At 64.5% G+C, this 88,440-nt stretch carries 88 protein-coding genes (1 of these 88 only partly in view); 30 read left to right on the top strand and 58 right to left on the bottom strand.

What is annotated here, in order from left to right; translation table 11 throughout:
• Positions 1 to 243: 243 nt before the first annotated feature.
• The 3 genes from IE158_RS02455 to IE158_RS02445 all read right to left on the bottom strand — a co-directional run bounded on the left by IE158_RS02455 (position 244) and on the right by IE158_RS02445 (position 1,995).
• Entirely contained in the window at positions 244 to 897 is a 654-nt protein-coding gene (locus IE158_RS02455) for a PrsW family intramembrane metalloprotease (protein WP_189642081.1), read from the bottom strand.
• Positions 898 to 944: 47 nt separating this feature from the next.
• Positions 945 to 1,475, bottom strand: a complete 531-nt coding sequence (ruvC, locus tag IE158_RS02450) for a crossover junction endodeoxyribonuclease RuvC (protein ID WP_189642080.1) — start codon at positions 1,473 to 1,475, stop codon at positions 945 to 947.
• A gap of 97 nt (positions 1,476 to 1,572) precedes the next feature.
• The gene (locus IE158_RS02445) at positions 1,573 to 1,995 is read right to left on the bottom strand and encodes a HesB/IscA family protein (protein ID WP_189642079.1); all 423 of its coding nucleotides are present in this window, start codon (positions 1,993 to 1,995) and stop codon (positions 1,573 to 1,575) included.
• 118 nt (positions 1,996 to 2,113) lie between these two features.
• Here IE158_RS02445 and IE158_RS02440 point away from each other — a divergent pair, with 118 nt between their 5' ends.
• The 4 genes from IE158_RS02440 to IE158_RS02425 all read left to right on the top strand — a co-directional run bounded on the left by IE158_RS02440 (position 2,114) and on the right by IE158_RS02425 (position 4,695).
• Entirely contained in the window at positions 2,114 to 2,374 is a 261-nt protein-coding gene (locus IE158_RS02440; protein ID WP_189642078.1) for a DdrH, read from the top strand.
• 133 nt (positions 2,375 to 2,507) lie between these two features.
• Positions 2,508 to 3,314: a septum site-determining protein MinD gene (gene minD / locus IE158_RS02435; RefSeq protein ID WP_189642077.1), complete on the top strand. Its 807-nt coding sequence runs from the start codon at positions 2,508 to 2,510 to the stop codon at positions 3,312 to 3,314.
• On the top strand, positions 3,314 to 3,574 hold the full coding sequence (minE, locus tag IE158_RS02430; protein ID WP_189642076.1) for a cell division topological specificity factor MinE: 261 nt from the start codon (positions 3,314 to 3,316) through the stop codon (positions 3,572 to 3,574). Before minD ends, minE begins: the two co-directional genes overlap by 1 nt.
• 176 nt (positions 3,575 to 3,750) lie before the next feature.
• Positions 3,751 to 4,695: an aldo/keto reductase family protein gene (locus IE158_RS02425; RefSeq protein WP_189642075.1), complete on the top strand. Its 945-nt coding sequence runs from the start codon at positions 3,751 to 3,753 to the stop codon at positions 4,693 to 4,695.
• Positions 4,696 to 4,760: 65 nt separating this feature from the next.
• Here IE158_RS02425 and IE158_RS02420 read toward each other — a convergent pair whose 3' ends face one another.
• The 4 genes from IE158_RS02420 to IE158_RS02405 all read right to left on the bottom strand — a co-directional run bounded on the left by IE158_RS02420 (position 4,761) and on the right by IE158_RS02405 (position 8,041).
• Positions 4,761 to 4,997, bottom strand: coding sequence for a ferredoxin (locus IE158_RS02420; RefSeq protein ID WP_189642074.1), 237 nt, complete (start codon positions 4,995 to 4,997; stop codon positions 4,761 to 4,763).
• Between the two features lie 105 nt (positions 4,998 to 5,102).
• Positions 5,103 to 5,879 carry an NTP transferase domain-containing protein gene (locus tag IE158_RS02415; RefSeq protein WP_189642073.1) on the bottom strand — a complete coding sequence of 259 codons (777 nt, stop codon included), beginning with the start codon at positions 5,877 to 5,879 and terminating at the stop codon, positions 5,103 to 5,105.
• A gap of 28 nt (positions 5,880 to 5,907) precedes the next feature.
• A complete protein-coding gene (locus IE158_RS02410) occupies positions 5,908 to 7,314 on the bottom strand; it encodes a sensor histidine kinase (RefSeq protein WP_189642072.1) in 1,407 nt (468 codons plus the stop codon).
• Between the two features lie 61 nt (positions 7,315 to 7,375).
• The gene (locus IE158_RS02405) at positions 7,376 to 8,041 is read right to left on the bottom strand and encodes a response regulator transcription factor (RefSeq protein ID WP_189642071.1); all 666 of its coding nucleotides are present in this window, start codon (positions 8,039 to 8,041) and stop codon (positions 7,376 to 7,378) included.
• A 179-nt stretch (positions 8,042 to 8,220) separates the two neighbouring features.
• Here IE158_RS02405 and IE158_RS02400 point away from each other — a divergent pair, with 179 nt between their 5' ends.
• Both IE158_RS02400 and cmk read left to right on the top strand, forming a co-directional pair.
• Entirely contained in the window at positions 8,221 to 8,706 is a 486-nt protein-coding gene (locus IE158_RS02400) for a DinB family protein (RefSeq protein WP_189642070.1), read from the top strand.
• A 50-nt stretch (positions 8,707 to 8,756) separates the two neighbouring features.
• Positions 8,757 to 9,386 carry a (d)CMP kinase gene (cmk, locus tag IE158_RS02395; RefSeq protein WP_229838845.1) on the top strand — a complete coding sequence of 210 codons (630 nt, stop codon included), beginning with the start codon at positions 8,757 to 8,759 and terminating at the stop codon, positions 9,384 to 9,386.
• Positions 9,387 to 9,470: 84 nt separating this feature from the next.
• Here the strand turns inward: cmk and IE158_RS02390 are convergent, their stop codons facing one another.
• On the bottom strand, positions 9,471 to 10,715 hold the full coding sequence (locus tag IE158_RS02390) for an aminopeptidase (protein ID WP_189642069.1): 1,245 nt from the start codon (positions 10,713 to 10,715) through the stop codon (positions 9,471 to 9,473).
• 201 nt (positions 10,716 to 10,916) lie between these two features.
• On the opposite strand from IE158_RS02390, the gene IE158_RS02385 reads away from it, so the two are divergent.
• A complete protein-coding gene (locus IE158_RS02385) occupies positions 10,917 to 13,844 on the top strand; it encodes a M16 family metallopeptidase (RefSeq protein ID WP_229838844.1) in 2,928 nt (975 codons plus the stop codon).
• Between the two features lie 76 nt (positions 13,845 to 13,920).
• Here IE158_RS02385 and IE158_RS02380 read toward each other — a convergent pair whose 3' ends face one another.
• Complete coding sequence (locus tag IE158_RS02380) at positions 13,921 to 14,703, bottom strand: APH(3') family aminoglycoside O-phosphotransferase (RefSeq protein ID WP_189642068.1); 783 nt, start codon at positions 14,701 to 14,703, stop codon at positions 13,921 to 13,923.
• A gap of 21 nt (positions 14,704 to 14,724) precedes the next feature.
• Positions 14,725 to 15,327 carry a DNA-3-methyladenine glycosylase family protein gene (locus tag IE158_RS02375; protein WP_189642067.1) on the bottom strand — a complete coding sequence of 201 codons (603 nt, stop codon included), beginning with the start codon at positions 15,325 to 15,327 and terminating at the stop codon, positions 14,725 to 14,727.
• Between the two features lie 176 nt (positions 15,328 to 15,503).
• Between IE158_RS02375 and IE158_RS02370 the strand changes: the two genes are divergently transcribed.
• Together IE158_RS02370 and IE158_RS02365 are read left to right on the top strand one after the other, a co-directional pair.
• Positions 15,504 to 16,475, top strand: a complete 972-nt coding sequence (locus IE158_RS02370; RefSeq protein WP_189642066.1) for a YbaY family lipoprotein — start codon at positions 15,504 to 15,506, stop codon at positions 16,473 to 16,475.
• Between the two features lie 135 nt (positions 16,476 to 16,610).
• Positions 16,611 to 17,177 (top strand): YbaY family lipoprotein, encoded by a 567-nt coding sequence (locus tag IE158_RS02365; RefSeq protein ID WP_189642065.1) that lies wholly within the window; start codon positions 16,611 to 16,613, stop codon positions 17,175 to 17,177.
• A gap of 62 nt (positions 17,178 to 17,239) precedes the next feature.
• Here the strand turns inward: IE158_RS02365 and IE158_RS02360 are convergent, their stop codons facing one another.
• From IE158_RS02360 to topA, 8 genes are all read right to left on the bottom strand, one after another.
• Positions 17,240 to 18,109 (bottom strand): hypothetical protein, encoded by an 870-nt coding sequence (locus tag IE158_RS02360; RefSeq protein ID WP_189642064.1) that lies wholly within the window; start codon positions 18,107 to 18,109, stop codon positions 17,240 to 17,242.
• A 262-nt stretch (positions 18,110 to 18,371) separates the two neighbouring features.
• Entirely contained in the window at positions 18,372 to 19,550 is a 1,179-nt protein-coding gene (gene mqnC, locus IE158_RS02355) for a cyclic dehypoxanthinyl futalosine synthase (protein ID WP_189642063.1), read from the bottom strand.
• A gap of 314 nt (positions 19,551 to 19,864) precedes the next feature.
• Positions 19,865 to 20,173 carry a hypothetical protein gene (locus IE158_RS02350; protein ID WP_189642062.1) on the bottom strand — a complete coding sequence of 103 codons (309 nt, stop codon included), beginning with the start codon at positions 20,171 to 20,173 and terminating at the stop codon, positions 19,865 to 19,867.
• 41 nt (positions 20,174 to 20,214) lie between these two features.
• Positions 20,215 to 21,282, bottom strand: coding sequence for a phosphotransferase family protein (locus IE158_RS02345; RefSeq protein WP_189642061.1), 1,068 nt, complete (start codon positions 21,280 to 21,282; stop codon positions 20,215 to 20,217).
• On the bottom strand, positions 21,279 to 22,532 hold the full coding sequence (locus tag IE158_RS02340) for an acyl-CoA dehydrogenase family protein (protein ID WP_189642095.1): 1,254 nt from the start codon (positions 22,530 to 22,532) through the stop codon (positions 21,279 to 21,281). Before IE158_RS02340 ends, IE158_RS02345 begins: the two co-directional genes overlap by 4 nt.
• Positions 22,533 to 22,567: 35 nt before the next feature.
• Positions 22,568 to 23,341 (bottom strand): glucose 1-dehydrogenase, encoded by a 774-nt coding sequence (locus IE158_RS02335; protein ID WP_189642060.1) that lies wholly within the window; start codon positions 23,339 to 23,341, stop codon positions 22,568 to 22,570.
• Positions 23,342 to 23,488: 147 nt separating this feature from the next.
• Positions 23,489 to 24,115 carry a TetR/AcrR family transcriptional regulator gene (locus tag IE158_RS02330; RefSeq protein ID WP_189642059.1) on the bottom strand — a complete coding sequence of 209 codons (627 nt, stop codon included), beginning with the start codon at positions 24,113 to 24,115 and terminating at the stop codon, positions 23,489 to 23,491.
• A 4-nt stretch (positions 24,116 to 24,119) separates the two neighbouring features.
• Positions 24,120 to 27,260: a type I DNA topoisomerase gene (topA, locus tag IE158_RS02325; RefSeq protein WP_189642058.1), complete on the bottom strand. Its 3,141-nt coding sequence runs from the start codon at positions 27,258 to 27,260 to the stop codon at positions 24,120 to 24,122.
• Positions 27,261 to 27,438: 178 nt separating this feature from the next.
• On the opposite strand from topA, the gene IE158_RS02320 reads away from it, so the two are divergent.
• Positions 27,439 to 28,032 carry a YdcF family protein gene (locus IE158_RS02320; RefSeq protein WP_189642057.1) on the top strand — a complete coding sequence of 198 codons (594 nt, stop codon included), beginning with the start codon at positions 27,439 to 27,441 and terminating at the stop codon, positions 28,030 to 28,032.
• 128 nt (positions 28,033 to 28,160) lie between these two features.
• Here the strand turns inward: IE158_RS02320 and murJ are convergent, their stop codons facing one another.
• From murJ to IE158_RS02275, 9 genes are all read right to left on the bottom strand, one after another.
• Positions 28,161 to 29,660: a murein biosynthesis integral membrane protein MurJ gene (gene murJ, locus IE158_RS02315; RefSeq protein WP_268248055.1), complete on the bottom strand. Its 1,500-nt coding sequence runs from the start codon at positions 29,658 to 29,660 to the stop codon at positions 28,161 to 28,163.
• Positions 29,661 to 30,154: 494 nt separating this feature from the next.
• A complete protein-coding gene (locus IE158_RS02310; RefSeq protein ID WP_189642056.1) occupies positions 30,155 to 31,537 on the bottom strand; it encodes a NupC/NupG family nucleoside CNT transporter in 1,383 nt (460 codons plus the stop codon).
• Between the two features lie 57 nt (positions 31,538 to 31,594).
• Complete coding sequence (locus IE158_RS02305; protein WP_189642055.1) at positions 31,595 to 32,467, bottom strand: menaquinone biosynthetic enzyme MqnA/MqnD family protein; 873 nt, start codon at positions 32,465 to 32,467, stop codon at positions 31,595 to 31,597.
• A 48-nt stretch (positions 32,468 to 32,515) separates the two neighbouring features.
• Positions 32,516 to 32,752, bottom strand: coding sequence for a hypothetical protein (locus IE158_RS02300; protein WP_189642054.1), 237 nt, complete (start codon positions 32,750 to 32,752; stop codon positions 32,516 to 32,518).
• Between the two features lie 142 nt (positions 32,753 to 32,894).
• Complete coding sequence (locus tag IE158_RS02295; RefSeq protein WP_189642053.1) at positions 32,895 to 33,311, bottom strand: hypothetical protein; 417 nt, start codon at positions 33,309 to 33,311, stop codon at positions 32,895 to 32,897.
• Positions 33,312 to 33,466: 155 nt separating this feature from the next.
• Positions 33,467 to 34,612, bottom strand: coding sequence for an aminofutalosine synthase MqnE (mqnE, locus tag IE158_RS02290; RefSeq protein ID WP_189642052.1), 1,146 nt, complete (start codon positions 34,610 to 34,612; stop codon positions 33,467 to 33,469).
• 55 nt (positions 34,613 to 34,667) lie between these two features.
• Complete coding sequence (locus IE158_RS02285) at positions 34,668 to 35,906, bottom strand: TCR/Tet family MFS transporter (RefSeq protein ID WP_189642051.1); 1,239 nt, start codon at positions 35,904 to 35,906, stop codon at positions 34,668 to 34,670.
• Between the two features lie 96 nt (positions 35,907 to 36,002).
• Positions 36,003 to 36,395, bottom strand: a complete 393-nt coding sequence (locus IE158_RS02280; protein WP_189642050.1) for a hypothetical protein — start codon at positions 36,393 to 36,395, stop codon at positions 36,003 to 36,005.
• 180 nt (positions 36,396 to 36,575) lie between these two features.
• Entirely contained in the window at positions 36,576 to 37,220 is a 645-nt protein-coding gene (locus tag IE158_RS02275) for a nitroreductase family protein (RefSeq protein ID WP_189642049.1), read from the bottom strand.
• An 83-nt stretch (positions 37,221 to 37,303) separates the two neighbouring features.
• Between IE158_RS02275 and IE158_RS02270 the strand changes: the two genes are divergently transcribed.
• Positions 37,304 to 37,681, top strand: coding sequence for a winged helix-turn-helix transcriptional regulator (locus tag IE158_RS02270; protein ID WP_189642048.1), 378 nt, complete (start codon positions 37,304 to 37,306; stop codon positions 37,679 to 37,681).
• Between the two features lie 111 nt (positions 37,682 to 37,792).
• Here IE158_RS02270 and IE158_RS02265 read toward each other — a convergent pair whose 3' ends face one another.
• Together IE158_RS02265 and IE158_RS02260 are read right to left on the bottom strand one after the other, a co-directional pair.
• Entirely contained in the window at positions 37,793 to 38,335 is a 543-nt protein-coding gene (locus tag IE158_RS02265; protein ID WP_189642047.1) for a hypothetical protein, read from the bottom strand.
• A gap of 76 nt (positions 38,336 to 38,411) precedes the next feature.
• The gene (locus IE158_RS02260; protein ID WP_189642046.1) at positions 38,412 to 39,713 is read right to left on the bottom strand and encodes a cytochrome P450; all 1,302 of its coding nucleotides are present in this window, start codon (positions 39,711 to 39,713) and stop codon (positions 38,412 to 38,414) included.
• A gap of 213 nt (positions 39,714 to 39,926) precedes the next feature.
• Here IE158_RS02260 and IE158_RS02255 point away from each other — a divergent pair, with 213 nt between their 5' ends.
• Complete coding sequence (locus IE158_RS02255; protein ID WP_189642045.1) at positions 39,927 to 40,796, top strand: DUF2726 domain-containing protein; 870 nt, start codon at positions 39,927 to 39,929, stop codon at positions 40,794 to 40,796.
• Between the two features lie 51 nt (positions 40,797 to 40,847).
• Here IE158_RS02255 and gcvP read toward each other — a convergent pair whose 3' ends face one another.
• From gcvP to IE158_RS02235, 4 genes are all read right to left on the bottom strand, one after another.
• Positions 40,848 to 43,697 carry an aminomethyl-transferring glycine dehydrogenase gene (gene gcvP / locus IE158_RS02250; RefSeq protein ID WP_189642044.1) on the bottom strand — a complete coding sequence of 950 codons (2,850 nt, stop codon included), beginning with the start codon at positions 43,695 to 43,697 and terminating at the stop codon, positions 40,848 to 40,850.
• Between the two features lie 276 nt (positions 43,698 to 43,973).
• On the bottom strand, positions 43,974 to 44,336 hold the full coding sequence (gene gcvH, locus IE158_RS02245; protein ID WP_189642043.1) for a glycine cleavage system protein GcvH: 363 nt from the start codon (positions 44,334 to 44,336) through the stop codon (positions 43,974 to 43,976).
• A gap of 50 nt (positions 44,337 to 44,386) precedes the next feature.
• Positions 44,387 to 45,451 (bottom strand): glycine cleavage system aminomethyltransferase GcvT, encoded by a 1,065-nt coding sequence (gene gcvT / locus IE158_RS02240; protein ID WP_189642042.1) that lies wholly within the window; start codon positions 45,449 to 45,451, stop codon positions 44,387 to 44,389.
• 157 nt (positions 45,452 to 45,608) lie between these two features.
• On the bottom strand, positions 45,609 to 46,178 hold the full coding sequence (locus tag IE158_RS02235; protein WP_189642041.1) for a type 1 glutamine amidotransferase domain-containing protein: 570 nt from the start codon (positions 46,176 to 46,178) through the stop codon (positions 45,609 to 45,611).
• A gap of 270 nt (positions 46,179 to 46,448) precedes the next feature.
• Between IE158_RS02235 and dnaG the strand changes: the two genes are divergently transcribed.
• Both dnaG and murI read left to right on the top strand, forming a co-directional pair.
• Entirely contained in the window at positions 46,449 to 48,197 is a 1,749-nt protein-coding gene (dnaG, locus tag IE158_RS02230; RefSeq protein WP_229838843.1) for a DNA primase, read from the top strand.
• A 51-nt stretch (positions 48,198 to 48,248) separates the two neighbouring features.
• Positions 48,249 to 49,295 (top strand): glutamate racemase, encoded by a 1,047-nt coding sequence (murI, locus tag IE158_RS02225; protein ID WP_189642040.1) that lies wholly within the window; start codon positions 48,249 to 48,251, stop codon positions 49,293 to 49,295.
• Positions 49,296 to 49,343: 48 nt separating this feature from the next.
• Here murI and IE158_RS02220 read toward each other — a convergent pair whose 3' ends face one another.
• A complete protein-coding gene (locus IE158_RS02220) occupies positions 49,344 to 50,267 on the bottom strand; it encodes a class I SAM-dependent methyltransferase (protein WP_189642039.1) in 924 nt (307 codons plus the stop codon).
• Between the two features lie 28 nt (positions 50,268 to 50,295).
• Here IE158_RS02220 and IE158_RS02215 point away from each other — a divergent pair, with 28 nt between their 5' ends.
• Positions 50,296 to 50,712, top strand: a complete 417-nt coding sequence (locus IE158_RS02215) for a PIN domain-containing protein (protein WP_189642038.1) — start codon at positions 50,296 to 50,298, stop codon at positions 50,710 to 50,712.
• A 26-nt stretch (positions 50,713 to 50,738) separates the two neighbouring features.
• Here the strand turns inward: IE158_RS02215 and trmB are convergent, their stop codons facing one another.
• On the bottom strand, positions 50,739 to 51,728 hold the full coding sequence (gene trmB, locus IE158_RS02210) for a tRNA (guanine(46)-N(7))-methyltransferase TrmB (protein WP_189642037.1): 990 nt from the start codon (positions 51,726 to 51,728) through the stop codon (positions 50,739 to 50,741).
• A complete protein-coding gene (locus tag IE158_RS02205) occupies positions 51,725 to 52,507 on the bottom strand; it encodes an FAD-dependent oxidoreductase (RefSeq protein WP_229838842.1) in 783 nt (260 codons plus the stop codon). The genes trmB and IE158_RS02205 overlap by 4 nt, the downstream gene beginning before the upstream one ends.
• A gap of 119 nt (positions 52,508 to 52,626) precedes the next feature.
• On the opposite strand from IE158_RS02205, the gene IE158_RS02200 reads away from it, so the two are divergent.
• Together IE158_RS02200 and IE158_RS02195 are read left to right on the top strand one after the other, a co-directional pair.
• Positions 52,627 to 53,187: a DUF2231 domain-containing protein gene (locus IE158_RS02200; RefSeq protein ID WP_189642035.1), complete on the top strand. Its 561-nt coding sequence runs from the start codon at positions 52,627 to 52,629 to the stop codon at positions 53,185 to 53,187.
• A 77-nt stretch (positions 53,188 to 53,264) separates the two neighbouring features.
• The gene (locus tag IE158_RS02195; RefSeq protein WP_189642034.1) at positions 53,265 to 53,495 is read left to right on the top strand and encodes a hypothetical protein; all 231 of its coding nucleotides are present in this window, start codon (positions 53,265 to 53,267) and stop codon (positions 53,493 to 53,495) included.
• Here the strand turns inward: IE158_RS02195 and dprA are convergent.
• From dprA to IE158_RS02160, 7 genes are all read right to left on the bottom strand, one after another.
• Positions 53,492 to 54,610: a DNA-processing protein DprA gene (dprA, locus tag IE158_RS02190; RefSeq protein ID WP_189642033.1), complete on the bottom strand. Its 1,119-nt coding sequence runs from the start codon at positions 54,608 to 54,610 to the stop codon at positions 53,492 to 53,494. The genes IE158_RS02195 and dprA overlap by 4 nt on opposite strands.
• A gap of 44 nt (positions 54,611 to 54,654) precedes the next feature.
• Positions 54,655 to 55,995, bottom strand: coding sequence for a sensor histidine kinase (locus IE158_RS02185; protein ID WP_229838841.1), 1,341 nt, complete (start codon positions 55,993 to 55,995; stop codon positions 54,655 to 54,657).
• Positions 55,996 to 56,052: 57 nt separating this feature from the next.
• On the bottom strand, positions 56,053 to 56,712 hold the full coding sequence (locus tag IE158_RS02180) for a response regulator transcription factor (RefSeq protein WP_189642031.1): 660 nt from the start codon (positions 56,710 to 56,712) through the stop codon (positions 56,053 to 56,055).
• The gene (locus IE158_RS02175; RefSeq protein ID WP_189642030.1) at positions 56,713 to 57,096 is read right to left on the bottom strand and encodes a hypothetical protein; all 384 of its coding nucleotides are present in this window, start codon (positions 57,094 to 57,096) and stop codon (positions 56,713 to 56,715) included. It lies immediately after the preceding gene.
• A 240-nt stretch (positions 57,097 to 57,336) separates the two neighbouring features.
• Positions 57,337 to 58,803, bottom strand: a complete 1,467-nt coding sequence (locus IE158_RS02170; RefSeq protein WP_189642029.1) for a dihydrolipoamide acetyltransferase family protein — start codon at positions 58,801 to 58,803, stop codon at positions 57,337 to 57,339.
• Positions 58,804 to 58,961: 158 nt separating this feature from the next.
• The gene (locus tag IE158_RS02165; RefSeq protein WP_308430665.1) at positions 58,962 to 59,990 is read right to left on the bottom strand and encodes an alpha-ketoacid dehydrogenase subunit beta; all 1,029 of its coding nucleotides are present in this window, start codon (positions 59,988 to 59,990) and stop codon (positions 58,962 to 58,964) included.
• Positions 59,987 to 61,096, bottom strand: coding sequence for a thiamine pyrophosphate-dependent dehydrogenase E1 component subunit alpha (locus IE158_RS02160; protein WP_189642028.1), 1,110 nt, complete (start codon positions 61,094 to 61,096; stop codon positions 59,987 to 59,989). Before IE158_RS02160 ends, IE158_RS02165 begins: the two co-directional genes overlap by 4 nt.
• A gap of 381 nt (positions 61,097 to 61,477) precedes the next feature.
• Here IE158_RS02160 and mnmG point away from each other — a divergent pair, with 381 nt between their 5' ends.
• The 6 genes from mnmG (at position 61,478) to IE158_RS02130 (ending at position 67,365) form a co-directional block, all read left to right on the top strand.
• Positions 61,478 to 63,298 carry a tRNA uridine-5-carboxymethylaminomethyl(34) synthesis enzyme MnmG gene (gene mnmG, locus IE158_RS02155; protein WP_189642027.1) on the top strand — a complete coding sequence of 607 codons (1,821 nt, stop codon included), beginning with the start codon at positions 61,478 to 61,480 and terminating at the stop codon, positions 63,296 to 63,298.
• 99 nt (positions 63,299 to 63,397) lie between these two features.
• A complete protein-coding gene (rsmG, locus tag IE158_RS02150) occupies positions 63,398 to 64,165 on the top strand; it encodes a 16S rRNA (guanine(527)-N(7))-methyltransferase RsmG (RefSeq protein WP_189642091.1) in 768 nt (255 codons plus the stop codon).
• A gap of 80 nt (positions 64,166 to 64,245) precedes the next feature.
• Positions 64,246 to 64,995, top strand: coding sequence for a ParA family protein (locus IE158_RS02145; protein WP_189642026.1), 750 nt, complete (start codon positions 64,246 to 64,248; stop codon positions 64,993 to 64,995).
• Positions 64,979 to 65,866, top strand: coding sequence for a ParB/RepB/Spo0J family partition protein (locus IE158_RS02140; RefSeq protein ID WP_189642025.1), 888 nt, complete (start codon positions 64,979 to 64,981; stop codon positions 65,864 to 65,866). The genes IE158_RS02145 and IE158_RS02140 overlap by 17 nt, the downstream gene beginning before the upstream one ends.
• A gap of 99 nt (positions 65,867 to 65,965) precedes the next feature.
• Positions 65,966 to 66,439 carry a universal stress protein gene (locus IE158_RS02135; RefSeq protein WP_189642024.1) on the top strand — a complete coding sequence of 158 codons (474 nt, stop codon included), beginning with the start codon at positions 65,966 to 65,968 and terminating at the stop codon, positions 66,437 to 66,439.
• The gene (locus IE158_RS02130) at positions 66,436 to 67,365 is read left to right on the top strand and encodes an L-lactate dehydrogenase (RefSeq protein ID WP_189642023.1); all 930 of its coding nucleotides are present in this window, start codon (positions 66,436 to 66,438) and stop codon (positions 67,363 to 67,365) included. The genes IE158_RS02135 and IE158_RS02130 overlap by 4 nt, the downstream gene beginning before the upstream one ends.
• Before the next feature lie 74 nt (positions 67,366 to 67,439).
• On the opposite strand, the gene IE158_RS02125 is transcribed toward IE158_RS02130, so the two are convergent.
• From IE158_RS02125 to IE158_RS02115, 3 genes are all read right to left on the bottom strand, one after another.
• Positions 67,440 to 68,546: an LptA/OstA family protein gene (locus IE158_RS02125; RefSeq protein ID WP_229838840.1), complete on the bottom strand. Its 1,107-nt coding sequence runs from the start codon at positions 68,544 to 68,546 to the stop codon at positions 67,440 to 67,442.
• A 16-nt stretch (positions 68,547 to 68,562) separates the two neighbouring features.
• Complete coding sequence (locus tag IE158_RS02120) at positions 68,563 to 69,459, bottom strand: LptA/OstA family protein (RefSeq protein ID WP_189642022.1); 897 nt, start codon at positions 69,457 to 69,459, stop codon at positions 68,563 to 68,565.
• Positions 69,460 to 69,561: 102 nt separating this feature from the next.
• The gene (locus IE158_RS02115) at positions 69,562 to 70,164 is read right to left on the bottom strand and encodes a hypothetical protein (protein WP_189642021.1); all 603 of its coding nucleotides are present in this window, start codon (positions 70,162 to 70,164) and stop codon (positions 69,562 to 69,564) included.
• Positions 70,165 to 70,268: 104 nt separating this feature from the next.
• Here IE158_RS02115 and IE158_RS02110 point away from each other — a divergent pair, with 104 nt between their 5' ends.
• The gene (locus IE158_RS02110) at positions 70,269 to 70,682 is read left to right on the top strand and encodes a hypothetical protein (protein ID WP_189642020.1); all 414 of its coding nucleotides are present in this window, start codon (positions 70,269 to 70,271) and stop codon (positions 70,680 to 70,682) included.
• Positions 70,683 to 70,740: 58 nt separating this feature from the next.
• Here IE158_RS02110 and IE158_RS02105 read toward each other — a convergent pair whose 3' ends face one another.
• The 3 genes from IE158_RS02105 to IE158_RS02095 are packed head-to-tail and all read right to left on the bottom strand — an operon-like array spanning position 70,741 to position 73,867.
• On the bottom strand, positions 70,741 to 71,481 hold the full coding sequence (locus IE158_RS02105) for an ABC transporter permease (RefSeq protein WP_189642019.1): 741 nt from the start codon (positions 71,479 to 71,481) through the stop codon (positions 70,741 to 70,743).
• Positions 71,478 to 72,440: an ABC transporter ATP-binding protein gene (locus IE158_RS02100; protein ID WP_189642018.1), complete on the bottom strand. Its 963-nt coding sequence runs from the start codon at positions 72,438 to 72,440 to the stop codon at positions 71,478 to 71,480. The genes IE158_RS02105 and IE158_RS02100 overlap by 4 nt, the downstream gene beginning before the upstream one ends.
• Entirely contained in the window at positions 72,437 to 73,867 is a 1,431-nt protein-coding gene (locus IE158_RS02095; protein WP_189642017.1) for an ABC transporter permease, read from the bottom strand. The genes IE158_RS02100 and IE158_RS02095 overlap by 4 nt, the downstream gene beginning before the upstream one ends.
• Positions 73,868 to 74,066: 199 nt before the next feature.
• Here IE158_RS02095 and IE158_RS02090 point away from each other — a divergent pair, with 199 nt between their 5' ends.
• Entirely contained in the window at positions 74,067 to 75,110 is a 1,044-nt protein-coding gene (locus IE158_RS02090; RefSeq protein WP_189642016.1) for an ABC transporter substrate-binding protein, read from the top strand.
• A gap of 57 nt (positions 75,111 to 75,167) precedes the next feature.
• Here IE158_RS02090 and IE158_RS02085 read toward each other — a convergent pair whose 3' ends face one another.
• Positions 75,168 to 75,572: a helix-turn-helix domain-containing protein gene (locus IE158_RS02085; protein ID WP_189642015.1), complete on the bottom strand. Its 405-nt coding sequence runs from the start codon at positions 75,570 to 75,572 to the stop codon at positions 75,168 to 75,170.
• Between the two features lie 178 nt (positions 75,573 to 75,750).
• On the opposite strand from IE158_RS02085, the gene IE158_RS02080 reads away from it, so the two are divergent.
• The 3 genes from IE158_RS02080 to IE158_RS02070 all read left to right on the top strand — a co-directional run bounded on the left by IE158_RS02080 (position 75,751) and on the right by IE158_RS02070 (position 78,619).
• A complete protein-coding gene (locus IE158_RS02080; RefSeq protein WP_189642014.1) occupies positions 75,751 to 76,257 on the top strand; it encodes a hypothetical protein in 507 nt (168 codons plus the stop codon).
• Between the two features lie 158 nt (positions 76,258 to 76,415).
• Positions 76,416 to 77,507: an agmatine deiminase family protein gene (locus IE158_RS02075; protein WP_189642013.1), complete on the top strand. Its 1,092-nt coding sequence runs from the start codon at positions 76,416 to 76,418 to the stop codon at positions 77,505 to 77,507.
• A gap of 182 nt (positions 77,508 to 77,689) precedes the next feature.
• Entirely contained in the window at positions 77,690 to 78,619 is a 930-nt protein-coding gene (locus IE158_RS02070; protein WP_229838839.1) for a magnesium transporter CorA family protein, read from the top strand.
• Positions 78,620 to 78,827: 208 nt separating this feature from the next.
• Here IE158_RS02070 and yidC read toward each other — a convergent pair whose 3' ends face one another.
• Positions 78,828 to 80,405, bottom strand: a complete 1,578-nt coding sequence (gene yidC / locus IE158_RS02065; protein ID WP_189642012.1) for a membrane protein insertase YidC — start codon at positions 80,403 to 80,405, stop codon at positions 78,828 to 78,830.
• A gap of 427 nt (positions 80,406 to 80,832) precedes the next feature.
• On the opposite strand from yidC, the gene rpmF reads away from it, so the two are divergent.
• Positions 80,833 to 81,015, top strand: coding sequence for a 50S ribosomal protein L32 (gene rpmF / locus IE158_RS02060; RefSeq protein ID WP_013615731.1), 183 nt, complete (start codon positions 80,833 to 80,835; stop codon positions 81,013 to 81,015).
• Between the two features lie 76 nt (positions 81,016 to 81,091).
• Here rpmF and IE158_RS02055 read toward each other — a convergent pair whose 3' ends face one another.
• The 5 genes from IE158_RS02055 to IE158_RS02035 form a co-directional block, all read right to left on the bottom strand.
• On the bottom strand, positions 81,092 to 81,652 hold the full coding sequence (locus IE158_RS02055; protein WP_189642011.1) for a helix-turn-helix domain-containing protein: 561 nt from the start codon (positions 81,650 to 81,652) through the stop codon (positions 81,092 to 81,094).
• Positions 81,653 to 81,723: 71 nt separating this feature from the next.
• Positions 81,724 to 82,908 carry a serine hydrolase gene (locus IE158_RS02050; protein ID WP_189642010.1) on the bottom strand — a complete coding sequence of 395 codons (1,185 nt, stop codon included), beginning with the start codon at positions 82,906 to 82,908 and terminating at the stop codon, positions 81,724 to 81,726.
• Positions 82,909 to 82,988: 80 nt separating this feature from the next.
• Positions 82,989 to 83,720, bottom strand: a complete 732-nt coding sequence (ubiE, locus tag IE158_RS02045; protein ID WP_189642009.1) for a bifunctional demethylmenaquinone methyltransferase/2-methoxy-6-polyprenyl-1,4-benzoquinol methylase UbiE — start codon at positions 83,718 to 83,720, stop codon at positions 82,989 to 82,991.
• The gene (locus tag IE158_RS02040) at positions 83,717 to 84,904 is read right to left on the bottom strand and encodes a glycine C-acetyltransferase (RefSeq protein WP_189642008.1); all 1,188 of its coding nucleotides are present in this window, start codon (positions 84,902 to 84,904) and stop codon (positions 83,717 to 83,719) included. The genes ubiE and IE158_RS02040 overlap by 4 nt, the downstream gene beginning before the upstream one ends.
• 100 nt (positions 84,905 to 85,004) lie before the next feature.
• Entirely contained in the window at positions 85,005 to 85,208 is a 204-nt protein-coding gene (locus IE158_RS02035; RefSeq protein WP_189642007.1) for a helix-turn-helix domain-containing protein, read from the bottom strand.
• A 306-nt stretch (positions 85,209 to 85,514) separates the two neighbouring features.
• On the opposite strand from IE158_RS02035, the gene IE158_RS02030 reads away from it, so the two are divergent.
• Positions 85,515 to 86,411, top strand: coding sequence for a GNAT family N-acetyltransferase (locus IE158_RS02030; protein WP_189642006.1), 897 nt, complete (start codon positions 85,515 to 85,517; stop codon positions 86,409 to 86,411).
• A gap of 1 nt (position 86,412) precedes the next feature.
• Here the strand turns inward: IE158_RS02030 and IE158_RS02025 are convergent, their stop codons facing one another.
• Positions 86,413 to 87,549, bottom strand: coding sequence for an aminotransferase-like domain-containing protein (locus IE158_RS02025; RefSeq protein WP_189642005.1), 1,137 nt, complete (start codon positions 87,547 to 87,549; stop codon positions 86,413 to 86,415).
• 285 nt (positions 87,550 to 87,834) lie between these two features.
• Positions 87,835 to 88,440 carry the 3' portion of an amino acid ABC transporter ATP-binding protein gene (locus IE158_RS02020; RefSeq protein ID WP_308430666.1) on the bottom strand. The gene runs 135 nt beyond the window's last position, so 606 of the gene's 741 nt are visible here — the last part of the coding sequence; its start codon lies off the right edge, out of view; the stop codon is at positions 87,835 to 87,837.

Genomic DNA, 88,440 nt, shown 5'->3' with positions numbered 1-88,440 from the left:
TGCCAAGGCATCCACCGTGGGCCCTTAGTATCTTGACCCATCAAGATTTAAAAACGTTGTCTGCACCCATAGGTGCGACTCGGTGTTTCAAAAACAGGATTATGCTCTTGTTCTCGCATTGCTCTTCGTTTGTCATGCTGCTCGCCTCAACTGAGGCTCAGAAACTATACAAGCCCCGCGGGGGCGTGTCAAGCCTTGTCTTTGACCTCCCCTACATATCCGCACTTCCACGTGTGGGGCAGGTCAAATGGGCCGCGCGTAGTCCCGGAAACGGCGGTAATACCGCTGCGCCATCACCGCCATGAGCGCGAGCAGCAGCAAGAGGAACAGCACCTGCATCCACCCTGCCTCATCCAGCAAGAGGGTATTGAAGGCAAAGTGGAGAAAAATACTCAGGAGCAACCCCTGTGAACGCCACCAGCTGCGGCGAAACAGATAATGCTTGCCCAAGGCATAGCCCTGAGGCGCACTAAATAAGGCATGTGCCAAGGTGGTGACCAGCATGTGCCAAGCCGCCACCCCAGTACCAAACCCCAGGGCATACGTCAGATTTTCGGCATAAGCAAACCCCAACGCCGCAGTCACGGCATAGACCAGACCGTCCATTGGCTCGTCGAAGGCCTCTTCAGCCAGGGCGGTGGAAGTCGCCAGCATTTTGAAGCCCTCCTCCGTTATCGCAGCCAGGAGAGTCAGCAGTAACGGCCAGCTCCACCACTGCTCGAAACTGGCCTCAAACGTGGCGGATACCAGCCAGGCGAACACACCCCAGCCGAAAGTGCGGGCCAGCAGCCAGAGCGGCTCAGGATGGCGGTCATGGCGGATGAAGAACCACAGCCAAGCTGCGGTCAGCAGGCTACAAAGTGAGAAGGTAGACCAGAGCTGAGAGAAGAGTTGCATGCTCATATCTGTTCTCCCCTCTCTGCCCTAGTCCTCAACCCTCAGCCTCAGCGCCGACGCCCACGCTTCTGCGCGGCTTGAAGGGCCACTTCCAACGCACTGCGACTGACCAAGGGGGCAGAAGCCAGGTGCGTGAGCGCCAGTGCCAGAGCGTCAGCAGCGTGATTGTTGGTCAGCGCCCGCAAACCCAGATTGGCCCGGACCATATAGATGATCTGTTCCTTGTCAGCGCGGCCTGTACCTACCAGGGCCTTTTTGACCTGCATGGGGCCGTACCCATACACCGGCAGCCCCCGCTGCCCGCATGTCAGCTGCACCACGCCGTAAGCCTGGCCGACCTTGAAAGCTACGTCGGCCTGACGGCGTAAAATCTGATCTTCCAGAGCCACAGCTTCAGGCTGGAATTCGTCAATGACAGCCGCGATACGGCGGTGCAGGGTGAGCAGACGCTGTCCCATTTCCTGTGAACTGGGCGTAGTCACGCACTCCTGGTGCAAACAAACGGCGCGGCGAACATCTCCGTCCACCACGCCAAGGCCCAGATTGGCCAGTCCCGGATCCACACCTAAGACCCTCATTTCCCCGTCACGCTCACAGTCAGACACCATACAGCTTCTGCTGAGCTGCTACACCTGACAGCCCCGCAGAAGCGCTGCAACAAGGACGCCCCTGGGCTCAGCTGCTGCAGGAACCGCCCTGACCCTCGGGAGCCGTAGCGCCGTCGGTGCGGAACGAGTGGCCGCAGCCGCAGGAGCTGGTCGCATTGGGATTGTGAACGGTAAAGCCGCCGCCCATCAGGTTCTCGACAAAATCGACTTCGCTGCCGCGCAGCAGGGCGAGGCTCGCCTGATCCACCAGCAGCTTGACGCCCCGGTCATGCACGATGGTGTCGCCTTCAAGTTCACGGTCATCAATGGCCATGCCGTACTGATAACCGCTGCACCCGCCACTCTTGATAAATACGCGCACGCCAGCATCCTGCTTGCCACTGCCTGCCAGGATGCTCTGAGCCTTCTGGGCCCCGTATTCGCTGATGGTGAGAACCTTGGCCTCTGCCGGGGCAGCGGGGGTCGTCACAGGGAACATTTCTGCCGTCATGTGGGAAGCTTAGCACCGCCGAGACAAGCGCAACCGCAGCTTCGCTTGCAAATGAATCGCCCCGCACCATGAATCTATAGTCACATAACTTGAGTGGGGTTTTGATAGATTAAACCGTATGACTAACGCTTATGCACAGTGGTTCGCCCAGATAGAACAGGAGTATGGAGAGCAGCTGGCCGACATGCCCCTGCCCGACGGCCTGCCTGAACATCTGGCCGAGCTGATAGAGGCTGGCGACCAAGAAGCTGTGCTGTTCATGCTGAAAGTGGCGTGGCAGCTGGGTGCTCAAGCCGGACTTTCGGCAGGTGTACGGTTGGCCCAACATGGCCAGGGCCCACAGGGACAACCAGCCCCCAGCAGCGGCCTGAAAGCTTAAGGCCCGGCCATAGCGTGCGTAGGCGGTGGACACCTGACCCTATGCACTCAAGCTTGCACCAAGCCATGGTCCTTTTTGCCGGTGGCGCGGCAGTGCTTACCCGTTCCCGTCATTCACGCTACAATTGGAATTCATGGACGCCAAAGTCATCGTAGTGACCTCGGGCAAAGGTGGGGTCGGCAAGACCACCACCACCGCCAACATCGGCGCAGCCCTCGCCAAACAGGGTGAAAAAACCGCAGTGATTGACGTGGACGTGGGCCTGCGCAACCTGGACGTGGTCATGGGCTTGGAAAGCCGCGTGGTGTTTGACCTGATTGACGTGCTGGAAGGCAAGTGCAAGCTGAACCAGGCACTGATCCGTGACAAGCGGGTCGAGAACCTGTACTTGATGCCTGCCTCGCAGACCCGCGACAAGGATGCCCTTGACCCTGAAGTCTTTAAGCAAGTGATTGACCGCCTGCTGAATGAAGAAGGCTTTGACCGGATTCTGGTGGATAGCCCTGCCGGCATCGAATCGGGCTTTAAGACGGCTGCCGCTCCTGCACAGGGCGCACTGGTCGTGGTTAACCCTGAAGTGTCCAGCGTGCGTGACGCTGACCGCATCATCGGGCTGTTGGAAGCGCATCAGGTGGGCGAAATCCGCTTGGTGATCAACCGTCTGCGCCCTGCGATGGTCGCCAGCGGCAACATGCTGAGCGAGGCGGATATGGTCAATATCCTGAACGTCAAGCCTATCGGGATTATTCCTGAGGACGACGGCATTATCGTCTCGACCAACGTGGGTGAGCCAGCGGTCCTGGGCCAGTCCAGAGCCGGTCAGGCCTTTATGGATACGGCCCGCCGAATTCGCGGTGAGGACGTACCTTTCCCGGTTTACGGCGAAGAACCTGCGGGTGGCTTCTGGGCGCGGCTGCGTAAGCTGCTCGGAGGTGCCTGATGTTTGGTTGGTTCAAGAGCCGCGAGGAACGCAGCAAAGAGGCCCTGCGTGACCGGCTGGAGCTGGTGCTGGCCTATGACCGGGCCAACGTCTCGCCCGGCAAGATTGACGCCCTGCGCGCCGACCTGCTGGAAGTGGTCCGCAAGCATTTCCCAGCGGGCGAAAGCTCCATTGAAGTGGAGCAGATGGGCGACAAGATGGTCCTGTCGGCCAACATTCCGCTAGAAAGCGGCACCCGTCCTGGGCCGAGGCGCGGCTGAGGGCTGACTGGCCCCTACCGGTACTAGCCAAGACAGGAGGGAGTAGGGGCCAACAATGGCTCCTCTCCCTATTACTTTTGTCGTTTGTTGGCTTTCATCCTGTGTGCTGCTCATACCGGATGATTGTTCGTGACAGGTTGACGGTGTTCTGAGGCCAGCGGGCTTAGAGTAGGAACATGGAATACCGCAAATTGGGCAAAAGTGGACTGAAAGTCTCGGAAGTGGCGCTGGGCGGCTGGGTCACCTACGGCCACAGCGTGCATGAGCAGCAAACGGTGCGTGACATCGTTCACCGCGCTTATGACGCAGGCGTCAATTTCTTTGACCAAGCCGATGTCTATGCCAAAGGCAAAAGCGAGGAGATGATGGGCGCAGTCCTCGGCGAGCTGCCCCGGCACACCCTGGTGCTGTCCAGCAAGGTGTACTGGCCCATGAGCGACGATGTCAACGACCAGGGCCTCAGCCGCAAGCATGTGCTGGAAAGCATTGACGGCAGCCTGCGCCGCCTGGGCACCGACTACGTGGACATCTACTTCGCACACCGCTACGACCCCAATGTGCCGATGGAAGAAATCGTGATGGCCTTTGACCAGGTCATCCGCGACGGCAAGGCGCTGTACTGGGGCACGTCCATGTGGCCCGCTGCCCGCATCGCCCAGGCGGTGGAATTTGCCCGCGCCCACGGCCTGCACGCACCGGTGGTGGAGCAGCCCGAATATTCGATGATTGCCCGTGAGCGGGTAGAAAATGAGATTTTGCCCTACACCGAGGAAGCTGGCGTGGGCCTGGTCGTCTGGAGCCCGCTGGCGATGGGATTGCTGACCGGCAAGTACGACAATGGCGTGCCCGAAGGTGCCCGCCTGGGCGAGAACGAGAACTGGGCCAAGAAGTTTCTGACCGACAGCAACGTGCAGCGCGTGCGCGAGCTGAAACCTATCGCCGATGACCTGGGCCTGACCCGCGCCCAGCTGGCCCTGGCCTGGATTCTGCGGCAAAAAGGGGTCAGCAGCGTCATTACCGGCGCAACCCGGGTGAGCCAGATTGAGGACACCGTCAAAGCGGGCGGCGTGCGGCTGAGTGACGATGTCGTTGCACGAATTGAAGACATCTTGAACGGCTGAACGCAACAAGACTCCAAACGAAATTGGCCCGGCAGTGCATTTGCCGGGCCACGTGCTGCATAGGTTCAGACGCCGAAAAATTCAGCGTTCTTGGCAATAAAGGGGGTTTCTTCGTCGGGCACGTCTTCTTCAGGGAAGATGGCGTTGACGGGGCAAGCAGGCACACAAGCGCCGCAGTCAATGCACTCGTCGGGGTGGATGAGGAACTGGTCACCACCGTCGTAGATGCACTCGACAGGGCAAACTTCGGTGCAGGCTTGGTCCTTGACACCGATACAGGGGGAAGTGATGATGTGAGGCATAGCGGCAGTATGCCCCGGCCCCCTATCGGATGACAAGGGCCATTTCTCTGAAGGAATCACGTCTGGGCGGGCCAAATCCTGACTTGGTAGCTCAGGATTTCAGCGCTACTGGGCCTGCGACAAATAAGCTTCGGCCAGTGCCAGGTCGGAGGGCTTGTCCACATCGGTGCCTACGGCAGCATGCGGCGTAATGATGGCCCGCGCCTGGACACCGAGAAGGCGGCTGACCGCTTCTTCGAGACCCCGCACGGTCAGCTGGCCAGTGAGAAGCCGCAGCAAAACCCCTGGACCGATTAGGGCGGCCAGTTTAAGGGGCGCTTTGCGGGCGTCAAGCACGGCCCGCAATCTGGGCAGAAATTGCCCCACCAGCGCTGGGTCGAACAGGAAAAGGTTGCCGCCGGTAAACGTGCCATCCTTGACCCGCACAAAAGTCCGCTTGACGCCGGGGAAAGTGCGTTCGCAGGCTTCGCGCGGGACCACTGGATACAGGAGCCCTGCACCCGGCTGCTCAGCGGCCTGTGCCAGCACATCATTCAGCTGCTGGGCGGTCAACATGGGAATGTCAGCCGTAAGCACCAAAGCACGCCCAGACCTGTCACCCAGCGCCTCTAGCCCAGCGGTCAGGTTGTCCAGCAGGCTGCCCCGGTCTGGCAGCTGTAGGTCAATCAGGGCGTCCATCTCGGGCGTGGTGGGGCCGATATAAGCCACCCGCCCTACCTGACCGCTGGCCCGCACGGCCCGCAGCACATGCAGCCCCATTGGCTGCCCGGCCACCGGCACCAGTCCTTTGACTGCTACGCCATGCGAGACAGCAAAAGGGTCGCCTGGATCGCCCCCGCCAAGAATCAGGGCTTGGTACTGTGAGGCGGCAGCAGCGGTCATGGGGGACAGTGTAGATCAGTCCTGCTGCTCAGTCGTGCCCCGTGGCGGGAGCTGGGTGGACCGGCAACACCAGCCGCGCTGTGAAGCCCGCGCCCTCCACACTGGTCAGTTCGAGCCGCCCGCCATGAACCTCGGCGGCCCGCTGCGCCAGCGCCAGACCCAGCCCGTGACCGCCGCCCGCCGCCTGCCCCTGCCGCGAAGCATCGGGACGGTAAAAGGGCTGTCCCAGCTGCGCCAGCACCTCGGGAGAGACGCCGGGGCCCTCATCCTGCACTGAGATGTGGGCCTCTTCCCCCACCCTCTCCAACTGCACCAGCACCGGAGCGCCAGCGCCGTAACGCATCGCATTGACCACCAGATTCCACACGGCCTGGCCCAGCAGCACCGGGTCGCCCTCGGTCCACAGGACGCGGCCACTGGGAGCCACTTGCAGGTCCACATCAGCCAGCTCGTCCAGCTCGCGGGCGCGGTCTACGGCATCGGCAGCCAGGGGAGGCAGCGCTACCGGCTGCCGGGAGACCGAAGAAGGGTCGCGCGACAGCAGCAGCAGGTGTGTGGTCAGGTCTGAAAGCCGCTCCAAGTCAGTGCCAATTTCCTGCAAGTCCTGGCGGTAGCGCTCAGCGCTGCGGGGGCGGCTCAGGCTGCCCTGCACCCGCGCCGTGAGGGCCGCCAGCGGGGAACGCAGGTCGTGGGCAGCGGCGCGGGCAAAGTCCTGTTCGCGCTCGCGGGCCTGGGCCAGTTGCCCAAAGGTGCCCTGAAGGGCGCGGGCCAGCAAGCCCAGCTCGTCGCCCTGCTCGGTCAGCGGCAGTGGACGGCGGAGGTCGCCGCTCTCCCCCACTTCGCGGGCCGCCACTTCCAGCTGCCGCACTGGGGCCAGCAACCGCCCCGATACTGTCCACCCCAGCACCAGCGCCAGCACCAGCGCCAGCGGAAGCAGGGTCCAAAAGGCGCGGCGAAAAGCTTTGTTGGCCTGGCCCAGCGACCCAGTGTCGGTCATGACCGTCAGCATCAGCGGCGGACCAGAGGTGCGCAGCTCGCGTACGGCAATCATCTTATCCTGGCCGCGCAGCTGGTACAGGTTGACCGGCAAATCCAGCTGCAACCCCTGGGGAAAATGCACGGTCTGGTTGTAGAACCACTGCTCACCCACCTGCGACACCAGCCGCAGGTCCAGATTCTGGGTCTGCACGTTTTCGCTGGCAATCTGCGAGAGGTCCAGCCACACCCAGCGCAGACTTTCAGCCCCGCCAGCGCGGTCCACCTCGCGCTCGACCCGCGACTGCACAATCAGCACGCTGCTGAGCAGCTGCTCCTTTTCGGAGAGATACAGCAGTTGCCGCATGGTCAGATAGATGCCGCCCGACACCAGCAGGGCGGCCAGCACCGTGGCGAGGGCCGCCCACAGGGTCAGGCGGGCACGGAGGCTCAGGCGCATGTGGGGTAGTGGAGAGGTGATGGGAGATGGAAAAAAGCGGCTGGCCATCCCCCATCCACCCTCAACCTTCCACCCGGTAGCCGCGCCCGCGCTCCGAGCGGATGGCTTCGGGGGCCAGCTTGCGGCGCACGTAGCGCACGTACACGTCCACAATGCGGGCTTCGCCGTCGAATTCGGCTCCCCATACGCGGTCCAGCAATTCCTCGCGGGTAAACCAGCGCTCCGGCGAGAGCGTCAGCGCTTCGAGCAACGCGTACTCGCGGCCCGTGACCGCCACTTCTTCGCCGTCCCAGGTCACGGTGCGGGCCACGGTGTCCAGGGTGCCGCGCCCATCACCGAAATGCAGCACCGGCGCACTCTGGCCGCGCTCACGGCGGGTCAGGGCACGCAGGGTCGCCAGCAGCTCGGGCATGGCAAACGGCTTGGTCAAATACGCGTCCCCGCCGATGTCCAGTCCATGCACCCGGTCCTCAACCTCGGTGCGTGCCGTCAGAAAGAGGATGGCCGTGTCCAGGCCCGCTTCGCGCATTTCCCCGGCCACTGCGAAGCCGTCCAGCTCACCGGGCACCATCACGTCCAGCACGGCCAGGGGATAGTCGCCCATCACGGCGGCTTCGAGCGCGTCGTCGCCGGTCTGCACCCAGGTCACGTCGTAGCCCGCCTCGCTCAGGGCCTCACGGGTGGGCTCGGCAATGCGGGTGTCGTCTTCGAGCAGCAGCAGGCGCATGGAGGCAGTCTAGCGGTGCGGGTTGGAGGTGGGTTGGAGCGCGGCGTGATACCTTCGGGCCACTTTCCTTCAGGCCCAAGTGGGCAGGTGATGTTTATGGCAGACGGCAATTCAGTGCAGCGCTCCGGCGCATACGGCAACCGTTTTACAGCCCAGTTTCACTTTTGGAGGACCCATCCATGACCTTATCCCACCCCAACCCTTTCGCAGCGCCTCTGCGGGACCTGCTACGCGAAACTTTTGAAGGCACTGGCGGACAGGGCAGTATGTATATCGACGGCAGGGGGCGCGGCAGCCTGCTGGAAACTCTGAGCGGGCTGAGCGCCCTTCAGGCGTCCGAGCGCACTGGTAACGCTCCCAGTATCGCCGCGCACGTGGGGCATACCCGCTACTACCTCCGCGCCCTGCGGACCTATCTGGCGGGCGATGACTTCATAGCCGACTGGCCGGGCAGCTGGCAGCCCTCGGAAGTGGACGAACCGGGGTGGGCCGAGCTCCAAGGCGAGCTCGCCAGCGAATATCACGCCCTGCTGACCCAGCTTGAGCAGATCATCGATTGGAACGAGGACCTCAGCACTGACGCCCTCGCCACGCTGGCACACAGCGCCTATCATCTGGGCGCTGTGCGGCTGCTGGCACGGCACTTTGTATCCAGCGACAGCTAACTAACTACACAGCCGGGGCATTTTCGATGCAAGCCGCTACACTGCGGGGCGTGATTATCACGATTGACGGCGTAGCGGCGAGCGGCAAAAGTACGGTGGCCTCCGGGGTGGCCCGCGCCCTGGGCGTCCCGTATGTCAGTTCGGGGCTGCTGTACCGCGCCGTGACCCTGCACGGCCTGGAAAGTGGACTGCCGGGCGGCGACCTGCGCGTGCTGGAGCGCTTGCAGGCTCAGCCGCCCCGACTGGAACCCCACGCCGAGGGCAACCGGGTGCATCTGGCGGGACGCGACCTGACCGACGACCTGCACGCCACGCGGGTGGATGAAGGCGTCAGCGCCTACGCCGCGCTCCCAGAGGTGCGGGCCTGGGTGGATGAGCAGCTGCGGGCACTGCCCGCTCCCTTCGTGGCCGAGGGACGCGACATGGGCACCAACGTCTTCCCACAGGCGCAGGCCAAGTTCTACCTGACTGCCAGCCCCCGCGTGCGGGCCGAGCGGCGCAGCGCCGAGCGCCCCGAAGACCTGGACGCCATCGAAGCGGCCCTGGTAGAACGCGACACCCGCGACGCTGCCCAGAGCTTGCCTGCCGCCGACGCCCTGGTGATTGATACCGGCGAACTGAGCGCGCAGGAAGTCATTGACCTGATTGTGGCGCAGGTCAGGGAGAAGGCAGCAGGCTAAAGGCAGAAAGCTTGAGGCAGAGCAGGCTGATACTGCTCCCTTCAAGCTTTCTGCTTTCTCCCTGGTACTTCCTGCTTTGCAGCCTCAGCGGGCGGCGTCCACCACCCACTCGCCGCCGCGCATCAGCGGGATGCGGTTGCCGTCCTTGGTCAGGCCGTCCACGTCGGTGCTGGGGCTACCAATCATCCAGTCCACGTGAATCAGGGAGCGGTTGCCCCCGGCGGCGGCCAGCTGCTGCTCGTCGCTGCCGCCCTCCACATTGGTGGAGTAGCAGCGGCCCAGAGCGATGTGTGAAGCGGCATTCTCGTCAAAGAGGGTCATGTTGAACAGGCTGCCGGTCTGCGCCACTGGGGCTGAGGCCGGGACCAGCGCCACTTCGCCCAGGTAAGCGGCACCCTCGTCGGTGTCCAGCAACTGCTGCAAGGTCTCCTGGCCGGTGTCGGCGCTGGCTTCTACGGCGCGGCCTCCTTCAAAGCGCATGCGGATGCCGCTGATGAGGGTGCCGCGTACCGACAGCGGCTTGGTTGCCACCGCCACGCCATCCACCCGCTCACGGTGCGGCGCAGTGAACACCTCATCGGTGGGCATGTTGGGCACGGTGCGCGTGCCCGTCGGGCCGGTCATGGCCCCGCCGTCCCAGATGTGACCGTCGGCCAACCCCACCGTGAGGTCAGTGCCCTCATTGCTGCGGAAATGCACCGCGCTGAACTGCTGTTCGTTGAGGTACGCGCTCAGCCGGGCCAGGCGGTCCGTGTGTGCCTGCCAGGCGGCCACCGGGTCTGCCTCGTTGATACGCGACACGGTAAAGATGTCTTCCCACAGCCGCGCTACGCCCTCGGCTTCGGGCAGGTCGGGGTACACGCTGCTGGCCCAAGCGGGCGTACTCATGGCCCCCAGGGTCCAGTCCACCGTGTGGCCGCTGATGGCCGCCGACACCTTGCGGCTCAGCTCTGCGCCGCGCTTGGTGCGTTCGGCAATAAGTAGGCCGTCCACTCCGGCCAGCAGGTTGGGGTCATCGCCACGAATGCCGATGCGGGCGTAGCCGTCATCCACCATCCGCTCGGCCTGCTCCATCACCCAGTCGGGCATAAACAGCGCGGCCTCGCGGCTGCCCTCCACATAGCGCAGCCGCTCCAGCTGGTCGTCGCGCCACTCTACACGCACATCCAGAGCGCCACGTCGGTAAGCTTCGGCCACCATCTCACGGACCAGGGGGGCCGCTTCCAGGGGCGCGCTAATCAGCAATTTGCCGCCAGCGTTGAGGCCCACACCCGTACCCACCAGCACACGGGCGTACTCACGCAGCTTCTCTTCAAATGTTTTGGACATTGCCGCAGCATAGCAAGGCCGCCCTGCGAATCCGGCGCAGCTCTCCCCGCAAGTGGCCGCCGACTGGCCCCTTTCTAAGAGGCCCGGTCTCTGGGCATAAGTCTCTGGGCATAACAGGCTTAGAAGCAGCCTCAGAAATGAGCTGGATGGCTCCAACGAAAGGATGACTTTTGCCTTCTATCAACCTGTTACGCTGAAACAATGAAACATAGGACACGCTTTTTACTCTGGACCGTCAGTCTCAGTCTGGGCAGTGCTGCGCTGGCCGCACTCTCTGGGGGCGGGCAGCCCCAGCCGACTGTGAGGACCGCACCAGACAGCCTGATTCCTGCGGCCCCAGTTCGGACAGGGCCAGTGCAGCAGGTCTCGGCCACCATGCCCCCGCTGCGTGACGAACCCGGCACCCGCTCCGGCGAGGTGCAACCGGGCAAGCTGCCCAAAGTGCAGCCTGTCCCCACCACGGCAGCCCAACCATCCGGCCTTCCCGCCAGAGTGACGTTCGTGACCCAGGCCGAGGGCATCAAGGAATACCGCCTGGACAACGGCCTGCGCGTGCTGCTGTTTCCTGACGCGTCCGCCGGCAAATTTACGCTGAACGTGACCTACTTGGTGGGCAGCGTCCACGAGAACTACGGCGAAACGGGCATGGCCCACCTGCTGGAGCACCTGGTGTTCAAGGGCACCGAGACCAGCGGCAACCTGATGGAAGCGCTCGGACAGCGCGGGGCGAACTTCAACGGAACGACCAGCCTGGACCGCACCAACTACTTCGAGACGCTGAACAACACGGGCGACAACCTGCAGTGGGCCATTGCGATGGAAGCAGACCGCATGGTGAATTCACGCATCAGCGGAGACGACCTCAAGACCGAAATGACGGTGGTCCGCAACGAGTTTGAAGCAGGCGAGAACAGCCCCATCGGGCTGACGCTCAAGGAACTGCAATCGGTGGCCTACGACTGGCACAACTACGGCAACTCCACCATCGGCAACCGCTCGGATGTGGAGAATGTGCCGATCAGCCGCCTGCAAGCCTTTTACCGCACCTACTATCAGCCCGACAATGCAGTGGTCACGCTGGCCGGCGACTTTGATGAAGCGCAGGCGCTGGGGCTGATTGCCCAGGAGTTCGGTAAGATTCCTGCGCCTACCCGCACGCTGCCTGCCCAGTACACCCGCGAACCCGCCCAGAACGGCGAGCGCAGCGTGACTGTGCGCCGCGTGGGTGACCTTCAGGCCTTGATGGCGGCCTACCACGTGCCCAGCGTGCGCCACGCCGACTACCCCGCACTGCTGGTACTGAATGAACTGCTGGGCGATGAACCCAGCGGGCGGCTGTACGCGGCCCTGGTCCAAAGCGGGCAGGCCAGCGCCACTGGCACTTTTCCGCTCACGGGCGGCGAGCCAGGGCTCATGATTGGCCTGGCCCTGCTGGACAAGGACGATGACCTGGACCGGGCGCAGGCCACGCTGCTCGCTGCGCTGGAACAAGCGGGCGACAAAGCCTTTACTGACGAAGAAGTGAGCCGTGCCAAGCAGCGCCTGGCCACCCAGCACCAGCAGCTGATGACGCAGCCGGGGCAGGTCGGTGTGGCCCTGAGCGAAGCGATTGCTGCCGGAGACTGGCGCTTGCTGCTGGAGCGCCGTGACGCTGTCGCCCGCGTGACCGCCGCCGACGTGCAGCGCGTCGCCCGCACCTATCTCAAGCCCAGCAACCGCACCCTGGGCCGCTTTATTCCCACAGCTCAGCCGGACCGGGTGGACATCGCCCAGGCCCCCAGTGCCCAGGAGGTGCTGCGGGACTTTGTGGGAGGTGAGGCCCTGAATGCGGGCGAAGTGCTGGATGTGACCCCAGCCGCCCTGGAACAGCGGGTCATCCGCGAAACCATCGGCAGTGTGGCAGTGGCCCTGCTTCCCAAAGAAACCCGTGGCGACCGCGTGCAGCTACAGCTGGCGCTGGACTACGGCACCCCTGAAACTGTGCGCCAAGCGGGCGCAGCCCCCGACTTCCTGGGCGAGCTGCTGACCCGTGGCAGCGCGGGCCTGACCCGCCAGCAGTTGCGTGACCGGCTGGAAGCCATCAACACCAACCTGAGCGTGTCGGGGGGCGCTGAAGGGCTGGTGGTCAGCCTGGATACCGAGCGCCAGCACCTCCCTGAAGCCCTGGACCTGCTGCGCAGCGTACTGCGAGAGCCGACTTTCCCCGAAAGCGAACTGGCTGAGCTGAAAACCCTGACCCTGACTGGACTGGAAGCGGGGCGCAGTGAACCGCAGAGCGTGGCTGCTCAGGAACTGGCGCGCATCTTCATGCCGCCAGAGGCCCGGCGCGGCGACCTGTTCTACGTGCCTACGCTGGACGAGGAACTGGAAGATGTACGGGCCGTGACCGTACAGGACGTGCGCGACTACTATAAGAACGTGATGGGAGCAGGCCGCGCCCAGCTGAGCGTGGTGGGCGACTTTGATCCGCAGACCATTCGCGCCGCCGTGCCGGAGTTGCTGGGCGGCTGGACCAGCCCCACCGCCTATGAGCGCATCGTGCCGCCACTGACCCGCCCCGCCGGGGTTCAGCGCAGCATCAACGTGCCGGACAAGGCCAACGCCGTATATGTCGCGGCCCAGAACTTTGCGCTGCGTGACGACCACCCCGACGCCGCCGCCCTGGAAGTGGCACTGCGGGTCTTCGGAGCAGGCACCGATTCGCGGCTGTGGAACCGGGTGCGCCAGCAAGACGGCCTCAGCTACGGTGTAGGGGCGCAAGTGGCGCTGTCCAGCCGCGATGAACAGGGCGTCCTGAGCGCATATGCCATCTACAATCCGGCGGTGCGCGAGAAGCTTTCGGCGGCCCTGCAAGAAGAGTTCCGCCGCGTGGCGCAGGGTGGCTTTACCGAAGCCGAGATCAACAACGCCAAGACTGGGCTGCTGCAAGAAGCCCGCATGGCCCGCACGCAGGACGGCACCCTGGCCAGCCTCCTGCTTCAGCAAGCCGACCTGGGCCGCACCTTCGCCTTCAGTCAGGAGTGGGAGCAGCGGATTGCCGCCGTGACCCCAGAGCAGGCAGGGGCCGCCTTCGTGAAGTACATCCACCCGGATGACCTGGTGGTGATTCAGGCTGGCAGCTTCGAGTAAAGGTCCCGTAGACTGAAAGGAGAAAAGCAGCAGGCCACAAATATCGTGGCTTGCTGCTTTCTCCTTCGTTTACCACTTAGGCCAGGTCGTCCAGCGCAGCGTAATAGTCCAGCTTGGTGTCATCCACCAGTTCGCGGCCATAGGTGTCCAGAAAAGGGTCTACCCACTTGCTGCCCAGGTTGCGGCGGATGGAGCGCACCGCCAGCGCCAGGTCGGTGTGGCGGTCAGCCAGGCCAGCGCGGCCCACGTCAATCAGGCCCTCCACGAACTCGCCCTGCACGATAAAATTGGGCAAGCAGGCGTCGCCGTGCGTGACCACGATGTCCTCGGTCTGGGGGCGGTGGTTCACCAGCCAGACCAGCACGTCTACCGCTGTCTGTCCCTGGCGCTGGGGGTCAAAGTCGCTTTCATCCACCAGTCCGGCTTCGACGCGCTCACGGGCCAGCCGCAAGCTGACCGGCAGGGTCATGGTAAAGGGGCAGTCACGGGCAGGCAGACTGTGCAGTCCCCGCAGCGCCCGCGCCAGCAAGTCCGCCATGCGCCCCGCATGCAGCGTGGCGTCCGGGTGGCTCATGGGAATCCCGGGCACACGTTCCATCGCCAGATACTCCTGGGCACTGTCGGTCACGTAGCCCAGCACCGTCGGCACCGGCACGCGCCCCGCCAGCCAGCGCAGCCGCTCGCGCTCGTCGGCCAGCGAGGTGGCCGCTGGGTGACGGTGCGGCTGAATCTTGAGGATATGGCGGGTGGAACGCCAGACTTCGGCCCCCGACTCGCCCAGGGTGACCGGCTCCCAGCGGGCGACAGGCAGGATGCGGCTGAAAGCGGGCGGAACCTGTGGGCCAGCGGTATCGGGCATAGGAGACAGTCTAACGGCGGCTCAGATGCCCGGATTGGCGTTCTGGTCGGCCCAGAGATAGCGGGCGGCCAGGGTGCGGTAGGGCGACCAGCCCTGCACCACGGCCGCGTGGTCCTGCCCTGGGTAGTGGCGCTCCAGGCCCTTACGCAGTGCCAGGTCGCCAAAGCTGAACACGTCCGGGTGCGCCAGCGCAAACATCATGAACATCTCGGCGGTCCAGCGGCCCACGCCACGCAGCGGCAGCAGCTCGGCCAGCAGCTGTTCGTCACTGTGGGCGGCCAGTCCGGCAAAATCCACTTGCCCCTCAGCCGCGGCCCGCGCAATGTCCTGCACGGACGCCACCTTGGCCCACGACAGCCCCAGCGCACGCAGGTCATCGGGGCTAGCAGCGAGCAGGTTGGCGGCATTCACCTCACCCAGCCGTTCTTCCAGCCGCGCATAGATACTGCGGGCCGCTTTGACACTCAGCTGCTGGCCCACCACCGAGCGAATCAGTCGGGCGAAGGGGTCGGTGACCGGCGTGAGCACCGGCAAATCGCCATAGTCGCGAATCAGCGCGGCCATCACCGGGTCACAGCTGAGCTGCGTGAGAGCGTCGCGGTGATGGGGAAGCGGGGAAGCCATGCTGCCCAGCTTACGGGAAAGGCGGAGCAGATGAGTCCTCAATCCTCAAAAGGGTGGCTTCTTCGCGTCGCCAACATATCCTCTGAGCTTTCGCGGGATGAAACTTCTCTAAGTGCATCTTAATACTGCGGCAAGGGTACTATTTCAGAGCCAGAGACTTTCCTAAAGTAAAGGTCATGAACCGTCAGATTGCTCTCTTAACCACCATGATGGCCGGTGCTGCCTGGGCGCAGACCACCGCGACTTCTACCACCACTATTGGCGAGGTCACGCTGACCAAGCCCGTGACTGCTCCGGCAGCGAGCCAGGCCGCCACCGAACAGGTCGAGCAAGTGGCCCCCGTGCCGACCAGCACCGCCACGCAAACCACAGTGGAGCCGATCACAGTGCCCCAGCCGCCGCAGGCCCCTGCCCAGCAAGTTCCCGTACAGGAACAGGTAGCTCCAGCGCAGCCGCTTCAGCCTGCCGTGCCCCCTGTCCGCACCGTGACGCCGCCCAGCTCGGCCAACAGCACCAGCTCCGTTACCAGCACCAGCGCGGCCAGCACGCCGGCCACGCCCCGCCCTGCCGCGAGCGCTGCTACAACCACCCCGGCTCCTCAGCCTGCGCCTAAGCCTGCTCCTGTCCCCGCGCCTAAACCCGCCCCGGCACAGGCTGCGCCCGCTGCACCTAAGCCTGCAGCAGCGCCCGCAACTCCCGCGCAGGCTGCGCCAGCCAAACCAGCTGCCACGAGCACTACCGCCAAGCCCGCCACTCCAGCCAAACCCGTGACCAGCGCCGTGGCCCAGGCTGCGCCTACTGCCGCCCCCAGCAACCTGCCCGCTGGCTGGCGTCATCTCAGCGGCGATATCTTCGGCTCCAAAGCTGTCACCCTGCCCGCTGGCAGCAAAGTGCAGGTGGCGATTGAGGCCGTGAACCGCACCACTGGCCAGCACATCCCGCACCTGCTGGTGGATTTCGGCGCTCAGGTGCTGCCCACCGAGTACTACATCAACTACAACCCGGCCCGCATGAACACCGCCAAATACGACTACGTGATTCAGGCCAAGGTCTTTAGCGCGGACGGCGAGATGCTGTATATGTCCGACGCCCGCCAGCCGCTGCCCCGCGACGTGGCTGCCAAGCTCAAGATTGATATGCGCTTCTAACCAGAGGCCCCGTTCAACAACCAACCGCCGTCAGCCATTGGGCCGGACGGCGGTTGGTCATTCAGGCCCAGACCTACAGAGAATGGCAAGAGGAAGCACACTTCTCGGCGCTGCGAAATCACTATGGTAAAAGGCATGAAAGTGAAGCTCACCCTGTTGGCCGCCCTTCTGACCGGCGTCGCCGCCGCACAGACCACCATCGGCAATGTCACCATTACCCGCCCCAGCGACGTACGCAACGTGACACCGGCCCGGACGCCTGCGGCCACCCCCGCGCCAGTGACCCGTCCGGCTCCAGTGCGTACACCTGCACCAGCACGCACTCCTACCACCAGCAGCGCCCAGGCCACGGCCATGACAGCCCCCAGCGACCTGCCCAGCGGCTGGCGTCACCTCCAGGGCCGCGTGGTGGCTCCCAGCGATATGCGCCTGCCAGCAGGCAGCAAAGTGGTCGTCTCTATTGAGGAACTAGCCCCCAACCTCGCGCACCGTTCCACCTACCTCAAGGTGAGCTTCGCAGCCACCAAACTCTCTACGCCCTACAGCCTCCAGTACAGCGCTCACCGCCTGAACCCCCAGAGCATCTACGCCGTGCGCGCCAAAGTGTATGACCGTCAGGGCCGCTTGCTGTACGCCAACAAGGCGCTGCACCGCGCTCCTGCCCTGCGCGCCGCCAAAATGAACATCAGCGTTTCGCGCTAAGGCCATAAAGCGCAGCCCTCTCTTCTCTCCCAGCCTGCGAACTGGGGGAGGTCTTTTTGAGGTTACTCGGCTCCGGTCCCTGCACCCAGCCGAGCGGCGAACCCGGCCAGCTCAGGCCACTCGGTTTGGCCTGCGTCCAGGGTCAGCAGCAGCGTGGGCTTGTGCAGTTCAGCGGCCACCCGCTCCAGTGCCGCCTGGAGGCCTGCGTCCTGCATGGGGGCCACCAGCACCAGCCCCTGCACGGCCCCCTTGCCTTCTAGCAGCCGCGCTGCGCCGTACAACCAGCGGTCACCGGCCTGAGCACGCGGGTCGCTCAGGCGCTCGCCCCGGTCCGAGACCTGCGAAGTGGGCAGCGTATGGGCGGGCACCGGAAACAGGCTGTAGCGGCTGAGCGCCTGCCACAGCCCCGCACTCAGCTCCGGGTGGGCCAGCAGGCTGCGGGGGCCAATCACACCCACGCTAACCTGCGAAGCGCGTTGCAGCGCCGGCCACTCTTCACGGCGCTCCGGCTGGCCCAGCGGCTGCACTTGCTCCAGGGCGCGGCGCACCAGGGCGGCGTTGCCCACCAAGCGCTGTCCCAAGTCTGCCGCCGCCGCTGCAAGGGCCTGGGGCTCGTCGGGCACAGCCACCAGGGGAGGCAAACCAGCAATGCGCTGAGGCAGCAATTCGGCAAAAGCGCCGCTCCAGGCATCGTCATGCACCGGCAGCCCGGCGGGCACCAAGACCGCGTCAACCTGAGTGCCCAGACTGAGAATCTCACCCAGAGCCAGCTGCACCAGCAGCGGCTCACCGGGCAAGCTGCCCCGGCCCGCTTCCAGCCAGGTGTCATAAGGAGCGCGTGGCCGGGCAGGTTCTAGGTCCAGCTCGCTCAGAAAGGCTCGCCAGTAGTCAGCGTAACGGGCCTGCGGGGTGGTCAGCAAAGCAACTTTCACGCTTCCAAGTGTAGTGCGGGTGGACAGGTGTAGTGCGGGTGGACAGGTGTAGTGCGGGTGGGCGGGTCTCGTGCGGAAGGCCACCCTGGACTCTGAGATACCCGGCGCGCGACATGAAATGCCCTGCGGCAATATCCGGCGTGCCATCACCAGATGAAGTTGCCCGCAAAGCACCGCTGTCAGGCTCTGACGGGCAACTTCACCAGCTTGGCCCTAGCGCTTCTCTGCGGGCGCTGCCACGGCAACCGGGCCAGGGTCCGGCTCAGGCTGGAGCAGAAGCAGGCGAGGCTCCGGCTCCTACAGCACGCTCGCCTTCGATATTTTCGGCGCTGCGGCCCAGAAAAGTCGCCACATCCGGATACTCAATAATCTGGAAGCGGCTGTTGCGGATGGCCGGCGTAAAGCCCGCGTCGTCAATGATGCGGATCAGTTCGCGCACGGTGGCCGAGTGCCGGTCATGACCGCCAGCGGCGCTCACCACGTTCTCTTCGAGCATGGTGCTGCCCATGTCGTTGGCTCCGTAGTAGAGCGCGGCCTGCGCCACCTTGAACCCCTGTGCCGGCCATGACGCCTGAATGTTGGGCTGGTTGTCCAGCGCCAGGCGCGAAATGGCAAGATTTTGCAGGTATTCGTGCGCGGTGGCTCCGGGGGCCTTGCCGTGCAGGCGGGTATTCTCGGTTTGCAGCGACCACATCGCAAAGCCCGAAAAGCCGTTGCCGTGCTCACGCAGCGCCCGGTCCTGCTGGTCACGAATCGCCACCAGGTGGTCGGCCCGCTGGCGGTAGGTTTCCCCAAAGCCGAACACCATGGTGCTGATGGTATAGAGTCCCTTGCGCTGCGCCGCGTCCAGAATGCGGAACCAGTCGTGCGACTTGATGCGGGCCGGGGCCGCTTTCGCACGCACTTCATCAACCAGAATCTCGCCGCCCGCGCCGGGCAGACCGTCCAGACCCGCATCAATCAGGGTGTCAAGCAGCTCATCCAGCGTCAGGCCGAAGGTCTGCTCGAAAAACAGCACCTCTTCGGGGCTGAACGCGTCAATGCGGATGGTAGGGTGGTGCGCTTTGATGTGCCGCAGCAGCCCGGTGTAATACTCCAGCGGCAGCTCCGGATTCACGCCGCCCTGCATCAGGATGCGGGTGCCGCCTACGGCTTCCAGCTCGCGGATTTTGGCGCTGATGTCTTCGTAGTCCAGTGTGTAGGCGTCGCTCTGGCGGCGGGTGCGGTAAAAGGCGCAGAAGTTGCAGCCCACCCGGCAGATATTGGTGTAGTTGATGTTGCGGTCAATCAGGAAGCTGACCACCTGAGGGTCGCAGCGCTTCATTCGCAGGCCGTGCGCCACCGCCGCCACCTGCGGCACCGGCAAGTGATACAGCGACTCGATTTCTTCCGCGCTCAGGCGTTCGCCCATAGCGGCTTTTTGCAGGACCTCAGCCGTCATGTGGGCCACTGTAGCACCGCCGCCAGCGGACAAAAGGGCCGCAGGGCAGCGCTCCACCACACGTCACCAAAAAACCGCCCGTAGGCGGCCAAAAGACTGGGAAGCGCGGCTTCAGCGGCGGGAACGCACTCGCACCGGGACAGGTCGGGAAGCTGGGCGGGCGACCTGCTGCACGGCCACAGCAGCGAGAACGGCAGTCACGGACAGCAGGATCAGAGTCATGCGGCATTATCCGGGCGCAGACCTGACAATTCTGTGGCATATGCAGCCATCGCGGGATGCCTTCAGGTTGGTTAAAGGATGCAGAAGCCCGCTCAGGCCGGGGTGGTGCGCAGGAGCACCGCTTCTGCCTGTGCGGGTAGGGCCTGCCAAGTCACCGCCGGAGGCAAATGCAGGGTTTCGCCGGCCCGCAGCCGCGCCCACTGCCCTGCCGGCAAGTCCACCACCACGTCACCGGTTAGGCACAGCAACCACTCGCCCGCCGGGTGCGCAGTCTGCGCTGGCAAGCGGCGGGTCAGGTGCAGCGCCCTCTGCACAAATGGCAGCCCCCCAGCGGGCAGCGTGACCCAGGTGTCTGGCGTGGCAGCGGCGAGGCGGGGCAGATGCAGGGGAGCGGGGTCCATCTCCCTCACCATATCCCCTGGCACCATATGGCCGGGCAGTGCTACGCCAGCGGGTGAGTGCGGGCCAGCGCCCGGCGAATCAGGAACGATGCCTGCTCGCCCAGGGCAGCGAAGCGGGGGTCACGGGTCTGCCCTCGCTGATAGCGCACAAAAATTTGCAGGGCAATCACGGCCAGCTTGAAGTCGCCGAGGAGCTCATACCACAGCAGCCCGCTCACGTCGCGCCCGCTGCGCTGGGCATATAGGCCCACCAATTCGTCCCGGTCCGGAAAGCCAGGCTGCTCGGCCTGAGCGCCGGGCAGGGTCCAGTAGGTGAGCAGCAACCCCAGGTCGGCCAGCGGGTCGCCCAGGGTGGTCATTTCCCAGTCCAGCAGCGCCGTGACCCGGCCTGGGTCGTGCGGGTGCAGCATCAGATTGTCCAGCTTGAAGTCGTTGTGGACCAGCGTGTGCGCCGACTCGGCTGGCTGGTGCTCCAGCAGCCAGGCCATCAGGCGTTCGTCGCCCAGCTCCCCGGCAGGGGCCAGGGCTCCGGGGGGCAGCGCTTCGCGGGCCCGCCGCCAGCGACCCGCCCAGCCCTCGATCTGACGGCGATTAAAGCCTTCAGGCTGGCCCAAGTCGCTCAAGCCCGCCGCCGCCAGGTCCACCGCCTGCAAGCGGACCAGGGTATCTACCAGCGCCCCAGTCATCCGTGCGGGAGCGTCCGGCAGGTCCGCGTATTCAGGCGGTAGGGCCGAGCGCATCACCATCCCTTCCCGGCGCTCCATCACATAAAAGGGCGCGCCCAGCACCTGGGAGTCTTCTATCAGCCGCAGCGGGCGTGGCGCAGCGGGCAGCACCGGGGCCACCCGCTTCAGCAGGCGGTATTCGCGGGCCATGTCGTGGGCACCGGGGGCCACCTGGCCGCGTGGGGCGCGGCGCAGCACGTAAGCCTGCTCGCCCGCCCGCAGCAGATAGGTGAGGTTGGAATATCCTCCCGGAAACTGCCGAGCTTCCAGTGCAGTCCAGTCCCCAGGCAAGTCGCCCAGCAGCTCCCGCAAGCGCTCCAGCGGCAGCTCCTCGCCGGGGCGCACGGGGACGGTCTCGGCCTGGGGCCGCCCTGCCCCGCTCACGCTTCTCCCCCACGGGCCGCCCGCAGGTCGATGCCCTGGCGGGCCAGCTCGGCCTTGGCAACCGTTTCGGTGTGTACGATGTCGGGGCCGTCGGCCAGGCGCAGGGTGCGGGCGTGCGCGTACATTTGCGCCAGCGGGGTGTCCTGCGAGACTCCCGCGCCTCCATACACCTGAATGGCCCGGTCAATCACCCGCAGGGCCATATTGGGAGCGACCACCTTGATGGCGGCAATCTCGCTGCGCGCCGCCTTGTTGCCCACCGTGTCCATCATCTGGGCGGCCTGCAAGGTCAGCAGCCGGGCCTGGTCAATCTCCATGCGGCTCCCAGCAATCAGCTCACGGGTGTGCTGGTGCGCGGCCAGCGGCTTGCCAAAAGCGGTGCGGGCAGCGGCGCGGGCCACCATCAGCTCCAGGGCACGCTCGGCCTGACCAATCAGGCGCATACAGTGATGAATGCGTCCCGGCCCCAGCCGTCCCTGCGCGATTTCAAAACCTCGGCCCTCGCCCAGAATCAGGTGGCTGGCGGGCACGCGCACCTCCTGAAAGCTGAGCTCGGCGTGCCCGTGCGGGGCGTCGTCGTAGCCGAACACGCTCAGCATGCGCTCGCGGGTCACGCCTGGCGCGTCCAGCGGCACCAGAATCATGCTCTGCTGCCGCCAGCGCTCGGCGGCGGGGTCGGTCTGACCCATAAAAATCGCCACCTGGCAGCGGGGGTCGCCCGCGCCGCTGGTCCACCACTTGCGGCCACTCACCACGTAGCTGTCCCCGTCGCGCCGAATGCTGGCCTGGATGTTGGTGGCGTCACTGCTCGCCACGTCCGGCTCGGTCATGCAAAAACCGGAGCGAATCTCGCCCCGCAGCAGCGGCTCCAGCCAGCGCTCCTGCTGCTCGGGGCTGCCGTAGCGGGCCAGCACTTCCATATTGCCGGTGTCGGGCGCCGAGCAGTTGAACACCTCCGGGGCCCACCAGACCCGGCCCATCTGCTCGGCCAGTGGGGCGTAGTCCAGGTTAGACAGTCCCGCGCCAAAGCGGCCTTCCGGATCGCTGGCAGGCGGCAGGAACAGGTTCCACAGGCCCTCAGCCTGCGCACGCAGCTTGAGGTCTTCCAGCAAGTGGAGGTGCGCCCAGCGGTCCCCCGTCTCGACTTCGGCCAGGAACGCCGCTTCGTTGGGGTAGATGTGCTCGGCCATGAAGCGGGTCAGGCGGCCCAGCAGCTCCAGCGCCCGTTCCGAGACGCCGAAAGCGGCCAGCGCCGCCGCGCCCGGTACGGGGTGTGGCGCGGCCGTCACGCGGTCTGCCCGCCGTCCACCACCAGCACCTGCCCGGTCATGTACGCCGACGCCCGCGACGCCAGGAAAATGGCCGCGCCCTTGAGGTCCTGTTCGCCGCCGAAGCGGCCCAGCGGAATGGCCGCCAGGAATTCTTTCTCGTAGCGCTCCAGCAAGACCCGCGACATGTCACTGGGAAACCAGCCTGGCGCGATGGCATTCACGCGGATGCCCCGGGGACCCCACTTCCAGGCCAGGTCACGGGTAAAGGTGATGACGCCGCCCTTGCTGGCGCTGTACCCGATCACTGGAAAGTGGCTGGGCGTGCCGCGCATCCCCGCCACCGAGGCAATGTTGATGATCGAGCCGCTGCCCTGGGCCAGCATGACCCGGCCCGCCGCCTGCGAACACAAAAACACACCGGTCAGGTTGGTATCCATCACCTTGTTCCACTGCTCTAGCGTCATGTCCTCGGTGGGGGCCGCCCAGGTGGTGCCAGCATTGTTGACCAGAATGTCCAGCCGCCCAAATTCGTCTATGGCGGCCTGCACGGCGGCCTGCACACTTGCAGGGTCGGTCACGTTGCAGGCCACGGCTATCGCCTGTGCGCCGCGTTCACGCAGCGCGGCAGCGGCGGCCTCGCAGCGCTCCAATTTGCGGGCACACAGCACCACGCTGGCGCCCATCTCGGTGAGGGCCTCGGCCATTTGCAGGCCCAGGCCGCTGCCGCCACCAGTAATCAGGGCCACCTGGCCCCGGAGTCCAAAGAGGGGATGCTCCTGAAGTTCCATATATCGTCCTCCCGCCCCCGGTCAGGGAGCGCAAAACAGCGTCTATAGGTGGGTAGAAGCCTATTATGCGTGGCTGGACTCGCGTTTCTCAACTCGCATTTTGGCGCGCTGAGTGGGGGCAAATGCCGGTGCAGCACTCGCAAATCTTCAGTGTTCCAGCAGGCTTTCCAAGTAGGCCACCAGCGCTGCCCGCACCTCGCCGCGCACCACCGGGTCCGCCGCACCGGAGGTGTTGCGCAGGAAATACAGCCCGTTGGCCAGGTGAATGATGACGTTTACGGCGGCGTAACGGCGCTCTGCCGAGAGGGAGGGAGCGCGGAGCGCCAAGAGCTCTTCTAGCTGCTGCGCGGTAGAGCGGCGCAGGTCCAGCGACCCTGGCACCCGTGAGCGGCTGAACACCAGCACGGCCAGCAGGCCAGGCGGCTCGGCATTGAGCCGGGCATGGGTGTCCAGCACGGCGTCCACCATCTCACCGGCACTGGCGGCCTGCACCTCCCGCAGCGCCGCGCCCAGCTCCACACGCAGCCGCTCGGTCCACTCCAGTTGCAGTGCGGCCAGCAGCGCCGCCTTGCCAGGGAAAAACTGATACAGCGACCCCGGCGACACGCCCGCCCGCGCCGCGATGCGGTTGGTGGTGGCCTGCTCGGTGCCCACGGCGGCAAACTCCTCAGCCGCAGCCGCCAGAATGCGGGCCACCATCTGGCGGCTGCGGGCCTGCTTGGGTTCGCGCCGGGGCCGCAGCTGGGGCGGCACCGTGCGCTCAGAGGCCGCCACCGGACTACACGATGCCGTCAGCGCGGGCCGCCTGGTTCAGCTTGCGGCTGGCCTGCAAGTTCATGCCCTTGGCCTGTTTCACGTCCAGGCCCAGCTCAGTGGCCACCTCTTCGACCTTGCGCCCGCCCTCGCGGGTGGCCGTGACCAGGGCACGCTCCTCCGGCGACAGCACACTGAGATAAGGCCGCAGCCGCTCCCAGGTGATGGGAGCCGACTTAGCGGCACTCTTGCGTGCGCCACCGCTGGCCGCCGGGCGAGTTGCAGCCTCGCCGCCCCCCCCAGCTGCGCGGGCCGCCTGGTTCAGCTTACGGCTGGCCTGCAAGTTCATGCCTTTGGCCTGCTTCACGTCCAGGCCCAGCTCAGCGGCCACCTCTTCGACCTTGCGCCCACCCTCACGGGTGGCCGTGACCAGGCGGCGCTCGGTGTCGCCGAGCACGTTCAGGTGGTGCTTCAGGTCGGCCCAGGCCAGAGCGGCTTTGGCTGGGGCTTTGGACTTGGCCGTCCTGGCTTTGCTGGTACTGGTTTTCCTGGTACTGGCTTTGGACCCTGTACTTGCCGCCTTTTTCCCTCTGGCTGGCTTGCCCTTGGGCTCCTTGCCGCGCTCCTGCATGATGCTCAGGGCTTGCTCGGCGCTCAGCGTTTCGGCGCTCTCGCCCTGACGCAGCGTGGCATTTCTGGTGCCGTCGGTCAGATAAGGACCAAAGCGGCCCTTTTTCAGCTGAATGTCGGGCTGGCCTTCATTCTGGAACACCGCCAGCGGGGCCGCCGCCTGGCCGCGCCCGCCGTACTTGGGCTGCTTGAAGATGTCCTCGGCCTGCGCCAAAGTCACGTCAAACAGCTGGTCGTGACTGGTCAGACTGCGCGAGTCGCCCCCACGCTTGAGGTAGGGACCGTAGCGCCCGTTCATCGCCCAGATTTCCTGCCCTTCACTAATGCCCACCAGCCGGGGCAGGCTCAGCAGTTCCAGCGCCCGCTCGAGGGTCATGTCGCTCAGGGAATCAGAGGGAAACAGGCTGGCGGTCTTGAGCGGCTTGCCTTCCTCGCCGCCCAGAGTGACGTAAGGGCCGTAGCGCCCGGCGCGGGCGAACACCAGCTGCCCGGTTTCCGGGTCGGTGCCCAGTTCGTTGTCGCCGCTCGGCAGGGACAGCAGTTCTTCGGCCTTTTCGAGGGTCAGCTCGTCAGGCACTAGGTCTTCGGGGAGGTTGGCCTTGGTGTCGCCGCGCTGCATGTACGGCCCGTAGCGGCCCACCCGCAGCTCGATGCCGCTGCCACGCAGCCGGGGCACGTCAATGGTGGCGATCCCGCGTGCGTCAATCTCGCCCATCTTGGTCTCAATCAGGGGGCGCAGGCCAAAAGCGGGGGCTTCGCCCGGCTGCTCCTGCGGGCCACTGCCCAGATAAAAGCGCTTCAGGTAAGGAATACGGTGTTCACGCCCACCCGCGATTTCGTCCAGGTCTTCTTCCATGCGGGCGGTGAAATCGTAGTCCACCAGCTGCCCGAAATGGTGTTCCAGCAGCGCCGAGGTGGCAAACGCTGTCCAGCTGGGAATGAGCGCGGAGCCTTTTTTCTGCGCGTAGCCCCGGTCCTGAATGGTGCCGATGATGCTGGCATACGTGCTGGGCCGGCCAATGCCCGCCGCTTCCAGCGCCTGCACCAGGCTGGCCTCGGTGAAGCGGGCCGGCGGCTGGGTCTGGTGGCCTTCGGGCTGCACGTCCTGAGCCTGGGCGCGGTCCCCTTCGCGCAGCGGAGGCAGGTGGGTTTCCCGGTCCCCCAGTGCGGCGGCGGGGTCATCGCTGCCCTCTACATAGGCGCGCAGAAAGCCGGGAAAGCTGATGGTGCGGCCCGACGCGGCCAGGGTCACGGGATCGCGCCCAGCCTGACCGCCCAGGCGCACCCGCAGGCTCAGGCCCCTGGCGTCCGCCATCTGCGAGGCCACGGTCCGCTTCCAAACCAGGTCGTACAACCGCCACTCGTCGCCGCCCAGCTCACCGCGCAGGCTCTCAGGCGTGCGGAAAGAACTGCCCGCCGGACGAATCGCCTCGTGGGCTTCCTGGGCGTTTTTGCTCTTCTTGGCGTACACACGGGGCTGCGGCGAGACGTAATCGGCCCCATACATCTGCGCGGCCTGCTTCCGGGCCGCACCCACCGCCTCACTGCTGAGGTTGGTGGAATCGGTGCGCATGTAGGTGATATAGCCGCCTTCGTACAGCTTCTGTGCCGCCCGCATGGTGCGCGTGGCCGACATGCCCAGCTTGCGCCCACCCTCTTGCTGCAAGGTGGACGTGATAAAGGGCGCGGGCGGGCGCTGGGTAAAGGGTTTTTCCTCGGCGCTCAGCACGGTGAGGGCCGTGCCGCGCAAAGCCGCCGCCAGTACGTTCGCCTCGGCTTCGGTCAGCAGACGGACTTCGGAGGCTTTTTTCAGCTTCCCGGTGGCCGCGTCAAAGTCCTTGCCTACCGCCAGCCGCTCACCAGCCACCTCAATCAGCCGCGCTGGGAAGGTCTGTCCGTCCTTTTCAGCGGTGACCAGCAGGTCCCACCAAGTCCCGCTCACAAACAGCATCCGCTCACGCTCGCGCTCAACCAGCATGCGGGTCGCCACCGACTGCACCCGGCCCGCGCTCAGTTTGGGGGCCACCTTTTTCCACAGCACTGGGCTGACCTCATAACCATAGAGCCGGTCCAGGGCACGGCGGGTTTCCTGGGCTTCGACCAGGTTGGTGTCGATGTCGCGTGGCTGCCCGATGGCCTTCTGGATGGCTTCCTTGGTGATTTCGTGGAACACCATCCGGCGCACCGGGACTTTGGGTTTCAGCTCCTCGAACAGGTGCCAGGCGATGCTTTCGCCCTCGCGGTCATCGTCAGTCGCCAGGATGATTTCGTCGGCCTGGGCGGCCAGCCTCCGCAGGTGCGCTACGTGGGTCCGCTTTTCGGGCGACACCACATACAGGGGCCGGAAGTCGTCATCCACATTCAGGCCCAGGCGTGCCCAGGACTCCTTCTTGTACTTCTCGGGGATATCGGCGGCGCTGCGCGGCAGGTCACGGATGTGCCCAATGCTGGATTCCACCGCGTAGCCCTTTCCCAGGTACTTGGCGATGGTTTTGGCTTTGGCAGGCGATTCCACGATGACCAGTGTTTTTGACATGAAAATTGATTCTCCCCTAGACGTCACTTGCAGCGGACAGTGCTGGCAGCTGGATATGGGTAGGAGGCTATCACGCCCTTTCCAGGACACATGACGGCGCGGCCCCTCTTGCACCTGATGCCCGTCGGACGGCAGCCCAGCGCGCCAGAAGCGAAATTTTGGCCTATGCTGGGGCGCAATGTTTGGCCGCCTTCTCCGCACCCTGACCCTGCTGACCCTGGCGCTGGCTGCTTTTTTTCTGTGGCCGCTGGGGGTGCCGCAGGAAAAGCCCCACCCCACGCTGGTGGTGCTGGGCGCGGCGCAGTACGCGGGGCGGCCCAGTCCCGCCTTTCAGGTGCGTCTGGACCATGCGCTGGAACTGTATCAGGCGGGCGGCGTCCAGACCATCGTGGTCACGGGGGGCCGTCAGGACGGCGACCCCTACACCGAGGGCGGCGTGGGCGTGAGCTACCTGAAGCGCCACGGTGTGCCCGCTGGCATCCTCAAGGCTGAAGAACGCAGCCGCACTACGGCCCAGAATCTGAACTACGCCGCTGAGCTGCTGCCCCCACACGCCGCCGTCACGGTGGTCACCGACCATGTCCACGCGCCACGCGCCCTGGCGATGGCCCGCGATATGGGCTTTGACGCCAATGCCAGCCCCAGCCCGCTGTGGCCCAGCGCGGGCCTACGCTACCGCCTACGCGAACGCCTGGCCTGGGCCGCGTACCTGCTGCTGGACTATGAGGGCATGCGCACAGAAGAGTTCGGCGCGCAGGAGCTGGACACGTAGAAACCGGGCACGCAGAAGCCAGGCACGGGGGAACTGGACATGGGGCAATCCGGGCACCAGAAACCTAACGGGAAGGCTCAGCACTTTTCTCTCCTCCCCCATCAGGCTCAGCGCAGCGGCACCGCCCCTTAGCTGCGCCGCAAGCGCCGTACCACGCCGTCCACTTCGGGCATCCGCAGCAGCGCGGCGCCGGCCAGGTACGCCGTCAAGCCGGTGCCGCCCGCCACCGCCAGCACCACCAAGCTGGGCAGCAGCGGGCCGGGCGCGGGCAAAAAGCGGGTCATGACCCAGGCCAGAACCCCAGCCAGCGCGGCCAGCGGCAGCACCCGCCCCAGGTGAGCCAGCAGCGAGTCCAGTGGAAGTGGCACGGCGCGGCGGTACAGGAACAGCAGCGCCAGGGTCATCAGCACGCCGCTGATGGCGGTACTGACCCCGAACCCCCAAAACCCGATGACCGGCACCAGCAGGTTGTAGAGCACGACTTCCAGCACGAAGCCAGTCGCGCTGACCACCACCGCGTCACGGGTGCGCTCACGCGCATAAAAGGTACGCAGCAAGATGGTCACCAGCGCCCAGGGCACCAGCGCCAGCGCCCAGCCTGCCAGGATGCCGGAGGTAGCCGCCAGCCGGGTTTCAGGCACCGAGCCGGTCAGGTTGAAGATGCTGGCTGCGTAGGGGGCCAGAGCCACCAGCAGCGCACTCACCGGAGCCGCCATAAAGGTGGTCGAGCGCATGGCCTGCAAGGTCAACGCCCGGAACGCGGGCCAGTGGCCGTCGGCGGCCAGCTGTGAAAAGCGCGGAAACAGTGCCAGCGCGGGCGACACCACAAAGAGGCCGTTTGCCATCGTAAAGAGGGCCTCGGCGTTGGTGTAGCCTGCCTGCGTGCCCGCCGGAAACAGCTGCGCGTTGCTGAGCAGGCGCGACACGTAGATATTCAGAATCTGCCGGGTGCCCGCCGTTAGGGTAAAGGGCGCCATTTGCCGCAGGACGCGGCCCAGTGCGGGGTGGCCGGTCAGGGCAGGGCGCGGCAGCAGCCCAAAGCGGTTCAGGGCGGGCAGCTGCACGACCAGTTGCGCCAGGCCACCGACCAGCCAGCCCATCGCCAGCCAGGTGGCCTGCTGAGGCAGCAGCAGCAGCGCGATGATGCTGGCGATGTTGAACGCCACTGGCGCGAAGCTGCTTTCCTTGAAGTGCTCGTCGGCGTTCAGCAGGCCCATCGCCACGCTTGAGAGGCTGATCAGCATCAAAAAAGGCATCACTAGGCGGGTCATGTACAGGGTCAGCACCGGGTCCACGTTGGAATCGGCGGCCAGCAGCAAGTCCACCACGTAGGGCGCACCCAGAATGCCCAGCGCGGTGAGCAGCAGGTTCACCGCAATCATCACACCGCTGAAGGCCTGTGCCAGACGGCGGCGTTCCACGGTACTCAGCGATTTGTACACTGGGATAAAGGAGTTGACCAGCGCCCCTTCGGCCAGCAGCTCGCGCAGCAGGTTGGGCACCTTGACCGCCATGGTAAAGGCGTCCATGGTGGTGTTGTCGAACAGGTTGATGATCTGCTGACGGAAGACGCCAGAGAGCCGTGAGCCCAGCGTCCCGGCCATCACGATGAGGGTATTTTGGCGCACCGACTTGGGGCCGGAAGCAGGGGATTTGCGCCCGCCCCCCCGGGCCTGGGTGCCCTCAGAAGGTTCAGGCGTAACAGCAGCGTGCGCCCCCGGCTGCCCGGTTTCAGATTCGGGCAGGTCGGGACCAGCGGCGTCGGGGCTGGTCCTGAAGGATTCAGCGCGGGCAGGTTCGGTACGTGTTGGGCTGCTGTTGGCTGCACTGGCCGCAGAGGGGACATCCGCCGGGTCAGCACCAGATGGCCGCGCAGAGGAAGGGACAGGTCGCTGAGGGCCGCTCACGTGTGCAACTGTACCGCACCCGGCCCAAAACAAGGCACCGAGACGCACAGGATGGGGCGCAGAGGGTCACTGCCAACCGCCCCCGCACAGCGGCGAAACACGGCGAACTCACGGAGGCGCACCGAACAGGCAAGGGCACACTGGGCCGGCAAGAAAGCGCCGCCCCACGGGGGGAGCGGCGCAGAAAAAACAGACCTTAGGACAAGGCGGGGATATTACTGGGTGCCTGCGCCTGCCATGGCCACCAGCATCCCGGCGATGGTGCCGCTCATCAGGTTGGCAAGTACGCCAGCGGCGATGGCACGCATGCCCAGCTGCGCAATGTCGGGGCGGCGGCTGGGAGCCATGCCGCCCAGGCCGCCCAGCAAGATACCCAGCGAGCTGAAGTTGGCAAAGCCGCACAGCGCGAAGGTGACGATGGCCTCGACCTTGGGCGTAATGCCGCCTTCTTTGAGGGCATTGGCGAAGTCAATAAACGCCACAAACTCGTTGGTGACCAGCTTTTGGCCCAGGAAGCTGCCCGCCTGTACGGCCTCGGACCAGGGCACACCGATCAGGGTGGCCAGCGGCGAGAACAGGTAGCCCAGAATCAGCTGCACGGTCAGGCCCTCGAAGCCGAACAGGCCGCCGATTCCGCCCAGAATCAGGTTGATCAGGGCAATCAGACCGATAAAGGCCAGCAGCATCGCGCCCACGTTCAGCGCCAGCGCCATGCCTTCGGAAGCGCCACGGGCCGCAGCGTCAATCACGTTGGTGTCGCCGTCCTGGTCCACATTGGGGGCGGTAGGAGTAGCGTCCGCGCCCATGCCCTCCACTTCGCGGCCCGTGCCAGCGGCGGCAGGGGCGACCAGGGTGACAGGACCATCGGGAGTCGGCACCGCCGCGGTCTGGGCCACGCCAGGGCGACCTGCACCGTAATCCTGGGTCTGCTGGGTTTCGGGAAACAGCAGCTTCGCCATCAGCAGGCCGGCGGGAGCCGCCATGAAGGACGCGGCAATCAGGTAATCCAGGCGCACACCCAGCCCGGCGTAACCGGCCAGGGTGCTGCCCGCCACGCTGGCGAGGCCGCCCACCATCACCGCGAACAGCTCCGAGCGGGTCATCCCGGCGATATAGGGCTTGACCACCAGCGGCGCTTCAGTCTGGCCTACAAAGATGTTGGCGGTGGCCGAGAGGCTCTCGCCGTCGCTGGTGCCCAGCAAGCGGCCCAGGGCCCCACCCAGCAGCCGGATGACCCACTGCATGATGCCCAGGTAGTACAGCACCGCGATCAGCGAGCTGAAAAAGACGATGATCGGCAGGACGTTGAAGGCAAAAATAAAGCCCACGCTGTCCATCGCTGAGCCGTTGGTCAGGTTACCGAACAGGAAGTTAATGCCTTCCTGGGCGTTACCGATGACCTTTTGCACCCCAGCAGAGACCCACTGTAGCGCCGCCTTGCCCGGCCCCCAGAACAGCACCATAAAGGCCAGCAGGAATTGAATGGCAAGTGCGCCCAGCACGGTGCGCCAGTTGATGGCCGCGCGGTTGGCCGAGAAAATCCAGCCGATAGCCAGGAGGCCCAGAATGCCTCCTATACCCCAGAGAATGTCGTTCATGTCGCCCAAGAGTACGGGAATTCTGAACCAAGTTAAATCTTCAGCACACAATTGTCATCAAGGGGTGATTTGGGGGCCCCATTCCAGCGGTGCATGTCCGGGCAGCAGCAAGTCGGCGAAGCGGTGCAGGCCGCGCCGGTCCGGTTCTTCCAGGTGATAGCGGAAATTCCACAGGTAGTGCTGCACCACCCGCTGCGGCAGCTCCAGCCGCTGAGCATGCCGCCCGGCGATAGCGCCCAGCTCGCCCAGCCCCTGGCGGCGGGCGCCCCGCATGGCCCGCAGCAGGTCGGGTGGGGGCGGGGCGTCCTTGCGGTAGGCCCACACCGCAAAGACAAACGGCTGTCCGGTCAGGCGGTACCACTCCTGCGAGAGGTCTGTAACGGTGACGGCCCCGCCCTGGTGCGGCAAGCGGGTCATGCTGGCGTCCTCTGCCAGCGGGCCGACCACCTCGTACCACTCGCGCAGGGCACTGTCGCCTATCCGCAGCACGCCGTCGTAGCCGCGTGCCAGCAGCTCCTGCGCGGTGCCTTCTTCGCGGGTCAGCGTGGGCGACAGGCCCCACTCGCGCAGCAGCACTTCCAGCAGCGCCACGCTGGTCGCACTCTGCGCCGTAAGCGCCACGCGCCGGAGCTCTGGCAGCGGCACGGTATGAAACAGGTTCACCGAGTAGACTTGCCCCAACACGCTCACGCTGAAGTCCGGCAGGGCCGCCAGCCGGTCCGCGTGGCGGATAAATTCAGCCACGCTGATGTTGGCGATGTCTACCCGTCCTTCGAGCAGCGCGGCGTTCATTTCGGTAGGTACGCCGGTCACCACGCTGACACCTGGCGGCACCTCAAGCGGGTCCAGAATGGGCGCGACGTTGGTGTAATGAATCCAGCCGGCGCGGTAGGGCGCCGCTGAGGACGGGGCGGTAAAAACTGAGGCCATCACTTCTCCACTATGCGCTTTTCCGTAGATTTGGGGCCAAGGGGGTACTCAGGGCTTCTGACGTCGTCCCGCCCACAGCAGCGTCAGCGCAGGAAGCAGCCACAGCGCCAAGCCTGTCACCCAGTCCAGCCAATCCTCGGAATAGATCATTGCCCAGCCCACGTTATTCTCCACCAAAACTTGCTGACCCAAACCCCAAAGCAGCAACAGCGCAGGGAGGAGCAACGGCAGCGCCAGCCACAACCACCCTAACCCGCGCAGCACGGTCCGCCAGCGGTCAGACATGCGGCCTCCGCTGACGCCCCAGCCAAGCCAAGAGCGCAAATGCCGCGCCCGCACCAAGCAAAGCGGCAGTCAGTGGGTTGAGGCGCGAACGCAACATAGGCTGAGTTTAAGGGGCATAGCGGTGCTCCCTTCTCATCTCTCGTCAATTCATTCTGCTGTGGCCAAGCCTGCGCCCCAGCCACAGCAGCGTGAGTCCTGGCACCAGCCAGAGCGCCAGCAGCAGACGGTAAGTCCGGGCAGCAGAGCCTGGGTCAGCCACCGTCAGGCCCCAGTCGCCGGAGCGGGTCAGCCACACTGCCGCCACCAGCAAGAAGAGTGGCAGCGACAGCCAGAACCACCCTGCCCAGGTCACCATCTCGGCTGGCCCTGCGCCGCGCCGCCAGCTCGTCACCGCCCGCCACAGCATCCACGCACCACTCAGCACCATCAGCGCCAGGCCCAGCAAGGCCAGCGGCAGTGAGAAGCGGGAGACGGCAGCCCAAGCCATGCCCTGCGCAAACAAGCTGGAGAAAGCGAGCACGCTGAGCAGCGCCCCCAGCAGCCAGAGCGCCAGAGGCATCCGCCTAAGCATGTCCCGGCTCCAGCACACAGCTCAGGCCCCTGAGCGGGTGGGCCGCGCCCAAGGTGGCCGGAGTCTGCGGCGAAGCGGAGAGGTCAAGCGGTCTTCTACCTCGGCCCATGCCTCTTTTCATATCGCTGTCCCTGGACTGCCTCTCAGTCCGCCGCGCTACCTTCTGCCGCAGGAAACTCGGCCAGTTCATTGTAATAGGCGTCGCGCAGCACCGGCAGACGGCCCGCCCGCTGAATCATGCGAATCAGGCCCTCTTCGCTCAGTTTCATAGGACTGGTGGCCCCGGCCGCGTGCGCGATGTGCTCTTCCTGAATGGTGCCGTCGATGTCGCTCACGCCCCAGTCCAGGCTCACCTGCGTCAGCTCGGAGCCAATCATCACCCAGTAGCCCTTAATGTGCGGGAAGTTGTCCAGGTAGATGCGGGCCACGGCCAGGTTGCGCAGGTCATCCAGGCCGGTGGTGTACTCGGTTTTGCCGAGGTTCTGCGCCAGCGTGTTGCCCAGCGGCTGAAACGCCAGCGGAATAAAGGCGTGAAAGCCGCCACCGAAGCGGGCCAGACTGTCGTCCTGCAACTCGCGCAGGCGGTGCATGTGGTCCAGGCGTTCTTCCAGTGTCTCGATGTGGCCGTAGAGCATGGTGGCGTTGGTCCGCATTCCCAGCGAGTGCGCTTCCGAGTGAATCTGAAGCCACTCGTCTGACTTCACTTTGTTCTTGGCGACCTGACGGCGCACCCGCTCGGCAAAGATTTCCGCGCCGCCCCCCGGCATGGCCGCCAGTCCCGCCGCTTGCAACTCGCGCAGCACGTCCAGCGTGGGTTTTTTAGCAATGCGTGAAAGGTGCTTGATTTCGGCGGCGGTAAACGCCTTGACCTGCAAGTCGGGGTACGCTTCCCGCAGGCTGCGTACCATCGCGGGGTAGTACTCCCACGGATGGTTGGGATGGTGGCCGCTGCTCATGTGCAGCTCGGTGATGCCCGGCAGGTAACGGCGGCCCACCTCCTGCACCACTTCCTGCGGGCTGTAGTCCCAGGCCCGCTCCTCGCCCTTGTGGGCGGCGAAGGCGCAGAAGGTGCAGCCCACGTAGCAGATGTTGGTGAATTCCAGCCGCATGGAGTGCACGAAATACACCTTGTCGCCGTGCAGTCGGCGCTTTTGCAGGTCGGCCAGGCGCATCAGCCCGTTGAGGTCACGGGTGCGGAACAGGTGCATGCCTTCTTGGGGGCTGAGACGTTCGCCCGCTTCCACCTTGGCGGCAATGGGCTTGAGGTCGGGGTCACGGAGCCAGTCCATACGGGGCAGTGTACGCCTGCGGCGGCCAACAGAAGAGGGCAGAAGTCAGGAACTCTTAGCCGTCTGTAGCCAGCACCTCATTCTTACGGAACGCCCGCAGCGTCAGCGCGATGCCCAGCGCCATGAACACCGCGCCCATCAGGAAAGCCGCGCCGGGGAAATGCAGGCCCAATGGTGTATGCGCAGCAGTAAAGGCCGCAAATACGGTGGTCGCCAGCAGCGGCCCCACGATGCCCACCACGCTTTGCAGGCTGGTGATGGCACCCTGCACGCGCCCCTGCTCCGAGTCGGCCACCTGCTGCGAGACATAGCCCTGAATGGCTGGCTGCGCGAGGCCGGTCAGTGCGCCCACCACCAGCGACAGATACAGCATCAGCCCGCTGCCTGCCACCGACAGAAGCAGGAACTCCGCCACGCCAAAGCCCAGGCCCACCAGCAGGGTCTTTTTCTCGCCCCAGGCGCTGACCGCCCGGCCCACCAGAAAGGCACTGACCAGGGCATTCAGCAGCCCTGACACCGCCAGCGCAATACCGTTTTGGCCTGTGGTCCAGCCCAGCACGGTTTCGGTGTACAGCACCCAGGTCGTAAAAATGACCTGCATGGCGAGACCCACCAGAATAAACACGCCGGTCAGGTTGCGCACGGTGGGGTAGGTGGTCAGCGCTGCCAGGGGCTTCAGGGGATTCAGCTCGGCCCAGTTCCACTCGCGGCTGCGCTTGTCCCGGGGCAGCGACTCGGGCAGGATCAGCAGGCCGTAGAGCCAGCTGAGCGCCGATATCCCCGCCGCAAACAGAAACGGCACACGCAGGCCATAGTCGCCCAGCAGCCCGCCCAGCGCTGGCCCCAGGATAAAGCCCACCCCGACCATTGCCCCCACCTTGCCGAAGTTGGCGGCCCGCTCCTCAGGCGGCGACACGTCGGCAATATAGGCATTGATCACAGTGAGGCTGGCTCCCGTCGCTCCGGCGATCATGCGGCCCAGCAACAGCCACCACACCGTAGGCGCGAAATACAGCACCAGATAGTCCAGCGCCATGCCCGCTGTGGACACCAGCAGCACCGGGCGGCGCCCAAAGCGGTCACTCAGGCGGCCCAGAATAGGAGCCATCAGGAACTGCATCACCGCGTAGGCAGCGGTCAGCACCCCGATCATCCGCGCCCCCGCTTCGGGCGAACCGGCCAGCTCCTTGACCAGCCCCGGCAACACCGGCACCACCAGCCCAATGCCCATGATGTCAATCAGGACAACAATCAGGATAAAGATCATTGTGGCAGGTCGCTTGTGAGCAGTCATAACGCTTTAGCTTACGCGCCGGGCAGCAACTAAGAATCAGCCATCTGGCCTAGAGCCTAGAACCAGTGGCGACAGAACCGAGCGGCTAATGCCCCGTCAGTCCGAGCCCTCTACCTCTTCCAACGCATCTGTCGCCGTGGTGATGTGGCCCGCGCCCGCCTCATCTGTCTGGGCAGCCATGCGCTCCAGGTGCGCCTGACGCTGGCGGAACTCCTGCGCTTGCTGCGCCTCTTCCCCAGCGGCCTCACGCCAAGCGGCCATCTCACCGTACAGCTGGGCGGCCTGCTCCAGCTCGTAGCGCTCGCTGCCCAGCGGGGTGAGGCCGCGCCCAGCAAAGCGGCGCTTTAGCTTGCCCGGCACACTGTGATCAAAGCGAATATCACGCGCACGCTGCTCATGCACTTCCAAGTCACGCGGGTCTGCACCGGGCGTATGCTCCAAGTTCAGCGACATAGACAAGTAACCAGAAATCCGGAACACAGCCATCATCTTTCTCCTTAGGTCGTTGGGTCCTCTGGTGGTTGCTTCATTGGGTCCTCTGGTGGTTGCGTCATTGGGTCCAGGCAAAATCGCCTGAACCCTGAAGCTCAGCTTACGGTCACCGGCCCCCACAGAAGAACCCACCAAAAAAAACCCTGCCGAAGCAGGGGGAGTGCCCAAAAGAGCCGCTTATTTCCAGGTGGTGATGCGGTCCACGCTGTGGCGGTGGTGGGGATAGCCGTCTTCGGCGCGGCGGCCGATGGGATAGATACCGGCGAACTGCACATGCTCCGGGAGGTCCAGCAGTTCACGCACTTTCTGGGGATCAAAGCCCAGCATCGGGACGCCGTCGTAGCCCAGGCCACGGGCGGCCAGCATCAGGAAACCAAAGGCGATGTTGGCCTGCGCCAAGCCCCACTGGCCGCGCTGCGCCACATCCTGGCTGCCGAACGCCCCGTCAAAGGTCTGGCGCTGCTGGGTGCGGCCCGCGTCGCCCATGCCGGGGTGAGCAGTTTCTTCTACGGTGCTCAGGGTGTCTTCCATGTCGGAGTACACCACGATCACCGCCGGGGCGTCGGTCACCTGGGGCTGGCCGTAAGCGGCGGCCCGCAGCTGCTCCTTGAGGGCTTGGTCCTGCACCACAGCGAAGCGCCAGGTCTGGGCGTTCCAGGCGCTGGGGGCCAGGCTCGCCAGCCGGAGGATTTCGCGCAGGTCGGCTTCAGGCATCGGCTCCTGCACAAAGCGGCGAATAGAGCGGCGGCTCTCGATCACGTCGCGGATGGAGCTCGGCTGGGCAGGCTGGGCTGGGCTGGGTTGGGTCTCGGTCTGAGTCATGGGCACAGCTTAAATCTATCTGGTTTATTTTGTCAAGCACCATGCTTCTTGGGGTGGTTTGCCACATGCGCTAGAATGGCGCTATGACTCCTCCTCCTTCTCTGCCCGAACACCCGGCTGAATTCTGTCCGGTGTACCACGCTATCGGCATCTTGCAGGAAAAATGGGTGCTGCACATCATCCGTGTCCTGCTGCAACAGGAGATGGGCTTCAATGAGCTGGCCCGCGCTGTCGGGGGCTGCAACTCGGCCACCCTCACGCAACGCCTGGAGCACCTGGAACGCCTGGGCATCGTCAGTAAGCGGCTGGAGGACGGCCCCACCCGCCTGGGCCGCAGTGTGTACGCGCTGACCCCAGCCGGGCGAGAGCTGCAAGTGGTGATTGACGCCATCGGGAACTGGGCTCTGGCCCACCTGCCTGCCAGCAACCCCAGTCTCTCCTCTACCGATGCCCCCAGATGAGGGCGAATCATTCCGCCACTCCTGCCCGCCACTCATCCGAACAAAGCCCCCGCATTTTGGCAGGGGCTTCGCCCAACTGGGACGGCGGTCTAGAGCGGCAGGGTCAAGAGATCACTTGACCCGCGTCAGCGTGCAGGGCTTGAGGCCCGCCGCCACGCCCGTGCCCACATAGGCCTGATAGGTCCGGTTGGTCCACAGGCTATCCAGGCTGGCGGTCTGCACATAGACGCCGCTCTGGGCACGGTCCACCTCGGCCACCGAGCTGCGCACCACGCAGAAATCAAAGAAGCGCAGGTCAAAGGTGGTTTCCGAGCGCCCCGCCACAATCACCGAGCGGCCCTCGCCACGCGGCACAAACCGGAAAAGGTCCTGGGTGCGGCCCGTGGTGGTGCTGCGGGGTTCGGCGGTGTAGGCCACGGTGCCGTCGGAGAGCAGTTCTCGCGGCCCCACCGTCAGCTGACGCGAGAGCTGCACCGGCCCCGCTTCGGCGGTGCCCGCAGGTGTCAGCATGATCCATTCCTGCCCAGCGATAAGCGGCGAGCCGCTGAGGTCAGGCGCGGTGATGGCAGGGGTGCAGGCGGTCAGCGTCAGCCCCAGTGCCGCTGAAACCCATCCCACTGGGGACAGGGCGGCGAGGCGAGGAAATCTGTTCATCAGCGAACAGCATAGGGCAAGCCCAGATGAAAAGGTGCCCAGCGCCGTGCAGCAGCCCGGCGTGTGCCGGGAGACGCTACAGCCGCACCAGCCGCAACCCTGGGTCGGGGGCCAGCTGCGAGGCGTGAAAAGGCCGCATCCGGTAGTCCGCCGGGAACAGCCGCAGGCCGTCTGTACCCACGAGGGCCGAAATCAGCACCGCCAGCAGCGTCTCGGCCATGCCCGCGCCCAGGCAGGTGTGCGCGCCCGCCCCGTAAGGATTCAGCGCATTTTTCTGGCGGTGCTCGTTGCGCGGCGGCAAGAAGCGGTCCACATCGAAGCGGTCCGGGTCGCGGAACAGCGCCGGGTCACGCTGCGACGCCATCAGCGCCATCATCAGCTGCTCGCCCTCGCGGATGCGGTAGCCCTGAAACTCGAAGTCCTGCCGGGCGTGGCGCGTCAGCATGTTGGCGATGGGGTGATAGCGCATGACTTCCAGCACCAGCGCGTGCAGCACCTTCAGGTCGCGCAGCCGGGCTGCGGGCAGCCCCTCGGCCAACAGCGGGTCTATCTCGGCCCGCAGCCGGGCGTACAGCTCCGGGTCGCGGTACGCGTGGTACAGCGACAGCGTGAGCACATTGACCACCGTGTCCAGCCCCGCCACGTAGGGCAGCAGCATCATGAACAGCAGCTCTTCCTCGTTCAGCAGGTCCGGGTTCTCGTGCATGAAGGCCCGCAGGTCGCGCACATACGGCGAAGGGAGCGTGTCGGCGTCCAGCGCCAGCAGCTCCTGGGCGGCGGCCCGCGCCCGCGCTTTGGCCTCCAGATAGTCGCGCCGCTTCAGCACCGACGCTGGGCGGGTGCCCGCAATGTTGACCGACAGCTGGGTGTGCCAGTAGGTGATGAAGTCCCGCAGGCTGTCGCCAGGGCGGCGGCCCAGGGTCAGCATGCCCACACAGTCGGCCACCAGCCGCTGGGCAAACTCGCCCACCACAAAGCTCTGGCCGCGTGGCACGGCGTCCAGCGCTTCTTGTGCCATAGCCAGAAGCAGCGGAATGTTGTCCTGCACCCGCGTCTTGGCAAAGCCCGCCCGCGCCGCCGCCCGGTAGCGCCGGTGCGGTTCGCCTTCCAGCATGCTGAGCACCTGCCGCCCGCCAAACTCGCGGATGACGTTCTCCCACATGCTCCAGGCGTCGAACTCGCCCGCATTCTTCGCCATCGCTTCGGCGGCAGCTGGCCCGCCCAGCACCACAAACTCGCGGTTCAGCGCCCGTACCCGGAAGCAGGGGCCATGCTTGGCGTACTGGCTGTACAAGAAGCCTTCGGTGTCTTGCACCAGAGAGAGCACACTGCCGACCAGCGGCAGGCCATCTGCCAGAGGGGGTTCGCGGAGGGTCATGCCCTTAATGTGACACAGGCGGCGCTGGCCCGCGCATGCTTTGGCGCGGGAGGGGTGTGGGGTCAGGTGGGACAAGGGAAAGGCCGCGACGTGCTGCCACGTCCCGGCGACGAGCTTAGCCTTCTACCATCCGCCTTTTGCATCGCCAAGCCCCCGCTGCCCCCAGAAGGGAGCCAAAGCGGGGGCTTGAGCGTGGAGAGGTAGAATTTACTCATGCACCTGAAAAAGAGAATTGTTAATCATACAGAGCAAAGGTTGCTTGAAGATTTACGAGAAACAGGGCTGGAGAACAATTTCCACGTTGAGCCAAACCAACGTATCGCTGACATTATTCAGGTTGAAAAAGGCGAAATTCCTGATAACGAATTTTACTTTGCACTATCCTCGCATTTTGATTTCACAGTTTGTCAAGATTGGGAGCCTAGATTTGTCATTGAGTTTGACGGCCCACACCACGAGGAGCCTGAACAGCAGAGAAAAGATGCCATCAAGGACAGGATTTGCGAGACAGTTGGCTTGCCTATTTTGCGTCTAGATTCCAACTTGATACGCAATCAAGCGAGGGAATACAGCCTTGCTCAGTGGTTTGCTGAAATATGGTTTTTAGCCCAAGAGTTTGACCGTATGCAATCTGATGGACAAATTCCATACGATGAGCCGTTCATCTACCATTCTATTTTGGGCCATGTAGGAGGCCCGCTTAATTTCCCCTACGACATTGCACGCCCCGTTCTGGCATTTATGCAAGAGTTATACCAGAGTGGCAAAACGGAGGGATACACGGCAAAGACTATTTCTTACGAATCGGGCAAAGATATTATTTGTCTTGCATATTTCAAAGTCAGCAGTAAAGTCGTCGTCAAATCAAGAATCCAATTTAAGAGATTTAAGTTTTATCCTATCGCCCCCTCCGAATTAGCATCAGATTTGGCTATCAAAAACTTAGAGGATAAAATTGTTGAAGCTATCAATACTGGAAAGGGTGGAATAAGTGTAGAGAAAGCTCGGCAGGAAATCGCCAGAATAGAAGCAGAGTGCCAAAAATTAGGACAATACGTTTATTCTCAAGGCTCTGAATTGTAAAGGCAGCCCCCACCCCCGGAGGCTGCCCCTTCTCTATCCCTCTACTTCTGTTTACGCCCCGACGTAATCCTCAATCGGCGGGCAGGAGCAGATAAAGTTCCTGTCCCCATACACGTTGTCCACGCGGTTCACCGCAGGCCAGAACTTCTGCGTGCGCTGGTGCCCCGTGGGGAAGGCAGCGGTTTCGCGGCTGTAGGCACGGTTCCACTCGTCGGCCATCAGGTCGCTCTGGGTGTGCGGCGCGTGGTGCAGCGGGCTGTCGCCGTGGCTGATGGTGCCGTCCTGAATGTCCTGAATCTCGCGGCGGATGTGCAGCATGGCGTCCACAAAGCGGTCCAGCTCGGCCTTGGGCTCGGACTCGGTGGGCTCAATCATCAGGGTGCCGGGCACCGGGAAGCTCATGGTGGGGGCGTGGAAGCCGTAGTCCATCAGGCGCTTGGCGATGTCCTCTTCGGTGACGCCGGTTTCGGCCTTGAGCGGGCGAATGTCAATGATGCACTCGTGCGCCACCCGGCCACCCTTGCCGGTGTACAGCACCGGGTAAGCCCCTTCCAGACGCCCCGCAATGTAGTTGGCGTTCAGCAGGGCGACCTGGGTGCTTTCGCGCAGGCCCCGGCTGCCCAGCAAGCGGATATACAGGTAGCTGATGGGCAGGATGCTGGCGCTGCCGTAGGGGGCGGCGCTCACGGCCCCGGTTTGCGAGTCGCCCGTGGGAGCCACGTCATGGCCCGGCAGGTAGGGAGCCAGGTGCGCCTTCACGCCGATGGGGCCCATGCCAGGGCCGCCGCCGCCGTGCGGAATGGCGAAGGTCTTGTGCAGGTTCAGGTGGCTCACGTCCGACCCGATCAATCCGGGCTTGGCAATCCCCACCTGGGCGTTCATGTTGGCCCCGTCCAGGTATACCTGCCCGCCGTGCTGATGAATCAGGTCGCACACTTCCACCACGTTTTCCTCGTACACGCCGTGGGTGCTGGGGTAGGTAATCATCAGGGCGCTGAGGTTCTCGGAGTGCTTCTCGGCCTGGGCCTTGAGGTCATCCAGGTCGATGTTGCCCTTGTCGTCGGTTTTGACCACCACCACCTGCATTCCCATCATGGCGGCGCTGGCGGGGTTGGTGCCGTGGGCGCTGGCCGGAATCAGGCACACGTTGCGGTGGCCTTCGCCCTGGGCTTCCTGGTACTTGCGGATGGTCAGCAGACCCGCATACTCGCCCTGCGCCCCGGAGTTGGGCTGCAAAGACACCGCGTCGTAGCCGGTGATGTCGGCCAGCCAGCGCTCCAGCTCGGTCAGCATCTCGCGGTAGCCTTCCGTCTGCTCGGCGGGCGCAAAGGGGTGCATGTTGCCGAACTCAGGCCAAGTCACCGGAATCATTTCGGTGGTGGCGTTCAGCTTCATGGTGCAGCTGCCCAGCGGAATCATGCCGTGAACCAGGCTGTAGTCACGGTTTTCCAGCGCCTTGAGGTAGCGCAGCATGCCGTGCTCGGAACGGTGACTGCTGAACACCGGGTGGGTCAGGAAGTCACTCTGGCGCTTCAGGCCAGCGGGGATGCCGTCCTTGGCCCCAGCTTCCAGCGCCTGCACGTCAGCAGCCTGTCCAGTGGCAGCCTGGACGATATCGCTCAGGTCCTGGGGGGTCACGGTTTCATCCAGGCTTATGCTCACGCGGCCATCCCGGTAAGCAAAGTTCATGCCCAGCTCCTCGGCGCGGCGGCGAACGGCGTCCACGTCGGCTTCAAAGGTCAGCGTGTCAAAGAAGGTGTCGTTTGGCTTCAGACCCGCGTCGCTCAGGGCGCGGTGCAGCATGCCTGTGAGCAGGTGAACCCGCTCGGCAATGGTGCGAATGCCCTCGGCCCCGTGATAGACGGCGTAGGCGGCGGCCATGTTCGCGAGTAGGGCCTGCGCCGTGCAGATGTTGGAGGTGGCCTTCTCACGGCGGATGTGCTGCTCGCGGGTCTGCATCGCCATCCGCAGGGCGGTCTTGCCTTTCACGTCCTTGCTCACGCCAATCACGCGGCCTGGCATGGAGCGCTGCAAGCCCTCACGGCACGCCAGGAACGCGGCGTGCGGGCCACCGAAGCCCATCGGCACGCCAAAGCGCTGGGCACTGCCCACCACGATGTCGGCTCCCAGTTCACCGGCGGGCCTCACCAGCGCCGAGGCCAGCAGGTCCGTCGCCACGATCAGTTGCGCCCCGGCCCCGTGGACGCGCTCGGCAACGGCCCCCAGGTCATGCAGGTGCCCGTAGGTGCAGGGGTACTGGTACACGGCGGCAAAGGTGCCTTCGGGCAGTTCGGCGTCCGTGTCGCCCACGGCCACCTCGTACCCGAAGTACTCGGCGCGGGTGCGGATCACGCTCAGGGTCTGCGCATGCACACTGTCGGCCACAAAGATGGTGTTGCCGCTGCTCTTGCCAGCTCGCTTCGCCAGGGTCATCGCTTCGGCGGCGGCAGTGGCTTCGTCCAGCAAGGACGCGTTGCTGATGGGCATGCCGGTCAGGTCCTGCACGGTCTGCTGGAAGTTCAGCAGCATTTCCAGGCGGCCCTGGCTGATTTCGGCCTGATAAGGGGTGTAGGCGGTGTACCAGCCGGGATTTTCCAGCATGTTGCGCAGAATCACGCCGGGCACATGGGTGCCGTAGTACCCCTGCCCGATATAGGAGCGCAGCACCTGATTCTTGGTGGCCACGGCCTTCAGGTCGGCCAGCGCCTGGGCTTCGGGCACCGGCTCGCCCACTTGCAGCGAGTCACCAAACTTGATGGAGTCGGGCAAGGTGGTTTCGGTCAGCTCGTCCAGGCTAGACACGCCCAGGGTGGCCAGCATCTCGGCCTGCTCCTCGGCGCTGGGGCCGATATGGCGGCGGATAAAGTCGTCGGTCTGGAGAAGGTCTTGAAGACGGGTCATGGTTCAACTCCTTGAACGCCAGGCTTTCAGCAAAGAAGCCAGGGCGCGGGCGATAGATAATTCGGGAAAGGGGCCTGATTCACAGGCTAAAACTGCCGCACAGGGCTGAATTGTCGCACTCGGCGCAGTTGGGCAGCACCCGCCGCAGAAATGAAGTCACCGATACGGTGTCTGTCTCTGGAAACTGGACAACACAGACAGACAGGCGGACCAGCAAAAAAGCCACCAAGCTTTAGCCATGTGCAGGGCCAGAGCTTGTGGCTTCCAAGCTGGCGCTCAGCCGTTTTCGGCTTCGTAAGCGGCGGCGTCCATCAGGCCTTCGCCTTCTTCGCTCACTTCGATTTGGAACAGCCAGCCGCCTTCAAAGGGGCTCTCGTTGACCTTCTCGGGGCTGCCTTCCAGGTCTTCGTTCACGGCCACGATCTTGCCGCTGGCGGGAGCGTAGATGTCAGAAGCAGTCTTGACCGACTCGACCACGGCCACGGCTTCACCGGCGGTCACTTCGCGGCCCACTTCGGGCAGCTCCACGTACACCACGTCGCCCAGCTGGTCCTGCGCGTGGTGGGTGATACCGACTTTGCCGTCCCCGGCGAGCCATTCGTGGGAGGAAGCGTATTTCAGTTCGGTGGGGTTGGTCATGTCAGGATTCTCCTTGAAAGTGTGGGGGCGGAGGGGACGGCGGTCTGGGGCTACTTGGCTTTGTAAAAGGGCAACTCGGTGCGCCCGGCGGGATGGCGCTTGCCGCGCACTTCCACTTCAAACGCTTCAGCGTCTGCGGCGGCCACGTCCACCAGGGCCATCGCAATGGGGTGGCCCAGGGTGGGGCTGGTGCTGCCGCTGGTCACCACGCCGACATTCTCACCGTTCAGCATGACCGGGTAGCCTTCCCGCACGGGAATCTTGTCCAGCTTCAGGCCGATCAGTTTCTGGCGGGGAGCCTCGTCCATCTTAGTGCGGCCCAGGTAGGGCTTGTCCTTGACCACCCAGGCGTAGGTGCTGCTCAGGGGGTGGATGTCCTCGCTGAACTCGTGGCCGTAGAGCGGAAAGCCCGCTTCCAGGCGCAGGGTATCGCGGGCACCCAGACCAGCGGGCGTGATGCCCCCAGCCAGCAGTGCGTCCCACAGGGCTTCGCCTTCTTCGGCCCGCACGAACACCTCAAAGCCGTCCTCGCCGGTGTAGCCGGTCCGCGCAAAAAACACGTCGTGGTCCAGCAGGCGACCCGCAAAGAAGGAATTGCGCTTGGCAGCAATCAGGTCGGCGTCGGTCAGCTCATTCAGGGTGGCAGCGGCTTTGGGCCCCTGCACGGCGAGCAAAACCCACTGGTCCGACTCATCAGTCATCTGCATGTCGTAGCTGCCCGCCTGGGCCTGAAGGTGCGCCCAGTCTTTGGCGATGTTGCCCGCATTGACCACCATCAGGTAATCCTGCTCGCCTGCTTGATAGATGTAGATGTCGTCCACCAGGCCGCCCTCTTCGCTGGGCAGCCAGTTGTAGTGGGCGCGGCCAGGACGCAGCTTGCTCACGTCGTTGGGGGTGACGTGTTGCAGGAAGTCGAGTGCGCCGGGCCCCCTAAAGCGGAACTGGCCCATGTGCGAGACATCGAACATGCCCACGTTCTCGCGCACGGCCTGATGCTCGGCTTTCAGGCCCGCGTACTGCACTGGCATGTCCCATCCGCCGAACGGCACCATTCGGGCACCGGCCCGCAGGTGCGCCGCGTGCAGCGGCGTGCGTTTCAGATTGTCGTTTTCCACGGCTTCACTGTACCGGAGCGGCCCAGGGTACCGTCAGGCGGAGCGCGGCAGATGTCCAGACGCTCCGGACGCCTGCTCTCATCTCTGCTCCAAGAAAGCCCCAAAAAAACCTCCCAGGTAGGGAGGTCGGGACCGAAAAGGACCGGGGGTTACGCACCTACTGGCGGCGACTGCTGTGGTTGCCCTCGGCGAACTCCTCAATCATTTTCTTGTTGAAGGCGGGCAGGTCATCAGGGTTGCGGCTGGTGACCACGCCCTTATCGGTCACGCACTCCTGGTCCACCCACTCGGCACCGGCCAGCTTCAGCTCGTGCTGGAGGCTGGGCCAGGAGGTCATTTTCAGGCCCTGGGCAATCCCGGTTTCGCTCAGCGACCACGGCCCGTGGCAGATGGCAGCGATGGGCAGGCCCTGGTCGTAGGCGTCACGCACAAATTGCATAGCGGCCTTGTCCAGGCGCAGGGTGTCGGGGTTCACGGTGCCGCCGGGCAGCAGCAGGCCGTCATAGTCAGCCACGTTCGCCTCAGCCACAGTCTTGTCCACGGCGTATTTGGCCTGCGGCTCCAGGTCACCCTTCATGCTCTGAATCTGCCCACTCTTCAGGCTGATCAGCTCGCAGCTGCCGCCCGCCGCCTCAATGGCCTCCCGGGGGTTGGTCAGCTCGATTTCTTCGACGCCGTCGGTGGCCAGGATGGCGATCTTTTTGCCTTGCAGTTTTGCGTTGATCATAGATCTAATTTGCCGCGCCAGTGCCTGAAAGTTGTGACCGGGCCGTCAAGCCGCTTTTAGATGGTCTTGGCCGGGCCTTCAGTTCACTGTGCCTGCACCCGCACTTGTCAAGTGGGCAAGCTCTCGGTTAAGTGGCGGGCCCCGGCGTAAGGTAGATAAGCAAGCCGCAAAAGCCCCCAATGTCACAATTGGCGCTGTTTTTGCGGCTGAATTGCCCCGCTTGGCTGGGGCTGCCGGAGGAGGTGAGCAGACATCGGAACCAAAGAAGACGTGCGCGACCGGCTGAATATCGCGGACGTCATCGGTGAATATGTCAGCCTCACTCCGGCAGGCAAGGGACGGCTCAAGGGCCTATGTCCTTTTCACAAGGAAAAGACGCCCTCTTTTCAGGTGGATACCGAGCAGGGCTACTACCACTGCTTTGGCTGCAAGGCCAGCGGGGACGTGTTCAAGTTTGTGCAGGAAACTGAAAATCTCAGTTTTGGAGACGCGCTGCGCAAGTTGGCCGAGCGGGCTGGCGTACAGCTGGAGCAAAAGTACGGTGAGCGGGTCAGCCGCGACCTGTACGACGTCAATGACTTCGCACTCCAGTATTTCCGCAGCCACCTGCGCGGTCAGGCCCCGGCCCTGGCCTATTTTCAGGGCCGGGGCCTGACCGCGCAGGTCATTGAGGATTTCGAGCTGGGCTTTGCGCCGGACGGCTGGGACGGTCTGCTACAACACGCCCGCACCCACGGCCTGAGTGAGCGCAGCCTGCTGGACGCTGGCCTGCTCACCCAGAACGACCAGGGCCGGGTGTATGACCGCTTCCGAAACCGGGTGATGTTCCCCATCCGCGACCATCTGGGGCGGCTGGTGGGCTTTGGCGGGCGCGTGCTGGACGACTCCAAGCCCAAATATCTCAACACTCCCGAGACGGACGCCTTCAAGAAGGGCGAGCTGCTGTACGGCCTGCACCGCGCCCGGAGTGTGCTGAAAGGTGGGCAGCCGCTGATCGTGGCCGAAGGCTACATGGACGTGATCGCCCTGCAACAGCATGGTTTCGCAGGGGCTGTGGCCAGCCTGGGCACGGCGCTCACCGCCGAGCACGCTGCGCTGCTGGAACGCCTCGGCGCACGCGAGCTGGTGCTGATGTTTGACCGTGATGAGGCGGGTCTGGGAGCCACCCTGTCGGGACTGGACCAGACGGTGGGGGCACGCTTTCAGGTGCGGGCCACCTCGGTGCCCAGCGGCAAAGACCCCGCCGACGCCCTGCGCGAAGGCGACGTCGCCAGCATCGAGCGGGCGCTTCAGGGCGGCCTGAACGAGATTGACTACCGGGTGCAGGCTGCCCGCGCCAAGTACGGCCTGGACAGCCGCGACGGCAAGCGCAAAATCCTGATGGAACTGCTGCCACGGATGCAGAACCTGGACCCACTGGACGAGGGGGCCGACCAGATGCGCGCCAAGGTATGCGAACTGCTGGACATCCGCCCGCAGGCCCTGCTGGACTGGATTGGCTCCAAGGCCAAGCGGCGCACCCTGACCGACACCCACCTGGCAGGCATGACCCAGGGCGGCCATGAAGAAGACCGCGAGCTGGCCCTGCTGCGGCAACTGCTGGTGGATCCCCGGCTGCTGGCCAAGCTGGACGGCACCCTGGGCTGGCGCAACGAACTGGTCCGCAAGGTCATGCTGGCGGCCCAGGGGGCACAGAGCACCGACGACATCATGAGCGTGTTCCGGGGCCAGCCGGAAGAGGGCCAACTGATTCGGCTGATGTTCGAAACGCGCCAGAGCGGCAACATCTCACGGGCCGGGCACGAGGAGTACGAGGCCAAGCAGCAGACCTACGCGGCAGCGGCGGTGGACGATATTCAGACCGGGCTGAGCATCGAGTCCCTGCGCGGCGAGGTCAAGCTACTCAAGTCGCAGTTGCTTGAAGCGCCGCCTACCCAGCAGGCCAGCATCCTGCGGCAGATTACCGAGCTTCAGCGGGCCATTGAGGCCGAGAAGCGGGCGCGGGTCCACGGGGCCTGAGCGGGTGCAGCAGCGCCCCTGCCTGGGCAGACCGGACGCTATGATGACGCGGTGAATGAGGCAGCGCCCATCGGGGTATTCGACAGTGGGGTGGGTGGCCTGAGCGTCCTGGCCGAGCTGCGCCGCGAGTTGCCGCACGAGCGTTTTTGCTACCTGGCCGATACCGCGCACCTGCCATACGGCAGCCGCAGCGATGAGGACATCCGCCAGCTCACCGAAGCGGCGGCCCACTGGCTGCATGACCGGGGCTGCAAAGCATTGGTGGTGGCCTGCAACACCGCTTCCGCCTACGGCCTACAGCACCTGCGGGCCACCTTTCCCAGCTGGCCGATTGTGGGGCTGGTGCCTGCCGTCAAGCCAGCGGCGCTGAACACCCGCAGCGGCGTGATCGGCGTCATGGCGACCCCCGCCACCCTGCGCGGCTCCAAGTTGCAGGGGTCTGTGGCCGAGTGGGCCGCGCCGCGCGGTGTGCAGGTGCTGCTGACCACCAGCCCCGAACTGGTGCCCCTGGTGGAGCGGGGCGAAGCCGACAGCAGTGACGCCCGCGCCCTGCTGCGCGAACTTCTGCGTCCCCTGGCCGAAGCGGGGGCCGACCAGCTGGTGCTGGGCTGCACGCATTACCCTTTTCTGGCCGGTAGCATCCGGCGCGAGTTCAAGGACCAGTTCACGCTGGTCGACAGCGGCAGCGCTGTGGCCCGGCAGACCGCGCGGGTGCTGGAGGAACGCGGCGCACTGGCTCCCGCAACGTCGGCTCAGGCAGCTCCAGTGCAGTTCTACGTGACGGGCGACCCCGCAGCGGCGCAGACCATGATGTCGCGGCTGCTGGGCGAGGCGGTCACGGTGCAGGCCGCCGCTGTTCATCCTCAGTTGGGCTCCGACTCAGCAAAGGCAGCGGAGAGGAGAAGAGAATGGGGCATGACCGACAACACCAAGGAAACGACCACCAGCGGCTACGTGGACACCGACCAGCAGGCTGAAATCACTGAGGGCATGCAGGGCGCAACCGGCGACGCCGATGCCAACGGCCTGGACCCCAAAGCCGACCCCCAGGAAAAGCTGGCCGAGCTAGAGAAGAATATGCAGGACATTCAGAAGTAATTCTGTCCTATGGGCTGCCGGAACAGTATTCTCCGGCAGCTTTTTGCTCTACAGCTCTAGTCCTGTTGGTGTGATGGCTCCGCCAGGAATGGCAGTGACCAACACCTCATACTTGCCGGTCACGAAGACCTTGTAGCCGTGCTTGTTCAGGTAGCGCCGAACCTGGGCCACGTCTGCAAACAGCAGGCTGAGGTCAGGCCGGGCGAAGTTGCGCAGCCGCGCTCCGTAGCTCAGCTCACCGCCGCTGTAGCGGGCATTCGGAAAGCCCAGCACCAGGCCGCCGCCCGGGGTCAGATGTTGGCGGTGCAGGGTCCGCAGCACACTGTCCAGCGGCACCCCCCGACTTTGCAGCACGCTGAGGGCCAGCACCAGATCAAAGCGGCCCAGATCCTGCGGGAGTGCCCCAATATCCTGCTGGCGAAAGTTAAAGGTGGGATGCCGCACCTGGGCGGCGGCCAGCGCCGAAATGTCCAGGTCCAGGCCCAGCACGTCCAACTGCCGCTCTGGAAAGGCCAGCGCCAGGGCGTCTAGCTCGCGTCCCGTGCCTACACCCAGCGCCAGCACCCGGCCCCCGTCCGGCGGGCTGACCCGGCGCAGCGCCTCGACCAGCGTGAAGAGAAAAGTGGGGTCTTCCAGTTTGTCCACGCGGGCAAACTCGCTGCCCGCGCTGTAGTCTCGGTCAGGGTCCAGCCTGTACGTGCGGCGGCGCAGGGTCAGCTGGACCTGACCACCAGGCTGACGCTCACCCACCATCAGGTGTGCGTCCAGCAGATCAGCCAGATCAGTCCACACGGCCCAGGGGCGGTGCGGCCCCGCCGGTCCCAGCTCGCCTGCGTACTGTCCCACCCCCAGGTCTGGGTCGGGCACACTGAAACTGACCTCCGACTCTGCTGCCAGTGCCCGGCGCAGAGCAGGCAGCAAAGCACTCATGGGCTGCCGGCCAAAGTGAGGGTCGGTGCTTGAAAGAGTCATGGCAGACGGGCAGTCTACAATGCTGCACATGACACCGCCCACCCGCTGTGTGCTGGACGCCAGCTCGCTGCTCAGTTATGTCCTCAACAAAGAAGGTGCCAGCAGCGTGGCCGAACTGCTGGAGTATTCCGCCATGCACGCCGTGACCTGGACCGAGATGCTGACCCAGCTGTCGCGCCGCAGCGATGTGCACGAGCCAGACCTGGTTGCTGCCCGCCTCAAAAAAGTGATTCGCATAGATGTGGGCCAGGACCAAGACGCTGACCTGGCAGCCCGCCTGGCTGGGCTTGGACCGCAGTCGGGCCTGTCGCTGGGGGACCGCTACGCCCTGGCGATGGCTTCGCGGCTGAATGTGCCGGTGGTGACTGCGCACCAGCACTGGGCCGCGCTGGACCTGGGAGCGCTACCCAGCACACCGTCCATTCACGCCATTCGCCAGGGCTGAGCGCCGACCAGGCCAGGGCGGCCTGGTCAGTAGCCCCGGTGCTGCACTTCCGCGCCCAGCTCGGCCAGGCGGTCCGTCAAGACCCCCACCGCCGCCTTGACCCCGGGTGTGATGATTGGCCCGCCAAATCGCCCCAGCCGCACCAGGGTACTGCCGTCCTCACGGGCGGTCACATCAATCAAGACCTCCTGGGTCAAGTCACCTTCCACCACGTGGGCCAGTGCCACCCAGTTGGGGCCATGCCCGCTGCGGCGCAGGCTGGCGTATAGGTCCAGCAGCACCACGGTCCAGGCTCCACGCGGGTCGCGGGCTGTGTGCTTGCTAAAGCTCTGGGGGCCAAACTCGGCAGGCAGCCGAACAATGCTGTGGGGCACGGTGGAATCCTCCTGGGGGGGATAAGGCGCGTAGCCGCTGTGCGGCACTTTGGGGTGGGCAGTGGGCACAAAGCGGGCGTGCTGCGCCGCCAGGCCCAGGTCACGCCACTTGAGGGCGTACTTGGTTTCTAGGGCCGCAGGAGGCGGCTCGGTCCGCTCCACCCGCATCACGCCGCTGGCCTCGGCCTGGGCGCAGGCAAATTCGAAGTATTCGTCATGGTCGGTGGTCAGCAGCACCGCGCCGCCGGGTTTCAGGCGGCTGGCCGCCAACTGGAAAAAAGGAGCCCGTAGCAGACGGTTCTCCTCATGTCCAGCTTTGGGCCAGGGATCGGGGAAATTGACCACCATCAAGTCAAGCGCACCGTGCGGCACGACTTCACGCACCAACACCTCGGCGGGCAACTTGGTCAAGATGGCGTTGTCCAGACCCGCGTCCCTCAGGCGGCGGTGCGCCTTGAGCAACGACACTCCGCTGATCTCCACACCCAGGTAATTAGGCACCTCGGCAAAGGTCTGCGCGTAGTGCGGCCAGAAGCGCCCATCACCGAAGCCCACTTCCAGCACCCAGGGGCGCTGCGGCGTCTGCGGATACAGCCCCTCAGGAGCGGACGGAAACTGAAAATCACCCAGGCGGTAAATCATGCTTCTCCCCTATTGGACTCGGTCAGCTCGGCGGCCAGGGCGGCAGCGTCTTCCAGCACGCGGCGGTAGGTGTCCCCCTGCGGCGTGCAGCGGCCCAGGGCGTACACCTCACTGAAGCGCTCCACCCGGAAGCCGTCCAGCTCACTTGCTGCCAGGGTCAGGAAACGCACCTCATAGGGCGGCGCTCCTTGTACCCCGGCGGCTTCCTGTGCGCTGCCGGTCAGGTACACCCCACTGCGGGCCAGATCATCGGCCAGGAAGTCGTAGGCGACTTCGGAGAGCCGCCCGGCGTCCTCCAGGGTGTCGCCCACCAGCAGGCGACCCTTGAGAAACGCGCCCACCGCCAGCACGGCGCGGCGGGCCGTCAGGGCGGGGCCTTCCCAGGTGCCGAGGCGCACCAGGGCCTCTATCTGCCCGCTGGCCTCCTCCTCGTCTAGCGTGGTCACGGTGCTTTGCAGCAGGTGCAGACCGTCTGTGACTTCCAGCCGGGTCTTCAGCAGCCGGTGAAAGGTCCAGCTGTCGGCGTCCTGTGGCAGCTGGGCGGCCAATCCACCCAGGCGGCTCTCCACTGGAAAAGCAGCCCCGGCCAGCGTGGGGGCGTACAGGTTGCCCACATGGTCCAGCGCCTGCGTGACCAGCAGCACGTCTTGCCCGGCTCCGGCCAGGCGCAGGGCCAGCTCGCTGCCGGCCAGGCCCGCACCGATCACCGCCACGTCGTACAGGTGGCCGGGCTGCGGCTGACTGCGCGGCACCCGCGAACTGGAAGGAGAAAGCGTCATCAACCCCAGAGTGTAAAGCATCGGGCAAGCTGCGGCGGAGACTGCGAATCTCCAGGCCGCTTAGACTGCAGTCAACCACACCGTCGCTTTTTTTCTTTCGCTTCAGGAGGAAATGCCACATGAATCTGACTTTTGCAGACTCCAGCCCCAGCAACCGCCTTGAAGACCGGATTTCTGAACACCGCGCTCTAGACCAGCTCTCACGCGAAGTGCAGGAGGCGCTGATCAGCGTGCAGAGCCACTTGCCGCACAGCGTGGTAGACACCCTACATGGCGAATGGCTGGGCCACCCGCTGCACCCAGCGCTGGTACATTTGCCGCTGGGCGGCTGGATGATTGCCGGGGTGCTGGATTTTGCGCCACTGGGCGGCAGCGCTGAGGACCGCCAGCACCGCGAGAAAGCGGCAGACGCGGCCCTGCTGCTGGGCACAGTAGGCGGCCTGGGGGCCATCGCCACCGGCTGGACCGAGTGGACGTCAGCACGCGGCCAGGCGCGGCGCACTGGCCTGATTCACGGAGCGCTCAACGAAACAGCCTTCTTCCTGAATGTCGGCTCCTTGCTGGCCCGCCGCCGGGGCCAGCGCAAGCTGGGCAAAGCTCTCAGTGGTGCAGGCCTGGGCCTGGCACTGGCCGGTGGGTTGCTGGGCGGGCAGCTGGTGTACCGCCACCGCATGGGCTGAGCGTGGAGGGCAGCAAAAGCGGTACAGGGTCGGGGGCACCATCCAGCCGCGCTGCTGAATACGTAGCCTCTGGCCTGATGGTTGCCGGGCTCCTGCTGTTGGAGCTGTATCTGCTCCCCTGGCTGGCCGGTTGGCTGCGCAGCTGCGAGAAGCTGCGTCACCTTTCAGCCGCGCTACTGCTGGTGGGCGGCCTCCCTCCCCTGCTCAGCCAGCGCGTTCCTGACCGCCAAACCTTTCATCCCGTCCTGACTCCATTTTTGCTGGGGTCCAGTCTGCTGCTGCTTCTGACATCTATGATGTTCTGCTAACGCCGCAGCCAGCGCCCGCCGCTGTCCTCGGCCAGCCCAGAGAGTTGCAGCATCATCAGCGCGGTTTGCAGGTCGGTCAGGCTCAGGCCTGTCAGGGCTGACAGGTCATCAAGCGTGCGTGGCTCACTCAGTGCGGCATACACGGCGGCCTGCTCGGGGGGCAGCTCAGGTGCGGCGTGCCCTGACGCTGCCACCCCTGCCGCCCAGCCCAGCTCGGTCAGGATGTCGGCGGCGGTTTCGGTCAGGACGGCACCTTCGCGCAGTAGGCGGTGGGGGCCAGCTGCCCGCAGGTCACCGGCGCGGCCCGGCACCGCAAACACGGTACGCCCACATTCCAGCGCATGGGTGGCCGTGATGAGCGACCCGGATTTCAGTTCGCCTTCCACCACCAGTACACCAGCAGAGAGGGCGGCAATCAGGCGGTTGCGCTGCGGGAAATGATGGGCTTTGGGACCGGTGCCCAGCGGGTATTCGCTGACCAGGGTCAAGCGGCGGGCCAGGTCCACGTTCTCTGCCGGGTAGACACGGTCCACCGCGTGCCCGACCACGCCCAGACTCAGGCCCCCGGTGTCTACGGCAGCGCTGTGGGCCGCCGTGTCCACGCCCCGCGCCAGGCCGCTGACCACGGCCAGCCCGGCTCCCGCCAGGTCAGCGGCAATCTGCCGGGTCAGGCTGAGGGCATGCGGGCTGGCACTGCGGGTGCCTACAATCCCCACCGCCGGCGGCGTGGGCGGCAGCTCCGGCAGCGGTCCACGCACCCACAGCACGGCGGGTGGGTCACCCAGAGCTTCTAGTGCCGGCGGATAGCCCGGAAGCCCACGCCCCAGCAGGGTGATGTCCTTGCCCTGGGCCCGGGCCGCCGCCACTTTCTCCAGCTCCTGCTCGGCAGCTTCACGCGGGCCCGCTGTCCCCAGCGCCGCCACGCTGCGGCTGTCTAGCCCAGGCACGGCACGCAGTGCTTCACGGGGAGCGTCCAGCACACCCAGCGCTGAACCGAAGTGCTGCCGCAGTGCCTCAATCCGGCGTGGACCCAGCCCTGGAGTCAGGCGCAGGGTCAGCAAGGCCAGCAGTTCGGCGGCAGGCGGGGTGGTGGATACAGGAGCGAACAGGCTCACCTATCCAGCATAAGGGAGCAGCGGCCACGCCTCCAGGGGAGCGCCTAAGCCTCCTCAGGGTCCGGCTCCGAGTCTTCCTCGTCCCCTTCGCCGTCCAACAGCACCGCAGGAATGCTGAGACAGAACTCAGCGCCGCCGCCAGCGCTGTTGCCCCCCACCAAGTTGCCGCCGTGCAGCTCAGCAATCTGCCGACTGACGCTCAGGCCCAGACCACTGGACCCACTGCCACTCACAAACGGGTCAAAGATGCTCTCGCCCAGGTCAGCAGGCAGGCCAGGGCCAGTGTCGCGCACGGTGAAATGCAGCTGTTCCCCAGCTGTCCGCAGGTTCAGCGTTACCTGTCCGCTTGCCCCGGCGGCGCGGCGCGCATTGGCCAGCAGGTTGCGTAGTGCCTGCGTCAGCCGGTCAGGGTCGCACAGAATCATGCCATTCCAGTCGCCCGTATAGTCGGTGCCCGGCACCAGGCGCTCCAGGCGGTCTCGCAGGGAGGCCGCCCCGATCAGGTGCCACGCCAGCTTCAAGTCCAGCTCCCCACGGGCCAGCTGCATCAAGTCCTGGGTGGTAAAAGTCAGTTCATCGGCCACCAGGGCGGCTTTTTGAATTTCGGGGTCCCCGGTGCGCTCGCCAGCGCGGTCCAGTGTGGCCTTGAGCACGGTCAGCGGGGCGCCCAATTCATGCACGATCTGGCCCAGCAGGGCTTTTTCGCGGTGCTGCTGGGCATCAATCCGCACCAGCAGGCGGTTGATGGCGCTGATCAGGCGGTGAACCTCATCGCGCCGCGCGGGCAGCGGCAAGGCCGCCACGCTGTGAGAAGGGTCAATCCGGTCTGCCAGCAGCGCTGCGCGGCCCAGGTGTGACAGCATCCGCTGGCCAAGCAGATAGCCGAGCAGGAGCGTCAGCAACGGGGTTACGGTCATCGCCAGCAACAGGGCGCGGCCCGCAGCGTCACGGGCGTCGGTCAACGGTTCGCTGGGCAGCGCCACCCACAGGGTTTGCCCCTCGGAGAACCCAGTCAGTTCCCGCGACGCCCCGCGAAAAGGCACGCCAGAAATGGTCAGGTCGCCGTCAAGCGGGTAAGGAAAGCGTTCGCCTACCTGGTAAGCGAGCGTGGGGTCGTCCGGCACCTGGAGCACCGTGCCCTCCTGGTCCACAATGGCAAAAAAACTGCCCTGAACCGGCGGCAACGATTCGCCGAGGCCCGCTGCGGGATCACTCAGGCGCTGCGAAAGGGTATCGGCCCGGTCCGTCAGCCGCAGCTGAAATTGGCTGTCCATGCCGCTTAGCAGCAGAGACATCATGGCACTGCCCACCAGCGTAACCAGCACCAACGTGACCAAACTAAAAGCGAGCGCCAGGCGGAAGCGTAGGCTTTCGTGCCAGGCCACCTTGGCGCTGCTCAGCGTGGATAGACTCCCAGGCAACGGCGAACTTCTCCTGCTCCGCTAGCTTTGAAGCACGTAGCCGACGTTGCGGATGGTGCGAATGCGCAGGTCTGACCCGGCCCCATCCAGCTTTTTGCGCAGCTGCGAGATACGGACCTCAACAGAGTTGGAGCTGGGCGTCTCCCAGCCGTAGAGGTGCGACTCGATATCGGCGCGGCTGAAGACCCGCTCGGGGGTCCGCATCATGAGTTCCAGAATGCGCGCCTCGTGCTCGGTCAGGTTGATGTGCTCGCCTTCAACCGTCATGGTGAGCGAACTGGTCGAAAGACTGGTGTTGCCCAGGTTCACGCCGCCCCCCGAAGCAGTGCGCCGCAGCAGCGCTGTGATGCGGGCTTCCAGCTCCGGCATGGCAAACGGCTTGGTGAGGTAATCGTCAGCGCCAGCATTCAGGCCCGCCACCCGCTGCTGCACGTCAGAGCGGGCCGAAAGCACAAGCACCGGCGTCGAAGAATACTGCCGCAGGCGCGCCACCAGATCAAGTCCGTCCCCGTCAGGCAGATTCAGGTCCAGCAAGATCAGCTGCGGGGCATGGGTGCCCAACCAGTCCTCGGCGGCGCGCAGCGTAGCCGAGTGGTGAACCTGATAATCCGCGTTCAGGTAGTCACGCAGCAAGGGCCCCAGATGGGGATCGTCTTCGACCAGCAGCAATTGCGGCAGCATTTATCTTCCTCCTGGAATCTCGGTGAGTTCGACCTTCAGTTTATAGGCTGCCAGGAACTGCTCTAGGGACTGCAAGCCGCTGGGCACCCGGATCATGACCTGCCCCCCGCGCAGTTCGCCCTCGTAGCGTGCCCGCAGGCCCGAATACTGCGCGCGTCCGCGCTCCACATCGCTGCGCGAAAACAGGACGACCACGCGGCCCGTAGCGTCGCTGATGACTCGCCCGCGCATCACGCCGCCTTCCAACTCGCCATAAGCCAACTTGGTTTCCATGCCCTGATCCCAGACCATCATACTCAGGGCGCTGACTGGCGCACCCAGGCCAGAAAGGGCCAGCAGGGCCACGGCCCCCTTCAACCAGCTTCCAGCAATTTTCTTGTTCATTTTGTTCTCCATTTCTGCACGGCAGCCTGATGTCTCCGTGCAGCAGGTGAGCGCTTTGACTTCTTGCAGCCCACAGCGGACTGCCCCTTCAGTCCTCCCAGCATAAGCAGTCAAGCTGACGCCGACGTGACCCAGCCCCCTGCAACCTTCAGCTGGGCTGAAGAAAGCGCTGGGCACGTCCAGGCCGAATGCACGCCGCGCCGGGAAGCAGCTCCCCGGCGCGGCGTAAGCCTTCAAGGGTCACATGGCTTCGAGCATCAGGCGGTCAGGATTCTCCAGCAGGCGAATCACTTCCTTGCAGAAGCGGGCCGCCTCTGCACCGTCAACCAGACGGTGATCGAACGACAGCGAGATATACATCATGTGGGCGATCTCGATTTCGTCCTGGTCATTCACGATAGGCCGTTTCTGGATGGAGTGAATGCCCAAAATGGCCGCGTCAGGCACGTTGATGATCGGGAAGGAAAACAGCGCCCCGATGGAGCCGATGTTGGTGATGGCAAAGGTGCTGCCGGTCAGCTCGTCGCTCTTCAGGCGGCCTTCCTGGGCGCGGGCAGCCAGGTCCACCACCTCGCGGGCCAGCTCGTAGACCGACTTCTTGTCCACATCACGCAGCACCGGCACGGTCAGACCGGCATCGGTGGCGACGGCCATGCCCATGTTGTAGTAGCGCTTCTGCACGATTTCCTGGGTCGCCTCGTCAAAGGACGTGTTGAGGCTGGGGTATTTCTTGAGTGCCGCCGCCACCGCCTTAAAAATAAACGGCAGATAGCTGATTTTGACGCCTGCCGCCGCCGCTTCACCCTTCACGCGGTCACGGAACTGCACCAGCCGGGTCATGTTGATCTCGTCTACGGTCAGGGTCCGCACGGTGTACAGGTGGCTGGCAAGCATCTGGTTGGAGATGGCGCGCCGCATGCCCCGCAGCGGCACGCGCTCTTCGAGGTGCTCGTAGCCCTTGGGCGTGCGGTACTGCACAGGAGCCACCGGCAGGCCACCCTGACCGCCAGCCGGGGCGCTGCCCGCAGCCGCTGGAGCCTGGGCTTTGATGTGCTGCGCCACATCAGCAATGCGGATTCGGCCATTGGGTCCGCTGCCCCGCACGTCCTTCAGGTCAATGCCCATCTCGCGGGCCAGTTGCCGGGCGGCAGGGACTGCCAGAACCCGGCCATCAGCGCGGGCCGCAGGGCCTCCAGCTTCCTGAGCAGCCTGGGCGGGGGCCGCTGCTCCCCGGTTCAGGCCCTGCACCTTCACAGCGCCGCCTGTCTCGAACGCCTTGAATAGACTGGTGGAATCGTCGTCCTTGGCGATGTGACCCGCCTCAACGATAGAGCGCTCCTCTTCGGCCTGCGGGGGCAGCTGGACGCCCTCGGTGCGCGGATTCTCGCCCGTTCCCTGGATGGCCTGCTCGGGGCTGGGCGTCTGACCGCCGCTCACGCCACTTCCAGACGCCGCACTGCTGGCCGCGCCGCCCGTTTCATCCAGCAGCAGGATAGGCGCGTGAACCGCCACCACATCGCCTTCTTTGACCAGCAAGCGGGCCACTGTGCCCGCAAAAGGACTCGGCAGCTCCACCGTGACCTTGTCGGTCATTACTTCGCACAGGGGTTGCTCAGCAGCGACGCTGTCCCCCTCCGCCACCATCCACTTGAGAATTTCGCCTTCGACCACGCTTTCGGCCAGTTCGGGAAGCAGCACTTCTTTCATCAGTCACCTCGGTGCACATACTTGGGGTTAGCAACAGAACTCTTTGGAGTTGCCTGGGGTTGATTGGAGTTATTGAAGGCCAAGCCAGCAAACTTAGCCGGGTCCGCTGGGGCGAGCCGGGCTCCTGGGCCCTGACCACGCCGCAGCTCAGGCCACGGTCAGTAGTTCAGCGCCCGCACGCAGGCCGCCGCAATACGGTTGCCGCTCGGCAGATAAATCTTGTCCTGCACATAGGGATAAGGCATGTCAAAGCCAGCCACCTGCAACACGGGGGCCAGCAAAGAGTCGAACAGGGCCTCCTGAATCGAGTAAGCGACCTCGCCCATAAAGTTGGCGGTGCGTGGCGCCTCGCTGACCAGCACGGCCCGGCCTGTCTTGGCGACACTGCTGAGCACCGCTTCCTTGTCCCAGGGCATCAGCGAGCGCAGGTCCAGCACTTCGGCCTGCACACCCTCGGCAGCCAGGGCCTGCGCAGCGTCCAGCACGTCAGGCATCACGCCGCCGTATCCAATCAGGGTCAGGTCACTCCCCTCACGGCGCAGCGCCGCCTTGCCGATGGGCACAGTGTAGTCCTGAACTGGCACCTCACCTTTGGCCGCGCGGTACAGCCGCTTGGGCTCAAAGAAAATTACGGGGTCCTCGCCGCGCAGGGCCGATTTGAGCAGGCCCTTGGCATCGTAAGGGGTGCTGGGCATCACGACCTGCACACCCGCCATGTGGACGTAGTAGCTTTCGGGGCTCTGGCTGTGGTGGTGCCCGCCCTTGACGCCCCCACCCGAAGGCGTGCGGATCACCAGCGGGGCCGTGTCGTTGCCGCCGGAACGGTAGCGCATTTTGGCCGCCTGCGACAGAATCTGGTCAAAGGCTGGGCCCATATAGTCAGCGAACTGGATTTCTGCGACCGGGCGCATGCCACGAACCGCCATCCCCACAGCCGCTCCTACGATGGCCGCTTCGGATAGTGGCGTATTGAATACGCGGTGCTCGCCGTGCTTGGCGGTCAGGCCCGCCGTGGCCATAAAGACGCCGCCACGTGGGCCCACGTCTTCGCCAAACACCACCACGCGCTCGTCACGGGTGAGTTCCTCGTCCAGCGCTTCGGTCACAGCTGTAATCAGGTTGATGGTGCGGGTTTCACCGCTCACCTCTGGGCTGCGAGCCATCTGCTCCTCTGCAATCAGGCTCATGCGCCTACCTCCTGTTCGGCCCGCACGTAAGCCTCCTGCTCGGCCAGGTGCGGGGGCTGCTCGGCATAGATATCGTGGAACATCACGTCCCAACTGGGCGTGCCGCTGGCCGCCGCTTCCTCGATGGCGGCGCTCACTTCGGCGTTCACTTCCTGGGCCAGTGCTTCTTTTTCTTCGGCAGTCACGGGGCTTCCCAGGTGCGCGAGCAACTTCTCTATCCGGTCCAGAGGATCGCGGCTGGTCCACTCCTCTACTTCTTCACGGGTGCGGTAATGCTTCTCAGCGTCAGCGTCGGCGTTGGAGTGCGAGCCCACCCGGTAGGTCAGGGCCTCTACGATGGCGGGGCCTTCACCGCTGCGAACCCGCTCAGCCACAGCGCTCATCACTTCCAGCACGGCGACCACATCGTTGCCGTCCACGTAGTAGCCGGGCATGCCGTAGGCACGGGCTTTGATATGAATGGTCTCACTGGCCGTCTGGTCTGCCACGCCCGTCGAAATGGCCCACTGGTTGTTCTCACAGACAAACATGACCGGCGCACGCTTCACGGCGGCCATGTTGATTCCAGCGTGCCAATCCCCCTCACTGGTGGCCCCATCTCCAAAGGTGCAGATGGTAATTTCATCGGTGCCCAGGTACTTCTGGGCCATTGCGGTGCCGGTGGCGGGTGGCACCTGCGAGGCGATGCTGGAGCTGATCGAAACGACATTGTGGCTGGGCGCGCTGAAGTGATGGGGCATCTGGCGGCCCTTACAGACATCGGTGCTGGTGCCCATAATCTGGCTGATCAGCTGAAGCATTGGCACGCCCAGCGTCAGCATGATGGGATGGTCGCGGTAATACAGCCACCACCAGTCATGCCCGGCGCGGCAGGCACGGGCCAAGCCCACCTGGGTGGCCTCCATCCCGTGGGCCTGCGCGTAAAAGCTGGTGCGGCCCTGGCGCAGCAGGGTAATCAACTTGCGGTCAAACTCGCGGGCGCGGAACATATCGCGGTACAGCCCCCGCAGAAAGTCGGGGGTGTAGCGCTCCGGCAGGGGCTGGAGTGGTTCGCCCTGCTCAGACACCCAGCGAATGGGTTCCGCAGTGAACGGTTGAATCTTCATGACTTGGCCTCCTGAACGTCTGCCGGTGCAAAACCGCCTGACCAGTGCCCGCAGGCGGTGCCGCTGGCTGGGAGAACCCAGAGCGGGGCAGCAGAGATGAATTGTGGGTTGATGTGCGCTGTCATCATAACCCAATTTGCTCAGCAGCAAGGGGGCACAGGCGAGCGAACAAAAGGCGCAAGGAAGCGTGCCAGACAAGCTTTTGGCCGTTTTGGCTTGCCCTATGACAAGTGAATTGAGGACAGGGCCTATTTGGAAGTACTCATCCGCTGTGCAGGGTTTACAGATGACAGTGGGTGGGGGGCACACGGCACCTCAACCACCGCAACTGCGCCCATTAGCACACAATGGACCGCCTGCGCAGCAGCTAAGCTGGCAAGCATGAACAACCGCTGGAACGTCATAGTGATCGGCGGCGGCCACGCGGGAATCGAAGCCGCCTGGGCTGCCGCAAAATTTGGCCGGGCGGCCATGCTGGTCGGCAACCCTGCCACCATTGGCCGGATGCCGTGCAATCCGTCAGTGGGTGGCCCAGGCAAAAGCCAGCTGGTCTTTGAATTGCAGGCCCTGGGCGGCCTGATGCCTGCGTTGGCCGACCAAACAGCGATTCACACGCGGGTGTTGAACGCCAGCAAGGGCCCAGCAGTACAGTCTCTGCGGGTGCAAAACGAGCGCGACCTGTATGCCACCGCCGCCCAGGACGCTCTACTGGGCGTACCAGAACTGGACATCCTACGCGGAGAAGCGGCTGACCTGGAAAGTGATGGTCAAGGAGGCTGGTGGGTTATCACCACGGACGGACGCCGTTTCTGGGGCCGCAGTGTGGTCATTGCGGCGGGCACCTTTATGCGCGGCGTGACCTGGTATGGCCGGCAATCGCGCCACGAGGGAAGACAGGGCGAGCCACCTTCTCGCTACCTGAGCGGAGCGCTGGAGCGCGCCGGACACAGCCTCAAGCGGTTCAAGACGGGCACCCCACCACGGGTCCGGGCCGACTCGGTACGCTTTGAAGACCTGACTCTGATTCCGGCAGACCGGCCAGCCCGCAGCTTTACCGGCACTCCTGGGCCGCAGGCTGAAGTCTCCCCCACCTGGCAAACCCACACCACGCCGCTGACCCACCAGCTGGTCGCCGAGAACATCGGCAACTCGGCCATGTATGCAGGTGACATTGACGCCACTGGCGCTCGCTACTGCCCCAGCATTGAAGACAAAATCATGCGTTTTGCCCACCATGACCGCCATCTGCTGTTCGTGGAGCCTGAAGGCCTGGAAACCAGCGAGGTGTATCTGCAAGGTTTTTCCTCCAGCTTGCCACCAGAGTTGCAGGACACCCTGGTCCGCACCCTGCCAGGCTTTGAGCGGGCTGTGATTCAGCGCTATGCCTACGCAGTGGAGTACGACGTGGTGGACTCCACTGGGCTGACCATGAACCTGGAATCACGGCATCTACCTGGGGTGTATACAGCTGGGCAGCTCAACGGCACCAGTGGCTATGAAGAAGCGGCCATGCAGGGACTGGTGGCTGGCACCGCCGCTGCACGCCGCGCCGCCGACTTGCCCGAACACACCTTCAGCCGCGCTGACGGCTACTTGGGGGTGCTGCTGGACGACCTGATCCTCAAGGGCTGTGATGAACCCTTCCGCATGATGACCAGCCGGGTAGAACACCGCCTGCTGGTGCGCCAGGACAATGCCGACGAGCGCCTTACCCCGCTGGGCTGCGAGCTGGGCCTGGTGGGCCAGGACCGCCTGGACGCCGTGCAGGCCAAATACCGCCGTGTGGAAGCCGGGATGCAGGCTCTGGCCCGACACAAACTGGAAGGCAAGCCCGCCGAGGTTCACCTGCGGCGACCCGAAGTCTCTTTGGCAGACCTTGAAGCTCAGGTGGTGCCCCTCCATGACCTGAGCCGTGAGGAAAAGGAAGCGGTGGAAATCCGAGTCAAGTACGCTGGCTACCTGGAGCGTGCCCGCCGCCAGTTGGACGCTGAAGCCAAAGCCGGACGCCTAAGCCTGCGGGAGGTGGACTTTGGTGCGGTGCCCTCCCTCTCACTGGAGGGACGTGAGAAGTTGCTCAAACATGCGCCCACCACAGTTGAACAGGCCAGCCGAATCCAAGGGGTCCGGCACGCTGATATCAGCGCCCTGCTGGTCCATCTCAAGCAGCGCCAAGGGGTAGGGTCCAGTAAGCGGGACAGGTGACAGGATTTTGTTTCACATGAAACATGGGACATCTTGTCGGCAAAATGTTTCATGTGAAACAAGGCGAAGTGTTCGCCGCCCGCTATACTTCCAAGAATGATGTCTGCTGGCCCCGAGTCTCCCCCATCTGCGCCGCCTGGCACCCTTTCTGAAGCGGGCCGCGCCCTCCTGCGCCAAGCGGCTGAAGAAGCAGGTGTCGCGCTGTCCGACTCCCAGCAAGAAGCGTTCGCGCAGCTTTACCGCCGCCTGCTGGCAGGCTCGGCCCAAATGAACCTTACTGCCCTGCACGATGAACGCGATATTGTCCTCAAGCACTTCGTTGACTCGTTGGGCTGCCTCGCTGCCGGAGACTGGCCTGCTGGAGCCAGTGTGCTAGACCTGGGAACTGGCGCGGGCTTTCCCGCCTTGCCCCTGGCCATCGTAAGACCTCAGCTGCGCATCACAGCCCTAGACGCCACCGCCAAAAAGGTGGCTTTCGTGGCACGGACAGCCGAGGAGCTGGGCTTACCCGTCACCGGCCTGGCGGGACGCGCAGAGGAAATCGGGCGCGACCCAGAGCACCGAGGCCGCTATGATGTGGTGGTGACACGGGCAGTCGCCGCATTACCGGTTCTGGCAGAGCTGGCGCTGCCACTGCTGAAACTGGGTGGCACGCTGGTGGCCCAAAAAGCCCAGTTGAGCCAGGAGGAGCGTGAGGCCGGGCTGCGGGCCGCCGCGCAGGTGGGTGGAGAACTGGCAAGCGAGTGGAGCGGAAGCTTGCCGGTGCTGAGTGACCCACGCAGCCTGATTGTGCTGCGAAAAGTCGCCCAAACCCCCGAGACTTACCCCCGGCGAACGGGTATTCCCAACAAGCGGCCACTGGGGTAACCCCAACCCCATTCATCTCCGCAGCAGGCCGCAGTAAACCGGGCCGATCCCCCCCAATCCCACCAACCGAGGCAGCAACTGTGAAAATAATAGGAATTGTCAATCAGAAAGGCGGCGTTGCCAAAACCACCACAGCGGTGAACCTGGCAGCTTATTTGGCCGCCCAGGGCCAGCGGGTGCTTCTGCTGGATATGGACCCACAGGGCAACGCCACCAGTGCTCTGGGCCTGCGCGACGCCGAAGCAGGGCTCTACGAAGCGCTGGGCCTGCCGGGCAAGGTCAGCCGCTATATCCAGGCATCGGTGCAGCCGGGCTTGGACGTGCTGCCCGCCACACCTGACCTGGCTGGAGCCGGGGTAGAACTGGCCGATGATCCTGACGCTCTCTCTCGCTTACTGGCCAGTGTGAATGGCTATGACCTGGCCATCATTGACGCGCCGCCCAGCCTGGGACCGCTCACGGTGAATGTGTTGGCTGCCGCCCACCGGCTGATTATTCCTCTGCAGGCCGAGTATTTTGCTCTGGAAGGGCTTGCGGGCCTCATGGAAACCGTGGAGCGGGTGCAAGAAAGCCTCAATCCGCAGCTTCAGGTCCTGGGGGTGGTGCTAACGATGTTCGATGGACGGACCAATCTGGCACAAGAAGTCGAAACGACGGTGCGCCAGCACTTCGGCCCGCTGGTATTTGGAGCAGTGATTCCGCGCAACGTGCGGCTCTCGGAAGCCCCCAGCTTTGCCCAGCCCATCAATCTGTTTGCTCCGAACTCGCTAGGGGCCGCCGCCTATCAGCGTCTGGCCGAGGAGGTGACCAAGCGTGTCCAAAAGTCCTAAGAAACCTAGCCTGGGCCGTGGCCTGGACGCCTTGCTGAGCCGCAAAGAGGGAGCGCGGTCCCGCGCAGCTGAAGCGGAGCAAACACCTGAACAGGAGCAGGAAAGGCGCGGCGTACAGCTGCTGCCCACCAGCCGGGTAATGCAAGCGGCGTATCAGCCCCGGCAGGTGTTCGAGCCAACCGCCCTGGCGGAACTGGCGCAGAGCATTCGTGAAAAGGGCATCCTGCAGCCGCTGCTGGTGCGCCCACGCGGGGACGCCTTCGAGATTGTGGCGGGCGAACGGCGCTGGCGGGCCTCACAGCTGGCTGGCGTGGAAGAGCTGCCGGTCATCATCCGCGACCTGTCGGACCGTGAAGCCCTGGAAATCGCCATCATTGAGAACTTGCAGCGTGAGGACCTGGGACCGCTCGAAGAGGCGCGCGCCTACAAGACCCTGATGGAGCACGGCCTGAACCAGGAGGGGGTCGCGCAGGCTGTCGGCAAAGGCCGCAGCACTGTTGCCAACGCCCTGCGTCTGCTGAGCTTGCCGGACACGGCCCTACAAGCTCTGGAAGCGGGAGAAATCAGTGCTGGACATGCCCGCGCCATCCTGGCCCAGCCGGAAGAGGACCGCCTGTGGGCGCTGGACCAGATTCGCCGCCGGGGGCTCAATGTCCGCGAGGCCGAAGCCCTGCGCCGGGGCCGCGACGCAGCGGCGCCGGTCAAGGTGAACCCACCACGCCCCTTCAGGCAGATTGAGGTGGACCTTAGCCGCCGAACGGGCACTCGCGTCAAGATCACCGGAGAAGACAAAGGCCGCATTGAACTCAACTTCGGCTCCCGCGAGGAGTTGGAGCGTTTGCTGGAACTTCTGGGCTACGAAACCGAGTAAAATTCGCCTTTGCTGGCCGGCTCCTGGTACGTCCACGGGAGCCTGCCAGCCTTTTGCCGCAGGTGACATCTGCCTTACCGCCGGAGCTTAATCTAAAGCATGTCCAATTCAGCCGGAGGTTTCAGCCGCATTGCGGTAGGTATCGACTTCTCGTCTTCCTCGCTGCACGCGCTGGATGTGGCCCGTACCCGGTTTCCGGAGGCGGAGCTGCGGCTGCTGCACGCTGTGGATGTCCGCGTGACAGCTTCCCCAGATGTCATGGGCGGCCTGACACCGATGAGCTATGACCCCGCCTTGCTGGACACCATAGAGCAGGGGGACGCGCAGCAACTGACAGCGCTGGTGCGGGAAGGGGAGAGTTATGAACAACTGGTGGGCGATCCTGTCACCAGTTTGCTGGACGCAGCACAGGCCTGGGGAGCCGACCTGCTGATCGTAGGGACACACGCACGCGGCCCCCTGGAGCACTTGTTTCTGGGCAGCACCGCCGAGAAACTGGTGGCCCGCAGCCCGGTGCCAGTCTTGACGGTACGCCAGCCCAATCCAGAGCCCAGCACTGGAGGTATGCGGTGAAAGTCGGGGTGGTCGGTTCCGGCTTTGTGGGCGCAACAGCGGCCTATGCGCTGACCCTGCGCGGTACCTGTAGCGACCTGGTACTGGTGGACCGCGACGCCGAGCGCGCCCGCGCTGAGGCCGAAGATATCGCGCACGCCGCGCCGGTCAGTCATGGCACTCGCGTCAGCAGCGGGGACTTCAGCGCGCTCAGCGGCTGCGATGCGGTGGTGGTGGCCGCTGGAGCCAACCAGAAGCCCGGTGAAACCCGGCTAGAGCTGCTGGGCCGCAACGCCGCCATCTTCCGGGAACTGATTCCGCAAATCTGCGAGGCCGCACCGCTGGCAGCCCTGATTATCGCCACCAACCCTGTAGACCTGCTGACCGATCTGGCCGCCAGCTACGCTCCAGCCTCTCAAGTGGTTCTGGGCTCGGGCACCGTGCTTGATAGTGCCCGCTTTCGTCACCTGATTGCGCAGCGGGCTGGGGTAGATGCCACCCACGTGCACGGCTACGTCCTGGGTGAACATGGAGACAGTGAGGTGCTGGCCTGGAGCACCGTGCAGATTGCTGGCCTGGGCATTGAGGAATTTATGGCGGCCCGCCAGCTGCCCTGGAACAGCGCTCTGCGAGAAGAAATTGACCGGGGCACACGCGACGCCGCCGCAGCCATTATCTCGGGCAAGCGGGCCACCTACTACGGCATCGGTGCCGCACTGGCCCGCATTGTAGAGGCGGTGATCCTTGACCGCCGCGCCATCTTGACCGTCAGCGGGCCAACGCCTTATGGCATCGCCATGTCGCTGCCACGGGTGGTAGGCCGCAGTGGCATAGAGGAGACCTTGCAGCCACCACTGACTGCCGAGGAGACGCAGCAACTGGAACGCAGCGCCCAGACCCTGCGTGAAGCACTGGGGGCCTTAGAAGGGCGGGGGGAGCGGAACTAGGGCAGAAGAATCTAGTGCCAAAAAAGCAGGAGATGGGCGGGGTGACCTTCCGGCCCATTTCCTGGCCCGCAGCTTCAAGGTTGATCTGAGAACTCACCGCTGATGCGCACACCTGCCGAAGCCCGGGCCACTGCTTCGTCGCGCTCCAGGTCATAGAGGATTTCAGCAGCCTGGAGGCGCTCGTCTCCACGGGTGGTCACCGCAGGCTGTTCGGGAGTCCCGATCAAGCGGGCCAGGTTGGCGGTGTCGTCATATTCCACACGGGCCGCGCGGCTCACCCGCCCCCCGCTGGAATTGAGCACCACATCGCCCACCAACACGGTGCGCTCGCGGTCTACGTCCACTTCAATGCTGCCAGCGGTGCCGGACAGGTCGCCACTTTCGCCGCCCTGCACATCGCGCTCAAAGGTGATGGGTCCAGTAATCCGCGCCACACCGTCCGACTCGCCGTACTTGAGGCTCTGGCCGGTCAGACGGGTCTGGCCCTGCGTGACCTGCACGGCTCCAGGTACGTCGCGGGACTCGGCCACCACGCCGCAGCCGCTGAGCCGGTCTGTGGCTCCAGAGGGCACTTCATCTAGCAGATGAGCGCTGCCGCCCCCCGCCTCAATCTGTCCGTCACCAGCCGTACCATCGGGGCGGCGTTGCTGAGTCACCAGCGCCAACGGCACCCGGATCAGGTTCTTGTCAATGCTGATTTCGACTCCGCCGGCCCCGGACTCGCTGAATACGGCCAGGCTGGGACCATTGGGGTCTTCATCCTCGCGTGGCTGACAAATCGTGAAAATGCCGCTGGCATCGTCGGTCCCCTTGCGAACCACACGGATGCGGCGCTGCTGACCGTCTTTGCCCTCGCGCAGCAACTCCAGCGTGGAGTACTCGTCTCCAGGGACCGCTTCGGCAGCGGGTGGCATGGCCGGGCTGGCCGTATCTTCGGCCCACTGCTCGATTTCGGCCCAGCTCTCGTCTGACCAGCTCTCGTCCGTCCAGCGGTCATTCAGCTGCTCCTCTGTAGGAGGCGGGGGAACGTCGCCAGCAGTCTGAGCGGGGGCCGACATGGTGGGGGCCGGTACCACCGGGGGCGGCACAGGCGGCCAGGCAGGTTGGGCCAGGGTCGCCCCCAGCCCCAGGGCCAGCCCTAGCGAAGCGGTCCACAACCCGGAAGGCAAGCGGGGGCGCACGGCTCGCCGTCCTGGCTTATTCGCCGCGCAGCTTGAACTGCGAGGTGGGAATGTTGTAGCCGCTGCTCAGGGTGCGGACGCGGGCCAGATCAGTCCGCTGCTCCAGAGCGCCGCTCGCAGGCGCACGCACGGTAGACCCGCTCTTGGAGTCACGGCTCACGGCGTTGCCCACCACATAGGCCACGTTCTTGTTGTCGTCATAGAACAGGGCGTTGCCGGTGGTGGTGATCGAGCCCTGGATCAGCTTCACGTTGCCCTTGACGTAGATGGTCTTGCTGCCAGTCAGGGCGCGGACCTCTTGGCCGGTCATCAGCAGCTCCTTTTGATTGCCGCTCGCTTCCTGGCGTAGACGGGGCGAGCCAGTCAGCACGCCCAGTTCGCGGTCCTCGTCAAAGACCAGTTGCGAGGCGGCAGCACTCTGGTTGCCCTGCCGCAGAACCACACTGCCCTTGGAGGTCGAGACATTACTGTCTACATCCAGGCTCATGCTTTCGGCCTTGATCTGCACGGTTTCGCCACGGTTTTCAGGTACGAAGGAGGCCCGTGCATTGCCGCGCAGCACGCCCTGGCCGGTGGCTTCGCTGTAGACCAGCTCCGAACCCTGGGCCGCCAGGCGGCCACGTTGTATACGCACGTCGCCACTGAAGCGCGAGTTGCGCTTGCCCTGCGATCCCACGATGGTCTGCCCCTGGGGCGCAGCCAGCCGGGCCTCGCTCGCGGTGATGGTCAGGGTGCTGACCTTGGCCCGCACCGGATTGCCGGTAAACGTCACAGGACCGTTGCGCAGGTCGCCGCGCGGCGCACCCTGAATGTTGATGATGCGGTTCGCATTGGCCTGAGCCAGCACGCCGGTTCCAGTCAGGGCCAGCAGGGCGAAGGTGACAGCTTTTTTGGCAGTGGGATTCAGAAACATGGGGGGTTCCTCCTCAGAGAAAGTGGTCGGATGGTGGGTGGCTTTAGGAATAAAGAGGGGACTAGGGAGCAGGGGAGGCGTGACGTGCGGGCATGCTACGGGTCAGATCGGCACGCGCTCGCCACCAACGCACTGCTCAGTGGAATTCATATCCCAGCCAAAGCTCGACTGCTCACTGCTCTCCAGAATCTCAAAATTAAAGGACATACGCATATCCGGCACCTCGCCCACGATGGCAGGAGAATCCACTTCGGCCAGGGGAGCACTAAAACCTGCGCTCTGATCTACGCGGACCGGCTGCTTGTCATTGCCAGAAAGCTTGACCACCGCGCATTCCTTGACGAGCGTAATGGTCGCCAGGTCGGTCTGCATGTTGTCCTCTCGGTCAATGGTCAGGTCATTGGCGGCCAAGCGGGCGTCCAGCACAGTTTTGCCGGTCAGCTGCCCCGACGCATCACGTTCACGCAGCCAGCGGCCACCATCTTTCAGCTGGGAGAGACGAGTCTCACCGCTCAGAGGATCATTCACCACCTGATTGGCTTCAAATTGCCAGGAGGCGTCAGGATCACTGGCTGGATAGAGCGTCAGCGCTACTCCGTGCAGTGTGGCTCCAGTCTCGGTGCGCGGACTGCGGGCTGGCAACAGCGCAAACACTGCGGCGAACAGCAGCAAGGCACCCAGAACGTAGGAACCAATTTTCAGCACAGCCTCAATCTAGGAGGCCCTCTCATGAGAGTGATGGGGCTACACTGACACGGGTTTGACCTGCGGCGCAGGATTCAGTCAGGTCCCTCCTCTAAGCTGCAGGTATGAACAGATGGATGCTCACCCTACTGCTGGCCTCACCCGCAGCCCTGGCCCAAACCGCAATCCCGCAGCCCACGCCCCAGCCCGCACCCCTCCTATCGGGCAAAGCCCCTGCCTTGCTGCCGAGCGTGCAACTCCGTCCTGGCGAGCTGGGCACGCTCGGCCAGGCCCGCGTGGCGCTCCTGAGCGTGAACGACAGCCGCTGTCCAGAAGGTGTGGCCTGCATTTGGGCCGGAGAAGTGCAGGCCCGTGTGCTACTCATCGAAAAGGGACGCTGGCGCTTGCTGCGCCTCAAGTGGCCTGCCCCGGGGACTTCATCCCATGAGCAAATCCCCGGCCAGAGCGCCGACCCTTCGCTGCACATCACGGCTGTGAGTGGGTGGGGAGACGAGCTGCGCCTGACGCTGAGCCGCTGAAGTCACGGCCTCCCAGAGGACACAGAGCGCCCGGGAGGTTCAGCAATCCGGGAGAGCTTCAGGGCACCCAGGGCGTCAGCCAGCGCTCCAGCGTCCGCATGGTCAGATCACCCAGCAGAGCCAGCAGCGCCACCGGAATGGCTCCTTGCAAGATCAGGGCCAGGTTGTCGGCCCCCAGCCCGGCAATGATGGGGACGCCCAATCCCCCGGTGCCCACCATTGGGGCCAGGGTCGCGGTGGCGATGGTCAGTACCAGCGCGGTGCGAATACCGGCCAGCACCGCAGGCAGGGCCACGGGCACTTCCAGACGCCACAGTCGCTGCGCAGCGCTCAGGCCCAGGCCACGCGCCGCATCCAGCACCGGCCTATCTACGCTTTGCAGGCCCAGCACAGTAGAGCGGGTCACCGGGAGCAGAGCATAAAGCGTGAGGGCAGCGACGGCTCCAGTGGCCCCGAAGCCCACCAAGGGCAGCGCCAGGAACAGCACCGCAATCGGCGGAAACGTTTGTCCAACCGTGGTGAGGTTGTTCACCAGCGGCAAGAAGGCGTGGCCCTGCGCCCGCGTGGTCCACACGCCCAGGCCCACGCCAATCAGCACGACCAGCGTCATGGTCACGCCTGTGAGGCCCAGGTGTTGCCAGGTCAGCTCCCACAACGTGTTGCGCTCGTAGACAGGCGTGCTGACCTGCGGGAACAGTGCGCCCATGACCCGTGCCCACAGCTCCTGCGCGGAAACCAGCCAGAAGAACGCCGCCCAGCCGGCGGCCAGCAGCGCCGCCTGGACGCCAAGGCGGCTCATGCGCCCGGTTCTCCAGCAGGTTGCTGCGCCTGCGACGACCCGGCAAAATCGCTCAGGCGCAGCGAGCCCACCACTTCACCGGACGGAGCCACCACCTGCATGGCAGCTCCACCGGCTCCCAGCAGGGCGGAAAGGGCGCGGTCCGCAGGCCAGTCCAGCCCCACTTGCCCCCTGGCCGCTGGATCAGGCGGGCGCATGTAGTCGGCAGCGGTTCGCAGGCCCAGACGCAGCAGCTCGCGGCTGTCACCCATGAATGACGCCACAAAATCGTTGGCCGGACGGTGCAGCAGTTCGTCAGGCGGACCAAATTGCTGAATAACCCCGTCTCCCAGCAAGCAGATGTGGTCACCCAGGCGCACCGCTTCTTCCACGTCGTGCGTCACGAACAGGATGGTTTGCCCCAGTTCGCGCTTGAGCTGAAGAAACTGCTCCTGTAGGGCCTCGCGGGTGATGGGGTCCAGGGCGCTGAACGGCTCGTCCATCAGCAGGTAGGCGGGGTCGGCGGCCAGGGCGCGGGCAATTCCGACGCGCTGCTGCTGCCCGCCCGACAGCTGCCGGGGGTAGCGCTCGGCGTAGGCTGCCGGTTCCAAGCCCATCAGGTGCAGGAGATCTTCGGCGCGGCGACGGCGCTGGGCGGCGGGCACCCCGGTGATGCTAGGAACCAGCTCCACATTCTGGGCCACCGTGAGATGCGGAAACAGGCCCACACTCTGAATCACGTAGCCGATGTTGCGGCGCAGCTCAACCACGTTCACATCGGCCACGTTGCGCCCATCAACCCATACGCTGCCGGAGGTCGGCTCAATGAGACGGTTCACCAGCCGCATCAGGGTGCTTTTGCCACTGCCACTGGGGCCGATCAGCACCACCAGCTCGCCGTCAGGCACGGCCAGGGTAATCCCGTTTAGGACAGGCGGGCCACCAGCAAACTGCTTGGTGACTTCTCGGAACTCAATCATGAAACACTCCTCACTTCTGGGCTCGCCTCTGTCAGCTCCGCTCCTTGTGCCGCCGCCTCTGGGCGCAGACCCGGCGGGGTCAGACGCTGCCCCAGCCAGCCCACCAGCCCGCTCAGCAGCAGGGCCACCAGCACGATGGGCAGCGCGCCCAGCAGCACCAGGTCCGGCACGTTGCCTTCGACCCCACGCTGAATAAAGAAGCCCAGCCCCCCCGCCCCGATCAGCGGCGCGATGGTGGCGATGCCGAAAGTCAGCACCAGCGCGGCACGGATGCCCTCCATGATGAACGGCAGGGCGATGGGCCACTCAGCGCGGCGCAGAATCTGGCCCCCCGTCATGCCCAGGCCACGGGCGGCGTCGGTCAGGGCAGGCGGCACCGAGCGCAGCCCCACAAAGGTGTTGGTCACGACGGGCAGCAGCGCATAAATGGTCAGCGCCAGCAGGGCCGGAGCTGCACCGATGCCACGGATACCCCAGGCCGATAGCGGCGCTGAGAGCGACAGCGCCTCCGGGCTAAAGCTGCGGCCCCCCAGCCAGACTCCTTCGAGCATGCCAATCAGGGCAAGGCCTCCCAGCAGCAGCAAAGCCTGTACACCCAACAGCGCCAGCAGGCCGCCCAGTAGCCCAGCAATCTTCTGCCCAAACAGCCGCCAAAGAGCAGTCCCCAGCAGCAGCGCTCCCCCAGCCCAGCCCACATAACTGCCCAGCGTGGCGTCCCGCCCCAGCGCCGAGAACACGGGCAACACCAGCCCAAACAGCGCCACGGAAGGCACCGTCTGCAAGAAGCCCGCCACACCCAACACGGTGCCCGACAGCCGCTCATGGCGGGCAGCGGCCAGGCCCAGCGGCAAGCCAAGAATCAGCGCCAGCAGCAGCGCCGTGAGACTGAGGGCCAGGTGGAGGCCCAGCTGCGGCCAGAACGTGCCCGCAATGTTGGCGTACTCCTGCGCCAGACCCAGGTCCTGCCACCAGCCCAGCAGCGGAACCGCAGCAAAGGCCAGCAGGCCCAACAGCCCGGACCACCGGGCCGCACCCGGCCAGCGGCTAAGGCCAAAACCCGCCACATACAGCGCCAGCACGCTCAGCCAGAATCCACCTGCCGGGGAGACGCGGGCGAGCGGCGTGGCTTCCAGCATCAGCGAGCTGGCCGCCCCACCCAGCAGCCCGCTGACCCCCGCGCAGGTCACCGCAAAGAGGACCGCGCCCAGCCACGCTGTGCGGGCGTCTGAACGCCAGCTACTCCAGGCCAGGGCCCCCAGGGCCAGCCAGAGTGCAGGCAAAAGCCACCCCGCAGGCAAGCCCAGCAAGGGGAAACCCTCACCCAACACCAGCCGGTTCTCACGGAAATTCACCCACGGCAGCGCCAGCGCGGCCAAGCCCAGGGCTGCGCCCAGCAGCACAATCGGGTCAGGGCGGGCGCGGCTCATCCGTTCACTCTAGGCCACAGCCCCGGCAGGAGCCTGGCAAGGCATTAGGGCGGCTTTAACACATGGCGGGCTGCCCGCCGCTGGCCCGTTAGCCTAAGACCTGCCCCATCCAGCACCGTTTCCGGCTGGACGTTCTCTTTCCTTCTCTTTCCTGAACCTTTCTTGCGTCCTGCCCCGGCGACCCTTCGGAGGAACACCCATGAAAACTGCACCTGTCATCCTGACCCTCAGCGCCGCCCTGCTCGCTGGCTGCGCTCCGCAAAAAGAGACCACGTCGGCCACCTCGTCTACCACCGTTTCTACGTCCACCACGCAGCAAAGCACCTCTGCACAGACTTCGGGCAGCGAGGCGGCCAGCACGGCCTCTTCGGCCACCAGTGCAGCGGCCACCGGCGAAACCGGCACGGTGACGGTGGGCAGCAAGATTGATACCGAAGGCGCTCTGCTGTGCCAGATCACCAAGCTGAGCCTAATTGACGCGGGTTTTACGGTGAATGACAAGTGCAGCACCGGCGCGACCAACGTGGTCCGCAAGGCGCTGGAGCAGGGCGAGATTGACCTGTATCCCGAATACACCGGCAGCGCCATCTATCTACTGAATGAAGCGGGCGCAGAGATTGGGGATTCGGTCAGCAAGGATGCCCAACAGGCCTACGACACGGTCAAGCGCTTGGACGCCGAGAACGGCATCGTCTGGCTGGACCGCGCTCCTGCCAACAACACCTGGGCCATCGCTGTGCCCGAAGCCCTGGCATCCGAAAACAACCTGAACACCATGGCCGACTTTGGCGCCTGGGTTAGTGGCGGCGGTCAGGTCAAGCTGGCCGCCAGCCAGGAGTTCGTGGACCGCGACGACGCCCTGAAGGCATTTGAGCAAACCTACGGCTTTAGTCTGAGCCCTGAGCAGTTGGTGATTGTGCCCGGAGGCAACACCACCCAGACCGAAACCGCCGCCGCACAGGGCACCAGCGGGGTCAATGCCGCGATGGCTTATGGCACTGACGGGGCCATCAGCGCCCTGGGTCTGCGTGCGCTTACTGACCCCGAGGGCGCAGTGGCGGTCTATCAGCCTGCCCTGACCGTCCGGGAGGAAACGCTGGACAAATTCCCCCAGATTGCGGACGTGATGAACCCCATTTTTGCCCAGCTGGACGAGAAAACCCTGAGTGACCTGAATGGCCGCATCGCCGTGAATGGCGAGGACGCCGCCAAAGTGGCGCAGGACTGGCTGAGTCAGCGCTGAAGGAGGTGGGGGAGAGCGGAAAACCCAGGCCCACTCCGCCCGCCTCTACTGCCCTGCTCAGCTTCCTTTGACCCAGTCACGCAGGTGGTCTGCCACCAACTCGCTGAGCATCACACCTTCACGGGCCGCCTTATCTACCAGGGCGGCTTTTTCGTCGCGGGTCAGCGGCAGCCACATCGCCACATACTCGCGGCCTCCTTCTACCTTGAACTCGCCGCCGTCCTCGCCCAATTGCACCACGCCGTCGCCCTGAGTATTGGTCTGTCCCATGTTGTCCTCCGTGCCCGACATCAGCCAGGTCAGAATCTGCGAGCGGACAAAGCGCCACTCGCGCCCCACCTTGCGGCCTGGAAGTTCGCCACTGCGAACCAGGCTATAGGCGGTAGTTTCACTGACCTTGAGGAGTGTTGCCAGCTCCTCCAGCGTCAGCACATCGTCTTGCACTCGACCATGCTCTGTCATGGCCCCAGTTTACCCTCAGGAAGTATCAACTTATGCCAACTGATACTGTTCACCTCCTTTGGGCAATATCTTAGGTCGGAAGAGGAGAGCTGCCAATAGATGGTGTAATTTGGTGCAATTTGACGTGAAATCCGGAGCACTCACCCTGAAATCAGGAAAGACTGACAGGCTAAAGGTCATGGCAAGACATCTCGCATTGGCGCTGCTGACCCTGGGTACTCTGGCAGTGGACACGGCCCGGGCAGCTGGCCTGTTGAATCAGCCGGTTGCCGTGCAAGGCACCCCGTTCTGCGAAATGAACCGCTGCGAAGCGGCTGGGCGGCGGCCCATCGCGGGCTCCATTTGGGAATCTGTGTATGTCACCGCGCCAGCAGAAGCAGGAGTAGGCCCACAGCTTCAGGTTTATGCCTCGCAGGGCCGGGTGGTCGGGGCTGCGCTGAATTTTGCCGGTCCACAGCCCCCTTTCGCTCCGCAGGACTATAGGCAGCCAGGCACGCCCGCACAGTTGGCCGCCGACTTTACAGCGCTGTTGCTGGGGCAACAGCCCACCTACCGCTTGCTCGAAGAGTGGCAAGCCAGCTGCGACAGCGGCCAGCGCCTCAACTTTGCCGGGGCACGGCTGACCTGTAGCCGCCTGGGCCTGGCTCCCGGCCTGGAGACCCTGACCTTCCACATCGGCCAGTAACCCGCCAGGGGTCCTCCAGGAAATGGGATATGAGGCTTGTTGCCGTATCCACTCGCTCTACCCATGCGAAATCGCGGCACCGGGCACATTTCAAAGATTTTCTGGACAGCCTTTAGGGGCAAGCCAGGCGGAAGAACGCAGATGATTTAATAGAAGCCATGAAGCATCTGACCCCCGCTGACCCCGCGCCCCGCGACCTGGGCTTTGCCATGCCTGCCGAGTGGGAGCCGCACGTGGCCACCTGGATGAGCTGGCCCGCTGACGATGAGCTGTGGTTCGGCCACCTGGAGGGTGTGCGCCGCGAATATGCCGAGCTGGTGCGGACCATCGCCCGCTTTGAGCCGGTAGAGCTGCTGTGCCGCAGCGCCGAGTGCGAAGCCGACGCCCGCAAGCGCCTGGGCGCAGACGCCGCCAATGTCACCTTCCATCAGGTGCCGCTGGATGACTCGTGGGTGCGCGACAACGGCCCTATTTTTGTGCGGAATGCAGACGGCGAAGTGGCCCTGGTGAACTGGGAATTCAACTCCTGGGGCGGCAAGTTCGAGTGGGAAAACGACAACCGCATTCCCGAGTATGTCGCCGAGCACCTGGGCATGGGCCACTGGGACCGCCCCGAAGTGCTCGAAGGCGGCGGCCTGGAAGTGACCGGGGACGGCGTGGGCCTGACCACCCGCTCCTGCTTCCTGACCGAAACGCGCAACCCCGGCCTGAGCGAAGAAGGCTATGCGGCGCTGCTGAGTGACACCCTGGGCGTGCGCCACCTGCTGTGGCTGGACGGCGGCCTGGAGAACGACCACACCGACGGGCATATTGACACCATCACCCGCTTCACTGACCCGCGCACCATCGTGACCAGTGTGGCCGAGGACCCCAGTGACGCCAACTTTGCGGTGATGCAGGGGAATCTGGAAGCCTTGCGGGAGATGACGGATGCACACGGGCAACCTTTCCGTATCGTGGAGCTGCCGCTGCCCGCCCACAGGTTAGAAGGTGCCGAAGGCCGCTTGCCGCCCACCTACGCCAATTTTTATATCGGCAACGGGTTTGTGGCTGTGCCGCAGTACGGCGACCCGAACGACGAGCGAGCGCTGGAGACTTTGCGGCCCCTATTTCCTGACCGCGAGGTCGTCGGTCTGCCCAGCCGCCAGATTATCGAGGGCGGCGGGTCATTTCACTGCCTGACCCAGCAGCAGCCGGCTGGCCCGGTGTGGACCGGAGCGGACGCAACCCCAAGCGCAGCCAAAGTCTAGAGTGGGCCAGGTCCGGCGTTGAGGGTTCCTCGCTGGATCACATTGACGAATACTGCATACCGCGCTAAAGTAATAGACATAACCGCTCGGAACCTTCTTGTAAGGCGAGCGGGTTTTTTTTGTGGCTCCGGCCCTTCAGGGCTTGGCCGTCCGGTGTCTCACGGGCAGCTACACTGAAGCGCGTGATTGAGGCCACCGACTTTTCTGGGCAAGCTGCGCCGTGGGAGGCAGGCATGGAGCGCCGCCACCTGTGGCTGCATGTCAGTGAGCCGACCAATCAGGACTTGGCCGCGCTGGCACAGACCTTTGCCATGAATGACCTCGCGCTGGAAGATTCGCTGGAACCGGGGCACGCCAGCCACTACGAGAAATACCCGGAAGGTGACTTTCTGACTTTCCGGACCCTGGCCAGGCCAGAGGAGTTGGCGGAGGAATCGGAGCGCATCAGCATTTTCCTGTATGCCGACAGTCTGCTGACCCTGAGCCGTGAGGAGCTGCCGTACCTGGAACGGGTGCGCGAAATCGTGGGCCGCGAGACGGTGGACAGCCCCGCCGAAATCGCCTTTGAGATTCTGGACACGGGCGCTGAGAGCTTTGTCGTGTTTATGCGGGCCCTAGAGGACCGAATTGACATTCTGGAGCAGAGAATGTTCGATTTCGATCACCGGGGCAAGGAAAATATGGTGCAGACCGTCTTTGACCTTAAGCAGCGCCTGAACCACGCCCGCCGGCTGTGCAATGAGGCCCAGGACATGCTGACCCTGCTGGCGCGGCATGCTTCAGCGTCCGAAGAAGACCTGCTGCGCTTCCGCGATGTGCGCGACTCTATGAACCGCCTGGGCAAGCGCCTGGACACCAGCCGCGACAACTTGTCGAACCTGCTGGCCATTCATTCGAGCGTGCAGAGTCAGCGCATGAATGAGGTAATGCGGACCCTGGCGGCGGTCAGCACGGTGTTTCTGCCGCTGACCTTCTTGGCCGGAGTGTGGGGCATGAATTTCGAGTACATGCCCGAGCTGCACTGGAAATTCGGTTACGCCCTGGCCTGGCTGAGCTTCGCGCTGGTCGCCGGTGCCCTGGCCTGGGTCTTCAAGCGGCGGGGGTGGTGGTGAGCCTGGCCAGGCTGCCGGACCATGTGACCCAGCCCTGAAGCTGCCCGGATAACCTTGACGAATACTGCATACCGCGCTAGAGTAATAAACATAACCGCTCGGAACCTTCTAGCAAGGCGAGCGGGTTTTTTATTGTTCCGCGCAGCTGCCTGCGAGGAACCAAAAAAATCCCCCCGCAGTGGGGGGGGAAGTTGGGGAGCCCCTCGGCTCAGTCCTTGGGTGCGTCAATCACTCGGCTGTTTTTGCGCTTGGCCGCTGCGGCTGGCGCAGTCTTCTGTACTGTCTGGCCAGCTCGGGCCAGCTCGGCTTCGACCTGCTTGTTCACGATGAACTGCTGCAAGATACCGATGGCCGTGGAGATGATCAGATAGATACTCACCCCAGCCGGGAAAATCAGCGCGAAGTATACGAAGAACAGGTACATGAATGCCTGCTGCTTGAACATCTCCGGAGTGCGGCGCGTACTGAGCCACAGCTGCGCCATATTGGCAATCAGGTAGAGCACCGGCAGAATCCAGAGGGGATCAGGAATCGCCAGGTCAGGCATCCACAAGAAGCCTGAGTCGAATTCGAAGTTGCGGATGGTCGACCACAGCGCAATCAGCACCGGCAGCGGCAAGAAGCTGCTCAGGCAGCCCGCAGGGTTGAAGTTGTGCTCTTTATAGAGAGCGGCCATTTCCATCTGCATGGCCCGCTGAGACTCCAGGTCTTTGGCGTCCTTGTAGCGGTCCTGGATTTCTTTCATCTTGGGCTGAAGCACCTGCATCTTGGCGGTGGTGCGGGCCTGCGCCTGCATGACTGGCCACATGACCAAGCGCAGCAGCACGGCAATCAAGAGAATGACAATGCCCCAGTCGCCCACCAAGCGGTGCATGAACTCCATCAGCGACACGATGCCCAGGCTGATGCGCCCGAACCAGTTGGGGTCGAACACGCCCGGCATGCCATAAAAACCCGTCTGCTTGAGGTGAATCAGCTCGTTGCGGCCACCGTACACGTCCACCGAGCCATTGCCCGTCATGCCCAGGGTCAACAGGGCGTTGCTGCCGCCAGTCATCTGGGCGTCAATCCGTGTACCACCTTCAGGGCGCACCAGAATCGCGGGGGACATCTGGTTGGGCGGCACATGCTGCATGGCGGCGTAGCGAATGTTTTCTACGCTGGTCACGCCTGCACCCTGGACCGTCGCCACTTCGCCCACCTGCGGCAGCGCCCGAACGCGGGGGTTGCCTTCATTGCCCAGGCCGGGCAGCAGCATCTGGTAGTTCTGAATGCCGCCGCCCACTTCGGTCTTGACGTTGATGAGGTAGTTGCGGGTGTGAATGGTGACCGTCTTGGTGATGGGCACGCCACCTTGCTGATAGCGGAAGACCGCCACCTGCTCGTTGGCGTCTTCGTTGTTCAGCAGCTCCGGGTCCTGCGCGGTCACTGGAGCCTGAGGGTCAAGGCCCTCGGCCTGGATGTGCAGGGCCGGGCCATTGACCAGATTGATGATGCCACGCTCATTTTGCAGCGCCGTAAAGTCAAAGGTGCCGTCGGCATTCTGCTTGATATAAGGCGAGCCGGCGTAGTTCTTGACATACCAGCCGATGATCTCGCCTTTGTTGTTGAACACGATATCGGCCAGGTTGGTTCTGGAGATGCTCTCGCTGCCCTGCTGACCGTCAAAGTCGGCAGTAATCCAGTCCTGGGTCAAGGTGTGTCCAAACGGAGGAATAGGACCGGTGGTTCCGCAGCCGGTCAGGAGCAGGGTGCTGCCCGCAATGAGAAGTAATTTCTTGGTCATGTTCTCGCTTTCTGACTGGCCTACGTACCGCTGAGCGGTAGGGCCGTAAGAACGTAAAAGTAAGGGGAGGGCTGCCACGCCACGTTACGCGCTCAACAGCGTCCAGGTTCCCACGAAGAGGCCAGAGCTGCCGCCAGCGCACCGCTCCATAGTGTACGGGGTAAGCGCGGGACAATTCATCCGCTCAGCTTACCAGGGCGGGCACAGCAGCGGGCTTGGGTAAGGGTACCAGTCAGCGCGTAGCTGTGCTACACTGCCTGCTGTTCTCTTGCGCCTGAAGACTTCAGGAGACGCGAGAAAGGTCTGGGCAACGCGCCCGAGGCCCCCCGGCAAGACCACCATGAGCGCTGCGGACACATCCCCTGCCAGCAGACGCTCGGGGCAGGGGGAACACCGGCCCCCCTGATCCCCAGCAAGGAGTTGAATCATGTCCAAGAAGCCCGTTCCCAAGAAGAAGACCAGCAAGAGCAAGCGCGATATGCGCCGCAGCCACCACGCCCTGAGCATGCCCGCTCTGGGTGAGTGCCCCCAGTGCCATGCCAAAAAGCTGAGCCACCACGTGTGCCCCAGCTGCGGCTACTACAATGGCCGCCAGGTGTTGAGCGTCTAAGCACGCCCGGCACCGCAGAACTCCTCCACTCGGGGGAGTTTTTTTTGGTCTGGCTCTGGCCACTGCGGGCTGGGCCTTACCTGTCTAGGCTGACCTCAGGTGCAGCCTCAGCATGTGCGGGGCCAGCTTCCCGTAGGCCACATGCCGCCAGAACGGTGAGCAGTGGAATCACCCGCCCACCAGGCACGCGGTAGGGGCCCCGTGCCTGGGCCTGAAGCCAACCTGCCGCCTGCAACTCCCGCAGGTGGTGATAAAGTTGCCCACCGCTGAGGCCCACCCGCTCGCCCAGGACCGGCGCGGGCTGCGGCCCATCCAGCGCAGCCCGCAGCAGCGCGAGCCTCAGCGGATGCCCCAGGGCCGATAGCGCAGCTGCTACCCCTGACCAGTCACGGTCCAGCAAGGCCGCCGCTGGGTGAGCTTCTTGCCAGACCCAGTCACCCCCTGCTCCCAACTGGACATGTCCGGCAAAGAGCACGGCTCCGTCAGGCACCAACTCCTGCAAGGACTCCAGCGCCCAGGCGCGGTCTGTGGCAGGACCCGGCGAACGGTCTGGCTGGCTGAGCGCCGCCACCTGAGCCTCGAGTGCTGCCAAGCGGCGTTCTAGCTCAGCCAGGCGGGCGGGCACTTGCTCAGTCATCCCGCCAGTCTAGAGCACTGCAGAGATAACCAGGGCTTCTCCTGCACTGGCCTGCGCCTGCCTTACGCCTTTCACCTAAGGGCTTGCTGCACGGCGGCCTGCGCCGCTGGGTCGAAGGCCAGCAGCAGCATCCACTCGTTCAGGGTCTGTTGCGCCGCTTCATACTGGTCGGGAGACAGGTTGCGGAAAAACAGACTCACGGCCACGCTCTGCCCAGCGTTCGGTCCCTGCGAAGGTGTCATGGCATAGTTGTGGGTCAGAACCCCGTGTTGCAGGCTGCCACCCTTGAGATAGATGGCGCTGTACGCGGCAGCATTTTTGGGGCTCACCTCGGTCAGCCAGCCCAGATGACGGCGCATCACAGCCAGTTCGTCTGAGGAAAATTGCCCGGTGCCCGGTTGTCCAGTATCTGCGCCCAGCACGCCAGCCATTAGCCGGGCGTAGTCGGCGGTGGTGCCAGCTGGGAAGGCAGCATTTTGCAGCTGACGGTCCAGGGCCGCGTCCCGCCGCAGCGCGGTAAAGACAATCCTCGTTGGCTGGCGGCGACTGGGCCAGGCCGCCACCTGCGCCGCCTCATGCCAGAACCGGTCAGCTCGCTGAGCTGGGGTCAGCGCCAGGAGTTCAGCCGCATTCGGAGAGCTCCAGGCGGCAAATACCCCAGACACTGGGGCGGGCGGCTCCTGCCCGCTTATGCCTAGGCGCTGCACGGCAGCCTCCACCCGCGCACGGCCCAGTCGGGACAGAATCAGGTCGGTGGCGGCGTTGTCACTCAACTGGATCATGGCGCGGGCCAGGGTGTCCAGCGGCACGGTGCGTGCGCCGTCCTGGGCCCGCCCGAAGGCGTCGGCGGGAATATCCAGGCTCTTCAGGGCTGCTGCGTGAGCGCCGCTGTCCTGCAAGACATAAAAACTTTCCCACTCGGCCAGCGTCACCGGCTGCTGTGGATCTAGCTCGCCCGCCGCCACTGCCTGGGCGTAGGCGGCCAGCACCACGATCTTGAAGGAGCTTGCCAGCGGCATCGGCTGGGCTGCGTTGTGCGCCAGCAGGGGCTCAGGCAGCGGTTGACCGGGGCTGACCCGGTACACGCTCAGCGCCACATCCTGGGGCCGCTCACGCAGCAACTCCAGCAGTGGAGCGAGCGCAACTGCCTTTGCCTCTGTCACGCTATTTTGCGCCGCAGGAGCAGGGGCGCTGGCCGGAGCAGCGACAGCCACAGGCGACACCAACAGCAGAGCCAACATCAGGTGGTTCAGCATAGACCTATTTTACAGAGATTTGTACTTTTGTACAGAACTCTGTAAAGGGGTAAGGTTTTGCTCCGGACAGGCCGTCGCCTTTAGCGCTTGTCGGCCACCCACATCCCGGCAATCCCGCCGCTGAGCGGGTGGTAGCGGGCGCTCAGGCCTGCTTCACGCATCATGCGGACCAGCTGCTGAGGTTCTGGAAAGGCCAGCACGCTTTCGGGCAAATAAGTGTAGGCGCTGTTGTCCCCGCTCACCAGCGCACCGATGCGCGGCAACACCTGCTGAAAGTACAGCCGGTACACCCGCCCGAACAGGTTTTCGGCAGGAGGTGGAAACTCCAGAATCACCAGTCGGCCCCCAGGCGACAACACGCGGTGCATCTCGGCCAGACCGCGCCGGTAGTCACTGAAATTGCGGAAGCCAAAGGTGCAGGTGACCGCATCAAAGCTGGCATCTGGGTAGGGGAGGTGTAGGGCATCACCCTCTTCCCAGGTGACGTCCAGACCGGCCTGCTCGCTCTTGGCCCGGGCAATCTCCAGCATCTGCGGCACAAAGTCGCTGCCGGTCACAGCGGCGTAGGGAGCGCGGCGCTTGAGCATCAGCGCAAAGTCGCCGGTGCCGGTGGCAATATCAAGCACGCGCCGGGGCGCTTTGGCGAGGGCTTCGCGGGCCCCGGCGTAGCGCCAGGTCTGGTCCACGCCGAGGCTGAGCACACGGTTGAGCAGGTCGTAGCGGGGTGCGATGGCAGCGAACATGGCCTGCACGTCCGCGCCCTTGTCCTGGCCGTCACCCACGGCAGGTTTGCGGTGGGGATCAGCGCTCAAGAAATCACACCCAGTTCCTTGCCCACTGCGCCATAGGCTTCCAGCGCGCGGTCCAAGTCGTCATGGGTATGCTCGGCAGTCACGATATTGCGGATACGGGCCTTGCCCATCGGCACGGTGGGAAAGCCGATGCCAGTGGCGAAGATGCCGCGCTCCAGCAGTCGGCGGCTGGCTTCAAAGGCGGCGGGCGCTTCGCCGAACACGACGGGCGTGATGGGGGTCTGGCTGTTCATATGGTCAAAGCCGAGGGCCTCAATACCCGCTTTGAAATAACGGGTGTTGTCCCACAGCCGTTCCATCAGGCTGGGATCGCGCTGCACTTCTTCCAGCGCTGCCGAGAGGGCCCCCACCACAGCGGGCGGCTGCGCGGTGGAGAACAGGTAAGGCCGCGCCCGGTTGATCAGCAACTGGCGCAGGTCCGCGTGGCCTGCCGCGTAGCCGCCCACCCCACCCCAAGCCTTGGAGAGCGTGCCCACCTGAATCACGTCGTCGGCGTGCTCGAAGCCGAAGTGATGCACAGTCCCGCGCCCCGCCTCTCCCAGTACCCCGGAGCCGTGGGCGTCGTCCACGTAGGTGATGGCCCCGTAGCGGCGGGCCACTTCTACGATTTGGTCTAGCGGAGCGATATCGCCGTCCATGCTGAACACGCCGTCGGTTACCACCAGCTTGAGGCCGTCGGTGTCGTTTTCTTGCAAGACCCGCTCCAGATCAGCGATGTCGGCATGCTGATAGATTTTTTTGGTGGCCTTGGTCAGCCGCAGGCCATCAATGATGCTGGCGTGGTTCAGCTCATCGCTGACCACCAGGTCGCCCGGCTGAAGCAGGGCCCCCAGCACACCCTGGTTGGTGGTAAAGCCGGAATGCAGCACCAGGGCGCTGCCGGTGTGCTTGAATTCGGCCAGCTGCTGCTCAAAGTCCTCATGGATTCGGAGCGTGCCGGCAATCCCGCGCACGGCCCCAGCCCCAGCACCCCACTCGCGCAGATAGGCTTCGGCCTTGGCCTTGAGCGCCGGGTGGTCGGCAAAGCCCAGATAGTTGTTGGACGCGAGGTTCAGCACGTCCCGGCCATCAATGCGGGTATGGGCCCGGTTGGGTGTTTCCAGCACTTTGGGGGAAATCAGCAGGCCGGATTCGCGCAGGCCTTCCAGCTCACGGCTGAGGCGCTCGGACAAGGTAGTCGGCATAGCCATAGTCTACGGGCTGAAGCCACGCGGGAGCTTGTCCAGCGTCCAGGGATACCGAATCAAGGCTCCTGGCTGCTTCCCGGCTATGGCGCTCTTTCTTCTACGCGCTCAGTTCCAGGTCTAGACCCAGGAAGCGCCACAGGGCGCGGCGGTGAATCCTGACACCTTCCGGAGCCTCTACCGCCCGCAGACGCCCGTCACGAATCCAGCGGCGCACGGTGCGCTCGTGTGTGCAGGTAAAATCGGCCACCTCGCTCACCTTAAGCATCTTGGGTAGGGTCTTGTACTGGGCTTCTAGAGTCATAGGGCACCTCCAAAACAAAGGGGGCCGCCGCACGGCAGCCCCACAGGGTCAGAGTCAAAGTTGTCAGCGCCGCGTCCCTGGCCGGCTTCCCAGTGCTGGGGCGGCGGAGATTTCAGGGCGTGCAGACCGTAAGCTTTCAACTTGCCGCGAATCTAGCATGAGATATGTCACCTTTGGGTCACAGGGAGTTCAAGAGTTGGTCAAGGGCAAACTCGGGGCGCAGGCGGTTCCGGTCACAGCCAAATAGGCCATCTGGCTTACCAGGCCACCTTGTCTCCTGGGCACGCCAGGCAGCAGGCTGAGCGCATGAACCTTGACCTCTGCGCCCAGCTGCGCCCGTTTGCCCCAGCCGACGCCGCAGCAGTGGCCCGCATGCAGACAGTCGCCTGCCGGGAGCAGTGGACCGTGAGTGCCGCTGACCTGCTGGCCCAAAGTGGCACGCGCTGGGTCGCTGACGCACAGGAGCTGCTTGCCAGCGCCTGGCTGTCGCCCTTTGGTGCCGGTGCCGAGGACGCCCTGCGCCTGAGCCTGTGCGGAGACGCGGCCCACTTTTCGCGCCTCTATCTGGCGGCGCTGAGCGGAGGCGACCTGCGCGGCTTCACGCGGGTGCTGGGCGTGGTGCGCGAAGACTGGGTCGAGCAGGTGGCGTGGTTTCAGGCCGCTGGCTTTGCGAACGTGTGGCAAAGCTTCGGAGCGCACCTGGACCTGGGGGGCTTCAGCCTGGACCGCTTCGCACTGGGACTTGAGCAGCTGTACCTGGACGGCTATGAAGTGCGCGAATGGACCCCAGCAGACGACCAGCACAGCCTGGACGAGCTGTACGCGCTGCACCTTCAGTTCACAGACGACGCACCAGCGACCCCAGCCACCGCCAGTGAGCACCTGAGCCGGGACGAGTTCGCCGCGAAATTGCGCGAGTGGCGTACCTGGGTGCTGTGGCGAGGCCGCGAGGCGGTGGCCTACACCAGCGTCCACTTTCCGGACGGTCAGCCGGACAGCGCGGGCACCGTCACCCGGCGCAGCGAGCGTGGGCGCGGGCTGGCCACAGCCCTCAAAGCCTACGCCCTGGACCAGCTCCGGCAACAAGGCTTCACGCAGGCCAGCACCGGCGGCGCCGTCACCAACCTACCAATGCTGCGGGTCAACTTACGCCTGGGCTACCGCCCGGAACCGCTGTGGCTGACTTTTGAGCGCAGGCTTTGACCTAGCCGCGCCGCATACTCGTGAGGGCCTCACCCAGCCGGGCGATACCCTCACGTATCTGAGCTTCGTCGTTGAAGGCAAAGCACAGCCGGACATGGTCCTGATAGCGGCCTTCTACCGAAAAGATATTGCCCGGCTTAAAGGTCACGCCGTAGGTCTGGGCGCGTGGCTCCAGCTGCTCGGCCACCATACCCGGCGGCAAGCGCAACCAGACAAAATAGCCACCCTCCGGCACGCTGAATTCGCACTCCGCAAAAGCGGGGGCCTGAAGACTCTCGACCATCGCGGCGGCGCGGGAACCAAAGGTGTCCAGAATCTCGCCCAGATACTGGTCCATCAGCCCCAGCTCCAGCACCGAAGTCACCATTGAAGCGCCAATGGGGTTGGTCCCCCCCGCACTCTGCAAGGTGGGGTTGGTCACCAGAAATTCCAGCACGTCACGCCGGGCATGAATCCAGCCCACGCGCAGCCCTGGGGCCAGAATCTTGGAAAAAGTGCCCAGCGAGATGACGCGCCCGTTCGACACATAGGCCGAATACGAAGGCGGCGCGGCGACACCGTAGTTCAGCAGGTGATACACCTCGTCAGCCACGACATAGAAGTCGTAGCGCTCGGCCAGCGCAATCAGTGCTTCGCGGCGCTCGCGCCCCTGGGTGACACCCGTGGGGTTGTGGTGCGAGGGAATGGTATAGACCAGCCGGGGCCGATGCTGCTGCACCAACGCTTCCAGCGCCGCCAGGTCCAGGCCGCCGCTGTCCAGGGGAGCCGGAACCACGGTCAGGCCATGACTCTGCATGATGTCGGGCGAGGCGAAATAGGTGGTGTCTTCTACTATCGCCACCGCACCGGGCTGCGCCAGCATGTTGCACACGATGTCCAAACCGCCAGAGATACCGCCGGAAATCAGCAGTTCTTCCTGGGCCACCGCAAAGCCGTAGTGCCGGGTCAGAAAGTCCGCCAATTGAGAGCGCAGGGAGGGATCGCCCCATTCGTCTCCATACTGCAAAAAGTAGGCGTCGCCCTGAGCGAAGCGGTGCTGAGAAGCCTGCTCAAACACCGAGTGCGGTAGCAGGGCGTCGGCGGGATAGCCCAGGCCCAGGTTGATCATCTGGGTTTTGGGAAGGGTGGCTGAGGTCATTTCGCGGTCCTTTCTGCCCGGCGCAGCCCGCACGCTCAGAGACAAGAAGGCGGGACCGGGACTTGAGACACTCAGGCCCAGGCCCGCTGGCCTGCCTGAGCTGCATCTACTTTGTCGTTCCCCTCACTTTGCTCTGCGGCTGGCCAGTTTGCAAGCTGAAGTGCCGCGCTAATACACAAGCGCGCCTCCAACAGCACTGCCGGTCCCTCATGGCAAAGAAGGGACCGGCAGCGGTGCTTGACCAAGATCTCTGGGCGCATTTCTACGCTGCGAAGCGGGCAATCTCTAGTGGTTCAGCACGCGGCTCAGGAAATTCTGGGTGCGCTCCAAGCGGGGAGCTCCAAAGAACTCGGCAGGCGGCAAGTCCTCGAGCAGCTCGCCCCGGTCCATAAACACCACCCGGTCAGCCACCTCGCGGGCAAAGCCCATCTCGTGCGTGACCACAATCATGGTCATTCCTTCCTGGGCCAGGCCACGCATCACATCCAGCACTTCACCCACCACTTCAGGGTCAAGCGCTGAAGTGGGTTCGTCAAACAGCATCACCTGGGGCTGCATGGCCAGAGCGCGGGCAATTGCCACCCGCTGCTGCTGCCCACCCGAAAGCTGACCTGGGAACTTGGCGGCCTGCTCAGCAATCCCCACCCGCTCCAGCAGCGCGGCGGCGCGGGCTCTCGCGTCGGCTTCGCTCAGGCCACGCAGCTTGCGGGGAGCCAGGGTGACATTTTCCAGCACACTCATGTGCGGAAACAGGTTGAAGCTCTGAAACACCATGCCCACTTCACGGCGCACCAGCGGGAGGTTGCGGGCTTCAGTCAGGCGGTGGCCGTTGACCACGATATCCCCCTGCTGAAATTCTTCCAGGCGGTTGATGCAGCGAATCAGGGTGGA

The organism is Deinococcus piscis, from assembly GCF_014653275.1.
In the GTDB taxonomy this organism is placed as follows: Bacteria; Deinococcota; Deinococci; order Deinococcales; family Deinococcaceae; genus Deinococcus; species Deinococcus piscis.
This window is presented reverse-complemented; position numbering and strand designations above follow the sequence as displayed.

Coding starts and splice junctions, on each gene's coding strand:
- IE158_RS02455 (WP_189642081.1), bottom strand. CDS start 897: ATGCAACTCTTCTCTCAGCTCTGGTCTACCTTCTCACTTTGTAGCCTG.
- ruvC (WP_189642080.1), bottom strand. CDS start 1,475: ATGAGGGTCTTAGGTGTGGATCCGGGACTGGCCAATCTGGGCCTTGGC.
- IE158_RS02445 (WP_189642079.1), bottom strand. CDS start 1,995: ATGACGGCAGAAATGTTCCCTGTGACGACCCCCGCTGCCCCGGCAGAG.
- IE158_RS02440 (WP_189642078.1), top strand. CDS start 2,114: ATGACTAACGCTTATGCACAGTGGTTCGCCCAGATAGAACAGGAGTAT.
- minD (WP_189642077.1), top strand. CDS start 2,508: ATGGACGCCAAAGTCATCGTAGTGACCTCGGGCAAAGGTGGGGTCGGC.
- minE (WP_189642076.1), top strand. CDS start 3,314: ATGTTTGGTTGGTTCAAGAGCCGCGAGGAACGCAGCAAAGAGGCCCTG.
- IE158_RS02425 (WP_189642075.1), top strand. CDS start 3,751: ATGGAATACCGCAAATTGGGCAAAAGTGGACTGAAAGTCTCGGAAGTG.
- IE158_RS02420 (WP_189642074.1), bottom strand. CDS start 4,997: ATGCCTCACATCATCACTTCCCCCTGTATCGGTGTCAAGGACCAAGCC.
- IE158_RS02415 (WP_189642073.1), bottom strand. CDS start 5,879: ATGACCGCTGCTGCCGCCTCACAGTACCAAGCCCTGATTCTTGGCGGG.
- IE158_RS02410 (WP_189642072.1), bottom strand. CDS start 7,314: ATGCGCCTGAGCCTCCGTGCCCGCCTGACCCTGTGGGCGGCCCTCGCC.
- IE158_RS02405 (WP_189642071.1), bottom strand. CDS start 8,041: ATGCGCCTGCTGCTGCTCGAAGACGACACCCGCATTGCCGAGCCCACC.
- IE158_RS02400 (WP_189642070.1), top strand. CDS start 8,221: ATGACCTTATCCCACCCCAACCCTTTCGCAGCGCCTCTGCGGGACCTG.
- IE158_RS02390 (WP_189642069.1), bottom strand. CDS start 10,715: ATGTCCAAAACATTTGAAGAGAAGCTGCGTGAGTACGCCCGTGTGCTG.
- IE158_RS02385 (WP_229838844.1), top strand. CDS start 10,917: ATGAAACATAGGACACGCTTTTTACTCTGGACCGTCAGTCTCAGTCTG.
- IE158_RS02380 (WP_189642068.1), bottom strand. CDS start 14,703: ATGCCCGATACCGCTGGCCCACAGGTTCCGCCCGCTTTCAGCCGCATC.
- IE158_RS02375 (WP_189642067.1), bottom strand. CDS start 15,327: ATGGCTTCCCCGCTTCCCCATCACCGCGACGCTCTCACGCAGCTCAGC.
- IE158_RS02370 (WP_189642066.1), top strand. CDS start 15,504: ATGAACCGTCAGATTGCTCTCTTAACCACCATGATGGCCGGTGCTGCC.
- IE158_RS02365 (WP_189642065.1), top strand. CDS start 16,611: ATGAAAGTGAAGCTCACCCTGTTGGCCGCCCTTCTGACCGGCGTCGCC.
- mqnC (WP_189642063.1), bottom strand. CDS start 19,550: ATGACGGCTGAGGTCCTGCAAAAAGCCGCTATGGGCGAACGCCTGAGC.
- IE158_RS02350 (WP_189642062.1), bottom strand. CDS start 20,173: ATGGACCCCGCTCCCCTGCATCTGCCCCGCCTCGCCGCTGCCACGCCA.
- IE158_RS02335 (WP_189642060.1), bottom strand. CDS start 23,341: ATGGAACTTCAGGAGCATCCCCTCTTTGGACTCCGGGGCCAGGTGGCC.
- topA (WP_189642058.1), bottom strand. CDS start 27,260: ATGTCAAAAACACTGGTCATCGTGGAATCGCCTGCCAAAGCCAAAACC.
- IE158_RS02320 (WP_189642057.1), top strand. CDS start 27,439: ATGTTTGGCCGCCTTCTCCGCACCCTGACCCTGCTGACCCTGGCGCTG.
- IE158_RS02310 (WP_189642056.1), bottom strand. CDS start 31,537: ATGAACGACATTCTCTGGGGTATAGGAGGCATTCTGGGCCTCCTGGCT.
- IE158_RS02305 (WP_189642055.1), bottom strand. CDS start 32,467: ATGGCCTCAGTTTTTACCGCCCCGTCCTCAGCGGCGCCCTACCGCGCC.
- IE158_RS02300 (WP_189642054.1), bottom strand. CDS start 32,752: ATGTCTGACCGCTGGCGGACCGTGCTGCGCGGGTTAGGGTGGTTGTGG.
- IE158_RS02295 (WP_189642053.1), bottom strand. CDS start 33,311: ATGCCTCTGGCGCTCTGGCTGCTGGGGGCGCTGCTCAGCGTGCTCGCT.
- mqnE (WP_189642052.1), bottom strand. CDS start 34,612: ATGGACTGGCTCCGTGACCCCGACCTCAAGCCCATTGCCGCCAAGGTG.
- IE158_RS02285 (WP_189642051.1), bottom strand. CDS start 35,906: ATGACTGCTCACAAGCGACCTGCCACAATGATCTTTATCCTGATTGTT.
- IE158_RS02280 (WP_189642050.1), bottom strand. CDS start 36,395: ATGATGGCTGTGTTCCGGATTTCTGGTTACTTGTCTATGTCGCTGAAC.
- IE158_RS02275 (WP_189642049.1), bottom strand. CDS start 37,220: ATGACTCAGACCGAGACCCAACCCAGCCCAGCCCAGCCTGCCCAGCCG.
- IE158_RS02270 (WP_189642048.1), top strand. CDS start 37,304: ATGACTCCTCCTCCTTCTCTGCCCGAACACCCGGCTGAATTCTGTCCG.
- IE158_RS02265 (WP_189642047.1), bottom strand. CDS start 38,335: ATGAACAGATTTCCTCGCCTCGCCGCCCTGTCCCCAGTGGGATGGGTT.
- IE158_RS02260 (WP_189642046.1), bottom strand. CDS start 39,713: ATGACCCTCCGCGAACCCCCTCTGGCAGATGGCCTGCCGCTGGTCGGC.
- IE158_RS02255 (WP_189642045.1), top strand. CDS start 39,927: ATGCACCTGAAAAAGAGAATTGTTAATCATACAGAGCAAAGGTTGCTT.
- gcvP (WP_189642044.1), bottom strand. CDS start 43,697: ATGACCCGTCTTCAAGACCTTCTCCAGACCGACGACTTTATCCGCCGC.
- gcvH (WP_189642043.1), bottom strand. CDS start 44,336: ATGACCAACCCCACCGAACTGAAATACGCTTCCTCCCACGAATGGCTC.
- IE158_RS02235 (WP_189642041.1), bottom strand. CDS start 46,178: ATGATCAACGCAAAACTGCAAGGCAAAAAGATCGCCATCCTGGCCACC.
- IE158_RS02220 (WP_189642039.1), bottom strand. CDS start 50,267: ATGACTCTTTCAAGCACCGACCCTCACTTTGGCCGGCAGCCCATGAGT.
- IE158_RS02215 (WP_189642038.1), top strand. CDS start 50,296: ATGACACCGCCCACCCGCTGTGTGCTGGACGCCAGCTCGCTGCTCAGT.
- trmB (WP_189642037.1), bottom strand. CDS start 51,728: ATGATTTACCGCCTGGGTGATTTTCAGTTTCCGTCCGCTCCTGAGGGG.
- IE158_RS02205 (WP_229838842.1), bottom strand. CDS start 52,507: ATGACGCTTTCTCCTTCCAGTTCGCGGGTGCCGCGCAGTCAGCCGCAG.
- IE158_RS02200 (WP_189642035.1), top strand. CDS start 52,627: ATGAATCTGACTTTTGCAGACTCCAGCCCCAGCAACCGCCTTGAAGAC.
- IE158_RS02195 (WP_189642034.1), top strand. CDS start 53,265: ATGGTTGCCGGGCTCCTGCTGTTGGAGCTGTATCTGCTCCCCTGGCTG.
- IE158_RS02180 (WP_189642031.1), bottom strand. CDS start 56,712: ATGCTGCCGCAATTGCTGCTGGTCGAAGACGATCCCCATCTGGGGCCC.
- IE158_RS02175 (WP_189642030.1), bottom strand. CDS start 57,096: ATGAACAAGAAAATTGCTGGAAGCTGGTTGAAGGGGGCCGTGGCCCTG.
- IE158_RS02170 (WP_189642029.1), bottom strand. CDS start 58,803: ATGAAAGAAGTGCTGCTTCCCGAACTGGCCGAAAGCGTGGTCGAAGGC.
- IE158_RS02165 (WP_308430665.1), bottom strand. CDS start 59,990: ATGAGCCTGATTGCAGAGGAGCAGATGGCTCGCAGCCCAGAGGTGAGC.
- IE158_RS02160 (WP_189642028.1), bottom strand. CDS start 61,096: ATGAAGATTCAACCGTTCACTGCGGAACCCATTCGCTGGGTGTCTGAG.
- mnmG (WP_189642027.1), top strand. CDS start 61,478: ATGAACAACCGCTGGAACGTCATAGTGATCGGCGGCGGCCACGCGGGA.
- rsmG (WP_189642091.1), top strand. CDS start 63,398: ATGTCTGCTGGCCCCGAGTCTCCCCCATCTGCGCCGCCTGGCACCCTT.
- IE158_RS02135 (WP_189642024.1), top strand. CDS start 65,966: ATGTCCAATTCAGCCGGAGGTTTCAGCCGCATTGCGGTAGGTATCGAC.
- IE158_RS02120 (WP_189642022.1), bottom strand. CDS start 69,459: ATGTTTCTGAATCCCACTGCCAAAAAAGCTGTCACCTTCGCCCTGCTG.
- IE158_RS02110 (WP_189642020.1), top strand. CDS start 70,269: ATGAACAGATGGATGCTCACCCTACTGCTGGCCTCACCCGCAGCCCTG.
- IE158_RS02105 (WP_189642019.1), bottom strand. CDS start 71,481: ATGAGCCGCCTTGGCGTCCAGGCGGCGCTGCTGGCCGCCGGCTGGGCG.
- IE158_RS02100 (WP_189642018.1), bottom strand. CDS start 72,440: ATGATTGAGTTCCGAGAAGTCACCAAGCAGTTTGCTGGTGGCCCGCCT.
- IE158_RS02095 (WP_189642017.1), bottom strand. CDS start 73,867: ATGAGCCGCGCCCGCCCTGACCCGATTGTGCTGCTGGGCGCAGCCCTG.
- IE158_RS02090 (WP_189642016.1), top strand. CDS start 74,067: ATGAAAACTGCACCTGTCATCCTGACCCTCAGCGCCGCCCTGCTCGCT.
- IE158_RS02085 (WP_189642015.1), bottom strand. CDS start 75,572: ATGACAGAGCATGGTCGAGTGCAAGACGATGTGCTGACGCTGGAGGAG.
- IE158_RS02080 (WP_189642014.1), top strand. CDS start 75,751: ATGGCAAGACATCTCGCATTGGCGCTGCTGACCCTGGGTACTCTGGCA.
- IE158_RS02075 (WP_189642013.1), top strand. CDS start 76,416: ATGAAGCATCTGACCCCCGCTGACCCCGCGCCCCGCGACCTGGGCTTT.
- yidC (WP_189642012.1), bottom strand. CDS start 80,405: ATGACCAAGAAATTACTTCTCATTGCGGGCAGCACCCTGCTCCTGACC.
- rpmF (WP_013615731.1), top strand. CDS start 80,833: ATGTCCAAGAAGCCCGTTCCCAAGAAGAAGACCAGCAAGAGCAAGCGC.
- IE158_RS02055 (WP_189642011.1), bottom strand. CDS start 81,652: ATGACTGAGCAAGTGCCCGCCCGCCTGGCTGAGCTAGAACGCCGCTTG.
- IE158_RS02050 (WP_189642010.1), bottom strand. CDS start 82,908: ATGCTGAACCACCTGATGTTGGCTCTGCTGTTGGTGTCGCCTGTGGCT.
- IE158_RS02040 (WP_189642008.1), bottom strand. CDS start 84,904: ATGCCGACTACCTTGTCCGAGCGCCTCAGCCGTGAGCTGGAAGGCCTG.
- IE158_RS02035 (WP_189642007.1), bottom strand. CDS start 85,208: ATGACTCTAGAAGCCCAGTACAAGACCCTACCCAAGATGCTTAAGGTG.
- IE158_RS02030 (WP_189642006.1), top strand. CDS start 85,515: ATGAACCTTGACCTCTGCGCCCAGCTGCGCCCGTTTGCCCCAGCCGAC.
- IE158_RS02025 (WP_189642005.1), bottom strand. CDS start 87,549: ATGACCTCAGCCACCCTTCCCAAAACCCAGATGATCAACCTGGGCCTG.